The 115343-nt window shown below is 36.7% G+C and carries 87 protein-coding genes and 1 riboswitch (1 of these 88 running past the window's edge); of the genes, 33 read left to right on the forward strand and 54 right to left on the reverse strand.

Annotation, left to right across the window (positions count from 1 at the left end; all coding sequences use genetic code 11):
- Positions 1-273: 273 nt before the first annotated feature.
- Together KO509_RS04730 and tyrS are read right to left on the reverse strand one after the other, a co-directional pair.
- Positions 274-2079 carry a S9 family peptidase gene (locus KO509_RS04730; protein ID WP_252727389.1) on the reverse strand — a complete coding sequence of 602 codons (1806 nt, stop codon included), beginning with the start codon at positions 2077-2079 and terminating at the stop codon, positions 274-276.
- 438 nt (positions 2080-2517) lie between these two features.
- Positions 2518-3717: a tyrosine--tRNA ligase gene (gene tyrS / locus KO509_RS04735; protein ID WP_215972141.1), complete on the reverse strand. Its 1200-nt coding sequence runs from the start codon at positions 3715-3717 to the stop codon at positions 2518-2520.
- A 267-nt stretch (positions 3718-3984) separates the two neighbouring features.
- Here tyrS and KO509_RS04740 point away from each other — a divergent pair, with 267 nt between their 5' ends.
- The 3 genes from KO509_RS04740 to KO509_RS04750 all read left to right on the forward strand — a co-directional run bounded on the left by KO509_RS04740 (position 3985) and on the right by KO509_RS04750 (position 7007).
- Positions 3985-5460: a peptidoglycan DD-metalloendopeptidase family protein gene (locus KO509_RS04740; protein ID WP_303495273.1), complete on the forward strand. Its 1476-nt coding sequence runs from the start codon at positions 3985-3987 to the stop codon at positions 5458-5460.
- Positions 5450-6640, forward strand: a complete 1191-nt coding sequence (locus KO509_RS04745; RefSeq protein ID WP_215972142.1) for an anhydro-N-acetylmuramic acid kinase — start codon at positions 5450-5452, stop codon at positions 6638-6640. Before KO509_RS04740 ends, KO509_RS04745 begins: the two co-directional genes overlap by 11 nt.
- A 202-nt stretch (positions 6641-6842) precedes the next feature.
- Positions 6843-7007 (forward strand): hypothetical protein, encoded by a 165-nt coding sequence (locus tag KO509_RS04750; protein WP_252727390.1) that lies wholly within the window; start codon positions 6843-6845, stop codon positions 7005-7007.
- Positions 7008-7115: 108 nt separating this feature from the next.
- Here KO509_RS04750 and KO509_RS04755 read toward each other — a convergent pair whose 3' ends face one another.
- From KO509_RS04755 to KO509_RS04770, 4 genes are read right to left on the reverse strand one after another with little or no spacing between them, the layout of a single operon-like run.
- Complete coding sequence (locus KO509_RS04755) at positions 7116-9104, reverse strand: glycoside hydrolase family 3 protein (protein ID WP_215972144.1); 1989 nt, start codon at positions 9102-9104, stop codon at positions 7116-7118.
- A gap of 8 nt (positions 9105-9112) precedes the next feature.
- Positions 9113-9769 (reverse strand): isoprenoid biosynthesis glyoxalase ElbB, encoded by a 657-nt coding sequence (elbB, locus tag KO509_RS04760; protein ID WP_215972145.1) that lies wholly within the window; start codon positions 9767-9769, stop codon positions 9113-9115.
- Positions 9770-9820: 51 nt separating this feature from the next.
- A complete protein-coding gene (locus tag KO509_RS04765) occupies positions 9821-11074 on the reverse strand; it encodes a multidrug effflux MFS transporter (protein ID WP_303495274.1) in 1254 nt (417 codons plus the stop codon).
- On the reverse strand, positions 11074-12558 hold the full coding sequence (locus tag KO509_RS04770) for a PLP-dependent aminotransferase family protein (RefSeq protein WP_215972288.1): 1485 nt from the start codon (positions 12556-12558) through the stop codon (positions 11074-11076). The genes KO509_RS04765 and KO509_RS04770 overlap by 1 nt, the downstream gene beginning before the upstream one ends.
- A 150-nt stretch (positions 12559-12708) precedes the next feature.
- Here KO509_RS04770 and KO509_RS04775 point away from each other — a divergent pair, with 150 nt between their 5' ends.
- On the forward strand, positions 12709-13623 hold the full coding sequence (locus tag KO509_RS04775) for a DMT family transporter (protein ID WP_215972146.1): 915 nt from the start codon (positions 12709-12711) through the stop codon (positions 13621-13623).
- 137 nt (positions 13624-13760) lie between these two features.
- Here KO509_RS04775 and KO509_RS04780 read toward each other — a convergent pair whose 3' ends face one another.
- Positions 13761-16247, reverse strand: coding sequence for a zinc-dependent metalloprotease (locus tag KO509_RS04780; RefSeq protein WP_215972147.1), 2487 nt, complete (start codon positions 16245-16247; stop codon positions 13761-13763).
- 230 nt (positions 16248-16477) lie between these two features.
- Between KO509_RS04780 and KO509_RS04785 the strand changes: the two genes are divergently transcribed.
- Together KO509_RS04785 and KO509_RS04790 are read left to right on the forward strand one after the other, a co-directional pair.
- A complete protein-coding gene (locus KO509_RS04785; protein WP_215972148.1) occupies positions 16478-17446 on the forward strand; it encodes a class 1 fructose-bisphosphatase in 969 nt (322 codons plus the stop codon).
- Between the two features lie 353 nt (positions 17447-17799).
- Positions 17800-18720, forward strand: a complete 921-nt coding sequence (locus KO509_RS04790) for a manganese-dependent inorganic pyrophosphatase (RefSeq protein ID WP_215972149.1) — start codon at positions 17800-17802, stop codon at positions 18718-18720.
- A gap of 263 nt (positions 18721-18983) precedes the next feature.
- On the opposite strand, the gene fadA is transcribed toward KO509_RS04790, so the two are convergent.
- Together fadA and fadB are read right to left on the reverse strand one after the other, a co-directional pair.
- Positions 18984-20144 carry an acetyl-CoA C-acyltransferase FadA gene (fadA, locus tag KO509_RS04795; protein WP_215972150.1) on the reverse strand — a complete coding sequence of 387 codons (1161 nt, stop codon included), beginning with the start codon at positions 20142-20144 and terminating at the stop codon, positions 18984-18986.
- A gap of 15 nt (positions 20145-20159) precedes the next feature.
- The gene (gene fadB / locus KO509_RS04800; RefSeq protein ID WP_215972151.1) at positions 20160-22331 is read right to left on the reverse strand and encodes a fatty acid oxidation complex subunit alpha FadB; all 2172 of its coding nucleotides are present in this window, start codon (positions 22329-22331) and stop codon (positions 20160-20162) included.
- Positions 22332-22652: 321 nt separating this feature from the next.
- On the opposite strand from fadB, the gene KO509_RS04805 reads away from it, so the two are divergent.
- The gene (locus tag KO509_RS04805; RefSeq protein ID WP_252727391.1) at positions 22653-23843 is read left to right on the forward strand and encodes an MFS transporter; all 1191 of its coding nucleotides are present in this window, start codon (positions 22653-22655) and stop codon (positions 23841-23843) included.
- Between the two features lie 127 nt (positions 23844-23970).
- Here KO509_RS04805 and KO509_RS04810 read toward each other — a convergent pair whose 3' ends face one another.
- A complete protein-coding gene (locus KO509_RS04810) occupies positions 23971-26196 on the reverse strand; it encodes an EAL domain-containing protein (protein ID WP_215972152.1) in 2226 nt (741 codons plus the stop codon).
- 484 nt (positions 26197-26680) lie between these two features.
- On the opposite strand from KO509_RS04810, the gene KO509_RS04815 reads away from it, so the two are divergent.
- Complete coding sequence (locus tag KO509_RS04815) at positions 26681-27574, forward strand: TIGR03899 family protein (protein WP_252727392.1); 894 nt, start codon at positions 26681-26683, stop codon at positions 27572-27574.
- Positions 27575-27580: 6 nt separating this feature from the next.
- Here KO509_RS04815 and KO509_RS04820 read toward each other — a convergent pair whose 3' ends face one another.
- The 6 genes from KO509_RS04820 to KO509_RS04845 all read right to left on the reverse strand — a co-directional run bounded on the left by KO509_RS04820 (position 27581) and on the right by KO509_RS04845 (position 34362).
- Positions 27581-28315 (reverse strand): phosphoadenylyl-sulfate reductase, encoded by a 735-nt coding sequence (locus KO509_RS04820; RefSeq protein WP_215972153.1) that lies wholly within the window; start codon positions 28313-28315, stop codon positions 27581-27583.
- Positions 28308-30056 (reverse strand): assimilatory sulfite reductase (NADPH) hemoprotein subunit, encoded by a 1749-nt coding sequence (gene cysI / locus KO509_RS04825; RefSeq protein WP_215972154.1) that lies wholly within the window; start codon positions 30054-30056, stop codon positions 28308-28310. Before cysI ends, KO509_RS04820 begins: the two co-directional genes overlap by 8 nt.
- Positions 30056-31894: an assimilatory sulfite reductase (NADPH) flavoprotein subunit gene (locus KO509_RS04830; RefSeq protein WP_215972155.1), complete on the reverse strand. Its 1839-nt coding sequence runs from the start codon at positions 31892-31894 to the stop codon at positions 30056-30058. The genes cysI and KO509_RS04830 overlap by 1 nt, the downstream gene beginning before the upstream one ends.
- A 168-nt stretch (positions 31895-32062) precedes the next feature.
- A complete protein-coding gene (locus KO509_RS04835; protein ID WP_215972156.1) occupies positions 32063-32839 on the reverse strand; it encodes a TIGR04219 family outer membrane beta-barrel protein in 777 nt (258 codons plus the stop codon).
- A 5-nt stretch (positions 32840-32844) separates the two neighbouring features.
- Positions 32845-33846, reverse strand: coding sequence for a DUF2333 family protein (locus tag KO509_RS04840; RefSeq protein ID WP_215972157.1), 1002 nt, complete (start codon positions 33844-33846; stop codon positions 32845-32847).
- A gap of 9 nt (positions 33847-33855) precedes the next feature.
- Positions 33856-34362 (reverse strand): copper chaperone PCu(A)C, encoded by a 507-nt coding sequence (locus KO509_RS04845; protein ID WP_215972158.1) that lies wholly within the window; start codon positions 34360-34362, stop codon positions 33856-33858.
- Between the two features lie 67 nt (positions 34363-34429).
- Between KO509_RS04845 and KO509_RS04850 the strand changes: the two genes are divergently transcribed.
- On the forward strand, positions 34430-35167 hold the full coding sequence (locus tag KO509_RS04850) for an enoyl-CoA hydratase-related protein (protein ID WP_215972159.1): 738 nt from the start codon (positions 34430-34432) through the stop codon (positions 35165-35167).
- On the opposite strand, the gene KO509_RS04855 is transcribed toward KO509_RS04850, so the two are convergent.
- The 6 genes from KO509_RS04855 to dusA form a co-directional block, all read right to left on the reverse strand.
- On the reverse strand, positions 35160-36206 hold the full coding sequence (locus tag KO509_RS04855; protein ID WP_215972160.1) for a tetratricopeptide repeat protein: 1047 nt from the start codon (positions 36204-36206) through the stop codon (positions 35160-35162). The two genes, KO509_RS04850 and KO509_RS04855, sit on opposite strands and share 8 nt — an antisense overlap.
- A 36-nt stretch (positions 36207-36242) precedes the next feature.
- A complete protein-coding gene (locus KO509_RS04860) occupies positions 36243-36593 on the reverse strand; it encodes a hypothetical protein (protein ID WP_215972161.1) in 351 nt (116 codons plus the stop codon).
- Positions 36594-36630: 37 nt separating this feature from the next.
- Entirely contained in the window at positions 36631-36861 is a 231-nt protein-coding gene (locus KO509_RS04865; RefSeq protein ID WP_215972162.1) for a PspC domain-containing protein, read from the reverse strand.
- Positions 36862-36985: 124 nt separating this feature from the next.
- Positions 36986-37660: a phage shock protein PspA gene (gene pspA / locus KO509_RS04870; protein WP_215972163.1), complete on the reverse strand. Its 675-nt coding sequence runs from the start codon at positions 37658-37660 to the stop codon at positions 36986-36988.
- A 39-nt stretch (positions 37661-37699) separates the two neighbouring features.
- Positions 37700-38008 (reverse strand): hypothetical protein, encoded by a 309-nt coding sequence (locus KO509_RS04875; protein ID WP_215972164.1) that lies wholly within the window; start codon positions 38006-38008, stop codon positions 37700-37702.
- 590 nt (positions 38009-38598) lie between these two features.
- Entirely contained in the window at positions 38599-39582 is a 984-nt protein-coding gene (gene dusA, locus KO509_RS04880; protein ID WP_215972165.1) for a tRNA dihydrouridine(20/20a) synthase DusA, read from the reverse strand.
- Positions 39583-39904: 322 nt separating this feature from the next.
- Between dusA and KO509_RS04885 the strand changes: the two genes are divergently transcribed.
- The gene (locus KO509_RS04885; RefSeq protein WP_215972166.1) at positions 39905-40786 is read left to right on the forward strand and encodes a DMT family transporter; all 882 of its coding nucleotides are present in this window, start codon (positions 39905-39907) and stop codon (positions 40784-40786) included.
- Here the strand turns inward: KO509_RS04885 and KO509_RS04890 are convergent.
- From KO509_RS04890 to KO509_RS04900, 3 genes are all read right to left on the reverse strand, one after another.
- Positions 40783-41670 carry a LysR family transcriptional regulator gene (locus KO509_RS04890; RefSeq protein ID WP_215972167.1) on the reverse strand — a complete coding sequence of 296 codons (888 nt, stop codon included), beginning with the start codon at positions 41668-41670 and terminating at the stop codon, positions 40783-40785. The two genes, KO509_RS04885 and KO509_RS04890, sit on opposite strands and share 4 nt — an antisense overlap.
- 35 nt (positions 41671-41705) lie before the next feature.
- Positions 41706-43085: a hypothetical protein gene (locus KO509_RS04895; RefSeq protein WP_215972168.1), complete on the reverse strand. Its 1380-nt coding sequence runs from the start codon at positions 43083-43085 to the stop codon at positions 41706-41708.
- Positions 43086-43189: 104 nt separating this feature from the next.
- A complete protein-coding gene (locus KO509_RS04900; protein ID WP_215972169.1) occupies positions 43190-44266 on the reverse strand; it encodes a heparan-alpha-glucosaminide N-acetyltransferase domain-containing protein in 1077 nt (358 codons plus the stop codon).
- A gap of 355 nt (positions 44267-44621) precedes the next feature.
- Here KO509_RS04900 and KO509_RS04905 point away from each other — a divergent pair, with 355 nt between their 5' ends.
- Entirely contained in the window at positions 44622-45086 is a 465-nt protein-coding gene (locus tag KO509_RS04905) for a chemotaxis protein CheX (protein ID WP_215972170.1), read from the forward strand.
- 8 nt (positions 45087-45094) lie between these two features.
- Here KO509_RS04905 and KO509_RS04910 read toward each other — a convergent pair whose 3' ends face one another.
- The 4 genes from KO509_RS04910 to KO509_RS04925 form a co-directional block, all read right to left on the reverse strand.
- On the reverse strand, positions 45095-45529 hold the full coding sequence (locus KO509_RS04910) for a hypothetical protein (RefSeq protein ID WP_215972171.1): 435 nt from the start codon (positions 45527-45529) through the stop codon (positions 45095-45097).
- Positions 45526-47970: a reprolysin-like metallopeptidase gene (locus KO509_RS04915; protein ID WP_215972172.1), complete on the reverse strand. Its 2445-nt coding sequence runs from the start codon at positions 47968-47970 to the stop codon at positions 45526-45528. The genes KO509_RS04910 and KO509_RS04915 overlap by 4 nt, the downstream gene beginning before the upstream one ends.
- A gap of 250 nt (positions 47971-48220) precedes the next feature.
- Positions 48221-51427, reverse strand: a complete 3207-nt coding sequence (locus KO509_RS04920) for an efflux RND transporter permease subunit (RefSeq protein ID WP_215972173.1) — start codon at positions 51425-51427, stop codon at positions 48221-48223.
- Positions 51427-52644, reverse strand: a complete 1218-nt coding sequence (locus tag KO509_RS04925) for an efflux RND transporter periplasmic adaptor subunit (RefSeq protein ID WP_215972174.1) — start codon at positions 52642-52644, stop codon at positions 51427-51429. The genes KO509_RS04920 and KO509_RS04925 overlap by 1 nt, the downstream gene beginning before the upstream one ends.
- Before the next feature lie 345 nt (positions 52645-52989).
- On the opposite strand from KO509_RS04925, the gene KO509_RS04930 reads away from it, so the two are divergent.
- Positions 52990-53445, forward strand: coding sequence for a TerB family tellurite resistance protein (locus KO509_RS04930; RefSeq protein WP_215972175.1), 456 nt, complete (start codon positions 52990-52992; stop codon positions 53443-53445).
- A gap of 90 nt (positions 53446-53535) precedes the next feature.
- Positions 53536-54402: a S1-like domain-containing RNA-binding protein gene (locus KO509_RS04935; RefSeq protein WP_215972176.1), complete on the forward strand. Its 867-nt coding sequence runs from the start codon at positions 53536-53538 to the stop codon at positions 54400-54402.
- A 32-nt stretch (positions 54403-54434) separates the two neighbouring features.
- Here KO509_RS04935 and KO509_RS18185 read toward each other — a convergent pair whose 3' ends face one another.
- Complete coding sequence (locus KO509_RS18185) at positions 54435-54557, reverse strand: hypothetical protein (RefSeq protein ID WP_289847522.1); 123 nt, start codon at positions 54555-54557, stop codon at positions 54435-54437.
- 259 nt (positions 54558-54816) lie between these two features.
- On the opposite strand from KO509_RS18185, the gene KO509_RS04940 reads away from it, so the two are divergent.
- Positions 54817-55890, forward strand: a complete 1074-nt coding sequence (locus KO509_RS04940; RefSeq protein WP_252727393.1) for a diguanylate cyclase — start codon at positions 54817-54819, stop codon at positions 55888-55890.
- A gap of 32 nt (positions 55891-55922) precedes the next feature.
- On the opposite strand, the gene KO509_RS04945 is transcribed toward KO509_RS04940, so the two are convergent.
- From KO509_RS04945 to dapA, 5 genes are all read right to left on the reverse strand, one after another.
- Positions 55923-56513 carry a class I SAM-dependent methyltransferase gene (locus KO509_RS04945; RefSeq protein ID WP_252727394.1) on the reverse strand — a complete coding sequence of 197 codons (591 nt, stop codon included), beginning with the start codon at positions 56511-56513 and terminating at the stop codon, positions 55923-55925.
- 26 nt (positions 56514-56539) lie between these two features.
- The gene (locus KO509_RS04950; RefSeq protein WP_215972293.1) at positions 56540-57748 is read right to left on the reverse strand and encodes a succinylglutamate desuccinylase/aspartoacylase family protein; all 1209 of its coding nucleotides are present in this window, start codon (positions 57746-57748) and stop codon (positions 56540-56542) included.
- A gap of 67 nt (positions 57749-57815) precedes the next feature.
- The gene (locus KO509_RS04955; RefSeq protein ID WP_215972177.1) at positions 57816-59039 is read right to left on the reverse strand and encodes a PLP-dependent decarboxylase; all 1224 of its coding nucleotides are present in this window, start codon (positions 59037-59039) and stop codon (positions 57816-57818) included.
- A gap of 236 nt (positions 59040-59275) precedes the next feature.
- Positions 59276-60025 carry a 2,3,4,5-tetrahydropyridine-2,6-dicarboxylate N-succinyltransferase gene (locus tag KO509_RS04960; RefSeq protein WP_159821485.1) on the reverse strand — a complete coding sequence of 250 codons (750 nt, stop codon included), beginning with the start codon at positions 60023-60025 and terminating at the stop codon, positions 59276-59278.
- A complete protein-coding gene (gene dapA, locus KO509_RS04965; protein ID WP_215972178.1) occupies positions 60022-60996 on the reverse strand; it encodes a 4-hydroxy-tetrahydrodipicolinate synthase in 975 nt (324 codons plus the stop codon). The genes KO509_RS04960 and dapA overlap by 4 nt, the downstream gene beginning before the upstream one ends.
- 129 nt (positions 60997-61125) lie before the next feature.
- A riboswitch (Lysine riboswitch) is annotated at positions 61126-61371 on the reverse strand.
- Positions 61372-61650: 279 nt separating this feature from the next.
- Here dapA and KO509_RS04970 point away from each other — a divergent pair.
- From KO509_RS04970 to arcA, 3 genes are all read left to right on the forward strand, one after another.
- Positions 61651-62697: a methyltransferase gene (locus KO509_RS04970; RefSeq protein ID WP_215972179.1), complete on the forward strand. Its 1047-nt coding sequence runs from the start codon at positions 61651-61653 to the stop codon at positions 62695-62697.
- A 48-nt stretch (positions 62698-62745) separates the two neighbouring features.
- The gene (locus KO509_RS04975) at positions 62746-64377 is read left to right on the forward strand and encodes a HAMP domain-containing sensor histidine kinase (protein ID WP_215972180.1); all 1632 of its coding nucleotides are present in this window, start codon (positions 62746-62748) and stop codon (positions 64375-64377) included.
- A 142-nt stretch (positions 64378-64519) separates the two neighbouring features.
- The gene (gene arcA, locus KO509_RS04980) at positions 64520-65227 is read left to right on the forward strand and encodes a two-component system response regulator ArcA (protein WP_215972181.1); all 708 of its coding nucleotides are present in this window, start codon (positions 64520-64522) and stop codon (positions 65225-65227) included.
- A gap of 37 nt (positions 65228-65264) precedes the next feature.
- On the opposite strand, the gene KO509_RS04985 is transcribed toward arcA, so the two are convergent.
- Positions 65265-65621, reverse strand: coding sequence for an Hpt domain-containing protein (locus KO509_RS04985; protein WP_215972182.1), 357 nt, complete (start codon positions 65619-65621; stop codon positions 65265-65267).
- Between the two features lie 300 nt (positions 65622-65921).
- On the opposite strand from KO509_RS04985, the gene folE2 reads away from it, so the two are divergent.
- Positions 65922-66845, forward strand: coding sequence for a GTP cyclohydrolase FolE2 (gene folE2, locus KO509_RS04990; RefSeq protein ID WP_215972183.1), 924 nt, complete (start codon positions 65922-65924; stop codon positions 66843-66845).
- 444 nt (positions 66846-67289) lie between these two features.
- Here the strand turns inward: folE2 and KO509_RS04995 are convergent, their stop codons facing one another.
- Positions 67290-67439 carry a hypothetical protein gene (locus KO509_RS04995; protein ID WP_215972184.1) on the reverse strand — a complete coding sequence of 50 codons (150 nt, stop codon included), beginning with the start codon at positions 67437-67439 and terminating at the stop codon, positions 67290-67292.
- A gap of 72 nt (positions 67440-67511) precedes the next feature.
- On the opposite strand from KO509_RS04995, the gene gltB (KO509_RS05000) reads away from it, so the two are divergent.
- From gltB (KO509_RS05000) to KO509_RS05015, 4 genes are all read left to right on the forward strand, one after another.
- Positions 67512-72119 (forward strand): glutamate synthase large subunit, encoded by a 4608-nt coding sequence (gltB, locus tag KO509_RS05000; protein ID WP_215972185.1) that lies wholly within the window; start codon positions 67512-67514, stop codon positions 72117-72119.
- A gap of 20 nt (positions 72120-72139) precedes the next feature.
- The gene (locus KO509_RS05005; RefSeq protein WP_215972186.1) at positions 72140-73630 is read left to right on the forward strand and encodes a glutamate synthase subunit beta; all 1491 of its coding nucleotides are present in this window, start codon (positions 72140-72142) and stop codon (positions 73628-73630) included.
- A gap of 462 nt (positions 73631-74092) precedes the next feature.
- Positions 74093-78553 (forward strand): glutamate synthase large subunit, encoded by a 4461-nt coding sequence (gltB, locus tag KO509_RS05010; RefSeq protein WP_215972187.1) that lies wholly within the window; start codon positions 74093-74095, stop codon positions 78551-78553.
- Positions 78554-78576: 23 nt separating this feature from the next.
- Positions 78577-80010, forward strand: a complete 1434-nt coding sequence (locus tag KO509_RS05015) for an FAD-dependent oxidoreductase (protein WP_215972188.1) — start codon at positions 78577-78579, stop codon at positions 80008-80010.
- A gap of 291 nt (positions 80011-80301) precedes the next feature.
- Here KO509_RS05015 and KO509_RS05020 read toward each other — a convergent pair whose 3' ends face one another.
- From KO509_RS05020 to rplU, 7 genes are all read right to left on the reverse strand, one after another.
- Complete coding sequence (locus KO509_RS05020; protein ID WP_215972189.1) at positions 80302-81840, reverse strand: Na+/H+ antiporter NhaC family protein; 1539 nt, start codon at positions 81838-81840, stop codon at positions 80302-80304.
- A complete protein-coding gene (gene folA / locus KO509_RS05025; protein WP_252727395.1) occupies positions 81830-82342 on the reverse strand; it encodes a type 3 dihydrofolate reductase in 513 nt (170 codons plus the stop codon). Before folA ends, KO509_RS05020 begins: the two co-directional genes overlap by 11 nt.
- A gap of 142 nt (positions 82343-82484) precedes the next feature.
- Complete coding sequence (locus tag KO509_RS05030; RefSeq protein ID WP_215972190.1) at positions 82485-82787, reverse strand: YkgJ family cysteine cluster protein; 303 nt, start codon at positions 82785-82787, stop codon at positions 82485-82487.
- A 224-nt stretch (positions 82788-83011) separates the two neighbouring features.
- Positions 83012-83278, reverse strand: coding sequence for a hypothetical protein (locus KO509_RS05035; protein WP_215972191.1), 267 nt, complete (start codon positions 83276-83278; stop codon positions 83012-83014).
- A 185-nt stretch (positions 83279-83463) separates the two neighbouring features.
- A complete protein-coding gene (gene cgtA / locus KO509_RS05040) occupies positions 83464-84627 on the reverse strand; it encodes an Obg family GTPase CgtA (RefSeq protein WP_215972192.1) in 1164 nt (387 codons plus the stop codon).
- A 149-nt stretch (positions 84628-84776) separates the two neighbouring features.
- Positions 84777-85034 (reverse strand): 50S ribosomal protein L27, encoded by a 258-nt coding sequence (rpmA, locus tag KO509_RS05045; RefSeq protein WP_215972193.1) that lies wholly within the window; start codon positions 85032-85034, stop codon positions 84777-84779.
- A 16-nt stretch (positions 85035-85050) separates the two neighbouring features.
- A complete protein-coding gene (rplU, locus tag KO509_RS05050; protein WP_159821501.1) occupies positions 85051-85362 on the reverse strand; it encodes a 50S ribosomal protein L21 in 312 nt (103 codons plus the stop codon).
- A 280-nt stretch (positions 85363-85642) separates the two neighbouring features.
- Between rplU and ispB the strand changes: the two genes are divergently transcribed.
- Positions 85643-86629 carry an octaprenyl diphosphate synthase gene (gene ispB / locus KO509_RS05055; RefSeq protein WP_215972194.1) on the forward strand — a complete coding sequence of 329 codons (987 nt, stop codon included), beginning with the start codon at positions 85643-85645 and terminating at the stop codon, positions 86627-86629.
- A gap of 97 nt (positions 86630-86726) precedes the next feature.
- On the forward strand, positions 86727-87137 hold the full coding sequence (locus KO509_RS05060; protein ID WP_215972195.1) for a VF530 family DNA-binding protein: 411 nt from the start codon (positions 86727-86729) through the stop codon (positions 87135-87137).
- Between the two features lie 70 nt (positions 87138-87207).
- On the opposite strand, the gene mdh is transcribed toward KO509_RS05060, so the two are convergent.
- A complete protein-coding gene (gene mdh / locus KO509_RS05065) occupies positions 87208-88140 on the reverse strand; it encodes a malate dehydrogenase (protein WP_215972196.1) in 933 nt (310 codons plus the stop codon).
- A 253-nt stretch (positions 88141-88393) separates the two neighbouring features.
- Between mdh and argR the strand changes: the two genes are divergently transcribed.
- Entirely contained in the window at positions 88394-88867 is a 474-nt protein-coding gene (gene argR / locus KO509_RS05070; RefSeq protein WP_215972197.1) for a transcriptional regulator ArgR, read from the forward strand.
- Between the two features lie 7 nt (positions 88868-88874).
- Here the strand turns inward: argR and KO509_RS05075 are convergent, their stop codons facing one another.
- On the reverse strand, positions 88875-92201 hold the full coding sequence (locus KO509_RS05075) for an ATP-binding protein (protein ID WP_252727396.1): 3327 nt from the start codon (positions 92199-92201) through the stop codon (positions 88875-88877).
- A 399-nt stretch (positions 92202-92600) separates the two neighbouring features.
- Between KO509_RS05075 and KO509_RS05080 the strand changes: the two genes are divergently transcribed.
- Positions 92601-93506 carry a cation diffusion facilitator family transporter gene (locus tag KO509_RS05080; RefSeq protein ID WP_215972198.1) on the forward strand — a complete coding sequence of 302 codons (906 nt, stop codon included), beginning with the start codon at positions 92601-92603 and terminating at the stop codon, positions 93504-93506.
- A gap of 100 nt (positions 93507-93606) precedes the next feature.
- Here the strand turns inward: KO509_RS05080 and KO509_RS05085 are convergent, their stop codons facing one another.
- The 5 genes from KO509_RS05085 to KO509_RS05105 form a co-directional block, all read right to left on the reverse strand.
- Complete coding sequence (locus KO509_RS05085; RefSeq protein WP_215972199.1) at positions 93607-96207, reverse strand: glycoside hydrolase family 3 C-terminal domain-containing protein; 2601 nt, start codon at positions 96205-96207, stop codon at positions 93607-93609.
- Positions 96208-96320: 113 nt separating this feature from the next.
- Positions 96321-97148 carry a CBM9 family sugar-binding protein gene (locus KO509_RS05090; protein ID WP_252727397.1) on the reverse strand — a complete coding sequence of 276 codons (828 nt, stop codon included), beginning with the start codon at positions 97146-97148 and terminating at the stop codon, positions 96321-96323.
- Positions 97141-97716 carry a gluconokinase, GntK/IdnK-type gene (locus tag KO509_RS05095; RefSeq protein ID WP_215972200.1) on the reverse strand — a complete coding sequence of 192 codons (576 nt, stop codon included), beginning with the start codon at positions 97714-97716 and terminating at the stop codon, positions 97141-97143. Before KO509_RS05095 ends, KO509_RS05090 begins: the two co-directional genes overlap by 8 nt.
- Positions 97709-100096, reverse strand: coding sequence for an NdvB protein (locus tag KO509_RS05100; RefSeq protein WP_215972201.1), 2388 nt, complete (start codon positions 100094-100096; stop codon positions 97709-97711). Before KO509_RS05100 ends, KO509_RS05095 begins: the two co-directional genes overlap by 8 nt.
- On the reverse strand, positions 100089-101471 hold the full coding sequence (locus tag KO509_RS05105) for an MFS transporter (RefSeq protein ID WP_215972202.1): 1383 nt from the start codon (positions 101469-101471) through the stop codon (positions 100089-100091). The genes KO509_RS05100 and KO509_RS05105 overlap by 8 nt, the downstream gene beginning before the upstream one ends.
- A 449-nt stretch (positions 101472-101920) precedes the next feature.
- Between KO509_RS05105 and KO509_RS05110 the strand changes: the two genes are divergently transcribed.
- Together KO509_RS05110 and KO509_RS05115 are read left to right on the forward strand one after the other, a co-directional pair.
- Entirely contained in the window at positions 101921-104902 is a 2982-nt protein-coding gene (locus tag KO509_RS05110) for a TonB-dependent receptor (RefSeq protein ID WP_215972203.1), read from the forward strand.
- Positions 104903-105175: 273 nt separating this feature from the next.
- Positions 105176-106654 (forward strand): tryptophan halogenase family protein, encoded by a 1479-nt coding sequence (locus KO509_RS05115; RefSeq protein WP_215972204.1) that lies wholly within the window; start codon positions 105176-105178, stop codon positions 106652-106654.
- A 596-nt stretch (positions 106655-107250) separates the two neighbouring features.
- Here KO509_RS05115 and KO509_RS05120 read toward each other — a convergent pair.
- Positions 107251-108510, reverse strand: coding sequence for a sugar MFS transporter (locus KO509_RS05120; RefSeq protein ID WP_215972205.1), 1260 nt, complete (start codon positions 108508-108510; stop codon positions 107251-107253).
- A 317-nt stretch (positions 108511-108827) separates the two neighbouring features.
- On the opposite strand from KO509_RS05120, the gene KO509_RS05125 reads away from it, so the two are divergent.
- The 3 genes from KO509_RS05125 to KO509_RS05135 all read left to right on the forward strand — a co-directional run bounded on the left by KO509_RS05125 (position 108828) and on the right by KO509_RS05135 (position 112936).
- Positions 108828-110159 (forward strand): GH1 family beta-glucosidase, encoded by a 1332-nt coding sequence (locus tag KO509_RS05125; RefSeq protein ID WP_215972206.1) that lies wholly within the window; start codon positions 108828-108830, stop codon positions 110157-110159.
- A 107-nt stretch (positions 110160-110266) separates the two neighbouring features.
- Entirely contained in the window at positions 110267-111793 is a 1527-nt protein-coding gene (locus KO509_RS05130) for an MFS transporter (RefSeq protein ID WP_215972207.1), read from the forward strand.
- 144 nt (positions 111794-111937) lie between these two features.
- On the forward strand, positions 111938-112936 hold the full coding sequence (locus KO509_RS05135) for a LacI family DNA-binding transcriptional regulator (RefSeq protein WP_215972208.1): 999 nt from the start codon (positions 111938-111940) through the stop codon (positions 112934-112936).
- A gap of 96 nt (positions 112937-113032) precedes the next feature.
- Here KO509_RS05135 and KO509_RS05140 read toward each other — a convergent pair whose 3' ends face one another.
- Together KO509_RS05140 and KO509_RS05145 are read right to left on the reverse strand one after the other, a co-directional pair.
- On the reverse strand, positions 113033-113554 hold the full coding sequence (locus tag KO509_RS05140) for an NAD(P)H-dependent oxidoreductase (protein ID WP_215972209.1): 522 nt from the start codon (positions 113552-113554) through the stop codon (positions 113033-113035).
- Between the two features lie 72 nt (positions 113555-113626).
- A complete protein-coding gene (locus tag KO509_RS05145) occupies positions 113627-114043 on the reverse strand; it encodes a VOC family protein (RefSeq protein ID WP_215972210.1) in 417 nt (138 codons plus the stop codon).
- A gap of 93 nt (positions 114044-114136) precedes the next feature.
- On the opposite strand from KO509_RS05145, the gene soxR reads away from it, so the two are divergent.
- Positions 114137-114583, forward strand: coding sequence for a redox-sensitive transcriptional activator SoxR (gene soxR, locus KO509_RS05150; protein ID WP_215972211.1), 447 nt, complete (start codon positions 114137-114139; stop codon positions 114581-114583).
- A gap of 133 nt (positions 114584-114716) precedes the next feature.
- Positions 114717-115343, forward strand: partial view of a RecX family transcriptional regulator gene (locus KO509_RS05155; protein WP_215972212.1) — the 5' portion only. The gene runs 183 nt beyond the window's last position; 627 of the gene's 810 nt are visible here — the first part of the coding sequence; it begins with the start codon at positions 114717-114719; its stop codon lies beyond the right edge, outside the window.

The following is a 115343-nucleotide window of genomic DNA, read 5'->3' on the forward strand; positions in this document are numbered from 1 at the left end:
CCTCAACGGTTTAGAAACAATAAAAATACAATATAAATCGAAGTACAGATATTACTAAGGCGGCTCAGTAACATCTGTACTTTATAAAAACTACAAATCAACGTAAATTCAGTTAAAGAGGTAGTTATATTGAGTCGGCTAATGATTAATAAACTAATTAGAGGTTAATTGGTTAACTTTAAGACTCGCTTTAACTTATCTAAAATTTAAGTGACTGTCCTCTTTCATTCAGGCCAACAAGATTACATAATGTTAGTGATTTATCGAACTAATTTAAGTACCTATATGTTTTTCTAAGAAAGAAAGTATTTTCTTATTTGCTTCCAAAATATTAGCTTCATTATAAAAACCATGACCTTCTTTATCTTTTACTAACCACTCATAAGGGTGTTTATGTTCATCAAGCGCTTTTTTTAATTTTTCTGCATGCTCAATAGGTGCTCTTTGATCATCTTCACCGTGAATAATCAGTACCGGCGCTTTTAATTTATCTACGTGGTATACAGGCGAGTTCTCACGTTGTTGCTCTACATCAGTACCTAATGTTGTATCTAAGAATGCTCCGCCCCATTTAAGCGACGTTATATCCCCTTCTTTGTATAACATTGGTAAGTCATATACACCGGCATAACCTATAGCACACTTAAATAACTCAGGCGTTCTAACTGCACTTTGTAAAGCACTGTAGCCACCAAAGCTTGTACCAAAAATACAAACTCTATTTTTATCAGTAATACCTTCTTGAACCGCATAATTAAGTGCTAGTAAAATATCATCTTGAATTTTAGTTCCCCAATTTGTGTAACCAGCTTCCATAAAGGCTTTACCATAGCCTTCAGAACCCCGAAAATTAACTTGTACAACAACATACCCTGCATTAGCTAACATCTGTACCTGTGGGTCATATCCCCAATAATCTCTCGCATGTGGGCCGCCATGAGGAAGAACAACGGTAGGTAGGTTTTTGGTTTTATTTTTAGGTAAGGTTAAGAAGCCATTTAACGTTAGTCCGTCAGGCGTTTTTATTCTGAAAGGCTCTACCGGTGACATTTCTTCAGGTTTAATCCAAGAAGCACTCTTAAATAAATGCTTTGCTGCCATCGTTTTAGTATTGAAGGAATAAAAAGAGCCGGGGTTTCTATCACTATTAACTTTAACGATAATAGTATTACCATCTCTTGTTTTACTTGTGATAGCAATCTTACTTCCTTTAAAAGCACCATATAATGCTTTATGTATTTTCGCTTCCTCGTTATCATCATCTAGGTAAATATAACTCGGATAATCTTCATCTAAACGTAAACCAAAGACACTATTCACATTCGATTGAATGACATGGGTGGGATCAACAAGCTTACTTTTATAAAGCAACTTTGCTTCTTTTGTTGCAAGGTTATATTTATATAATCCTTTTGCTTCACCATTTTCAGCTTTTAATGCATAAACACTTTCATTATCTGGTGAAAAAGAAATCGGTGTAAATTCACCGTTAAAATCTTCACCAAACGCTTGCCATTCACTATCTCTATCTTTTGAATAAAAAAGCTTAACGTTGTAGTCATTATCAACCCCAGCAACGAAGCGTGGTTGACCATCATTATCAACAAGGAATTTACTATAAGGAATAGGGGCAGTTTTCAGGCGGTTTTCTTTACCTGAATATACATTTAACTTAACAACCTGAGGAAGCACATCAGATTTACGTGATAGAAGTTGCTTTGAAATTAAGACACTTTTATCATCCTCCTTCAAAATATCAATTAGAAAACCTGCATGACCTGATAAAACAATACCGGCTTTTGAGCGGTAACCAAAAATCATTTTCCCTTTTCGACCGTCATAATTAATCGCGTAGAGTTCACCTAAGTTAATAGGCTCTTCTAACGAACCACGTAACTGCTCTAGTTGGATGATTACACGTTCATTGTTGACCCAGTAATAATCAGCAGCTTGGTTTTTTCCTCCAGAATTAAGTATATATGTTACTTCATACGTTTTAGCATCTAAAAAGACTAAACTTTTATCACCATCAACATTCACCGATGCGGCTAAATACTTACCATCAGGGGATATTTTCATATCGTAATATTCTAAATGGCGAGAAAAGTTTTCTACAGTTGCGGCGCGAGACTGAGCCGTAAATATATAGCACCCTATAAGGAGAGTAATAATGATATGGCTCGAAAGTTTCTTTAATTTTTTAATATATATATTAGTCATAATGTTTTGTGTTTCATTCCCTAAGTTTTACTATTCCAAATCAAAACGGTTAGTCCAGTTTCGTCAATCAGTTACCTTTATTCAAAGGTATATTAAGAAAAAGTGATACCAAATAAAAGCTTATATCACGTTAAATATCAAAAAAATCAACAATACTGAGCTATTTAAATAGCTATAGATGAAATGGAATGATTAATAGTATTGAACGTTTGGCGTTAAGAATATATTGCGTAGTAATAAAAAGAAATAAGCCAATCAAGTGATTGGCTTATTTTGAGAAGATATTGCGTCGACTAGTTATTTAACACTTACTCGCGCAAATTTGCGTTTACCAACTTGATAGATCGCATTACTACCGCTTACGATCACTAAATTTCTATCGGTAATTTTTTCACCATCGATTTTAGCAGCACCTTGCTTGATCATACGATAAGCATCAGAAGTACTGCCAACTAAGTTAGCCTCTTTTAATAAGTTAGCTATAGCGATTTCACCACCTTCAACAACTAATTCAAGCTCTGGTATTTCATCTGGCATTGCACCTTTTTGGAAACGGTTAATAAATTCGTGATGAGCCGCTTCTGCTGCTGCTTCATCATGGAAACGTGCTATTAATTCTTTTGCCAAATCAATTTTAACATCACGTGGGTTTTTACCTTGCTCGATTTCAGTTTTATAGCCTTCAATTTCAGCTAAAGGCTTAAAGCTCAATAGCTCATAATAACGCCACATAAGTACATCTGAAATTGACATGATTTTACCAAACATATCTGATGGACTATCAGTAATACCAATGTAATTCCCTAATGACTTAGACATTTTTTGCACGCCGTCTAAGCCTTCAAGTAAAGGCATCATTAATACAGTTTGTGGACGTTGCCCTTCAGACTTCTGTAATTCACGCCCCATCAACAAGTTAAACTTTTGATCTGTGCCGCCTAACTCAACATCAGCTTCAAGTGCTACTGAATCCCAGCCCTGCACAAGTGGATACATAAATTCATGTATGGCAATCGCCTGGCCATTGGCATAACGCTTTTTAAAATCATCACGCTCCATCATGCGAGCAACCGTTTGACGGGAAGCTAACTGCAACATACCTGCAGCGCCTAATTTTTCCATCCAAGTAGAGTTAAATGCCACAGTGGTTTTAGCTGGGTCTAATATTTTAAACACTTGCTCTTTATAAGTTTCAGCGTTGGCGAGTACATCTTCTTTAGTAAGTGGTTTACGGGTAACATTTTTACCCGTTGGGTCACCTATCATACCGGTAAAATCACCAATCAGAAAAATAACATCATGACCTAGCTGTTGAAATTGGCGTAATTTATTGATTAAAACAGTGTGACCTAAATGTAGGTCTGGGGCTGTAGGGTCAAATCCTGCTTTAATTTTTAACGGCTTACCTGTTTTAAGTTTTGCGAGTAACTCTTCTTCTACTAATATTTCTTCTGAACCGCGCTTCAATTCTGCAAACGCTTGACTTACATCCGTCATTTTTAGCTCCATTGGCTAGCTATATATTTATTTCAATGGCTGAATTCTACTCATTTTATCTGCTACATAACAGTATAAAAATCGATGTAGCCATTTTTTGTAACAACTTTTATAAAAATTTTTCTGAAAACTTTGCTAAAAACTTTGATATAGTGCGAGACGATACTAATTTGATTTAATTTCCCCCGTTCCAATAAAATCAAATTGTTATGAATTAGCGACAATTGTCGTATTTTTATTACCAATATAAAGTAAACACTTATCTCCGTGAATAAACAACAAATAATACAACGACAATTAAAAACACTTCATAAAGTTTTTCTTAGCTTACTGACAAATTTTAAACAATTACCCAAAAAACATCGTGCAATAATTATTAGTATATCAATATTAACTTTGTTCATAATATTGCTGCCAAGTAAGCATGAATTAACCAACAAAACAAATAAGCAAAGCCTTGAGGTTGGTAAGCGTTACCAAGTAGCAATTCCTGAAAAATCTTCAGCTGAACAACCACTTTCCACACCGGTTGAGATAGAAATCCCTACCGCTGTACCATCACCAGAAAACCAACTAACCGATGAAAATGACCTAACCACAACAGTAAATTCAGAACAACAAAGTGACATGTCTTGGCAAACCGTGAAAGTTCGTAGCGGAGATTCATTAGCAAGAATATTTAAACGCTTAGGGTTTAGTGCGCAAGATACTTATGCTGTTAGTAGTGCTAAAGGGAAAGACAGTAAACTACTACTCAAAATGAACGTCGGCGATACGCTGCGCATTGCCACCAATAATGAACAAAAAATAACAGCGCTTGAATATCCGTTATCAAAAACAGATACTTTGTATATCAATCTTGTCGGTGATAGCTATCAATCACATAAAGAAAGTAAACCTGTTGATATTACACAAGATTATGCACACGGAACGATTAATTCAAATTTTTGGAATGCAGGAACAGCTGCCGGCTTAAGTGATCGACAAATTATTGAACTTGCTAATATTTTTGGTTGGGATATAGATTTTGCTTTAGATATACGTGCAGGCGATAGTTTTCATGTAATTTATGAGAAAAAATATGTTGAAGGCGAATACATTGGTACAGGAAATATTTTAGCTGCCGAATTTATTAACCAAAAAGACCCATTTCAAGCAGTAAGATTTACTGATGGTGAATATTATACTCCTGGTGGCAAAAGTATGCGTAAGGCTTTCTTAAGAGCTCCCGTAAACTTTAAGTATATTAGTTCTAGTTTTGCACCTAAACGCTTTCACCCAGTACAAAAGCGTTGGAAAGCGCATAGAGGAGTTGATTATGCAGCGAAAACAGGTACTCCAGTAGTAGCAGCAGGCAATGGTAAGGTTACGCATTCAACTTATAACAAATACAATGGTAATTATGTGTTTATCCAGCATGGTAATGGCATAGTAACTAAGTATTTACATTTTTCAAAACGAGCGGTTAAAAAAGGTCAACGTGTAAAACAGGGGCAAGTTATTGGTTATGTAGGCGCAACAGGGTTGGCTGCAGGACCTCACTTACATTATGAGTTTTTACTTAATGGTGTACACCGTAATCCTAGAACAGTAAAACTGCCTGATTCAAAACCAATCGCTAAAGAATTTAAAGCTGAATTTACCACAATTTCGAAACAACGTTTAAAAGAGCTGGACGATTCAAAACGTATCGTTTTGGCTGTAAGTATTGCCGAGGAGCAAACACCTAAAAATGAAGATTAATACAAAATTAAGTACTTCAAACGCGCCTACCTACTATATTGGTTTAATGTCAGGCACAAGTGCTGACGGCATTGATTTGGCTTTAGTTTCCTTCGATCAGAATAACCTACTTAAACATCACGCTAGTTACTATCAAGCATATAGTAATGAAACAGCAGAAAAAATTCAGTCGCTTTATAATCCTACTAATAATGAAATTGATCGTGCCTTTGCATTAGATGTTGAGTTAGCAAAACTCTTTGCCGCTGCAGTTAACAACTTTTTAATACAGCAACAATTGAATTATTCCGACATTATTGCCATTGGTAACCATGGTCAAACTATTCGTCACAGGCCACTGATAACCCACCCATTTACTTTACAAATTGGCTGCAATCAAACATTAGCAACCTTGACGAATATTCGTGTCATTGGGCAGTTTCGCCGCAAAGATATGGCATTAGGAGGACAAGGAGCTCCGTTAGTACCGGCTTTTCATCAAACCATTTTTAGTGAGCGTCAGAGCAGTGATAATGGTGCTGATGTTTTTGTTGTTAATATAGGCGGTATAGCCAATCTTACTTTTTTACCTGCAACTGATAAGCAAGAAGTTTGTGGTTATGATTCAGGCCCAGGTAATGCATTGATGGATGACTGGTTTAGCTTACATAACCCTCACAGTAAAACGAAATATGACGAGAATGGTAATTGGGCAAGAAAAGGTCAAATTAATGCTGAATTGCTAACACTGTTTTTATCTGACAATTACTTTCAACTTCCTCATCCCAAAAGTACTGGTCGAGAATATTTCCATTTATCATGGCTAAAGCGCCAGCTAACTAACTTCACTCACATTAGCAATGAAGATGTGCAAGCAACGCTTACCGCGTTAACAGCGATAACTATTGTTGACGCAATTAAGCAGCACAGTCCTAACAATGAAGCTAGCACTAAAATATACCTTTGTGGCGGCGGTGCTCATAATAAAATTTTAAAAGATACCATAGATAAACAACTGGCTCTACACTATAAAAATTACAAACTTCTTCTTACTAATCAAAAAGATATAGATGGAGATCAATTAGAAGCAATAGCTTTTGCCTGGCTGGCCTTTGCTTATGACAAAAAGTTATTAAGCAGTATGTCAACGGTAACGGGGGCTAGCAAATGTTGCACCCTTGGTAATGAGTATTTACCCTAGAATGCACTAGTAAAGATTAATATTATCTCTATAATGAATCCTGAACAGTATAAAAAACAACCAAGTTGAATTTGTTTTAAAACAAGCGACACATTAAAAATATTGGTTAAAAAATGAACTAACCATTCATAGCGTCGTCTAAATATCAGTGTTAACATTAGGAGGTAGGAAGGTCATGGAATTTAATGAGATACATATAGGTATGAAATGCGGTAGTCGAAAGGGTAGCGGCACTGTCACTTGGATAGATGGCTCAACCCGAACAATCTACATGGCGGATACTTACAATAACAATAATTTTGAAGTGGAGTTTGAAGAACTTATCGAAGATCCACAAGCACATAATAAAGGTGATACCTTTTATTAGATTGTGCTAATTAGAATTAGCACAGTGATCGTCAGTGCAAATTTAGTGTAAACTTGAATATTCAAAACTAAAGCCCATGAAATTTTGTATTTTATGGGCTTTCTTTTATCAGTTAAGTAATAACTCACTATATTTCGGTAGACTAACCGGTAATACTCCTAATGCTTTTTGCTTACCTAACATAATAGCAATACTCGTCTGATAACCGGGGCTGTATGCTATATCATTACTGTTGTTATAAATTCTATCGTCAAATGTCACTAGAATTGAGTCTGCTAGCTTAGTATAAGGGGTTAATAAGTAAGGCGACCCTTTAGCAATCAACATACTCGCTACTTTTCGTTGCTTAGCTTGTTGTAACTGGTAAGCAAGTAACTGCTCATAACTCACATTACCTTGTTTATTAGCAACATACGCTTGAGTTAATACATCTTCTGCGCCACCAATATCAACTGCGCTCGCTATCTTAGTATCAACTGTTGCAATAATAAGATCGGCTTTAGCTAATTTATCACCTTGATGTATTTGTGATTGTGCATCACGCTCTGCGACCACTGTTGCGCTAATTTGTGGTGCTAATTGATTTAAGCTTTGCCAATGAAAAATGATCGCTGCTTTTAAAGCGCGAAACTCTTGCCAATTCAGTACAAACAAATGAATACGTGAAATACGCTCAACATCCACTGGGAACTTGTCTTGATTTTCAATCAGTGACACCACAGCGTTATCTGCTAAGGCTTGTTCAAGCAATAAATGTTGTTCTTGTGCTATATACTGCTCTGCTAACGTAACTCTCTTATCTAGAGACATTTCTGGTAGCGCTATATATTTTCGTTTATAGCTATTTATTCTCTGAACAGACTGTTTAACTTCCGCTATTGAAAATTCATCTTTATTAATTTTTTGTTGTAATGCTTCAGCAACAGCCTTAACAAATAACTTAAATTTATCAATATCTTCAACTTTTCTTATTTTAAACGGCATTACGGCTAAATCAGCGCCTGCAACGAAGGTTTCGACCACGGCGGTCACTTCATTAAAATAATGCGCAATACCTGCCATATCTAGTGCATCTGTCGCAATAATACCGTTATATCCCATGTTATTTCTTAACAAATCAGTCAGTATTTTTCGAGACATTGTTGCTGGTCGAATAATTTTTTCGCCTTTAAGGTTGGCAATCGTTGAATTATCTAATGCTGGGTATTGTATATGTGCAGTCATGATCATCGCAGGATCACTATGTTTAATTGCCCACTCAAATGACGTTAAATCTTTACTTTCTATCGTCGCTAAATCATGTTCAACAAGAGGTAATCCTAAATGACTATCAATATGAGTATCACCGTGACCAGGAAAATGTTTGAGCGTTGCCATGATCCCCTGATTTTGTAAGCCATTAACAACTGCTGCGCCTAATTCAGCAACAAGCTTTGGATCTTCACCAAAAGAACGTGTGTTAATAACCGGGTTCATCGCATTAGTATTCACATCAACAACAGGAGCATAGTTGTTGTTAATTCCTAATAACATTAACTCTTTAGCAATAACCATACTCGTTTGCGTAGCAAATTCGATACCTTTAGATTGATAAGTAGCACCTATTGCCATATTACCTGCAAATGATGTGGCTTGAGGCAAACGCACTACTCTGCCACCTTCTTGATCAATAGAGATAATTAACGGTTGTTGCGAATCTGACTTAACTGCTGCTGCTTGTAAATCATGCGTTAACTGAATAATTTGTTTTGTTGTTGATAAGTTTTCAGCAAAAAGCACTACACTCCCAATACCCGTTGTCGTAATAGCATCAGCTAAGGCTTTCGGTAATTCAGTCACCGGCTCTAAACAACGCCCAGTAGTATTCATCGGTTTTTCTGAGCAAAAATAACGGATATCAAGTGCCATTTTAGCTGCTAATTGTTTTTCAAAGTCAGAAAGTTGTATTGAATTATTGCTTTTGGCTGTCATAGGAGAGTTCGATGTTTTATTAACGGATAATTGGCTAGCTGCATTACTAGGTAAAGCATAAGATTTACCTGAAAGTAAGCAGCTGGAAAAAAAGTAAAAAACAAATAATGATCCGTTTTTTATCACCTTGTTTATCACTTAACTAAAGCCAAAACATTATGTACTAAACGGTTAATACCTGAGGCTGCTTCACTTATTGAAGTAGCGAGCATGTAAGCAGGCGTTGTCACTAGCTTATGCGTTTCATCAATAACAATATCGTCAACACCACAATTTTTATGTATCAATCCTTTGGCAGTAATTAACGATGCAGTATCTCTATCAGTACCAATAGTCCCTTGTACTCCTTTAGGGTAAATTAATGGCAACATAGCCGGAGCAATACACATATAACCAGCAGGTTTTTCTGCCTTTGCAAATGCTTGGCAGGCAGATAACACTTGGTCGTTTACTTGATAATTATCGCCATCTAGTGCGAAGTTACATAAATTTTTTGCAACACCAAAACCACCAGGCACAATAATAGCATCGAAGTCTTGTACTCGTAATTCACATAGATCGTCAACATTACCGCGTACCATACGAGCTGATTCAACTAACACATTACGACTCTCATTCTCACTGACCTCGCCAGTTAAATGATTAATCACATGATGCTGTTCAATATTAGGTGCAAAACAACAATAACTTGCATTATTTTGTTCAATAGCCAGTAACGTTAGTACTGTTTCATTGATTTCACTACCATCATAAACACCACAACCACTTAAAATTACCGCAACTTTTTTCATTTTTTATCCTTATCACTGACAGCCTAATACTAAGATCTTAATACTGATATTTTACGCTATTTTTTTCTGTTGTTCATTTATACTAATAATTAATTGGCATAAAAGCACCAATAACACAGAAGAAAACATTAACCCTGCGAAAGGTAACGCACTACCATCATAAAAGTAGGCTAAAATTGGTCCAGCTAAAGCACCAACACCGAAACGCAAAGTGCCTATTACTGCAGTTGCAGTGCCAGATTGTTCAGGAAACTTAGTAAAAACTAAAGCGTCAGAATTAACAGCAACCATTGAAATACTGCCCATTAACGGCAAGATAGATAACACAGTGAACACAACAGACATTGATAAAAGGTTTACGATAACCAAGGATGCTGATGAAATCAGCGAGATAATTAAGCCATAACGCAACATTTTTCTTGAGCCTTTACGAGAAACTAAACGCGCATTAATAAAATGAGCCGTCATTAGCCCTGCAACGTTAATACCAAATAAAACACTAAAACTTAATTCTGAAACCTTATATACGGTCAAATATACAAAGGGAATTGCCGTAATATAAGAAAAAAAGGCTAATGAAATCATCATGGAACTAATAATATCTAACCTAGCTTCATGATTAGAGAAGACAATTTTATAGCGTTCTAAAAAATTAATTGCTTTAACCTGCTCTACATTGTTTGTGCCCAAGTTAGCATTAGCAGAACTCGGTTTAATTGCATCTGGCAAATACTTCATAGAGAGTACTAAAACAACAACACTGTAAAAAGCCAGCACATAGAAAATTAATTGCCAGCTGTGCGCTACCAATAAGATACTACCGATACTGGGTGCGATCATTGGCGCTACCATCATTATCATAGATACATACGACAATCCTTTGGCAGTATCTTTTTTATAATATTCTCGTATTGTCCCAGGAATAACAACGGTTGCTGCACTGCTAATAAACGCTTGTACAAAACGTAATGATAAAAACTGCTCAATATTTAGCGCAAAAGGCAGTAATAAACTTGCCAGTAAAAAACCACTGATACCAAAGATCACCATTTTTCTACGTGAATGCTGATCTGCCATTGGACCAAATAAAATCAGCCCCAAAGCATAACCTAATAAGTAAATGCTCAAAGAGTTTTGTACCATAGGCATATCGGTGGCTAAGTGTTCAGCTAAAACGGGCATTGCCGGCAAATACAGATCAATAGCTAATGGTGATAATGCCATAATTGATGCAAGTAAAGGTAAAAGCAATTTAAGTGATATCTGTACTGACTTTTCAGCCTTAAATGTATTTTCGGATTCCACTAAAACGTGTCCTTTTGATCAATTTTATTATTAATATTGTCGTTATGAGAATACTTAAATACTAAACGACCTAACGTTTGGATTGCATTCTCTACTTGTTCATTCCATTGCACACCAAAACTAATACGCATGTAATTAGCATACTTGCCTGACATTGAAAATATAACGCCTGGCGCGAAGCTTACACCTTGCTCTATGGCTTCTTGAAAAAACTCACTAGTATTAACGTGTGACTGACACCTAAGCCATAATACACTTCCACCTTGAGGTTTAGAAACACACACCTCACTTGGGAAATATTCCGCAATTAAAGCACGCATACGTTCACAGTTGTAAATTAGCTTCTTACGCAAAACACTTAAATGACGATCATAATCACCGCTTTGTATATACTCGTTTAAAGTCCATTGTTGTAACATTGGCGTTGAGCATGATTGTGCTCGTTTGACACGTTTAGCCTGTTCTTCAAACTTACCAGGTAATAACCAACCAATTCTATAACCTGGGGCCGCTGTTTTAGAAAATGATGAACACGTCATCACTAGCCCTTTTTCAGAATATAACTGCGCCGGTTTAGGTTTTTTATCTGTAAAGTACAGTTCACTGTATACGTCATCTTCAATTAATGGCAAATCATGTTTTTCAAGTAGGCTCACCAGCGCTTGTCGTTGCACATCAGTTTTCATTGAGCCCAAAGGATTATTTATTGCCGAAGAAAATAAACAAGCTTTAATAGGGTGTTTTTGAATTGCGGTTGTCAGTTCACTTAAGCAAACCCCTTCTTCTGTGCAAGTATAGATTTCTAAAGCCTTCATTCCTAAGGTTTCAATTAATTCAATTATGCCAAAAAAGCAGGGGGACTCTACCGCAATAACATCCCCTCTTTGTGCAACACATTGTAGTGCAATAGACAATGCTTCTTGCGCGCCATTCGTGATAACAATTTCATCGGAATTAATAACAATGCCTTGTTCTTGGTAGCGAAAAGCTAACTGCATACGCAATTTAGCATCACCTGTAACAGGGCCATAGCTCACCGCTTTTTCTGCCACTTTTGATAAAACTGAACGCATTAATCTTGCTAGTGTTTTATCTGGCGGATTGGCTTGGATAGGATTTGATATACCTAAAGCAACAGTATTAGGTATATGTACCGCTTCGTACACTTGCTCTATCATATTTCGACACTGAACAGTTGCTGGTGCACAATGAGACCACTTTGTTGGCATAGGTTTCAATGTTCGCGTTCGCTGTGCCATTAAGTAATAACCTGACTGTGGCCTAGCACAAACACGCCCCTGACGTTCTAATTCAATATAAGCTTGCTTAACGGTAGGCACACTTATTTCAAATTGACGGCTTAACTTACGTAAACTTGGTAACTTATCTCCTGGCAATAAAACACCTGTTTTTTGTTGGTAATCAATAAATTCGATAACTTGTTGATATAAAAAAGCAGGAGAGGTTTTATCAAGTAATTGCATAGTATCAATCTTTAAGTCGAAAAACTGTATAGGTTTCATTTTCATTATTTTGTATATGTTATTAAAACAAATAAACTCTATACTGTCATTCGCTTTCGAAATTTACCTTTATTTATTTGGTATAGGTATTAAACAAAAAAGAGATTCAAAATGAATAATAGTTTCCTTTACCTGATTACTGTCCTTATTTGGGGCTCCACTTGGATTGCCATTAATTATCAATTAGGAGATGTTGCTCCTGAAGCTTCAGTAACTTACCGGTTTGCCATAGCGGCCCTGATTTTATTTACTTTTGCTAAAATAAAGCGTTTACCAATGCGTTTTTCTCTCAAGCAGCACAGCTTATTTGCAGCCTTTGGTATTTGTTTATTTGGATTAAACTATTTACTACTTTATAACGCGCAGCAGCATATTAACTCGGCATTAACTTGTATTGCCTTTTCGACATTAATGTTGATGAATATTGTTAATGCCAAGCTATTCTTTAAAACCCCCATCACAAAACAAGTTTACTTTGGTGGTGCTTTTGGTCTATTTGGCATCATCACATTATTTTGGCCACAGTTAACCGATATTGAGTTAGGCGTTGCCACGCTATTTGGACTAGGTCTTTGCCTAATGGGAACTTTTTCAGCTTCTATTGGGAATATGATATCGATTAAGAATCAAAAAAATAATGTACCTATTGTACAAGCAAATGCATGGGGTATGCTTTATGGCGCTATTTTTACTAGCCTAGCGGTTATTATACAAGGTAAGCAGTTTACCTTTTCATTTGAGCCAGCTTATTTAACATCGTTAATTTACTTATCGCTTTTTGGATCTGTTATCGCTTTTGGCTGCTATTTAAGTTTAATGACGCGTATTGGGTCACATAAAACCTCTTATGCAAATATCATTTTTCCCGCTATAGCGGTATTTATTTCAACGGTTGTCGAAGGTTTTGCTTGGAGTGAATATACAGTAATTGGTTTAAGCTCTGTTTTACTTGGTAACCTAATCGTATTAACTAAAACATCGACATTACAGCGATTATTTAGTACTAAAGCAGCAGCAAAGGCTTAATGCTGACGGCATATTTACTCAATATATGAGGTATTTGCCAATAGCACACGGCATAGCAGCTCCTTCCTGCTATGCCGTTTTTTTATATCAACAATTTAACGAGTAACACTTAATATAAGCTGATTAACGTTAACCAATTAATTACCAATAGGTGACCCAGGTGGCATAGTAATTTCTGTAGGAATAACCACTCGCTTTCCTTCACTTAAACTAAAATCTATCTGTTGCTCAAGTAATTTAAAGTGTGTTGCTAACTTTTTATAATGGCGATCATCATTATTATCGTCTAACCAATTTTCAATGTTTTTTAAACTCGCGAGCGTTGCACTACGCACTTCAGGGACTGATGTTGGCGAATGCCATAATTCAAGCAGTTGTTCAATAACTTGTTGATTCACCCGCTGCTGTACTAATAACGCCAAACCACTTTCTGGACGTTGCTTTATTGTTTTATCAATAAGTTGTGAAATCAACACCTCAACAGAAAAAGCGCTCTTTTGCCTTTTACCTTTTTTACTATCAGTAAAATATAAGCTTTCTTGCTGCGCTAAGCGCGCTAGTCGCTCAGCGTTTAATAATAATGTTATGGTATGTTTAGCGCTAGCTTGGGCCGCCGAAACTGGGTCAAATGTAATTCCTGTTTGTGAGTTAAAGCTTTCACGGTTACGATAATAACCATAAGCTTTTGGTGGTATCAATTGAATTATACTTGCCGGCATAGTCAAAAAGTCAGTACTTAGTGTTGCTAATAATGATGACAAAGCTTGTTGCTGCATTTCGGCAGAAACAGTAACAAGTCCCTGTTGCTCAGTAACTTTTTGAGTATCATTTTTAAGCTCATAAGAATAGTTTGAACCCGCTATTAATTTAACGGCAGCCTCAACTTGATAACGATGAAAATTATAAATAGGCACTAAGGTTTGCTCTAATTCAGACAAAGGTGTTCCAACAGCAATGGAATTTAAACCAAAATCTGACAATGCTTTTTTACGTACTTGTATAACTCGCGTTAATTCAATCGCAGCATTATTGCCGTTATCCCACAAATGACCTGTACTTTGAGTACTTGACGACGAACGAGCGTCAGGATCTGAAGCATATAAAAGCCCTTGTGCTTGTGTGTCAGCAACCAATGCTAATAACTGCTCTGGCTCATTTTGATAATCGCCATAGCCATAAGCGATAACGTACTTATCCCATAAGCCAATATTTTCTTTATATGCATCAGATAAATCAATTTCGCCATGCTCATCAAGTGTTATATAAGGATGAGGGTAATCCATGACTGATGCTCTATCATTAACACTGGCAGCAAAATTATGCGCAATGCCTAATGTATGTCCAACTTCATGTGCTGAAAGCTGTCTAATACGGGCTAAAGCCATATTTTTCATCGCACTTGTATCTGTATCTTTAGCAGTAAATGGCGATGTTAAACCTAACGCTATTAAATAGTCTTGACGTACACGCAAAGAGCCAAGTGTCACATGGCCTTTAATTATTTCTCCTGTACGAGGATCAATAACAGAGGCGCCATATGACCAACCTCGCGTTGCCCTATGTACCCACTGAATAACGTTGTAACGTACATCCATTGGGTCTGCATCAGCAGGCAGCATTTTCACTTGAAAAGCATCCTTATAGCCAATACTTTCAAATGCCTGATCCCACCACATAGCACCATCAATAAGCGCGGTACGTATTGGTTCAGGAACACCAGAATCTAGATAATAAACAATAGGCTCAACCGCGACACTGTTGCCAGTTGTAGCACTATATTTCTTAGCTAAACGATGACGAGGAATTAAGCGTTTGATTAACGGCTCATCTATTTCACTGGCATAATCGGCATAAGCTATCGACCAAAACCCACTAAAAGGATGAAATGCTCTTGTTTGATAATTATCGTCAGGTAATTTAATCAAAGAATGATGTAAATGCACAGTAACCGAACTTGAGTCAGGTGTCACAGATTTTAAATGACTACCAGCGCCAGAGCCTGTAAAAGTAACCATAGCTTCAAGCTCTGTATTTTCAGGAAAGGCTTTAGTGCGCTTTGCATATAAAGCACTGCGACTGTTGTCAACCTTGAAATTCCCCTGTTTTTTATCCTTTAATATTTGGCTAATATTATGAATATCTGATAATAAAAAAGGGGTGTAATCAATTAATACTTTTTGAGTGTTTTTCCTCGTATCAACCGTTTCATTTACGACGGTAAAGCCCCAAATAATCGAGCTAGCAAAAGCTTCATCTATTGATTTTTTTTCTAATAAATTATCTGAATCGGCACGATAATAAGTATTCAACTGTTTTAAAAAGACTTTATTACCTACCCGTTCAAACTTCACTAAACGTGTGTCGCCAAGTTGGCCACGATCTAAACCGATATCATTTGAACCAATCCCATGAGGTAAACTCGATTGAAATAAAAATTCTTGGCCAAAATTATCAATTTGAAGATAAACCTTTCCTTCCTTTTTATCATGATAAAATGAAAAATATCCTTGTTGGGCTATTTTACCTTTTGTAAACTCAGCAAAACTTACAGTGGCTTTTTCAGCGAAACTCATTGTTGAAGTAACACAAAATAATATAAATAATAGTCGATTGATATAATTCATTTTTTTCCTTATTAATTAAACTAAATTAAAATGATTAATGGGTAGTATCTCAATAAAAATAAGTTTAAACCTTAGAAAGCAAAGTTAAACTTGTTATAATCAAGAGGAAAGCAAAATACATAATTAAAAAATTACTATCAACTTTCAAAAAATAGACTGCTATTAACAAGAATGCACCCTCATTAATAGCCATTGTAAAGTATACAACTTTAACGCTATAAGGTAACCCAATGCAACGACTCTCCCCTGCTCTACGCCAAGACAATGTTCCTGAAGATCTTATTTCACTGATAAAAACTATTTTAGCTGCAACTAAAGAAATTTCATTTCGTGTTAGCCAAGCTCATTTAGGAGGCTTAATGGGTTCTACACTCGATGAAAATATTCAAGGCGAAATACAGAAGAAATTAGACGTAGTTGCCAATGAATTATTTAAAGATATTGTTCTTGAATCAGGTTTTGTTAAAGCTATTTCATCAGAAGAAGAAGACACTTCTGTTGCAGGTAACCCTGTCGGTAAATATCTTGTTTCTTTTGACCCGTTAGACGGTAGCTCAAATATTGATATCAATTCACTAATTGGTACAATTTTTTCTATCCATAAAGCGCCTGAAGATATGGACCCAAGCAATCCTGATATGTTCAAACAATCAGGCGATCATCAAGTTTGTGCTGGTTATGTTTTATATGGCCCTGCTACGCTGTTAGTAATGACAACGGGTAAAGGTACACATTTCTACGTACTTGATAGAACCCATGGCGGATACCTATTAGTTCACCGAAATGTACAAGTACCTACTGATACTCAAGAGTTTGCTATCAATATGTCGAATCAACGATTCTGGCAAGAACCAATGAAAAACTACATTAAAGACTTAATTGACGGTGACACGGGGCCGCGTGGTAAAAATTTCAACATGCGTTGGATTGCCGCTATGGTCGGTGATATTCACCGTGTATTATGTCGTGGAGGTCTATTCACTTACCCTACTGATAGTAAAAACCCTGAGCAACCAAATAAACTACGTTTGATGTATGAAGCTAATCCAATGTCTTTTCTTATTGAACAAGCTGGCGGCTTAGCCATGACCAGTCAAGGTCGAATTATGGATATTGAACCTACCAGTATTCATCAGCGTGTTGAAGTTATCATGGGATCTAAAAACGAAGTAGAAGCTTGTTTGGCTTATTATAAATAGTTAAATATCTTATTAAGCTTCTGAACAAGCACCATGATAGTGTGCTTGTTCAACTCCCTACAAAAATAAAATAACACTCGTGTTATATCCCCGATAAAATAATGACTATCAACCAACTGAATATTACTTATACAAACCTATTAAACCTAATATTTAAGCGTGAAAATAATATATAACACAGTTTAAATCGCCTTATAAAGCTACCTACAGAGTAACTAGCATAAATTACAAATTATGTACCAAGCTCATTTAGCATATAGCAAACTTTAATCACAAATAGCGTTAAACTATATCCTGCCAACATTTTTCTTGATAAAATATTACTAATATTATTTTTCATCCGAGATTATTTCATGCCAAATTATGTTGTTGGTCACAAGATACCTGACTCAGACTCTATCTGCTCAGCCATCGCTTTATCCTATTTAAAAACGACTTTAGGAGAGGAAACTGTTCCTGCTCGTTTAGGTGAGCTTACACCAGAAACCTTATTTATTTTAGATAAGTTCGGTTTTGAACAACCAGAGCTTAAAACAAGTTACGCTGGTGAAAACATATATATTGTTGATCACTCTGAACGTACACAAGGGCCAGATGATATTGATGAAGCTACTATTTTAGGTATTATTGATCATCACAAACTAGGTGACATTACTACTTCAACACCATTAGAAATTTGGGTGCGTCCTGTAGGCTGTACTAACACTATTATTAAAATGATGTACGATTTTCACGGTGTAGAAATTCCTAAAAATATCGCCGGTGCTATGATGTGTGCCATTTTAAGTGATACGGTTATTTTTAAATCTCCTACTTGTACTACCGCTGATATTAAGTGTGTTGAAGCCTTAGCTAAAATTGCGGGTATTGACAATCCAACAGATGTAGGCATGGAAATGTTTAAAGTAAAATCAGCTGTTGATGGAACACCGGTACGAGATCTTGTATTACGTGATTTCAAAGATTTCAACATGAATGATAACCTTGTTGGTATTGGCCAATTAGAAGTCATTGATTTAGCTATTTTTGATGATATGAAAGCTGATTTAGAAGCGGATATTGCTAAGCTTAAAGCTGAAGGTAATCGCCATACTGTTATGCTTTTATTAACAGATATAATGAAAGAAGGCTCAGAGTTACTAGTTATTAGTGACAATGAAAATTTAGCCGAAGCTGCTTTTGGTAAAGCAACTACCGATGGCAAAGTATGGCTTGACGGCGTACTCAGTCGTAAGAAACAAGTTGTACCACCTTTACAAGATGTTTTTGCTTAATCGCTAATTTCAACTAATTAAATTATTTGAAATACAAAAAAACCAGCAGTTGCTGGTTTTTTTATATCTAATCATTAAAGGTTGAGTCTTTATTATCAAAGGTAATAAGTATTTATACCAGGCGAAAGCACAGAGTTGACGCTAGTCATTACTCTATACATTCGATACTTCGCCTTTCAGGTTATCCTTCGGGTGTTCATATTATTACCCGAAGAATTTGTGAGTACTTTCAATACAATTAATAAAGGGTTTCAACAAAAATATTAGACTCTTTCGAATACAGTTGCTATCCCTTGCCCTAACCCTATACACATAGTGGCTAAACCAAGACTCACATCTTCACCTTCCATTAAGTTAATCAGGGTTCCTGAAATTCGCGATCCTGAACAACCTAACGGATGACCTAATGCGATTGCACCACCATTCAAGTTAATTTTATCCATTTGATCTTCTACTTTTAAGGCTCTTACACAAGAAAGTGCTTGAGCAGCAAAAGCTTCATTAAATTCAAATAACTCAATATCTTCAATAGATAGACCTGCACGTTTTAATGCTTTTTTCGTCGCTGGTACCGGACCAAAGCCCATGGTTGATGGATCGCAACCAGCAACCGCCATTCCACGAATTTTCGCACGAGGCGTTAATCCCAATGCTTTGGCTTTCGCTGCTGACATCACTAACATTGCTGAAGCACCATCAGAAAGCGCAGAAGATGTGCCTGCCGTTACGGTACCATTGGCAGGATCAAACACTGGACGCAAAGCAGATAAGCTTTCAGCGGTAGTTTCAGGACGAATTACTTCATCATGTTCCACTAACGTCAACGCACCTGAAGCGTCATGACCTTGCGTTGCAACAATTTCATTATCCCAACGACCAGCCAATTGTGCTTCATAGGCTTTTTGATGAGAGCGAGCACCAAATGCATCTTGCATTTCACGCGTTATACCATGTTGCTTACCAAGAAGCTCAGCAGTTAACCCCATGTTACCAGAAGCTAAGGCGATGTGCTTATTTAATGCAGGATCAAAATCAACATCGTACATCATAGGTACGTGACCCATATGTTCAACGCCACCAATTAAAAATACATCACCTTGGCCACACATAATGCTAGTACTTGCTTGATGCAATGCTTCCATAGAAGAACCACACAAACGATTGACAGTAACACCACCAATAGATTTTGGTAAACCAGCAAGTAAAGATGCATTACGTGCAATGTTAAAACCTTGCTCTTTAGTTTGTTTCACACATCCCCAGATAACGTCTTCGATATCTTCAGGATTTAATGCTGGGTTACGTTTTAAAATTTCTTTCATTAAATGCGCTGATAATGCTTCAGCACGTACATTACGAAAAACACCGGCTTTAGATCGCCCCATTGGAGTTCGTATGCAGTCTACAATTACAACTTCGTTCATTTTATTCTCCTCGGGTTAAGCGTTAGTTTTAACGTCTGTAGTGAAGTAAGATTTACCAGACTTAGCCATATCACGTAAACCATCTGTAACTTGATATATTTCACCTAAGTGAGCATATTTATCAGCCATAGCAATAAAGTTATTTAAACCTAATGTTTCTAGATAACGAATCGCACCGCCTCTAAATGGTGGGAATCCTACACCATAAATTAAGCCCATATCAGCTTCAGCTGCAGTATCAACAACACCTTCTTCTAAACAACGTACCACTTCATTTACCATTGGAATCATCATACGTGCAATAATTTCTTCACTAGTGAAGTCTTTTTTAGCAGCACAGTGTTGAGCAAATAGTTCATAAGCAACAGGCGCAGCAACCTTCATTGGGCGACCACGTTTGTCTTTCATATGATCATAAAAGCCGGTACCATTTTTTTGACCTAAACGATCATTAGCATATAACGTGCTTACAGGATCATTATCAATTTTGGTCATTCGTGTAGGGAAACCAGATGACATAACACCAGTACAGTGATCCGCGGTATCAATACCAACAACATCAAGCAGATATGCTGGCCCCATAGGCCAACCAAATTCTTTTTCCATCACTTTATCAACCGCAGTAAAGTCTGCACCTTCAAGTACTAATTGACTAAAGCCAGCAAAGTAAGGGAATAAAACACGGTTTACATAAAAACCAGGGCAGTCATTAACAACAATTGGTGATTTACCCATTTTAGCAGCATAAGCAACAACAGCAGCAACCGTTTCATCAGAAGTATCTTTACCGCGAATCACTTCTACTAATGGCATTTTGTTTACTGGGTTAAAAAAGTGCATACCACAAAAGTTTGCAGGACGTTTTATACTTTGTGCTAATAAGTCAATTGAAATAGTAGACGTATTAGATGTAAGAATAGCATCTTCACTGATTACCGATTCAACCTCTGCTAAAACCATACCTTTAATTTTAGGGTTTTCAACAACCGCTTCGACAACAATATCAACATCTTTAACGCTGTCATAACTAAGAGAAGGTGTAATGTTATTAAGTACGCCTGCCATTTTCTTAGCATCCATACGTCCACGTTCAACTTGTTTCGTTAAGATGCCTGTCGCCGTTTTTAAACCTAGGTCTAGCGCTTGATCATTAATATCTTTCATAATGATAGGCGTGCCTTTGTAAGCAGATTGGTAAGCAATACCACCACCCATAATACCAGCACCCAATACAGCAGCTTTACTCACAGACTTGGTCGCTAGCTTACTTGCTTTTTTGGCTTTACCTTTAATAACTTGGTCTGCCATAAACAAACCAATTTGCGCAGTCGCTTCGTCAGTTTTTGCTAATTTAGCAAACCCTGCATTTTCTACCGCCATAGCACCAGCACGATCTAAACCTGCAGCCGCAATTAATGTATTAATCATCACCATTGGTGCTGGATAATGCTTACCTGCTTTTGCTGCAATCATGCCTTTACACGTAGTTGAAGACATGATCATTTCTGTTTGAGATAACGTTAATGGCTCTAATTTAATCTGACGTTTTGCACGCCAATCTAATTTTCCTGCAATAGCAAGTTTAAGCATGCTAATAGCAGCTGAGCGTAAACTTTCTGGTTTAACAACCGCATCAACAAGTCCTTGTGAAAGAGCCGCTGACGCTTTAAATGCTTTACCTGTAGACATCCATGTTGCTGCATTATCGAAACCAATTATACGAGGTAATCTAACAGTACCACCAAAACCTGGCATTAAGCCTAACTTCACTTCAGGAAGTCCTATACTAGTATTAGTATCAGCAACACGATAATCACATACTAAAGTCATTTCACAACCACCACCTAAAGCAATACCATTAATGGCTGCAATAGTAGGTAACTGAATATCTTCAAATGAATCGAAAACATCTGAAGCATTTTTAGCCCAAGAAACTAATTGTTCTTCTGGTTGATTAAATGAACTTAAAAATTCAGTGATATCGGCACCAACAATAAAGGTTGATTTTCCAGACGTAACCATCACGCCTTTTGCATCACTACAATTATTAATTGCCGCCACAACAGCCTTATATTCTTCAAAGGTTGCTTGATCAAATTTGTTTACTGATCCTTGAGCATCGAACTTAAGTTCTACAATGCCGTCTTCTAGTAACTGGGCTGAAAGGCTCTTGCCTTGATATATCATGCTTTGTCTCCTTCACCTAAAAGTGGTGTTGATGTATTGATGATTATTGATGTTGTTCTATATTTTTTAGTCAATTTTCTCATACCAAAAAGTATAGATAACTAATAATAGCTGACTGAGTGTGCCTTGAAATATAATGAATAGCAAATTTATTTAAACGATTGTTTTAATCGTTTGTATTAATTTTATTTTAATAAGCTTAAGCTGCTGTTTTTTATATAAAGATATAAGGTACAGCTATCAGATAGAAAATTTGTTTCTGATTAGCAATTGACGTAGAGTATGGCTAAGCTCTTTACTATCCAACGGTAAAATTCATTTATGATCAGTTTTTTTAAACGCTTTAATCAACCTGAGCACTTATTATTAGCGATGGCTTTTACCATGCCGCTAGTCTTTTCTGTATGGATGGTACTACTCAATAATTTTGTAATAGAAAAAGCAAATTTTACTGGTGTCGAAATTGGTATATTACACAGCTTGCGTGAAATACCTGGCTTCTTAGCTTTTACAGCAATTTATGTATTACTCTTTATTAAGGAGCAGCGACTCGCATTAATTGCTTTAGCTATAACTAGCTTAGGGGTATTGTTAACCGGTTTTTTCCCGAGTGTCGCAGGCCTATATATTACAACTATATTGATGTCAGTTGGTTTTCATTATTATGAAACCTTGAGCCAATCATTAACTTTGCAATGGATCGATAAAGATAAAGCGGCACACTTCCTCGGTAAAATGTTATCTATGAAAGCAATCGCTTCGCTGCTCGCTTTTTCGAGTATCTGGCTATTAATGGAGCACTTTAACTGGTCTTATCAACTAACCTATACCTTATTTGGCGGTATGGGCTTATTATTCACATTAATACTGGTGTTATCCTTTAGACACTTTGAAGCAAAAGTAGAGCAAACAAAAAAAATTGTCATCAGAAAACGCTATTGGCTATTTTACGCTCTCACTTTTTTCAGTGGAGCCCGCCGACAAATTTTCGTTGTTTTTGCTGGCTTTTTAATGGTAGAAAAATTTCATTATAGTGTTGCAGATATCAGCGCTTTATTTCTTATTAATTATGTATTTAATTGGTTATTTGCCGCAAAAATAGGGAAATTAATTGGAAAAATTGGCGAACGCTCTATACTACGATTTGAATACATTGGTTTAGCTATTGTATTTATCTGCTATGGCTTAGTAGAAGACCCTAACCTTGCAGCAGCACTATATGTTATCGATCATTTGTTCTTTGCACTTGCTATCGCAATAAAAACCTATTTTCAAAAAATTGCGCAACCCGAAGATATTGCAGCAACCGCAGGGGTAAGTTTTTCTATTAACCATATTGCAGCTGTTGTAATTCCTGCGTTGTTAGGAATATTATGGATTGTACAACCTACGTGGGTATTCTATATAGGGGCTGGATTTGCACTATGCTCTTTATGCTTAGCTATGCTAATTCCAGACGAACCAGCACAAGGGAATGAAATACGTATAGCGAGTAACGCTCAGGTAAAGTAATGACAAAAAATGAAGAGTCTTGAATTATTAGGTAAAGTTAATAGTCGCATTATTTAGGGCTACTAACTTTGCGTTTTAATTCATATGGAACCTGATATTTAAACTAACTGTAATATCAGTTTAATGGTTAAGTATGGCTTTTAAGAAACGTTAAAAATTCATCAGAAGGCATTGGCTTGGCGTAATAAAAACCTTGTACTTCATCACAACCTAATTCAATTAATCTTTCTTGCTGCTCAATTTCTTCTATCCCTTCCGCAATTACCTTTAAGTTCATCTTTTTACCTAAATCGATAATTGTTTCAGCAATTACCGACTGATCTTTTTGGGCTATATCACGTATAAAAGCACGATCGACTTTAAGACGATCTAAAGGAAGCTTTTGTAAATAACTCATTGACGAGAAACCAGTACCAAAATCATCAAGTGCAATACTAATGCCTTGCCCTTTCAATTTAACTAGCGCATCAATGACTACTTCAGGATCATCCATTAAGATATTTTCGGTAATTTCTAACTCTAGTTTACAAGGCAGTATTTGATGTTTTTGCGTTGCATTTAGAACGATATCCACAAAATTACAACACCTGAATTGAGGTATAGACACATTTACAGAGATAGTAATATTGTTGAATTTTTCTTCTTCTAGCAGTTTAATTTGCGAACAAGCTTGATTAATAACCCACTCACCAATTTCAACAATCAAACCTGAGTATTCCGCTAATGGAATAAAAACTGCGGGAGAAATAAAGTTACCATCAATTGTGCGCCAGCGAAGCAAGGCCTCAGCACCAATAACTTTACCTGAGCTTAATGATAATTGTGGTTGATACCATAATTCAAGACGTCCCTCTGAAAAATCATTTCGCAGTTGTCTAATCATATTTAAACGCCATTGCGTTTCATCTTCTAACTCAGGATTATAATAAGCAAAATGTGTTTCACGTTTTTTCTTTGCCAGATTTAAAGCAATATTAATTTGATTAAGTACTTTTACCCCACTACTACTGGCATGTTCTTTTGTACAGAAACCAAAACAGGCATTTATCGGCAGTTTTTGCTCACCAGCAGTGAATGGGTGTTCAAATAACGCCAATAAAGCATCAGGCGTTACCATTGTTTGAGAGCCAATAATACCGAATACATCGGCGCCCACACGAGCAACTTGACAGTTACTGCATAAACTTTGCAGTCGCTGAGATACCGCAGATAGTAATTGGTTACCTATATTCTGCCCTAAAGCGTCATTAACATCGCTAAAATGATTTAAATCAATAAGTGCAGCAACATAATCATTAGGTGCATCTTTACTAAAAGTCTCCAGCATACGAACAAATTCTAACCTATTCGGTAAATTAGTTAGCCAATCTTTATACGCTGCACTTTTAAGCTTTTGAAACAAATGTACATTTTCATAACCTATAGAAACACCTGTTACAAATACTTCTAATAATTGTCTTTGAATATCTCTAAGTGGTTCCGTTAAGGTTAAATAGGCAACAGCACGACATCCACCTCTGGCAATATATAAACAAAGAGAATCATTAAAGTATAGATGCTCTTTTTGCATATAACACATTTGTATATGTTGATTAATTTGTTCGTTATCCAGAGTCGCTAATTTTTGATTAGGTAAAGAGGAAGAAAAATCTTGCTGCGCGATAATATAAAGACTTAAGTCATCGGTATTGTCTATTATACCCTGCCCTCTAGCACAAAATAGACCTTGAACATCTTGATTTATCAGCTGAGTTAATTGCTTTAACGTGCCTTGCGCATATTCTACTATAGAATGTAACTCAAGAAGGCTAGAAGATCCTGACACGATTTTCTCTAAGCCTAGACTACCTTCTGTAACCGTTGCTATTTGTTGATAAGAACGAATAGCGGCATAAACAGTAGTAACCAGCTTACGCCGTGTTAACTCTGTTTTGGTTTTGTAATCATTTATATCATATTCTTTAATAACACTTTCTTCAGGTGCGTAACCTGGTTGGCCTGTTCTTAAAACAATACGTATATCTTGGCGGTTTAGTGATTCACGAATATATTTAACAACCGCTAAACCAGCACTATCAGTTTCCATGACTACATCAAGTAATACCAAAACGATGTCGGGGTTACTTTCAATAACTTGACAGGCATCCTGACCGGAATAAGCATGAAAATACTCTAAACGTCGGCCTAGCACTATTAAATCTGATAAGGCTAATTGAGTAACTGAATGAATCTCAGGATCGTCATCAACAATCAGAACCTGCCAGACTTCATCACCAGTGCCTTCTAAAACCTCTTCTTCATCACTATCATCGATAAATAGAAAGTCGTCTTGTGAGTTGTCTGATGCGTGCATATTGTCCTTAAGCAATTAGCTTGTGGCTAATTAAAATTAAATTTCTATCAATTATTTATCATTGTACTTAGGTATTCTATAACTATAACTGAACTATACCTTATTGCTACTTTTTTGAAGCATTCTTTCGTTTTTTTCATTCGAACAATGTTAGTTTAGCTAAATATTCCTTTTTGTTGCACATATTTTAATAGGTTTCACGTAACGTTAGTTGTTAAAAACCTATCTATTGTGACAAATTAATAATAAAGTCGTTAAGATAATACAGAAATTATTAACTTATTTTTCAGATAGTTAATAAATACAAATCTAGCACTAAATTATATAATAAAAGTCATTTTGACAAATTTCAATAAACCCATACAATAAAATTATATTTATATCGCTATATGCATGGTCATATATTATTTTATATCAATAAATAACGGTAAAACCTACACTTATATTGATATTACTAAAATATTTTTTAGTATGGAGTATTAACTTGAAACCAGATACATCAGATGTTGTTGTCATTGAACAAACTGAAGATAATCAACGCAACTTGCCGATTGAAGAAACTACAATTGGTAATAGCATTGAAACACCAGCACATAAACAGTTTTTTAAAATAACTCAATTATTCGGTGTAGAAGCCCCTTTACTCCCCCCTGAAAAACAAATGCCACTTCAAGATCGTAGTACTAAGCGTCAAAGATTAGCAAGCCTGCGAAAACAAGAAAATATTGAAGAGATCATGGTAAAAACTTTTGCATTTTGTGCAAATAAACCAATAGATAAAAGACCCGATTTAGATTGGTTTAATCAATACATTAGCTTAGCTGAAAATATTAGTAACGCCACAATGCAAGATTTATGGGCCAAGATACTTGCCGGAGAATTAGCTCGCCCAGGCTTATATTCACTGAAAGCATTAAAAGTTTTTCGAGATATGAGTATTGTAGACGCTAAATTATTAGCAAAAGCTTGTTCTTTAGCGGTAAAAGATAATAGTAAGAAAAATATTCGTATTATTTCCGGCTCTTATCAACAACCAGGACTATTCAATTTTTTTAATCAGGAAAGGCAGCAGTACATAAATTTAAGTCATTTTGGTTTAAATTATGCTGATATATTATCTTTAGCGGATAACAAGTTAATTTTTAAACAAGAAAGTGAATCAAGCATGATGAAAAGTGGCGAAGTACTTAATTTTTATTATAATGGCGAGCCGCTCACGCTAAGCAGTAAGAATAATAATATTGCCTTGCAGTTTTATAAATTCACAGCTATTGGTGCCGAACTAGCAAACTTAATTATTGATAAACCAAACAAAGAATTTTTTTCTATATTAAAACAACAACTAACCCACCACTTTAACGTAGTGAGTAGTAGTTAATCTTACTTAAATTCCGTCACCGTCGGTATGTAAACCACATTCACGTTGTCCACCACCAAAGCGTGTCTCTTCTTCAGTCATACCTAAGGTTAATGGTCTTGTACTATGGACATCACCTACCGACACATAACCTTGATCCCATAATGGATGATACGGTAAGTTATACTTAGTTAAGTACTGATGAACGTCTTTATTGCTCCAATCAATGATTGGATGCACTTTATAACGACCACGTAATGTACCGACAACACCTAAACCTTGACGATGTTCTGATTGTTGACGTCGAACACCTGAAAACCACGTTTGTGCATTTAGCTCAGTTAAACCACGCTCTAGTGGTTCAACTTTATTACGACGATTATAAGCTTTCAACGCTGCATCCGTCGATGCCCATTCTTCGCCATATTTAGCCATTTGCCACGCAGCACTTTCTTTCGCTTGATACACTTTCAAGTTTAAGTTTAAGCGCTCAGTTAACTGCTCAATAAATTGATACGTTTCTGGAAATAAATGTCCTGTATCAGTTATTAATACAGGAATATTGCTATCCACCTGCGTTAATAAATGCAACATAACTGCCGATTGAATACCAAAGCTTGATGATAACACAAATGCACCTGGCAAGTTTTGCATTGCCCATTCAGCACGTTCTTGCGCTGTTTGTTTTTCAAGTGCAATGTTCCACTGAGCTAATGCTGGATCAGGAAACTCAAGTTCGGTGGCTACTGCTGTTTTAAGCATGATGAAAATCTCTAAAACTAACGATTACTTGCTCAACAATTCCGGCACGAATAACGAAGTCACCAAAAGCTTCACCTTCGTTACGCTCTGCAGCCCAACGAGCACTGAGGCCATCGATTTCACTTAATACACCGGCTTCATCAACGTTCTCTTTATAAAGCTTAGGTACACGAGAACCTGCTAAATCACTGCCTAAATACATGTTGTATTTACCTGGACCTTTACCAACAAGACCAATTTCAGCAAGCATCGCTCGTCCACAGCCATTTGGACAACCCGTAACACGTAAAATAATGCTATCGTCTTGCAAACCATTTTTAGTCAGAATTTTTTCCACATCATCTACTAAACCAGGTAAATAACGCTCTGCTTCAGCCATCGCTAATGGACACGTTGGAAAGGCAACACATGCCATAGAGCTTTTACGTTGCTTAGAAACACCATCATTAATTAGGCCATGATCACGTGCTAACTGTTCAATAATTGCTTTATCCGCTGCATCTACACCGGCAACAATAAGGTTTTGGTTTGCAGTTAAACGGAAATCACCTTTATGTATTTGTGCTATTTCACGCATACCTGTTTTTAATGCTTTAACATTCGTACCTTCAAAATCAAGAATACGTCCATTCTCAATAAATAAGGTTAAATGATGTTTACCATCAATGCCTTCAACCCAGCCAAAGTTATCACCACGGTGAGTAAATTCATATGAACGTGAATCTGAGAACTTAACACCCGCTCTTCGTTCAACTTCAGCTTTAAATGTATCAACACCAACACGATCTAACGTGTATTTAGTTTTAGCATTTTTGCGGTTAACACGGTTACCCCAGTCACGTTGCGTAGTCACAACAGCAGCCGCAATCGCTAACGTGTGCTCTTTTGGGATAAAACCAAAATCATCAGCACAACGTGGATAAGTCGCATTATCACCATGAGTCATAGCTAAGCCACCACCAACAAGTACGTTGAAACCAATCAGCTCACCATTTTCACTAATAGCGACAAAATTCAAATCATTGGCATGAACATCAATATCGTTATTTGGTGGAATAACAACCGTTGTTTTAAATTTACGTGGTAAATAATTACTACCTAAAATAGGCTCTACTTCTTCATCTTCAGTAGTTTCAACACGCTCTTCATCCAACCAAATTTCAGCATAAGCACGCGTTTTTGGTAACAAATGTTCACTGATCTTTGTTGCCCATTCATACGCTTCTTGGTGTAATGAAGACTCAACCGGGTTAGATGTACAAAGCACGTTACGGTTAACATCACCAGCCGTTGCAATTGAATCTAAACCGACACTATTTAATGTTTGATGCATTAACTTAATGTTTGGCTTTAATACTCCGTGAAACTGAAACGTTTGACGTGTAGTTAAACGAATACTGCCGTATGAAGTGTAGTCATCAGCAAATTTATCAATCGCTAACCATTGGCTTGGCTTGATAATACCGCCAGGTAAACGCGCACGAAGCATAACATTATGTAATGGCTCTAACTTTTGTTTCTGACGCTCAGCACGAATATCACGGTCGTCTTGTTGATACATTCCATGAGTACGTATCAACTGGAAGTTATCGCTAGTAAAGCCACCAGTAATTCTATCTTGTAGATCTTCTACAATTGTACCTCTAAGGTAATCGCTTTCCGCTTTTAAGCGTTCGTTATCAGCCTGCTTACCTTCAACAATTAGTACAGGGTTTTCAACTTTTGTGAAATCGTTGCTCATTAGTAAACATCCTTCTGGTAACGCTTATTAGATCTAAGTGATTTTAAGTAATCTTCGGCTTGTTCTGTGCTTAATTTGCCATGCTCTGCAATAATTTCTATCAAGGTTTGATGAACATCTTTCGCCATACGGTTAGCATCGCCACAAATATATAAATGTGCACCACGCTCTAACCAAGCAAAAACATCGCTAGCTTGTTCTTTTAATCTATCTTGTACGTAGATTTTTTCTGCTTGGTCACGAGAAAAAGCAACATCCATACGTGTAAGTAAGCCAGATTTTAAATAGTTCTGCCATTCAACTTGATATAAGAAGTCTTGTGTGAATGTTTGATCACCAAAGAACATCCAGTTATCGCCCGTAGCATCACGCGCTTCACGCGCCTGCATGAAAGCTCTAAATGGTGCGACACCTGTACCTGGGCCAATCATAATTACTGGCGTGTCATCAGACTCTGGTAAACGGAAGTTGTCATTATGCTCAACAAAAACACGTACTTTTTGGCCTTCTTCTAAACGATTCGCTAAGAAGCCTGAAGCACCACCAGTACGACTTTCACCATTAGCATCAAAATTAACGACACCAACAGTTAAATGAACTTCTGCTTCAACTTCAGCTTGTGCTGAGGCGATAGAATATAAACGTGGCGTAATTTGACGTAATGCATCAACAAAGGTTTGTGCATCAACATCCGCCTTAGCTATTTTCACTACATCAATAATTTGATGTTCGCCGGCAAATTCACGCGCTGAATTTTTATCGCTTGCAACTTCTGTTAACTTAGCGTCTTTAGACTGTAGAGCCCAAAATTCAATAAACGCAGGCGCTGTTTGTGTAATTTCTAATTGACTGATTAAGGCATTCTTTAAGGTAAACTCTTGTACTTCACCTGATACTTTTAGCGACACTTTCTCATCGCCTGAGAAACTAAGTTCACTCAATAAGTTATCAACAAGTGCTTCATCATTTTCAAACCATACACCTAACGCATCACCTACTTGATAAGTTAAGCCAGATTCGCCTAAGTCAATTTCTATGTGACGGACATCTTTAGCTGAGTCGCGGCCAGTAATTTTTTGACTTAATGAAAACTCTGCCGCTAATGGGTTTTGTTTAGAGTATTGACTTGCAGCCCCCGCTGTTGGCAAGTTATCAAAGCCACCAAGACTTGCAGTAGTCGTTGTAGCTGGTTGAGTAAGCTCGTCTTTTAATGATTCAATAATGCTTGAAGTCCAAGCTTCACAATCACTATCGTAATCAACATCACAATCGACACGAGGAGCAAGTTGCTTAGCACCGAGAGCCTGTAAACGTTCGTCGAAATCTTTACCTGTTTGACAGAAAAATTCGTAACTGCTATCACCTAACGCTAATACGCTATAGCTTAAGTTAGGTAATTTAGGTGCTTTTTTACCTAATAAAAATTCATGGAATTCAATAGCGTCGTCAGGTGCTTCACCTTCACCATTCGTACTGGCAACAATTAATAGGTGAGTTTCATTTTTTAATGATGACTTAGCTTTATAGTCAGCAGTATTTTTTAATACCACAGAAATGCCGGCTGCTTTAGCGCTAGCGGCAAGTTTACTCGCCACACCTTTAGCATTACCAGTTTGTGAAGCATATAAAATAGTTAAGGTTTTCGCGGCAACAGCAGCCAATGGCGCTACCGGTGAAATCTGTGCGTTTGCACCTTGCTCACTTTTTGCAGCTAAATAACCACTTGCCCAAGCAAGTTGTAATGACGAATAACCAGATGTAGCTTGTTGTAGTAAAACAAGTTGATTAGCATCAAGTGAACTTGATACTGTATTTGAATTTTGCTGCTCTTGTGGCATAAGAATATTCACCCATAACAATATATGAGTAAATGATAGACAAAAACAAATAAAACTAAAAAGAATAGATAGACGTTTATTATTCCAAAAAAGAATATAGGAATAGTAAAAGTTAATAGAACCTGAAACTAAGTCAGGCTCTACATCATTAAGTGCCTTTATTTATTACTAGAAGTGAATTATTGCACCTGCAAATACACCATCAAAAGTTAAATTAGAATATAAATCGTCTATATCATTTAAGTCTAATTGAACGTTACGATAGCCTAAAGTTACATCAAAATCGATTGCAAGATTATCAAGTACTGAATAACTAATACCTACTTGATAATCATGTACACTACTGCTGTCATATGAAACAAAATTGCCTTCAGCAAACACATTAAAGCCAGTAAAAGGTAAACCAACAATCGTTTTAACATAAAATAAAGGTAAAATACCAGACACTGAAAGTTGGCTATTTGTTGGCGTAGTCACGCCATTGGCTGTAACATCACCAACAATATTAATCTGACTATCTAAATCACGAACTGTAAGACCAAAATCAAAAGTTAACAGGTCATTATCAAATACTTCGTAGTAAAAAGTATAATCAATATAGCTAGCATCAAACGTCGTTGCTAAATTTGTATTGCCATCATAAACAACATTGTCAAATTCAAAGCTGCCACTAAAATTGGCATCACCTAATGTATCAAGGGTGGTTGATACCAATTTAATATTAGGAATTAAAGGAATTGGGTGTTCAAGCGCAACAAAGTAACTTCCTTGATTTTGATCTTTAAACTGAGCAGCCGCCTGCTCTGTATCTCCCTCACCAAATGAACCTTCAGCTTGGCTTACCCATACTTGACCACCGATATAAAGCCCTAATAATGTATCCGCTTTTACACTAGTAGCACAAAGCACTGTCGCCAAACAGGTTGCTATGGTTGCTTTTTTCATTCTTATTACCCTTTTCTTAGTAGTTCATTTAAATCAATTAATGCTGCATTGGCACGCGAAATATAATTAGCCATAACTAAAGAGTGGTTAGCAAGCACACCAAAGCCATCGCCATTTAAAACCATAGGACTCCAAAGAGTTTGCTGACTAGCTTCTAATTCACGAATAATTTGTTGCAGGCTAATCGTTGCATTTTTATTTTTTAGCACACTTTCAAAATCAATCTCTATTGCTTTTAAAAAGTGAAGTAATGCCCATGCAGCACCACGCGACTCATAAAAAACATCATCAAGTTTCCACCAACTGGTTCTTACTTGCGAGTGATTGCTTTCATAGCTCGATTGTCTTGCTTCATTATCACCCGCTAGGTCAGTATTAATTTTTTCTTTGCCAACACTCGCGCTTAGTCTTTGAGAGTAGCTACCTAAGCGTTTTTGAACTTCGTCTAAATATGAGGTTAGATTATCAGCACGCGCATAAAACTGAGCATGGTCATCTTTAATTTTACTCAAACCAACTAATGCATTTCTATATAGGTGTAAACTTTCAATTGCTTTTCTATATTCTGACTCTGCACTTGGCATCGCCCAACTTTTATTATCAATATTAAATTGAGGTTGCGCTTTTTGAATATGAATGTTTTCCAAAGACTGTGATTGCGAGCGACTAAAATCTTTACGCAACACCAATGCCATATCGCGCACCATTTCTAATACACCAAATTCCCATGCAGGCATATTATCTAGAAATAAGCCTGGTGGTAATGCATCGTTAGAGATATAACCACCGGGTTTATCTAAAATACTGGTCGCTACCTTAATCAACGTGGTGGTGGTGGTATAACCAACAACAGGTACTACATTATCTGCCTTTGCCGATATCGTTACTTCTTCTTTAACATCAAAAGATTCAACACTGAAACTCCAATACACACCAATAAAATAAAAAAGTAAGAAAATACCCGCTGTTATATAGCCAACGTTTTTAGCTGAAAAATTTGTTTTCATTTTTTACTCCTAATGATGATGCTTATGCATTTTTAACATTGTTTTTTGTGCTGCTTTTTCTTGAACAGGACTATAAACAGGTACTTCCATAGTCACAGATACATTATTAGAAAAATGTAATGTTAACTCAACCTGTTCCTTGGGGTTTAACGGTGTTGCAACATCAAAAATCATCAAATGCAAACCAGAGGGTTGTAACTTCACTCGTGCTTTTGACTCAATAGCAAGTGAATCAAGTTTACGCATACGCATCATACCATCAGTCATAATATGCTGATGTATTTCAATACGAGGTGAAATATCACTGCTAACACTTAATAGAGAAACCGTGCTGTCGCTTTGATTTTCAATTTCCATATAAGATGATGATATTGAAGTCCCAGGGATGGTGGCACGTATATATGCCTGTTCAACCACTAGGGTTGAATTTTTATCTTCTGGTATAAGGTTCGCCGCACTTAAAAAGCTCATCAAACCACAGACTAGTAATAAACAAAATAAATAAATATTTTTCATTTGATGCTATACATCCTTTTTGATAACCCTTAAGGTTTAACTTTATCACTCTTAGCAAAGTAACAAAATGACTGACTTCATTATAACCAAAGAAAACAATGGTGTATTTATTATTATTTTAAATCGTTTTGAGAAAAAAAACGCTCTAAATAAGGTAATGTATCAAGAGCTTTGCCAACACTTTGACTATGCTAAAAAGAGTGAGAAAATCAACTGCATTTTAATTCGCGGCAATGAAAAATGCTTTTGTGCCGGCAATGATCTACAAGACTTTATTGAGAGCGCTAAAGGTGATGCGCTTGTAGCCCTCGATTTTGTCAAAACCCTCAGTGAGTTTAATAAACCAATTATTGCCGCAGTAGCAGGTGATGCTGTTGGCATTGGCACAACATTACTACTACATTGCGACATGGTTATTGCAGCAAATAACGCCAAATTCAAACTCCCTTTTACACAGCTAGGTTTATGCCCAGAAGCCGGTTCTAGCTTCTTATTAACACGATTAATTGGTCAAAATCGTGCCTTTGAATTAATGGTACTTGGTAACACTTTTTCAGCTGAGCAAGCATTAGAATATGGTATAGCTAATCAAATTTGTTCACCTGACGAGCTATTATCAATAAGTGAAAAAATTGCAAATACCATCGCAAACCTGCCAAGCGATGCAGTAATGACAAGCAGAAAACTTATTCGCCAAGCGAGTCAATCGCAATTATCACAAGTCATAGAAAACGAAGGTCAAGAATTCTCACGCTTAGTTAACACACCTGAATGCAAGGCTATTTTAGGAAAATTCTTTAACTAACCTTGGCTTGCTTCTTAACTGCTTTCTTAATTTTTTTTGCTAAAGATTTAACTTGCTCTTCTAGCTCATCATCATCTTGATATTCCACTTTTGCAATAACATCTTTAGCTTTGTCAGGTTGATTATTATTCAAGTAAAGTTGAGCTAAACGATATCTTCCCCATTGCTGATATTGATCAGCCTGCAAAGCAAACATCTGCTCTAAAGCGATGATACCCGCTTGAATTTCTTCGCCTGAATTAACCGCAATCTTACCTAACTGATACAAAACATGTTGTTTTTCTTGTGCTGATTTAGCATATTCTAATGCCTTATTCAGTGCTACACGTGCCTCTTTCCACAGCATACTATTTTCTTTAGCTTGCCCGCTATAAACACTACCCTGAGTAAAATAAATTTCAACACTATTAGGGGTAATAGCTAAACCATCCGCAATAGCTTTTTCAGCTAAATCACTTTTGCCTTGTTGCCAGTAAACTTTCGCTAAATTTGCATAGCCCTTTTCAGAGTCTAGGGTTAGCAATGTTTTTGCATAAGCTAAGCCTTTTTCAATATCACCACCAGCAATGCTTGGCGCACCTAAGTGAAAGCCAATAAGCCCCTCTAATGTTTCAATATGCTCAGGATTTAAACTTAAAGCATGCTCCCATGACTCTAATGCTTCACTTGCATAGCTTAATTTAGAAAAAATACTAACTTTTTGCGCCATCACAATCGCGCTACGACCAAAATAATAATAAACCTCAGCATTATCTTTATTGTCTTCACTTAATGCTTCTAACAATTCATAGGAATCTTCTGTGTTATCTTCTCGAAAGAGTATTCGGCTATGTAAAATTTTTCCTGATATCGTATTTTTTTCTACTTTTGTTAAATTAGAAAAACGCTCTTTTGCTACGACAATTTTTCCTGCTTCAAGTGCTTCTATTACACCCTGTTCACTATTATCACTCGCGAATAACGAAAAATTAATACCTAAAACTAAGGTAGTGAGTACTAGGCTCTTTAACATAGGTAAACGTTTTTTCCGTTGTTGCATGATTATTCCTTGTGTGAAAATGCTTTTTAAACTTTTTTATTGAGCCTTAGTATATTGTTTTCCTGAATGATTTCTAGTCATTAACCATATAATTGTAGCAATAAGTAGAACCGGCCAAAAAACACCTACCGCGACCATAATTAACGAACCTACAATTAAAAGACCAGCAAAAATCAATGAACCAAACACACTTAACACTATTGCTAACGCAATTAACACTAAAATAACGGTAGCCACAGCTGAAACTCCTATTGCTTTTAATGGCTCAATTAGTTCGCCATCCATGTACACATTAATATCAAGTAGCTCTAAAAAACTCACACCTAACACATAGGTTAAAAATAAGGTTGCGAATATTGCTAATAATAACGATTTAAAAAATGTCATTGTGTATCCTCTTTTTATGCTCTAGAAAACGCAAACGTTATCTATATTTGCTTTCAGGTAACAGAACACTTGCAACGACATAGGCAACACCAGTTGCAAAAGGAAATAAGATCAGTGCCCCAAGAGTCGCTATACGCACAGCAATACGAGGAAAATCATAATGCTTTGCAATACCAGCACACACACCTGATACTTTTTTATGAACACTATCTTTAGTCAACGTGTCATCTATGTTTTGATTGTTTGAGAACTCTCTTTCATACTTCATGCGTTTATTCCTTTGTTATTTGATTTGTTATACAGGGCAATTAGTGTCAACCTATAGCAACTTTACCGATTCCAACTGCCCTATAGCTATTTATTTTTTAGCTTAGTCGCTACTCTTATAACGACTAAGCAGCTGATAATTTTTGTTTGATTTTTGCAAGTTCTTGAGTGATCGCTTCTTCTTTCTCCATGTCAGCAAATTGAGCATCTAAACTTTGCCCTTCTTTGCTTGCTGCCATTAAATCATAAGCTTCTACTTGCGCTTCGGCTCTATCTATCTTTTGCTGATAACGTTCGAATTTACTCATAGCTTCATCAATATTATAAATTGCAGCGTTTTCACGAACCTTTAATCGAACATGTACTGACTCTTGACGTAGCGTAAATGCTTCTTGACGACGTCGTGCTTCTGATAGTTTTTCTTGTAAACGTGCAGCATCTTCTTGTACTTTTATTGAAAACTCAGCGAATGCATCACTTTCTTGCTGAAGGGTATTAAGTTCATTTTGATACTTATGCTTTTGTGCCAATGCTGACTTAGCAAGATCTTCTCTATCTTTTGCAATAGCCAATTCAGCTTTACTTTGCCACTGTTCCACACTTTCTTCTGCAAATTTTACTCTACGTTTATGCGTTTTTTGTTCAGCAATATTTTTTGCTGCCGTTGCGCGCACTTCAACTAAAGTCTCTTCCATTTCTTGAATAATTAAGCGAATCATTTTTTCAGGATGCTCAGCTTTATCAAGCATACTATTTAAATTAGCGTTAACAATATCGGTAAAACGTGTAAATAATCCCATTGTTTTTCTCCTACTATTTCAGTTATTTATTATCAGTTATTAAAGTTTTTTTAGCTGGCTAACCTGCTGTTCATTTTTAGTGATCTCTTCTTCTGTTAACCAAGCGATAGATTTCTCTATTGATTCATCAAAATAAAAACTTGCACTAAAGCGATTAACTTCCTCCATGATAGATTCTTGTAATTGCACGGTTAGATCGCTCATCACTTTTTCCCCTTGTAGCATTACCATTTCACTTAATGACTTTTCGATACTAGCCGACTCTGTTGCACTTGCATTTACGCTAAAAGCTGCACCTAAAGTGATTAATAAAGCAACGCTGATAGCTCTGCGGTTAAAATGTTTCATGTTGAAATTCCTTCTTATGTGTTGTGTAATTGTTAAGTAAACCTAGTTCAGGTTAAATAATGTTATTAAGACCTAACCGTATTTTAATTACTGTCAGGTTGTGTTCATGTAATAACTATTACAAGTGCCGTGCCAAATAATAAAAAACACTTAAATTGTTGATTTAAAATAAATTAACAAAAGCAACCATAATCCACCAGATAACAAGACATAATATGTCAAACTAAAAAATAGCCAAATTGACCTAACCATTGGTTAAATTGACCAACGACTTATTAGATAATTTAGTCGATAATTTACCCAATAATTTTGAGCTCTGAAAAAACAATATTACGATTAGATAACCAATGTTAAATCGAAGAAATGAGCGGTGTTAAAGCAAGTAAGTAGCAGAAATATTAGCAATATAAGAGATGATAGCTATACGGAAGTAGCAGAAATATTAGCAATATAAGAGATGATAGCTATACGGAAATACCAATAGGTATAAGGGCTTTTTAAATATAGGCTATATTTATCATAAATAATGTGGAGAGCTTCACCCTACTGATCCAAACAAATGATCAGTAGGACAACAATAAGTTATTTTTTTACTCAGGTAGCACAACTTTAGCAAATGCCTGTTTCAAACTATCGCCGTTAGCGTTCGAATTGCTCGAGCAGTCACTTAAATCACGACGAAACTGTCGAGCGCCCGCTAAACCATTACACATTCCTAACATATGGCGTAATACGTGCCAGGCTCTATTACTACCGTGTTCAGGCGTTATACTGATATATGCATCTATATAGTCAGCCATAGCATTGATAACTTGCTCACGAGAAATAAGTGGTTTATCAACGCCATAAATTTGCTGATCAACCTCAGACAAGAGGTAAGGGCTACTGTATATTTCGCGCCCTATCATCACGCCATCAACATGTTGTAAGTGTTCTTGGGTTTCAGTTAACGATTTAATACCGCCATTAATTGAAATATTTAAATTAGAAAAGTCTCGTTTAATTTGATAAACACGTTCGTAATCTAAAGGTGGAACATCACGATTCTGCTTAGGACTTAATCCCGTTAGCCATGCTTTTCTTGCGTGTATAATAAAGTGATTACAATCGGCTTTCGCCACTTCATCAATAAAAGTATGTAAAAACTCATAAGAATCTAAGTCATCAATGCCAATTCGTGACTTTACAGTAACAGGGATATTAGTCGCATTCTGCATTTCGTTAACACAATCCCCCACAAGCGTCGGCTCAGCCATTAAACAAGCACCGAAGCGTCCATTTTGTACGCGGTCAGACGGACAACCAACATTAATGTTAATTTCATCGTAACCATACTGCTCTGCGATTTTAGCGCATTCCGTCATATCTTTAACGTTACTGCCACCTAATTGCAGCACCAATGGATGCTCTGCCTCGTTATAAGAAAGATAATCACCTCGACCATGTAAAATAGCCCCAGTGGTCACCATTTCAGTATAAAGCACGGTATGTGCCGACAAAACACGATAAAAATAACGACAATGACGATCAGTCCAATCAAGCATGGGGGCTACAGATAGCTTGTGATCTAACATATTACTTTACTCTCAGAAGAATTAGTTGGGGTAGAATAGTTCATAAATAAAATATCGCTATATTTATACCCTTTCTCAATTTGGTATACCCCAATAGAATGATGGTATTCAATACTAATACCTATTCTTTAAAAATGGAGGCGTAGTATACAATGAATCTAGAACCTTCATCAAACAACTTACAGTAAAGCTGATATGTAGAAGACACTGGTAGTCTTTTAACAAAGAAGTTAACCTGTATTTAATTAAGTTTCGCTAAAGTAATGACTGTAAAAATTTTATCATTTAGCGACACGTTATATTCTAATAAGTAGGTACTCAGTTGAATAAGATATCAGATAAAAACCTCAAGACTATTGTGTATACAGTAGCAGCGTTAATCGCCTTTGCTGCGAATTCAGTTTTAGGGCGAATGGCTTTAAAAGACAGCGCTATTGATGCCTCAAGCTTTACAGCAATTCGTCTGGTATCAGGCGCAGTAATGTTATTCGTTTTATATATTTTATTTAATATGAAATCAAAAAAACAAAACAATACACAACTAACAAAGGGAGGTAGTTGGAAAGCGGCACTGATGCTATTTACTTACGCTATCACTTTTTCATTGGCGTATGTCTCTTTAGATACAGGTACAGGCGCGCTGGTATTATTTGGTGCTGTTCAGCTTACCATGATCATTGCGAGTATCATTTCAGGGAATAAATTACATAAAACCGAATGGATCGGCATTATTGTTTCTTTTTCTGGTTTAGCCTATTTAATTTATCCAACCGTTACAACACCTAGCGTATTTGGCTTTGTGTTAATGGGAATATCAGGTGTGGCTTGGGGAATTTACACGTTAACGGGCCGCGGCTCTATTACTCCACTACGAGATACTACGGTTAATTTTAGCTACACTATTCCGTTTGTTGTAATACTGGCATTTGTGATGTTTCCTCATATACAAATTTCTACTGAAGGAATTATTTTAGCGATATTATCCGGAGCGGCGGCTTCAGCGCTTGGCTATACACTTTGGTATATTGCTTTAGCAGGTTTATCTGCTACGGAAGCAGCTGTAGTACAATTATCTGTGCCAGTTATAGCCTCTATTGGTGGTGTTATATTTTTATCTGAATCGGTAACTATGCGGCTGATTATTGCTTGTGCCCTCGTTTTAGGCGGTATAGCAACCGTTATTATTGGTAGAAATAAAGTTTAATGGAAATTGTGTAAAACATACTCAATAAATAGCCTTACACGCAGTGGCATATTATTGCGATCGCGATAAAGCATAGAAAACGCGCGATCTTTACTCTGCCACTGAGGAAGAATGCGCTTTATATCACCTGACTCTATTAAAGGTAATGCTAAATAATCAGGTAAATAACTGATACCGAGCCCAGCTTTAACTGCATGTGTAACCATTTGAATTTCATCTACTTCTAAACGAACAGATTTATTAGGATGGTAATCAAACTCCTCATTTGTTTCTTGATTTTGTAATCGCCAAGGTATCAAAGGATAACTGATAATAGTTGCGTGATTGGATAACTGTTCAGGGTGAGTAATATCATCAGCGATATAGTTGGCGTGAGCACATAAAATATTGTGGGTGTACTTTAATGGTCTCACAATCCAGTTTTCAAGTGCCGGATTGCCCATTCTAAATGCCACATCAATACCCTGCTCTTCTATATCAATTAATTTGTTTGAAAACCGCAAATCTAATTGAATTTCGGGGTTTTCCTGCAAGAAATCATAAAAAATAGGTCGTAAGAATTGTGTGCCCGAATAAATAGGCGCTGTAACTCTTATTTTTCCTTTGGCTTGATGTTTATCTTTATGGAGATCGTGATCAATGTCATCAAGTTCATCAAATAAAGCACTAGAGCGTAAAAAATATTGTTCCCCTGTATGGGTTAATGTTACCCGATGTGCATCGCGGTTTAATAACCTTAATTGCAAATCGGATTCTAACTGCTTTATTCGCCTGCTTAGAGTTGATAGAGGCATATCAAGACTAATTGCAGCATCTTTAAAGCTCGCTAACTTTGCTACGGCACAAAAACAGCGCAAATCATCAAGAGAAAAATTAGCTTTCATTACGTCCTACTACCTTTACTTTTATTATCACATTTTTAGGTATCTGAACCCGATATAGCTTCAATATTGACAATTTCGCTACGGTTTAACGTAATTTTAAATCGCTGAATATTCTCACCATCATGATCGACATTGCGAAGAATCAGGTTAATTTGATATCGTCGTTCAACGGCCTGACTTGATATTTTTTGCCCTTCTAAATTATATAAACGGCCAGCCCCTTTTTTCAAAAAGCGAACAAATGGTGTTAAATTAAAAAACACTTGCTGCTGTATTTCATCAAAACCGGGCAAAAATTCTTTAGACAATACTTTATTATCACACCTAAAGTGCAGTAAACGCGCAGCTTGTTTATTTTGTTGCCGACGTTGTTGAAGTAATTCATTCACGCCTTTGGGCAAATCTTTGGTATTGATATATTCTAGCCATAATATCTGACTTAAAATGCGCTTTTGGTTAACACTATGACGAAATAAGTTTTGCCATTTGGGTCGGCCTTTTTGTATTTTACGCCAAATTAAACTGGTAACATCTTCTTTAAATGTTTCTCGTAAGCCATAAATAACGCCTAAAAAAGCAATTAACGCAACGGTTACTTCTGTAAAACTTGAACGAGCATTAAGAACTAATACCATCACAAACGCCATAATCACAGCGGTAACAGTACCTCGAACTAAACGTTTTAAATGTAAATCCAAATAACGAGTTTTCTTTTGAAATACAATACCGTACTCAATTAAACGCTGTAATAACCTCATTTTATTGGTAATACGATTCGGATCTTCGAGTGTTACTTGAGAGTTATATTTACATTCGATACGGTAAGCATTCTCTCCGCGGCAAAAAGCAAATAAATACTCTCGTTCAGCCGTAAATTCACTACTTTTTGGACCTTTAGACAGTAATTTTAAGAATGACTGCTCAATATGCCAACTTAAGTAATTATCGGCATTCTCAAAAAAAGAACTTAGCTTAGTATCAGAGGGGGTATAGCGACGTAACTTTTTCACTAAACCTGCGATTTGATCTGCTACTTCAATAGCTGCGGGATAAAACTCTTCTGCATTTTTCAATTTCAAGGTTTGTTTGATGTCAGTATCAAGCGCTATTTTTAACTGATAAGAGTATAAATTCAGGTTCAAGCGATAGTCGCTCTGACCATCATCTTCGCCTTCAAAACGTTGACTGATAAAACGACTTCGCACTAAAGGGAGATGCACTTGATCTGAATGATAAGCACTATGGCTTGTAATATTGCTATAGAAATAATCTTCAGCGTTTAAAGTGCTTGGACTTATGCCCATTTCAACAGGTAATGAAAAATAAAGATCAATACGCTGTAACGCCTGTGGCGACAGCTGATGACTGATTTTAATAGATAAATTCTCATCTTGAGATAATTTAATTTTCTTCACTCTTTAATACTTCTCTTGATAATAATATTACTAACGTTTTATCCCTTTTATTTAAATCATACTAACCTTAATACTTCAGATAAAGCAAAGGCTTAATTCAAAACTTATATTTTAATAAATATCTTATGTTGATAAAGCTTCAACGACACGAACCAAAATAAAATCACATGCGACAATGCAAACAAAAATGACGCTAATGTAGGTTCAGCAAAAAGCTTATATTGTTCATATAACCAACGATACAAACTACTATCTCCTACAGGTATTATCAAATAAGTCGTTACGAATACAAATGACAATACATAAACAAACAAAGGATTTGTGCCGTACACAAGTAACGGCGACACTAGTTTTTCATGACCTTTTATATCAATTAACCAAATAAATATGGCTAATAAAAGACATGCAAATCCGGTCGTATATATTACATATGAACTCGTCCATAATGGTTTATTAATAGGCAGTACAAGATGCCACAAAGCGCCAAGCCCTATCGCAAGACTACCAATAATAATAAGTTTAATAACACTCGATTTTTTCTCTTTAATACTGGTTAAATAACGTGTTAATTCAAACCCTAGCAACATATTCACTACTGCAGGAATAGTACTCAGCAGGCCTTCAGGGTCAAAACTAACATCACGCATCGTATACATATGATTGGCACCTAAGATAGCTAAATCGAACTGTCGAATAATATTCCCCTCTAGCGTTAAACCTGCCTCTCCTACGCTTACCAATAAGCCCCAGTAAGCAAGCAAAATAACTCCTGAGATAATAAAAATACCACGACGATTTAACAATAAAACTAAACTGGCGGCTATCACATATGCTATGCCAATCCGTTGCAATACCCCCATAATTCGTAAATCTTCCAGTGGCGTATCAAAAGGTATTACATTTAGCATAAAACCAATAAAGAACATGATAAAGCCACGTTTAAGGATCTTTAAAAATTGTTCTGAATTCGCAGTAAAATCACTTTTTTTAAAAGAGAAAAACATCGCTGAGCCGATAATAAACAAGAAAAATGGAAACACTAAATCTGTTGGCGTAGCACCATGCCAATCTGCATGTAAAAGTGGTGCATAAACATGTCCCCAAGTACCAGGCGTGTTAACTAAAATCATTAAGGCAATCGTAATACCTCTAAAAGCATCAAGAGCAAGATATCGAGTCATAAATCAAAATCCTAAAGTAGTTAAAGTAAAGTTTGTCTCAAATGACAACGCTATCATTTAGTTAATGTAAATGATCATCATGGTTTTGGCTAATTAAATACTTAATACAAACTTGAGCTAAGGTTAGTTCTTAATTTAATGGCGATAAAGAGCTTGCATCGTTCAAGTTTACCTTTATAAGGTATAGGCTAAGCGAGTCTAATATTTAATCTAACATCACCATAAATCGCCAAAAGTGGCTATGTTTACTTTCGAATAATCGATTAATATAAATAAATAGTCCAGTTTGATTTACATTTGTTTCAGAAGTGTGCAAAATCAAGCTATTGCAAATAACTAAAGGCGCGAAAGCTACATGAGAGTAGAGTTTATTAACCCATTTTTATCATCAATGCTTAATGTAATGTCAACAATGGCACATATGGAATTAATTCCAGAAAAGCCAACATTGAAAAAAGATGAAACCTCGATGGGTGATGTATCAGGGTTAATAGGTATGATCAGTCCTGAAGCTAAAGGCTCTCTATCTATTACATTTGATGCTCCTTTAGCACTAGCAACAATGAAGGGAATGGTTGGCGAAGCACCCGATGAGATAAATGACGAAATAACAGATTTAGTGGGTGAGATCACTAATATGGTTACTGGTGGCGCAAAACGTTTACTTAGTGAAAAGGGCTTTGATTTTGATATGGCAACCCCTATTGTTGTTTCTGGAAAAAATCATAGCATTCATCATAAATCCAAAGGACCTGTCGTCGTTATCGCACTACGAGGCGAACTGGGTAAGGCCTACATTGAATTTTCTTTTGATGAATAATTAATTGACTATTGGCTGCTCTTTTCCTGACATATAGTTATCATTCTCTCGTTATATTGGCGCATAAAATTGAGCTCTTTTTTACGCGCTAATCGCTCCTCTTCAGAGCGAATAACATCCCCCGTATTAGAGTTATATTTTTTTCCACATAATGCAATCATTGCTTGATAATCTTTAGGGTGTACGCCAGGAATATTGATACTTCTTGTTGACGTAGTCTGTAACCGATAGTCTTTATTTTCTATTGCTAACGCCAGTGCTTGGTTTAGCTTTTCTTCATCAGTATGTTCCAAGATACTTGCCGGTGTCTGATTACTTTCCTGTGTACTTTCTTGCATTGTTTCTTCTAAATTAGTGTCAGTTGTGGCTGTGCTATCAACAAAAGTTTGATTTGTACAACTCGCACAAAAGGCCACGACTAACGTTAGGATGCTCCATTTCATTTGCTACAACTCCTTTTTTGACGCCATAGTAACGCAAAGGTGAATAATAATAACCAAGACATACTACCAGATGATTTATCATTGCCTGCTTCAGGCTCTGAGGTAGGCTCTGTCTTTGCTTCAACGGTAAGATTAACCAGCTGTACGGAACTACTGACATTGTCTTTACTTATCACAACAGACACTACAAGCTCGCCAGAAAAATCACTGTTTGGCGTAACCATTTGCCCTAGGAAAGTATAATTATCACCCGCTTGAATTGTTATTGAATCTGCCGCTTCACATGCATAAGTAAATAATGCATTGGTTAACTCAATACTGTTTCCCTGAACAAGCGAGATAGCTTGTTGGCTAGTAATTACAAGATCCTTAGCAGCTAATGCCTTATTAATATTAAAGGCTCCTTGGTTTACGGCATAAAAAATATTATCACTACAAACAAGCTTAATTCTAGCTTCAGCAGTATTAATGTCATTCGGACAAAAACTGTCTATTGATAGCGTAGCATTACCGTTATTACTTATATTATTAGCTAGCGTTATATCAAAACTTTCTCCATTATTTTTTGAAAGTAAAACGTCAACAGCCGCACAATTAATAGGTAAGGTATCAGTCTGAGCAACTTGCCAACTTATATTATTATCACTTTCTGTCCAAACATCTTCTGCTAATGGGGAATTAAGAGAAAAAGCTTCTCCTGAATCAACAACCGTTAATGTAGTCTCATCATAACTAACACCGCCATTTTGATCAAAAACCATCAAACGAAAGTTAAGGTCTCTATTTGTGGTGGGTAATGATTCCCCGATAGTATGAGTGCCCGTAAGTACGTTTGATAATTGTGGAAAGAATCGAGTGGCATGTTCGTTTGGTAGAAAAGCTCGAAATAAAGGTCGTGTTCCATCGTCCACTTGCTCGGCAAGCGAAGCACTTTTTTCCCCTAAATCAAATTGCTGCCAACTATAACTCAGCTCATCGCCATCAACATCTGTAGCGGTACCTGATAATTTAAATGGTGTTCGTGCCGGAATAGTATAATCCAAACCGGCGTCAACAATAGCGACATTATTGCTATCAACAGAAGCAATACCACAGCTGTCACCAACGCTACTTTCTAAATAAGCATGTATTTGATCGATTGATCTTGCATGAAAAAATGCATCAGAATGCGACTGTAGATTTTGATCATCACAAAGCCCTGCATAAGACATAATTGTTGAGCCACTACCCACTTCATAAGCTGAGCGTTGTACACGATTACCAGAGCAAGCTCCTCCTGTACCATTGAAGCTGTGTTCAGCACCAAATTGATGGCCTATCTCATGAGCAACATAATCGATATAAAAAGCATCATTAGTAGGATTTAAGTCGCCAGTAACGCCATCACCTTTATATATTGGGTGGCACACAGCACCAAGCACAGCTAAACCGCCACCATCAGTATTAAGCACATGACCTATATCATAATTATCACTGCCAATAATACTATTAATAACACCTGTATTTAGCCCGCCATCATCACTGTTATTATTGAAGGGATCTGTTTCTGCGTCGGTAAAAACTAACAAATCATTATTTTCGACTAACTCTAATTTTATCGCTAAATCATGCTGATAAATTTGATTTAACCGGTTAACTAAAGTGATTATCTCTGCCATAGTAGTATCAACTGTACCACCATTAAATTCTGTATATTCTGCCGCTGCAGATATAGCGATACGATATGTTGTTAAGACACTTTCAGTGTTGTTAGCACCTTCTTCTTTACTCATTTTATTTCGTGATAAGCTTTCTAAAGCGGTAGATAACTGCGTAATATTTTTGGGTTGATGAAAGGTAAGTAATTTTTTATCTTGTACTCGGCTATTTTCTTTAATGTAACTTGTATATTTAGCATTTACACTATTAAAGACGCGTTGCACCTTTACAGGAGAAGCATTTTCTGAAGTTACTATTGATGATTGGCTTTTTGCTAAAGACTGGGCTGCTTTTTCTTCAATATAAATATTTTCAGGCTCAACAAAAACCCGTTCTCCATTATAATAAAACATGCCATGAAAACCATTGGATGTAATATCAAAACGACCGGTATTGTTGCTATTATCAACCGCTACCCCCGAAAATGTTCGAATATGAGGGTATTTTTTAGCAAGCCCTTCAGACATCACACTTTCAGGCGTTAATTCAAAATTAACGAGTGCGCCACTAGGTAATGGTAATGCAATGATTATCGCCTTATCATCACTAAACAAAGCGGTTTGTAATTCTGGTGTGTTGAGCGTTAATAAGCCTGAACTAGTATCTTGATGAAAAATGCTTTTAGCTTTCACGGTTGGTTCTTGAGCATAAACCAATGTTGAAAATACACTTTGAGTACATAATGCTAATACACACCCAAAAGTAACCTTTTTTAATAGTTTTGCTTTTTTCTGTAAATTCATACTGACCGCTCGATAGTAAAATAGTTATTTGTCATCAAAAGATGTTTTTAGTTGGAAAGCATACGACTCGATTTAATCTTCTTGCCACTGTGGCTTAATTAACGCTTGATATCATTAATTAAGATTTTATCCTATGCGCTAAGATTAACGAGTATAGAACAAAAAAGCCACTGACAATGCAGTGGCTTTACTTTAAAACTTGCTAACAAAACTCAACGTAGCAAAATATATACACTAGTTGAGACTTTGTTTAAGCCTGTGTAACCGGATTATTAACTGACTTTTGTTTCTTTTTACGACTAAAAACACCACGTAAATCTTCAATAATCACATATAAACTTGGAATAAAGATTAACGTAACTACAGTGGCAAAAAGCACACCAAACGACAAGGATACTGCCATTGGGATAACAATTTGCGCTTGAGCACTGGTTTCAAAAAAGATGATAGGCACTAAACCAATAAAAGTGGTTAATGAGGTTAGCATTATTGCTCTAAAGCGCTTAGTACCTGCATGGATAACAGCGTCTTTTAAACGCTCTCCACGTTTACGCGCATTATTGACATAATCAACCATTACCAAGGAATCATTCACCACAACCCCTGATGCCGCTAAAATTCCCATAATGGATAATGCACTTAAATCCATCCCTAATATAAAGTGCCCAAATACAGCACCAATCACACCAAAAGGAATTACCACCATAATCATACACGCTTGTGAGTAGGACTTTAGCGGAATGGCAAGTAAAGAGAAAATAACCATTAACGAAATCATAAAGTCTCTGAATTGCTCACCTGCGCTATCCATTTCTTCCTGAATACTACCTGACAATTCACTTTGAACACTCGGATACTGCCTTAACAGTTGAGGAATATAGTTATCACGAATATCTTTGGCTATTTCAAATGGTTCAACTTGCTCAGAATCAACACTTGCCCAAACATTAATTGTACGATTACCACCCTCACGACGAATAAGTGTAACGCCATCTGTTAATGATATTTCAGCAAGTTCAGATAATGGTAATTCAGCACCATTAGACGTTTGAATCATCACATCATCAACATGGCCAATACTACTACGTTGCTCAAGTGGATAGCGTACCATCACTTTTATCTCTTCACTGTTACGTAAAATACGTTGTGCTTCAAGACCATAAAAACTATAGCTAACTTGTGATGCTACCTCAGCTAAAGTTAACCCTAAACTGTAAGCTAATGGCTTAAGTTCCAACTGAACTTCTTTAGCACTGGTTTGACGAGAATCATTAACATCACCAACACCTTTTAACGAATTAAGTTTAACCTTTAAGTCGTTTGCTGCTGCGAGTAATTGTGCATCGTCAGTACTTTCTAATTTAAAAGCAACGTCACCATCATCGCGACCGCCGCCAAATAAATTATCATTGATAGATAACGATTTAACGCCAGGGTAATCAGGAATAGCTTTTCGCCATAAATCCGCTAATTCAAAAGTATTAATCGCCCTTTCTTTTGGAATAACTAACTTAACCATCACATTACCACTAGTACGGCTACGTAAATCAACCTGCATATCAGCAATCATTGAACTGCCATATTGTGCTTGAATATCATCATCAACGGCGTAAAGAATACGTTCAATATTCAACAATACTTCCAATGTAGATTTCTCAGCAGCATCTACGTTCATTTCAATACTGACACTAGGAAAATCATGTGGGATTTGAGGCTGACCAATATATCGAACAAAACCACCGCCAAATAAGCCACCACTTAACAACATTAAGCTAATAAAAAACATTAACACCGCATAACGATATTCAATACACATTGTTAATGCTGGTCGATACATAGTGTCAATAAAAGCTTTTAATTTAATATCAATCCAACGACGAAGCCTATCTAGCGGATTTTTAGGGTTAAAGGTCTTTATTTTCATTTTAACTAAATGCGCAGGTAAAATGAGTTTCGATTCAATAAGAGAAAAAATTAAACAAAGTATAACAACCGCACCAATAGCTTTACCAAATGCAGAAGAAGGCCCTTCACCAAAAAGGAAAGGTACAAATACGGCAATAGTAGTTAACACCCCAAAGGTAGCGGGCATAGCGACACGCTTAACACCACGAATAACATTTTCGGTTGAATGTCCATGCTCTTCTATTTCATCATGCGCACTTTCCCCCATGACAATCGCATCATCTACAACTATCCCGAGTACAAGAATAAAAGCAAACAGGCTAATAATATTAATAGTGACACCAACAAACTCCATTGGCATCACTAATAGCGTACCTAGAAAACACACAGGTAATCCCATCATCACCCAGAATGCTAAACGTACACGTAAGAACAGAGCTAGCATAATAAAAACTAATACCGCGCCGCTTTCCATGTTGCTTAACATCATGTTTAAACGGCCTTCAAGGTAGTAGGTCATATCAACCCATGTCTCTAACTTCACACCTTTTGGTAAAACACTGTCTTTGCTCTTTACATAACTATTAATTACCTGAGCAACATCAGTAATACTTTGATTGTCTGCAGCACCAATAAACAAGGTAACTGAATTCTTACCATTAAACTTAGAGTATTGAATGCCTTCTTCAAAGCCATCAATCACTGTAGCAACATCCCCTAATAATATTTTAGTACCATCAGCCAACGTAATAACAGGGATTTGTTCAAACTCATGACCACGATAAGCTTGATTCTCGACCCTAAGGTTTATATAACCATTTTCGGCACGAATTTGCCCAGCAGACATATTTCGAGATGAGCCACGTACAGCATTGGCCACATCGACAAAACTTAAACCATACTCTCTCAATTTGTCCTTACTGACTTCAACAGAAATTTCGTAATCTAAGCCACTATAGATTTCAGAAATATTTATTTTAGGTAATTGTTGAATTTCATGATGAATTTTACGCCCTAGTTCTTTTAATTCACTATTCGTTAAATCACCATACAAGCTAAGATACATTACCTCTTGGCGAAATTTTTCTCTTTCAACTTTAATGCGTTCCATGCCATCAGGGAAACTTGAAATGGAATCAATCGCTGATTTAATTTCTTCGAGTACCACTTGAGGATCGTAATCGAGCTCTACTTCAAAAAAACCATTAGAAAAATTTCTGTTAGAGTAAGTAATTACACGTTTAAGACCTTGCACTGTTTTCAGTGCCTCCTCGATCTTAATGGTAATACCTTCCTCTACCTCTTGCGGGGCTGCGCCAGGATATTGCGCAACATAGGAAACCCAGTTGATTTTTACTTGTGGAAACATTTGCTTGTCAATAGTTTTTATGGTTAAAAAGCCACCAATCAAAATAAAAACCATTAACAAGTTAGCTGCTATAGTATTACGGGCAAACCAAGCAATAATACCGGTATTAGTATCAATAGACTCATCAATTTTTGAGGGGTTCTTCTCTGTTTTTGCGCTACTATCCGAAAGAGAACTCATCATTACTCCCCTTCGTTTTCATTATTAACAACATCAATTTTTTCTGGTGATGTACTACTGTTATCATTTGTTTTTTCTTGTATATCAGTTACTAATGATAATTTCATTCCTTCTACAGGGTAATCTAATGAAGACACGATCAACTGATCACCATCAAGTAACCCTTTATTGATAACCACATCCCCTCCTTCTTGACGAACAATATTAACATCGGCGTAATGAAGTTTTGACTCGCTATCTAAAAGTGCAACTTGCTCGTTTACGACTAAATATTGAGGGACAATACTCGCATGTTCAATATTTATACCTAAAATTTTAGCTGTCACATAAGAGCCAAAACGTAACGGCAGATCATGCTCTTTGTTACTATGATTAAGGTAATAAGGATCTTGAATTTCGGCGACTAGGTAGGTCATTCGACTATTGTCATCAACAACACCTTCACTTCTCACTATTTTCGCTTGCCATTGTATTTCTTCACCAGCAAATGTACCGGATAAATTTACCGTTGATTGTAAACCTTGATCGATAAGATATTGTAGCTGGTTATCGGCAACAGGTAAGCGAACTTCGGCAATAGCCGTACCTAATAACATTCCTATTTCACTGCCCACACCGACAAAGGAGCCTAAGCCAATACTTCGGCTATTAATCATAGCATCATAAGGTGCTCTGATTTCAGTACGTTGTAAATTTCGCTCGGCACGTAAAATAGCTGCTTGAGCAGATTTAACATTCGCTAACTCTTGTGCAAGCTGCGGTTTGCGCAGGCTTAGTTCAGTAGGCGAGGTATCCGTTATCTGTTGCCATTCTTTTTCAGCAACCTTTCCTTGTGCTACTTCAGTTTCTAATGCAGCACGTGCCGATGCCATATTTGCCTGAGCGTCAATAAGCGCAGCATGATAATCATTAGGATCGATTCTAGCTAATAATTGACCTTTTTTAACCAAACCACCACGAACGAATGTATCACTTAGTTCAACAACTTCACCACTTACTTGCGCAACAATCGTTGTTTCATATTTGGGTTTTACCACGCCATAAGAGCTTACTTTCATCGTCATTGGCATGACAGTAATATTTTTAACTTCAACGATTGGTGTATTATCCACTTCAGCTTTTTCTTCTGGTGGTTTTTTCATACTAGAAAAACCAATATAAGCACCAATACCAATAGCTAAAATGGCGATAGGTATGATAATCTGTTTTTTACGAGCCACTGTTTTATCCCTTTAATAATCTAATTTTATTTTTATACAGAAAACGAATATCAATTCTCTGATTATCTGAATGAACAATAACGAATATGGTATAACGAAATTTATCAAACATGTTACTGTTTATTACAAAAAACACGCCTATTTGTAAAAAAAAACCAAAAACACCAATTTTGTATACTTATCCCTTATTTATCAATATATTGCAATATTTATTTAAAAAGAGATTTTTAGATAAAAATATCATACACTAAATAATTAAGTCACTTATTGGCTTATTTCACCACTTTTTAACTTTTCACAAATAATACCTGTTAAATTAACAACTTTTGTACGAAAGGATTAATCATGTTTAATAAAATAACCGACTTCTTCAATAACTTACTAGATTCCAAAGCTGACAATACTCAGTGTCAACTTTCTATAGAGATTGCTTCTGCGGTACTACTCTGTGAGGTAATGCGTGCGGATAGTGTTTTTACCGAAAGTGAACAGGATACCCTTAGCAATATTTTAGCTAAACAATTCAACCTGAATGACCAAGAAGTCAGTACTGTTTTACAACAAGCTTTTGAGTTAAGTGAAAATGCTAGTGATTTTTATCAATTTACGTCTAAATTAAATCAACACTACTCCTTAGATGATAGGATCGAAATTGTGTCATTATTATGGAAAGTTGCCTATGCTGATGGTGAATTAGCAAGTATTGAAGAACATATCATTCGAAAAATCGCTGATTTACTTCATTTAAGACACAGTGAATATATTGCCACTAAAATTGCAGCGGAACAGTTTGCCAAATGAATAGATTTACCACCAAAATAATTTATTAATGCGTAAGAGAATCGGTTATTATACTCATCAATATTTTCCCTACTTATAACGGCATTTTTAATGACAGATTCAACAGCACAACCTAGCAACTCACCTCATGTTGAAATAGGAAAATACAATACACTTACTGTTGTTGCAGTAACGCCAACCGGAGTTTACCTAGACGGTGGAGATTTAGGTGAAATATTACTTCCGAACCGACATGTACCAAGTGATTGTAAAATTGGTAATAGTATTAAGGTTTTCATTTACTTAGATTCGGCAGAGCGAATTTCAGCAACCACTGAAAAAGTACTTGGTCAAGTAGGTGAGTTCGTATCCTTAAAAGTAGTACAAGTAAATAAAATGGGGGCCTTTTTGGACTGGGGGTTACCGAAGGATCTACTTGTTCCTTATAATCAACAACATTCTGAAATGGAAGTTGGAAAGTATTACTTAGTACGCATTTTTCTTGACCAACGTACAGAGCGTGTTGCTGCATCAAGTAAACTTGATAAATTTATTGATATTTGGCCCGCAGAATATCAACAAGGTGACAAGGTAAAATTAATTATAGGCGGAAAAACTGACCTAGGCTTCAAAGCCATAGTAAACGATTTACATTGGGGCTTACTTTACGACAATGAAATTTTTCAACCATTACGTATTGGTAAGAAAATAGATGGCTACATCAAACAAGTTCGCGAAGATGGTCGCTTAGATCTTATTCTAACTCGTGGTAGTAAAAACACAGTAAAGAGCTTTGCAGATAAACTTGTTGACGCTTTACAAAAGAATAATGGTTTTCTACCACTGCACGACAAAAGTGCACCAGAATTAATACAAAGAACGCTTGGGGTAAGTAAGAAAACGTTCAAGGCTACAGTGGGTAATTTGCTGAAAAATGGTAAATTAACGATAGAGAAAGATGGAATTAGGTTGAAGTAGTCAATCCTTTTGACTACTTTCATCTTTACAATTTAACGTAACATTGTAAACCAGCCCATAAGCATAGGCAGTAGAGGGAAAGCAATAAACGCTACTAAAATTAACGAAATTAAACCGAAACCTGTACTATCTTTAAAATCTTCATTCTGTGACATTGTGAGGATACCCTTAATAGGAAAAAAAACAGGCGTAGTCTAACGATTAACAAAACGAAAAAAAAGGTTTATTTGATCTATATCAAATATAATAATCAGTGATATATAAAAATAAACCTACTTGGCATAACTTATTAATAATAAATTGAGTCTTATACTTATTCCACACTCAATGAAATAGATAGTTATTATGTTGCGAAAAACCTGATATGCTTCTTTATTGACCAATACTTAATATGCTAAAAATAAGATCAACATCTTGCAAAAAACACATAAAATAACTAACAAATCAGATGATGAATTATATCAGCCTCATGTGGTTGCTGTCTTTTCTTTGGTTGGCATGTCAATCCTTGCCACTATGGCGGTTATCGCATTATTTAACCAAACTTATATCTTAGCTGTAACTTTATTTGGCTCAAGTTTGCTATTTTTTATGGGCTACTATGTTTATAAAAAGTTTAATAATTCGATATTTAGCTCTGCGATTGTTCTATATTCGCTTTATTCTCTTATGTTTTACCTTGTTTATACTGGAGGTGTAGCACAGACAGGACCATTATGGATATTTATCATTCCTCCTATCTCGTTATTTATTCAAGGTCTAAAATACGGCTTAGTCAATATTGCGATGTTCGTTGCCGTTATCAGTATTATAATGTTTATACCAACAGATGTTATGACACATGCGCCATACAGTATGGAATTTAAATTACGTTTGTTATACTCGTTTTTAACCGTGACAGCTCTCTCTGCACTATATGAATACTCTAGAGAACGCTCATATAAAAGCGCATTAAGGTTAAGTGAAAAGTATCAACAACTCGCTAATTTTGACCCGCTAACCCAGCTATCAAATCGTCGTGGTGCCCTTGCTATTTTACAACAAGAACAAGCTCGTATATCACGTAAAGAAGATCCATTGTCTATTATTTTATGCGATATAGATTATTTTAAAAAAGTAAATGATCTATATGGGCATAACGCTGGTGATGCTATTTTAATAGCGCTAGCAAAGATATTTATGTCTAATATGAGAGAACAAGATTCTATTGCACGCTGGGGCGGAGAAGAATTCTTATTTATTTTGCCACAAACAACAGCTGCCAATGCCAATGTTGTGGCCGAAAAAATTCGAGGTCAGATACAAAACCATACGACTTTTTATCAAGATAAAGCAATTAAGGTAACTTCGAGTATGGGTATTGAGCAATTCGATGGCACGAAAAGTATTGATGAAGTGATCAATAGCGCAGATAAACACTTATATAAAGCTAAAGATGCAGGCAGAAACCAAGTTTTTCCTAAACTAGAAACTACTGACGATTTGTAGACCTAGCTTCCACTTACGGCCCAGTTTTAAAATCATTCAGGTTTAATAGCAACAATTTGTGCGATAGCTTGCTTCGCATGGCTACCTTGTGAGGTAAAAACCTCTCCTTCAAAACTATACAATATTTTCCAATCTGAAAAATATTCAAGCAGTTCATTAGGCTTTAATAAAAAATTAGGATTTTTAGGCCTGCCTAACTTTGCTTGTTTTTCTGTGAAGGTCTCATAAATAATCATGCCCCCTGGTTTTACAGCAGCTTTAATCTGCGCCATCAGCGGACGATGTAAGTAACGAAAAACCATAATAGCGTCAAAGGTTTCTGCCTTTAATGGTTTATCGTTACCTTGATCAAAATGGACTTGATCAAAATGATCTTGCTCAAAATCTACCTGCCAATATTGCGCTAACTTTTGTGTATTTAGCTGCAAACGATTAACGGTCTGTTCAACCTGATTTAGTGATTCACCATTAATATCAGCAAAAACAACATTAATATCATTCTCAAGTACATGCAGACCATTTCGCCCTTCACCACAGGCAAGATCGAGTACCTGCGCTTTACTATCAAACGTTAGCAGCTGCGATGACAATAAGTATTTATCTATTAATGATGAATGTTTCAAACCTAAATTCCAGCAATTATACGACGTTATATTTCAAAGTAATTGGTAAAAACTTTATAAAGTTCTGTCCCTTGATTCACACTTGCAGAAGCGAAATGTAAAATAGGAAGGACATCTTTATCAAGAATAACATTATGTAATGGATTACCATCACCGTAATTATCCATTCTTAAAATACGTGCTAATGGCTTACCTGCGGGTAGAGGCTTACCAAATTCAGCTAAATAATCCACCATCCCCCCCATAGGAGAGTACAATGCTTTATAATCTTTTAAATAACAAGCATAGCGTGTCATTTCTTGAGGTTGATACCCTAATGACTCAGCTTTTTGTAACGATACCTCTTCAGAAGGGGTTTCTAGGCAACTACTAAGCCCAATCACACCTTTGTACTGTAAGTAGCTTAAAATACCTAATGCGTCTTGATGCGCGACATCCAAATCAATTTGCTCTTGAGAGCCCAGCTCTACAGTAAAACTCTCTTTAGCAAAAGCCCCCTCGCCCATAATAAAGTTTCGATCTAACTTTTTATAGGCTTGTTGCAAGCTCCACCAAGGACAAAAAGTTGCTTCATCCATTGCACCATCGAAATCATTAGGAATAAAAAGGGTATGAGGTATATCAAAGTAGCTAGCACTTGCCTTCGCGTATTCAGGGCAATATAAATGTTTACTTGAAATGGGGCCGGTATGTAAGTCGAGTACTATATCAGCTTGATGTGCCATACGTTGTAACTGATAAGCAATGCGTTGACCAGTAGTCAGTCCCCAAATATTATGATCCAACTTTTGTTCAATTTGATCGATTAATACTTTTTCAAATCCTACTCTAATTTCATCTTCACTCGCATTAATATTTTGCTGAGCAAAAGGTACTATAATTGACTCATCAAAATGGTACATTCTATTCCAGTTCACGCCCGTAATAGGGTCAAATCGACCTAATGTATATTCACCATTTTTATGGTTACAAGCCACAGGATTGGCATAAGGTACCAAAGTAATATCACTTTGAATTTTGCAATCTTTTAATAGCTCTAGCAGCTGAAAGATAACTGCATTTCCTTGTACTTCAGCACCATGCATATTTGCTTGAATATAAACATTAGGCGCTGTACTTTGAGTCCCAGAGGCTATATTACTTTTTTCACTTTCAAACGAATAAACAGGCACGGTTAACTTAGCGCCACTAGCCATTTCCCCAACGTGCATAATACTTTTTTTGAAGGTATTCATCATTTATCTCATTTATTAACCGGTATAGGCAAAACTACGCGAACATTACTCGAATACTATTCGAATACTATGCAAGGTATGAACTCGCAGGTTTCGCAGCTCTAACTTCAACTAATTTATTTTCTTGAATTACATATTCTGCCGCCAATTGGTGACATAAGAAAAACGGCATGCTTTCAGTAAACCCATAGGCACCACAATAACCAAAAACTAATTCATCACCAACCTCAACATCTTTTGGTAAAGATAAATGACCAAGTTTATCCATACTTGTACAAAGAGGCCCATGTAAATCAAAGTATTGGCTTGACTCATTCGACTGACGAAGTAAGGTAACTGGAAAAGGTTGATCTGTTATTGCTGGACGAATAAGATGGTTAATACCTGCTGCCAACACCAATTGTTCTTGACCATAATTAGTTTTTCTATCAATTACCGGAACAACATAATAGCCACATTCAGCAACCGCAAAACGACCAAGCTCTAACCAAAGCTCATCAACGCCAGCCTTGGCTTTAATGTCAGCTAAATCGGAAATAATTTGCTGCCATGCTAACGTTTTACCTTCACCAAGATAATCGATACCTAAGCCACCGCCTAAATCAAGAATTTTTAGCTCCATACCAATATCGTTGGCAAGTTCAGTGAGTGGCTTAACCATTTGCCCCCATAAGGAATACATTTTTTCATTACTGAGCATGTTGCCCCATTGAAAAATATGTAAACCACAAATATTTAATTCGGGATAGTCACTTACTTTAATGTGTTGCCATTCTTCTACCGATAAACCAAAAGGCGTTAAGCTATTACCACCTAATGGATTCTTTTCACCATCAGGCCACTGTAATTGTACACGCAGTAATACCGTTGGTTTTTCACTAGCTGGCTTTTCCTTAACAACTTCATTAAGCCAAGTCAGTTGATTTAAGCTTTCAATCACAAAAGTACCGACACCTTTTTTGACAAAAGCATCAAGTTGTTTTTTAGATTTAGCGGGACCTGTATTCAAAATACGGCTAGGATTCACACCTTGTGCTAATACTTGTGATAACTCACCGGTGCTAGCAACATCAAAATCAAACCCTTCACTATCTAATGTTTGAATAACTTTAGATAAAGGATTGGCTTTAACAGCAAACCAAAGCTTAATCACATCTTGTTGCTGTAATGTCGCAAGGTGTTTTTTTAACGTATCTAATTGATAGACAAAATAGCCTTGTTCATCTTCGGGCGATTGATGAGCTAATAACGTACTTTCAAGATTGGTGTCGAACCAAGTGGGTTTAGTCATAATATTTCAATTCATTTATTACACTGTAAGTTTCAATTAATTCATTATTATTAATAATCTAGCTTTAAGCTATATAGTTCAAGTTAAAAGCAAAAACACGGAATTGATCATCAATCAATATTCCGTGTTTTTTATGCTTAAGCGTTTAGCCCATTCTTTGAAAATTAAAATACTTTCCCAAGAATTTATAAGTACTTTAACGCTTAACTTGCACTATACAGCAACAAGTTGAACAATTAACGAAGGATAGATTCTAACTCTAATGCCGCATCACTTTGTTCATCACGATATTTAACGATCAACGCACATGCCATGTTCAAGCCTTGTGCTTGCGCCCAATCTCCTTTTACAGGGCGAGTGCCCGGAACAACAATAGCATTTTCTGGAATTTCAGCGCCTTTTTCACGCATCACTTCATTAACACAATCATATACTGGTACTGATTTAGATAATGAAACACCTGGTGCTAGTACAGCGCCTTTTTTCACTACAATACCTTCAACAATAACAACACCGGCACTCAAGAAAGCATTATCTTCAATGATTACTGGGCTAGCACCGATCGGCTCTAATACACCACCAATTTGAACCGCAGCTGAAACATGAACATTTTTACCAATTTGAGCACATGAGCCAATTAGAGCATGGCTATCAACCATAGTACCGGTATCAACAAATGCACCAACGTTAATATAAGCTGGTGGCATAATAATGACGCCTTTAGCAACATGAGCACCAGCACGTACAGATGAACCGCCCGGTACTAAACGAACACCATCCTCAGGTGTAAACTGACGAGCAGGTAAATTATGTTTATCAACAAAACCTAAATAGTTATCACCAAAAGCAATGTTTTCACCCGCTTTAAATGCCGCTAAAATACCTTGTTTTACTTCAACATTGGCATGCCAATTACCGTTTTCATCTTGAGTTGCTGCGCGTAGTGCACCAGTTTCTAATTGTGCTATTACATCTTGCCAATTCATGCGATATTCCTATTTTCATGTGTATTTATAAAAGAAGATTGATTAGCTTGCACTAACCATTGATTAATTTTTTCATCAAATGCCAATAACTCTGTATTATCGGTTAATTCAAGGTCTGTTAATGGCGCTCGCAATATCGGTGTTTTAATATTTTGTTGCTGCTGCATTAACATTTTGACTGGGATAGGGTTAGCAACACAAAATAGTGCTGCTACAGCCCTGTTCCATAATGGAAACATAGTGTTGGTTTGCCCAACTAAACATAGTTGAACATACGTTTGTGTTGCTTGAGGCCATGCATTAGCGCAGACCGAGACTAAACCTTTCGCACCTGCCGGTACTAGATATGGCATCATGGCATCTTCACCACTATAAAGTGCTACACCTGGGCATTGTTCACGGTAATTAAGAAATTTATGTAAATCGCCACTTGCCTCTTTCATTGCCCAACAATTTGGATGATTTTGCAAATTTTGTAAGGTTTCAACGGGAATTTCCACGCCACTACGAGAAGGCACGTTATATAACATACAGGGGAAATTAGCAGCATCTAGTAGAGCTTTAAACCATTGTGTTTGGCCAACGACACCAGGTTTAGCATAAAGCGGGGTTCCAAGTAAAAAACTATCAATAGGTAACTGGTTACAATAATCAACCCAGTTAATTTGTTCTGCTAGATTAGAGCCACCAACAGCAACCATTAACGGTGTATTAAGCTGTAGACTGCACACAAACTCAACAATACTCATTTGCTCATCACGGGTTAATGCTAAACCTTCACCTGTGCTACCAAGTAACAGTATACCGTTACCTGCTTCAGCTTGTGCTATTGCGATTCGTTCTAGACTAGTAAAGTCAATTTGATTATTTTCTAAAAATGGCGTCACTAAAGCTGTCCATAAAGAACAAGCGTCAAGGTTTCTGTTGCCAATAAGTTGGGAATTTATATTTGTAGGTGATTGTGTATTCATTGCTCTCGAACTCATAATGTTTATATCGGCTTAAGCACAATACAAATTAGTTCGGAGGGCTTTAAGGTATTCACAATAAAGAGCTAAGTATAACAACCTTATGTTAAGGCTATTATTGGCTTTTATGCAAAGACCAGAAGCTCTCCACTCAATTATAACCTACCTTCTATTAAGGTAGCTCAATATCAGTGACAGTTGTCGGGATTCAGCCCTTAAACTTTGGTTAGACACCAAGGTAAACAACCGATAAGTGTTTTATCAAACAAATACTTATCTCGGCGCTAATCCCCCTCATTACTATTATCAGATTTTGATCTCTGTGCAAAATAACATTGCAAATAATAACTACCTGGTTAACGCTCCTCTTCTGGCCCCTTTCCTCATAACTATTAACATTTTATTTGTATTCCTATCAGTAACTGCCGTCATCATTTATAAAATATAAACATTGCTGACACTTATCTTGATGGTTTATCTAAAATATCAATAATTTAGAGGTGAACTTTTGATATTAAATCAAAAGTCTGAATTAGGGACGCCGCTATTTAAACATTGTTATCACTTTTCTGTCAATATCGAAATATTCAGACTATAGAAAAAACCTTGAATACAGTAGAATACTATCTTCTAACTTATTCACTGTTAATCATCATTATGTCAACTTCAAACATCAGCCAAATATTAGTACGAAATAGTGCACTATTATCGGCTAAAACGCCCTTATTTATTAATTTAATGGCAGATGGTTTTATTGAAAGCTATCTACTTGATAATCCAGAGGCACAATTAAGTTGCCATAATACTAATTTTGTCGATTATTTAGCGATAAAAAACAAATTTGATAAACAGGTCGAAACAAGTTTTGCTAGCGAATATAAAACTGAACGACAACACGACTTAGTTGTGATTAACTTCCCAAAAAGCAAAGATGAACTTGCTTTTACTTTTGCGGTGATTGCCCCTTATTTAAGCAACGATGCTAAAGTAATCTTAGTAGGCGAGAAGAAAGGTGGCATACAATCTAGCCCTAAATTAACCGGAGAATTTCTTCAGAATTGTCAAAAAATAGATGCTGCACGTCATTGTTTACTCTTTGCCGGCATCGTTAACCCTGAAAATTTAAATAAGCCGTTCAATATTGAAGACTGGTTTAAACAATATCAAATTAATATCAACAATATATCGCTTACTATCGCTTCATTGCCAGGTGTTTTCAGTCAGAAGAAGTTAGATATTGGCACCGCATTATTATTAGATAACTTACCTCAGTTTATGCAAGGAAAAGTGCTAGATTTTGGTTGTGGTGCAGGTGTTATCAGCTGTTTTATCGGTAAGAAGTTTGAATCTACCCAATTAGACTTACTGGATGTAAGTGCTTTAGCAATAACATCAGCCCAAAAAACACTCGCATTAAATAATTTATCTGGTACTGTTTTTGCCTCAAATAGTTTATCTAACGTAGCAGGAAAATATCAACATATAGTCTCTAATCCGCCTTTCCATCAAGGCACCAAAACCAGTTATCAAGCAAGTGAGGATTTTTTAAGAGGAATTAAGCCTCATATTGAGCCTCGTGGAGATATCACCATAGTTGCCAATAGTTTTTTACAGTATTTACCGATCATGCAAGAATACATAGGAACAACCAAACGATTAATTAATAAACAAGGATTTAACATTTATCACTGTAGAGCTAATTAATGGTCAACCAGACTTGATAAATGTATTTTTTTCAGCGATGGTTATGCCATGAAAACAAAAAATAAATTAATATCTAATCGAAGATTTTTACTCGCCAGTATTTTAGGCGTAGCTTCTTTCGTAATAGTCATTATTCTAACCAGTATTATCTATATTGTAGAAACTCAAGAAGAGTTAAAGTTAGAAAAATACACTCGCGCTTGGGCCAAATCTATTGCTCAAGCCAATGTAACCTACTTAGTTGAAAATACAAAAGGCGCCGAAAAAAGAGCAAACGCTAACCTAAAAAAACTCGTGACAGCTGACTACATTAATTATATTCATATTTATAAAAAAGAAGGCACTGAAACGACTTACTTTACTGGTTTTAATAAAAGCATCTATCATCCAGCAATTCCAAGTAAAGTTGCTCAAATAGATGAATTACTAACTCTTAAAAATCAAAAAAATAATTTAGAGTTAGTGGTAGAAATAAAACAAAATAAAACCATAGTCGGTTATTTGTATATTCAAGCAAGTAAAAAAAACATTCATGATTTTAGTCGACAGCTAACGTTCACTGCGATTGCATTATTGCTATTCGCTTTAACGCTCTTCTTTATATTAGCATCTTCAATTAAAAATAAAATCAATCAGTTACTCACTACTTTAGTTGAGTCATTACAAGAAATATCACACAGTAAAAACTATAATGAACAAATAGACCCCCTACCACTTATTGAATTTGATATTTTAGCTCAAAACATTAATATTTTATTAAATAGAACAGCGAAGCACATCACAAAAAAAGATAACACACACCAACAAGCCTTATTAGAAAATAATATATTGGCAGAAAAGGTACAGGCTAGAACGAATGCTTTAAAAGAATCTAATCAAGAGTTGCTTTCAACTTTGGAAAAATTACATCAATTTCAAGGGCAGTTGGTTGAAACCGAGAAAATGGCCTCTCTAGGCGACATGGTTGCAGGTATTGCCCATGAAATAAATACCCCGATTGGTTTGGGTGTTACGGCCTCAACACTAATGAATGACCGTTTGATGGAAATAAAACAAGCCTTTGAAGATAAAACGTTAAAATCCAGTCAGCTAAAAAAATTCCTGACTCAGGGTGAAGAAAATATAGAGATGATTTACCGAAACCTAGATCGGGCTGCAAAATTAATTTCTAGCTTTAAAAAGGTGGCAGTTGATCAAACAAGCACAGAAACAAATTCGTTCAATTTTAAAACGCTGCTTGAAGAAGTATTTATCACCTTAAAAGCGAAACTACATGAACAACATATTGATCTCATTATAGACTGTCCTGACAACCTTATTGTTGAAAGTAAAGCCGGACAGATTAACCAAATATTGGTTAATCTTATTTTAAATTCAATTATTCATGGTTTTGAAGGCAAGACTGATGGTGAAATAACTATCTCTGTATTTTATCTGAGTGATCAATTACATATAAGCTATAAAGACAATGGTACAGGTATTGATGAAAGTGTAAAATCGAAAATATTTGCTCCTTTTACCACAACTAAACGCGGTAGCGGTGCAAGCGGTTTAGGACTCCATTTAGTGTTTAATATTGTGACCCAAGCCTTAAATGGACATATCGATTTTGAAAGCGAAATAGGGATAGGCACTAAATTTAATATCATTTTTCCCGCTTTACTTACCTTAGAACAATAAATAATGGTAATAGTTTGCAATATAATTGTTATTTAATTTAGACTTAGTTAACATGGTTTACAAAGTGTTAACTATACTTTCACGATAAAACAATAATATTAAAAATTCGCTTGAACATCTCTATTAAATTAACGGAATTGGCATGGAAAATTATCAAATACTCATAGTAGAAGATGAAGACGTTACACGTTTCAATTTACGCAATTTATTTGAAGCTGAAGGTTATAATGTATTTGAAGCATATAACGAAGAAACGATGACCACTATGCTAGAGCAGCAAGATATCAACCTAGTGATCATGGATATTAATCTTCCGGGGAAAAACGGCTTATTACTAGGCAGAAATTTGGCAAGTAATAAAAATTTAGGGTTAATATTCTTAACAGGTCGTGATAGTGATATTGATAAAATACTAGGGCTAGAAATTGGTGCTGATGATTATTTAACAAAACCATTTAACCCTAGAGAGTTGACCATTAGGGCGCGTAATATTTTAAGCCGTATTGGTAACAGTAAAAACGACATCGAGTTAGAACAACCTATTGTTACTTTTAATGAGTGGAAATTAAATGGTCATTCACGCGAAATGACTAGTCCAACAGGAGAAGTAATTCCTATTCCTCGCGGAGAATATAGAGCGTTACGTTTATTAATAAAAAATGAAGGCAATATTGTTTCTAGGCAAGAATTAATTAAAGAAATGACTGGTCGAGATTTGCGAGACAATGATAGAACTGTTGACGTAACAATTAGACGATTACGTAAACATTTCGAATCAAATGATAATACCCCTGAACTAATCAATACCATACATGGTGAAGGTTATCGTTTTGTAGGTAAAGTAACCTAGCCTTAACTACAATAAATATAAATTAACAACCATTAAGCTACAAACCTGAGAGCCAATCATCAAAAGCGGCTATCGCTTGTTTATTATGAATTTTAAGCTCAGCAAGTTGTTGAGCTTTACCACTCGTACCCATTGTGGTTTTTTCCATTTCTTTCAAGCGTATATGTAATGACTTTAAACCAACGCTACCTGCTGCACCTTTCATTTTATGACAATGTTCTTGCCATAATTGTGAGTTATCGCTCAACAATGAACTTTCAATATCATTAATATATAAAGCCACCTGTTGAATATATAAATCAAACATTTGTTTTACCACGCCGTGACCTAAGCGTTGTACATAGTCACTAAGCAGCTCTTTATCTAACTGTGTCGACTCAACATTTTCATTCATAAACCACCTACCATCTTATTTATAGTGCGTTACTTATTAACATAACAAGTGAATGAATAAGTATTTGCTGCTTGAATTCTATTCTAAATGACTACGCAGTATCCATCCATAGTTTCACTTACATAATTAAAAATTAGTTTACCGCAAATCATCTTAAGCTAATAATTGATTAATTTTGAAGTAGTATGGCTATAAAAAATAAGATAGAATGTGCGCCCTTGAATTTACTTGTTGCGCGGTTATTTAGCTATCATCACGCAGCCTTAGTTAAGTAGCTATAGCTTAAAAAGCGGAGTCACAATGCCGACAACGATGCCTGATATTGCCAACCATACCACAGCCCAAACAGAAGGAACACTTGACTGGGTAGGGATGAGTAATATTGAAATGCCAATTATGGTCGCCTCAAAAGGCCAGAGCGAACGTATGGTTTCAGCCCATATTGATGCATTTGTTAATTTAAAAGAAGCTCAGGCTAAAGGCATTCATATGTCACGTCTGTATTTACTTCTCGACGAGTTATCAACCAGCAATGTACTGAACTATCAAAGTTTAGTAACACTTCTTGACGGCTTTATTAGTAGTCATAGTGATTTAAGTGACCAAGCAAAAGTTACTTTCAATTTTGATTACCACTTGCGTAGAAAATCTTTAATTAGCGGAAAAGAAGGTTGGAAGGCTTATCCTACCACTTTAATAGGCCACTTTAATCAGGGTAAGCTTGATATAGAAATGTCTATTAACGTACCTTACTCGTCTACCTGTCCTTGCTCTGCAGCTTTGGCAAGACAATTAATTCAGAAAGCATTTCAGGATAAATTCAACGATACTAATGTTGATTTAGATTCAATTCATGAATGGTTAGGTACAACCGAAGGTATTGTTGCTACACCGCACTCTCAACGCTCAGTTGCAGAGGTAAAAGTAAAGCTTAACAGTGATATTAACGACTTCCCTATTACTGATTTAGTTAATTTAATTGAGAACTCATTAAAAACACCGGTACAAGCTGCTGTAAAACGTGAAGACGAACAGGAATTTGCTCGTCTTAATGGACAAAATTTAATGTTTTGTGAAGATGCTGCACGCCGCTTGCAATACAGTATGAATCAAGCAGAAGGCTATGATGATTTTTGGTTAAGAATAAATCACCTTGAATCTCTGCATGCACATGATGCCGTTAGTGTAACGACTAAAGGGGTTGTTGGCGGTTATCAGCCATAGCTCTATAATATAAAAGAATAGTGCTTTAAACATCTGCCCCATAAAGAGCCTCAACATTATTGCTGAGGCTTTTTTAATGGGCGATTACTCAACATAAACGTATTTCTTCTTTCTAAGTTATTCAATAACTCACATAAACTAACGCTCAACTAGTAACACTCATCTATTTTATTGTATTTATACCCATAAAAAATTTTACCTCTTTATTCACTACTTCAAATTGGTTAAAAAATGACTTATAATTAATCTGTGATTTATACTAAAAAATATAATTTAGTTTAGCTATAAAGCATTTTCACAAAATAAATATAACCTCATGAATATATTAAAGTAATTAGAAAATAACATTTAAAAAATAAGATTAAAATAGTTTTCTAAGAACAACTTATCTTCTTATATATTCAAATAATATGCATATATATTCACAAAAAGATTGACTCAAAATCATTTTAAGCGTACTTTTGCCGGCCGCTTTAAATAATGATTTTCATTAATGGCATATCGTCCCGTAAAGACTCGGTAGAAGTCTGACGTTCGATGTTCAAAAAATTCTAAATGATGTTCTGAAGGATCAGCAGTATAAATTTTGAGCATTAAAAATATATGACTTAAATTAGCAAATAAAATTTAGCTAATAAAAATAGTTTGATGAAATAGGAATACGCAATGAATGATATGAGCAAAAAATCCCAAGGCCTTTACCGCCCAGAATTTGAACATGACAGTTGTGGCATTGGCTTTGTCGCTAATCTAAAGGGTAAAAAGTCTCACGACATTATCGAAAATGCACTCACTATGTTGAGCTGTATGGAACATCGTGGTGGTACTGGTTTCGACGTTAAAAGTGGAGACGGTGCAGGTATACTTATACAAATACCACACGATTTTCTAAGCCAAGAAATGGCGACTTTAGGATTAACTTTACCTGATGCCGGAAATTACGGTGTTGGTATGATCTTCTTCCCAAAAGATCCTGAACTGAGCAAAACCTGTAAAGAAACATTAAACCAAAATATTTCTGAGTTAGGTTTAACACTATTAGGTTATCGTAATGTCCCTGGCGATAATTCAATGCTAGGTGCAGCTTCACTTGAAACAGAGCCTAATATTGAACAAGTATTTATTGCTAAGCCTGCTGAATTATCAGCACAAGAATTTGAACGTAAGCTATTTGTTTTACGTAAATATACTTCTCATCAAATTAATAATAGTCAAATCACTGAACGAGATGAATTTTATGTCACCTCAATGTCATCGACTAAAATTGTTTACAAAGGACAATTTACTACTGAGCAAGTTCGTCAATATTATTTAGATCTTCAAGACGAACGTACTATCTCTGGCTTAGCGATGTTTCATTCTCGTTTCTCAACAAACACTTTCCCAGCATGGCGTCGTGCTCAACCATTCCGATACATTGCACATAATGGTGAAATCAATACAGTACGCGGTAACATTAACTGGATGAATGCACGTGAGGCATTATTTAGTTCAGTTAACTTTAGTGATGCTGAATTGAAAATGTTAAATCCAATTTGTAACAAAGACAATTCAGATTCAGCCAACCTTGATATGGCAATTGAGTTACTCGTATTAAGCGGTCGTTCGCTTGCACAAGTAATGATGATGATGGTGCCTGAAGCTTGGCAAACACAAACAGATATGGATCCAACCAAACGCGCATTTTATGAATACTATGCTTGTATAATGGAGCCTTGGGATGGCCCTGCTTCATTATCATTTACTGATGGTAATATCATTGGTGCAACGCTCGATCGTAACGGTTTACGCCCTTCTCGCTACTTATTAACTGAAGATGGTACTTTGGTGATGGGCTCTGAAACAGGTACTTTATGTGTAGACCAGTCAACAGTTGTTGAAAAAGGTCGCTTACAGCCAGGTAAAATATTCATTGCCGATTTAGAACAGGGTCGCATCATTAGTGATGATGAAGTTAAGACTCAAGTTAGCTCAGCAAAACCTTATGGTAAATGGTTAGAAGAAAATAAAGTTGAATTAGACCAATTACCTTTACCAACAAGATCTATTGCACAACCACCATTAAAAGAACTACGTAAAATACAAAAAGCTTTTGGTTATACAAACGAAGATCTTAATTTAATCCTTGCCGGTATGGTAGGTACATCAAAAGAGCCATTAGGCGCTATGGGTACAGATACACCATTAGCAGTGTTGTCACATCGCCCACAACAACTTTCGCATTACTTTAAACAGTTGTTTGCACAAGTAACTAACCCACCAATAGATCCTATTCGTGAAGAACTGGTGATGTCATTACGCGGTTATATTGGTAGATCACTTAATCTACTTGATGAAACTGCAGGTCATTGTCACAAGGTTGAAATTGAGCAGCCTGTGCTAACAAATGAGCAGCTGCTTAAGCTACAACATATCGATAACAATCATTTGCAGTCGAAAACTATTAGCATTACTTTTAAAGCAAGTGGTGGACCTGGAGCCCTTAAAAGAGCACTTGACCGTATTTGTTTGTACGCAAAAAATGCGGTTGAAGATGATTATGAGATCTTAATATTAAGTGACCGTCAAGTTGACAGTGATCATGTTGCTATTCCCTCTATTTTAGCCACAGCCGCTGTTCACCATTATTTAATTCGTGAAAAATTACGTTCATCTGCCGATATCATTCTTGAATCTGCTGATATCCGTGAAACACATCACTTTGCCGCTGTCATTGGTTATGGTGCCGCTGCCGTTAACCCATACTTAGCATTAGAAAGTATGTATGGTTTACGTGACGAAGGCGTACTTGATAGCAATTTAACAAATGAACAAATTACCGCGAAGTACACTGCTGCAGTAGGTAGTGGTTTATTGAAAACCTTCTCTAAAATGGGAATTTCAACATTACAGTCATACTTAGGCGCACAAATATTTGAAGCCTTAGGTATTAACTCTGATGTTATTGACGAATACTTTACCGGTACCGTTAGTCGTATTGAAGGTTTAAGCCTAGATCAAATTGCGCAAGAAGCGATTTTACGTCATCGTGAAGGTTTCCCAGAAGCAAATCGTATTGCTATTGAAAACTTACTACCAACCGGTGGCGAGTACTCATGGCGCAACGATGGTGAACGTCATCTGTTCAGCCCTACAGTTATTCGTTTACTTCAGCATTCAACAGCTAGTAACAATATCAATCAATTTAAAGAATACGCAAAAACAGTTGATGACCAAAGTAAAGAAGCCTTTACTTTACGTGGTTTGCTCGACATCAGCAGTGATCGTCCTTCTATTGATATCAGCGAAGTTGAACCTATTGAAAATATTTTCAAACGCTTTGCTTCAGGTGCTATGTCATTTGGTTCAATATCATGGGAAGCACATACAACATTAGCGATTGCGATGAACCGCATTGGTGGTAAGAGTAACAGTGGTGAAGGTGGTGAAGATCCAATTCGTTTTACGCCGTTAGAAAATGGCGATTCAATGAACTCACGTATTAAGCAAGTTGCATCTGGCCGTTTCGGTGTTACCAGTCATTACTTAGCTAACGCTGATGAATTACAAATAAAAATGGCCCAGGGCGCTAAACCAGGAGAAGGTGGACAATTACCTGGCGATAAAGTTGATGCTTGGATTGGTAAAACACGTGGTTCAACACCAGGTGTAGGTCTAATTTCACCACCACCACATCACGATATTTATTCAATTGAAGATTTATCTCAGCTTATTTTTGATCTTAAAAATGCTAACCGTGAAGCACGTGTTAACGTTAAATTAGTATCAGAAGCAGGTGTTGGTACTATCGCTTCAGGTGTAACGAAAGCTTACGCTGACGTGGTATTGATTGCCGGCCATGATGGCGGTACGGGTGCTTCGCCACTAAGCTCTATTAAACATACCGGCTTACCATGGGAACTTGGTCTGGCTGAAACCCATCAAACATTAGTACGTAACAAATTACGTAGCCGTATTACAGTCCAAACTGATGGACAACTTAAAACACCACGTGATTTAGCAATCGCTACCTTATTAGGTGCAGAAGAATACGGTATGGCAACAACAGCACTGGTTGTTGAGGGTTGTATTATGATGCGTAAGTGTCATTTAAACACTTGTCCTGTTGGCATCGCCACACAAGATAAAGGTTTACGTGATAAATTTACTGGTCGTGCTGACATTCTCGTTAACTTCTTTACCATGATGGCTGAAGGCTTACGTGAAATCATGGCAGAGCTTGGCTTTAAGAGCATTGAAGAGATGGTTGGTCAAACGCAATGCCTTAAACAGCGTGAAGATGTAGACCATTGGAAATATAACGGTGTTGATTTAAAACCATTACTTCATAAAGAAGAATGTGGTGAGAATGAAACATTATACAAATCAATTGATCAAAAGCATTTAATTCACGACATTATTGATCGCCAAATGATAAAAGATGCGCAAGCCGCACTTGAGTCACAAACCAGTGTTTCTCTTGAGTATGACGTTATCAATACCGACAGAACTATCGGTGCTATGGTATCTAACGAGATATCTAAAAAATATGGCGCTGAAGGCTTACCAGAAAATACCATTAACGTTAAATTTAATGGCTCTGCTGGTCAAAGTTTTGGTTGTTTCTCAGCGAAAGGCTTACGCTTTGAGCTTGAAGGTGATGCAAACGATTACTTTGGTAAGGGCTTATCGGGTGCAAACTTGGTTGTTTATCCAAGTAAAGAAGCTAAATTCTCACCACGTGACAATATTCTAATTGGTAATGTTGCCTTTTTTGGTGCAACTTCAGGTTCTGCGTTTATTCGAGGTGTGGCTGGCGAACGTTTCTGTGTACGTAATTCAGGTGCGACTGCAGTTGTTGAAGGTATCGGTGATCACGGTTGTGAATACATGACGGGTGGTAAAGCGGTAATTTTAGGCTCAACAGGTCGTAACTTTGCTGCAGGTATGTCTGGTGGTATCGCTTACGTACTTGATGTAAACAATGATTTTACGCCTAAATGCAACATGGAAATGGTTTCATTAGAAACCGTTGATACAAATGCTGAAAGCCTTGAGTTAAAAGCATTAATTACTAAGCATTTCGAAGCTACTGGTTCAGATGTTGCCAGTGAATTATTAAGTGATTGGAACAACAGCGTTAAACGTTTTATTAAAGTAATGCCTGTTGATTACAAACGTATGCAAGGCTATATGAATGACGTACGTGAAAGCGGTAAGTTTGAGTCAGAATATGACATCGCCGTTCAAGCATTCGATATCCATTTAAACAAATTAGCTAGCGCAAAAGCTTAAGCTGCCAAGGAGAATATATTATGGGAAATCCAACAGGGTTTATCAACGTAGGTCGTGCCTTGCCAACTGAACGTGACGCAGGTGAACGTTTAATTGACTGGTTAGAAGTCTATGACGAAATTCCACAAGCAGACGTAGAGAAGCAAGCTTCTCGTTGTATGGATTGTGGTGTTCCATTTTGCCAGTCGGCAAAATCAGAGTTTGCACCAGTCGTTGCTGGTTGTCCGGTAAACAACGTTATTCCTGAATGGAATGACTTAATTTACCGTGGTCGTTGGAAAGACGCGATTGAGTTATTGCATAAAACCAATAACTTCCCTGAGTTTACAGGTCGTGTATGTCCTGCGCCATGTGAAGGTGCTTGTGTTCTAGGTATTAACGAAGATCCAGTTGCTATTAAACTTCACGAAAAAGAAATTATTGATCATGCATTTAAAGAGGGTTGGGTTGTTGCTCAACCACCATCAGCACGCACAGGTAAAACGGTTGCGGTCATTGGGTCAGGGCCAGCAGGTCTTGCTGCTGCTGCTCAGCTTAACAAAGCAGGTCATATGGTTACTGTTTATGAGCGTGCCGATAGAATTGGTGGCTTACTAATGTACGGTATTCCAAACATGAAGTTGCAAAAAGAATTAGTGCAACGTCGTGTCGATATTCTTGCTGAAGAAGGCATTGTCTTTGTGACCAACACTGAAGTTGGAAAAGACGTTAGCGTTGAACAACTTGAAGCCGATTTTGATTCTGTTGTGTTATGTATTGGCGCAACCGTACCACGGGATTTACCCGTTGAAGGTCGTGAGCTTAATGGTGTTCATTTTGCCATGGACTTCTTAAAAGCAAATACTAAAAGCTTGCTAGACAGTGAACATAAAGATGGCCAATTCATTAATGCTGCAGGAAAAAATGTGGTAGTTATTGGTGGTGGTGATACAGGTACAGATTGTATTGGTACTTCATTACGTCACCAATGCGCAAGTGCTATTCAGCTTGAAATTATGCCTCGTCCACCAGAATCACGTGAAGAAGCTAGCAACCCATGGCCACAATGGCCAAAACGTTTGTTAGTTGATTACGGCCAAAAAGAAGCGATTGCTATTCAAGGCCAAGATCCTCGTCAATACTTAGTAATGACGAAGAAAATTGAAAGTGATGGCCAAGGTAATGTTAAAGCAGTTCACACTGTTGATATTACTTGGGAGCGAAACGACAAAGGTCAAATGTTCCCGCAAGAAGTCGCTGGCAGCGAAAAAGTAATTCCTGCTGATATCGTACTTATTGCAATGGGCTTTATGGGTCCTGAAGGTGGTTTGATTGAACAATTTGGTCTTGAGCAAGATGGTCGTTCAAACATTGCTGCAGAGTATGACAAGTTTGCGACCAGCAAGCCGGGTATCTTCGCTGCTGGCGATGGTCGTCGTGGTCAAAGTTTGATTGTTTGGGCAATTGATGAAGGTCGTCGTTGTGCACGCGAAGTAGATACTTACCTTATGGGAAGTAGTTACCTGCCGTAAAAATGAACTAACAAGCTTCATATTAAAACAAGTCATCCCCTACTAAATCTTACAGTAGGGGATATTAAAACTTTTCTATACCTCAAGTGCCACTCAACATTCGAATAACAATCAAATCTCCTTTTTTCATCAACCGTAAGAATAAAATCAGTTTTACCGCTCACTTACAAAAGTCTTTTTAATAATGTTTAAAAAGATCAATACCTCACACTACTATCATCAGTAAGCTAGAGTAAATTATATAAATCATAAACTTAACATATATTTTATAAAAATAAATTCGTCAATTTATTCAAATAATGTAAATAAAATACGAGCAAAAGCTCTAGTAATTATTGACCTTTTTCTTAAAAATAAGTAGTGTTATCCTCCCCTTCTTGGGTCAAAACGGGATAGTAAACGCTTTTTCTTACCTCGATTCTTTTATTCTGTTACCAAGTAGATATTTTTTAGGAGACAATAATGCAGCTTTATGATCATAGCGTTCAACGCGAAAATTGTGGCTTTGGCTTAATCGCCCATCAACATGGCGAAACGAGTCATAAACTAATTAAGACCGCTATTTCAGCGCTTGACCGCATGCAACATCGAGGCGGTATTGCTGCAGATGGTAAAACAGGTGACGGCTGTGGTTTATTATTACAAAAACCTGACTCTTTTTTCCGCGCTGTCGCTGAAGATAATGGCTGGAAACTTGGAAAAAAATATGCCGTTGGTATGATTTTCTTAAGCCCAGATCCAGTTGCTGCCGCTTTATCTAAGAAGATATTAGAAGAAGAATTTTCAGATGAAAGCCTAACGCTTGTTGGCTGGCGCACCGTTCCTACAGATACTTCTGTATTAGGGAAAGCAGCTATCAATAATATGCCGGCAATTGAGCAAGTATTCATTGATGCTCCTCCTGGCTGGCGTAACCGTGATCTAGAACGTCGTTTATTTATGGCTCGCCGCCGTGCAGAAAAGCGTATAACTGATGATGTCTTTTATGTCGCTAGCTTATCTTGTTTGGTGACTATTTATAAAGGCTTAATGATGCCTATAGACTTACCAAACTTTTATTTAGATCTTGCCGATATTCGCATGAAAAGTGCTATTTGTGTATTCCATCAACGCTTTTCAACAAATACATCACCCCAATGGTATTTGGCACAACCTTTTAGATATCTCGCGCATAATGGTGAAATTAATACCATTAAGGGTAACCGTCAATGGTCACGTGCTCGCTCGTATCGCTTTAAGTCTCCTTTATTACCTGATTTAAAAGACGCCGCGCCATTTGTTGGTCAAGCTGGATCTGACTCTTCTTCATTAGATAATATGCTTGAACTGTTTCTTGCTGGTGGTATGGATTTATATCGAGCTATGCGTTTATTAATGCCACCTGCATGGCAAAATAGCACTTTAATGGATGATGAATTACGTGCTTTTTATGAATTTAATTCCATGCATATGGAACCTTGGGATGGGCCAGCTGGCGTAGTAATGACCAATGGTCGACATGTTGCTTGTAACCTAGATAGAAACGGTTTGCGCCCTGCCCGCTATGTTATTACTCGAAATGGTTTTATCACCCTCGCATCAGAAGTGGGTATTTGGGACTACGGTGAAGATGAAGTAATTGAAAAAGGTCGTGTCGGTCCTGGCGAAATGTTAGCGCTTGATACCTATACAGGTAAACTTTTTAATTCAAATGATATAGATAATGAATTAAAAGGCCGTCATCCATACCGAGAATGGTTAGATCAACATGTTCGTCATTTAGTACCTTTTGATCAATGTGAAGCTAATCAGATAGGTGTGCGAATTTTTTCTGATCAAGAAATGAATCAATACCATAAAATGTTTAATTACAGCTATGAAGAAATTCACCAAGTAATTAAAACATTAGCCGAAAATGGGCAAGAAGCTACCGGCTCTATGGGTGATGATACACCTATGGCGGTATTATCAAGCAAACCTCGTGTTTTATATGATTATTTCCGTCAACAATTTGCACAAGTAACTAATCCTCCTATTGACCCGTTGCGTGAGCGTTTTGTCATGTCTCTTGGTACTTGTATAGGCCGTGAGCATAACGTATTTAATGAAACTTCAGGCCATGCTGACCGTATGTTGTTTACAACACCTATACTCATGTATACCGGTTTAAAACAATTACGCGCACTAGATCCTGAACATTATCGCTCAGATACCTTAAGCTTAACGTATCATAAAGATGAAGGATTAGAAGCGGCTATCGTTCGTTTATGCAATGAGGCCGAAGAATTAGTTAAAAACAAAAGTACGGTTATCTTAATTCTATCAGATAGAAATATTAGTAAAGAATTATTGGTTATTCCTGCCGCTATGGCCGTTGGTGCTGTTCAAATGCGTTTGGTTGATCAACAGTTACGCTGTGATTCCAATATTATTGTCGAAACCGCCTCGGTTCGTGATTCGCATCAATATGCAGTATTACTCGGCTTAGGCGCCACAGCAATCTATCCTTATTTAGCGTTTGAAACAATTGAACAATTAGTAGAACAAGGGCAAATTAAATTAAGTGCTCGTGATGCGATTGTTAATTATCGTGAAGGGATCAATAAAGGTTTATTAAAAATACTCTCTAAAATGGGTATCTCAACGATTGCCAGTTACCGCTGCGCAGGGTTATTTGAAGTTATCGGCTTAAATGAAAACATAATGAAACTATGTTTTAGTGAATTACCTAGCCGAATTCAAGGTGCTGACTTTAGTGATATTGAACAAGACAACATTAATCTTGCGCGCAAAGCCTTTTTACCGCATCAAAAAATGTCTCATGGCGGCTTACTTAAATACGTACATGGTGAGGAGTATCATGCCTTTAATCCTGATGTCGTTAACTACTTACAACGAGCCGTCCTAAACGGTAATTATGATGATTATAGAAAGTTTGCGGATGAAGTAAATAACCGACCAGCGGCTATGCTTCGTGACTTGTTAATATTTAAAAATGACTGCGAAGCAATTGATATTTCAGAAGTTGAAAGTAGCAATGAAATGTTTAAACGCTTTGACTCTGCCGCAATGTCGATTGGCGCACTAAGCCCAGAAGCGCATGAAGCATTAGCAATTGCCATGAACCGTTTAGGGGGTAGTTCAAATTCAGGTGAAGGCGGAGAAGACGAGCGTCGTTTTGGCACAGTAAAAAATTCTCGTATTAAACAAATTGCCTCTGGCCGTTTTGGTGTAACACCGCATTATTTAGTTAATGCTGATGTACTGCAAATTAAAGTTGCTCAAGGTGCAAAACCTGGTGAAGGTGGTCAATTGCCGGGCGATAAAGTATCTCCTTTAATTGCCAAACTACGCTATTCAGTACCTGGTGTTACCTTGATATCGCCACCACCTCATCATGATATTTATTCTATTGAAGATTTAGCACAATTAATTTTTGATTTAAAACAGGTCAATCCTAAAGCGGTTATTTCAGTTAAATTAGTATCTGGCCCAGGTGTTGGTACTATTGCTGCGGGCGTTGCTAAAGCTTATGCCGACTTTATCACTATTTCAGGCTACGACGGCGGTACTGCTGCTAGTCCATTAACATCAGTGAAGTATGCAGGCTGTCCATGGGAGTTAGGTTTAGCCGAAGCTCACCAAGCGCTTGTTACCAACGGCTTACGCCATAAAGTACGCTTGCAAGTAGACGGTGGTTTAAAAACAGGCGTAGATATTGTTAAAGCCGCTATTTTAGGCGCAGAAAGCTTTGGTTTTGGTACCGCCCCTATGGTTGCCTTAGGTTGTAAATTCTTACGTATTTGCCACTTAAACAACTGCGCTACAGGCGTTGCTACGCAAGATGAAGTATTGCGCGAGCAATTCTTTAAAGGTTTACCTGAACAAGCAATGAATTACTTCAAGTTCATCGCTCAAGATGTACGTGAAATTCTGGCCAGCTTAGGCGTTGCTAGTTTAACTGATATTATTGGCCGCGTTGATTTATTAACACAAATTGATGGCATTAGCGCTAAACAACAAAAATTAGACTTATCTCCTATCATTGCACCTGTCATCGCTGCTGATAATACAGCCCTTCATCAAACAGAAGGAAACAAACCATTCGATGAAGGCCTACTCAACCAAAAAATGCTTGAGGCTGCAAAAGATGCCGTTGCCCACAGTCATGGCGGCGAATTTAGGTTTACCATTCAAAATACTGATCGCTCAGTAGGTGCCACTTTATCAGGTGAAATTGCCCGACAACATGGTGACCAAGGTATGGCATCAGCGCCAATTACCATACACCTATCAGGAACCGCAGGTCAAAGTTTTGGTGTTTGGAATGCCGGAGGTTTAAACCTTACCTTAACAGGTGATGCTAACGATTATGTCGGTAAAGGTATGACTGGCGGTGTACTTATTGTCAAACCACCAAAAGGTGTTGATTACTTAAGCCATAAAACAATGATTATGGGCAATACTTGTTTGTATGGCGCTACTGGCGGAAAGTTATATGCTAGTGGTCGTGCAGGCGAACGTTTCGCAGTGCGTAACTCAGGTTGTCGTGCCGTTGTTGAAGGCGCAGGCGATCATGCTTGTGAATATATGACTGGCGGTATCGTTACTATTCTGGGTGATGTAGGTGTCAACTTTGGTGCTGGCATGACTGGTGGTTTTGCTTATGTGTTAGATGAAAAGTCTGATTTAGATATTCGCCTGAATACTGAATCAATTGAAATGTTAGCCGTTGATGATTTAGCGATTCATAGAGAACATTTACGTGGCATTATCACACACCACTTTGAAGAAACTGGCAGTTTACGTGCACAAGATATCTTACAAAATTTTGATCAATTTGCTCCATTATTTAAGTTGATTAAGCCAACTGCGACTGATGTTAAAACATTATTAGGCCATCGTAGTCGTTCAACAGCTGAATTACGCGTACAAGCACAATAATTAATTGATAAGGAAAGAGAGCCATGAGTAAAAACGTTTATCAATTTATTGATGTAAAACGAATTGACCCAGCAAAGAAGTCAATTAATGAACGTAAAATCAACTTTGTTGAAATTTATCAACCTTTAGGTGAAGAGCAAAGCGCTGGTCAAGCTGATCGCTGCTTAGATTGCGGTAACCCTTATTGTGAATGGAAATGCCCAGTTCATAATTATATTCCACAGTGGCTAGAGCTGGTTACGGAAGGTAAAATATTCGAAGCTGCAGATTTATGTCATCAAACCAATAGTTTACCTGAAATGTGTGGTCGTGTTTGTCCGCAAGATAGGTTATGTGAATCAGCCTGTACATTAAATGACGATTTTGGCGCGGTAACCATAGGTAATATTGAAAAACACATTACCGATACTGCATTAGCACAAGGCTGGAAACCTGATCTGTCTGACGTCATTAAAACAGGAAAGCGTGTTGCAGTTATTGGTGCAGGTCCTGCTGGCCTAGCATGTGCAGATGTCTTAACCCGTAATGGTGTTGACGCTGTAGTATACGATCGTCACGCGCAAATTGGTGGTTTATTAACCTTTGGTATTCCATCATTTAAACTAGAAAAAGAAGTTATTCAAACTCGTCGTGAAATATTCGAAGGCATGGGGATAGAGTTTAGGCTAAATACCAATGTCGGCGTTGATATCAGTTTTGAAGAAATCAGTAATGAATTTGACGCGGTGTTTTTAGGCCTTGGTACCTATAAAGATATGAGTGGTGGCTTTGAAAATGAAGGTGCTACAGGTGTATATAATGCGTTAGATTTCTTAATTGGTAATACCCAAAATGTGATGGGGATTACAGAAAAAGAGTCAAACCAAGTTAAACCATACGTTAGCTTTAAAGATAAAAAAGTTGTCGTGCTTGGCGGTGGTGATACTGCAATGGATTGTGTTCGAACATCAATTCGCCAAGGTGCCACAGAAGTAACTTGTGCATACCGTCGTGACGAAGCTAATATGCCTGGCTCACCTCGTGAAGTACAAAATGCTAAAGAAGAAGGTGTTAACTTTGCTTTCAATATACAGCCACTTGATATTGCTGTTGATGACCAAGGTAAAGCCATTGGTGTTAAGTTTGTCAAAACCGAACTTGGTGCACCTGACTCTAACGGTCGCCGTAATCCAGAGCCTATTGAAGGCAGCGAGTTTGTAATGGAAGCTGATGCCGTCGTTATCGCTTTTGGTTTCTTACCAAGCCCTCCGCAGTGGATGATAGACGCAGGTGTTGAACTTGACTCTCGTGGTCGTGTTCTTGCCTCAGATAACAGTGACTTTGCATTACAAACAAGTAAACAGAATGTTTTTGCCGGTGGTGATATGGTGCTGGGTTCAGATTTAGTGGTTACCGCTATTGATCAAGGTAGAAAAGCCGCCTTGGGTATCATGGATTTCGTACTTAGCGAAAGCTAACGTTTCTAGTTTCTAGTTTCTAGTTTCTAGTTTCTAGTAAAGCTTGTCAGACTTCATAAGAAGCCTGACAAGCTTTTTTCATTCAAGTTATCAATCACTATAATCTCGTCATTCTGCTCCTAATCGTCATCCTGAACTTGATTCTATCTCTTGATCACAAGTCGAGAGATAGAACTTGATTCAGGATCTCGGTTTTATTCAACCATACGCATGGGATTCCGTATCAAAACACCAACAGAATAACCAATTATTAAGTGATATTAAGTAACCGGTGAAATAACATGCTCACTATCAAGCAAAAAATACAACTGTGCCAGTCCATAATACGGCAGCTAAACTCGCAGCAAAAGTCGCTGGGACTATTTGTGATTTAACATGATCCATCATGTCACAACCTGTCGTCATTGAACTTAAGATCGTTGTATCTGAAATAGGTGAACATTGATCACCATAAACACTACCATTTAAAACTGTTGCAAAACACACCATCATAAATAGCTCTGGGTTATCAATACCGGCACTTTGGGCAATAGCCCAAGCTAACGGCATAGCTAATGGAAAAGCAATAGCAAAGGTCCCCCAACTTGTTCCTGTAGAAAAAGCGATCACCATTGCAATTACTTGTAATAGTATGGGTAACAACCAATAAGGTAACTGCTCAGAAAGCAGTGATACCAAATACAAACCACCACCAATTTGTTTACTGATAGCACCTATGGTAACGGCTAACATTAAGATAACAGATGCCAGTACTACACCTTTTAAGCCATTACCAAAACCATCGATAATATTACTCAATGACATCCCTTTCGCTAACGCAATAAATGCACTTAATAATAACGCAGCACCAAATGCCCAGTTGATTTTGGGAGAACCAGAAAAAATAAAAGTTAGTACCGCAATAGCGATTAAGGTCACTAACGGTAAGATAAACTCGAATACATGCGCTTTATAGCCATCAGGAACATCACAAGTTTGCAATTCTTTGGCACTTAGTGGCTTAGCACCAGGTGCGTCTAACTCTCCAGTGGTTGCTGCTCGATGATGAGCATCACGAATACGTTTTCCTGAGAAAGTTGTTATATTTAAACTAAGCAATAAAGTACCAATTACCGCCAAAATACCATAAAAGCTAAAAGGTACGGCTGAGAAGAAAAACGCTAAACGATCTGCTTCTGTTGCTAAAAACGCAACGCCAGGAACAAAGATTAACGCTTGAATATAGGCGGGCCAAGCATTAAAAGCAATAACCACGGCAATCGGGGAAGCAGTTGAATCAACAATATAACTCATCTCCTCATGACTAATTTTTGCTTTATCAGCCAGCGGACGCACAGTAGTACCTACCAGTACGGTACTCATAGTGCCGCCTTGAAAAAATAAAACACCTAAAAACCAAGCGACTAATTTTGCTGATTTTTGCCCGCGAACAAAGTGCTTAATCATATAATCAGCAAAAGCTTGTGCTGCACCGGTTTTTGACCAAATACCGAGTAAACCACCTAATAACCACAAATAGAGTAACAGAATCCCAGCGGTACCTACTTGCGCAAGAGACGGGATCAATATTTGATCAGTAAGATCATATTGCCCCATCATAAATGCGCCAATAACAATGCCACTGAATAATGCAGTTAGTGGCTCTCGAGTTAACCAAGATAATAAAATAGTAATAAAAGCGGGTAATAGTGACCAAAGACCATAATGATAAGCTGTACCTACTGTAGTAGCTTCAACATAGTAATTAACATATAACGCTGAGCCTATGCCTAGAATTAAAAGTAATAATGCGATAGAGTTGCGACTGCCTAGTGAGAAATTAGCGCTCATAAATACAGAACTCTAAGTCATAATTATTTTTCTCATCACTTTTGCGCAATTCACTACTTACTTTCTTCCAGCCATCGCCATCATAATTTGGAAATTGGGTATCACCGTCAATATCAGCTTTTATATGAGTAACATATAAACGATCGGCATTCGGTAAGCAGTGTTTATAAATAGCACCTCCGCCAATAACCATGACTTCAGCTATAGCCTCATCGCCTCCATTAACTAACGCTAATGCTTGCTCAACTGAAGTAACTACATCAACACCTTCTGAGCCTTTTCCCTGCGGAAGATAGTTTGCATCACGTGAAATTACAATATTTCTACGGCCAGGTAATGCCCTGCCAATAGATTCATAGGTTTTTCTGCCCATAATAATAGGCTTACCTACCGTAACTTTTTTAAAATAGGCTAAATCTGCAGGTAAATGCCAAGGCATATCATTATCTTTGCCGATAATGTTGTTATTAGCTGTTGCTACTATCATAGAAAGGATGGTCATAGAAATCCGAAATAATGTTATTATTTAATAATACATTATCGCTAGATTTACCCTAAAAAAATAGTCCTGATTTCTATTCGTTTAAGGAGAGTAAAGAGGCCACTGCTAACTCAAAGACCAGATTGAATTATTAACGTTAATTTTAGAGTATTACTATCTGTTTCCTTTCAGTAAGGCATTCATATGATGCCATTTCAAACTCTCGGCAAATTAACGGCCGGTTTTCATAGATAGTACATCGCAAGGTATCTCTATCTAAAGCTGAGCACCAACCATCCTCTAAGCGCAACATAGTTTCACTACCCCAATCATCTACCGCGATATGTCTATCAGGCACACCGGTATCCGTAAGAACCATAACTTCTAAACGACAGCAGCAAGCTTGACAGTTTGAACAGCTAATTTCAGGCTTTGGCTCGGTTAAATTTTTAACTTCTATGGACATAAGTGACTTTGATAATTTTATTTCAGCTATCATACTTCAAAGTAACAACTTTATCGAAGTATGCTGATAATAAGTCTTAGTTAAGACATCAAGTAAGGGCTAAACAATAACAGTATTTGAACTGCTTCCCCTCTGCTGTTGGCTTTTGTGAGTCAACTTGCATAAGAAAAGTAAGACGTTATCTAACACTATTGCTAAAAATACACTTAAGCGAAGGGATAAATTTAAGGTGTTATTTTAAATATTTTCTTAATCAGTCTGGAGGTTGTAACAGCAACAACTATTCCGATAAAGAAATATAAAGCCATTAAATAGTTTGTGAAATCGGCTGTGTATACTTCGTTATTAGCCAGTAAACATTTTCCTGTTTTATAGCTAAATACTCCTCCTTGCTCAGTACAACCATCGACTAAAATAACATCATTGATTAACCAAATAATCAAAAAGCTAATAATCACACCAATAAATTGTGGAATCGAATATTTACTCATACTTTTCTTAAATTTCTCACCTTATTATATAAGGCGAGATTATTGGCTATACGACAGTAAAAAACAACTGCTCTTTCACTATCTAGCCGTTTATTATAGATATAAAAAAAGAGTAATAACATGCTGTCATTACTCTTTTTATTGTTCATTGTAGAACGAGTCTTATTTAATCGCTATAAAATACTTTAAGGACGATACTCTACTTCTACATCGTAATCGTCTTCATTCCAATCATCGTCATCAAGATCGTCATCTAAACCATCATCAGCCATTGCACCTTCATGGTATGTATCCCACTTGAATTCAACATTTTTACCATCAACAACTTCTTCTTCTTCTGGTGGTAATTCTTCAATAAAGGTCATTACTTTTTGGGCTAATTCTTCTGTACCCATTTTATTAAAAGCTGAAATACTGTGTACTTCGCCCTTCCAATCAAGACCAGCTAAAATAGAATCAGTTAATTCTTTAGCCTCGTCTTCAAGCATTAAATCAAGTTTATTAAAAACAACCCAACGAGGCTTACCTGCTAGTTTTTCGTTATGCTGCTCTAATTCACTAATAATAACTTTAGCGTTCTCTAATGGGTCTGAGCCATCTGCAGGCATAATATCAATGATATGCAATAATATACGACAACGTTCAAGATGTTTTAAGAATTGAGTTCCTAAACCTGCACCATCAGCCGCACCTTCAATGATACCTGGAATATCAGCAATAACAAAACTTCGCTGTGTATCAAGACGTACTACACCTAAATTAGGTACTAACGTTGTGAACGGGTAATCAGCTACTTTAGGAGTTGCTGCAGATACACTACGAATAAGCGTAGATTTACCGGCATTAGGTAAACCTAATAGCCCAACATCAGCTAATAGTAATAATTCAAGTTTTAAGTTGCGAATTTCACCTGGTGTACCATCGGTTCTTTGACGTGGTGCTCGGTTAGTACTACTTTTAAAACGTGTATTACCTAAACCATGCCAGCCACCTTTAGCAACTAAAAGCTTTTGATCTTTATGTGTTAAATCACCAAGAATTTCACCCGTATCAATATCTGTGACACGTGTTCCTACTGGTACTTTTAACACTAATTCTTCGCTACTTTTACCTGTACAGTCACGGCTTTGCCCATTTTGTCCGCGCTTAGCACGGTGAAAACGTTCAAAACGGTAGTCAATAAGCGTATTTAAGCTTTCATCAGCAATGAGGTAAACATCACCGCCATCACCGCCATCGCCACCATTAGGGCCGCCATATTCAATATATTTTTCTTTACGAAAACTGACGCAGCCATTGCCGCCGTCGCCAGCTTCAACTCTGATTTCAACTTCATCAACAAATTTCATGGTGTTTAAACAACCCTAATATCTTGTGGTTTTTATGTTACTAGTATAAACGATTTTTACTTGAGAAAGAATCATCGTATACACAAGTTAAATAATAGCCAAAAAAAAACCTCGCATGATGCGAGGTTTTTAGAAAATCGAATCTAAGATTAGTCAGCAATAATGCTAACAAACTTACGATTTTTTGGACCTTTTACATCAAACTGAACTTTACCGTCAGATAATGCGAATAAAGTGTGATCTTTACCGATACCCATATTATCACCAGCATGGAAACGAGTTCCACGTTGACGAACTATGATGTTACCAGCTAACACTGATTCACCACCAAAACGTTTAACACCTAAACGTTTAGCTTCTGAATCACGACCATTTCGTGTACTACCTGCCGCTTTCTTATGTGCCATGTCAAAATGCTCCTAATTAGCCATTAATACCAGTAATTTTCACTTCAGTGAACCATTGACGATGGCCCGCTTGTTTACGTGAATGCTTACGACGTTTGAATTTTACAATAGTAATTTTATCAGCACGACCTTGGTTAACAACCTCAGCCACTACTTTACCACCGGCAACATAAGGTGCGCCTACGTTGATTTTTTCGCCATCGGCGATCATTAGAACGTTATCAAATTCTACTGCTGCGCCTACTTCAAGCTCAAGCTTTTCTAGACGAACTGTTTGTCCTTCGGTTACACGATGCTGTTTACCACCGCTTTGGAATACCGCGTACATAGCTACTCCGTACTGCGTCATCTCTTAGTTAAGTTAAATGACGCTAAATTTAAAAATATAGGGCGCGAATTCTACGCGAAGAAAGCTAACAGAGCAAGAAGAAAAACGATCATTTCTAAAGTTTTTCTTCTATTTAAGCAAATAACTACAATAAAATATTAATTTAAGAACAAAGTACTCAGAAAGCACGTTTGTCGCTTTATTGTCGGGCAATTTAGTGTAGAATTTGACAGATTAGCCTTATATTTTAAACTACTAGCCGAAGCGGAAATAAAGTACTGTGGACATAAAAGCAATTCAAGCACTCTCTCAACATGACATGAACAAAGTTAATGAACTTATTCATGGGCAATTACATTCAGACGTTGCTTTAATAAATCAATTAGGTATTTATATTGTTAATGCGGGCGGTAAGCGAATGCGCCCAATGCTGACAGTGTTAACAGCACAAGCATTAAACCATGATCAGTCAATAGCATTAGATGATCGACATTGTACTATTGCGGCAATTATTGAATTCATTCATACGGCAACTTTATTACATGATGATGTCGTTGATGAGTCAAATATGCGTCGAGGTCGTGAAACAGCCAATGCTTTATTCGGCAATAGTGCTAGTGTTTTAGTTGGTGATTTTCTTTATACACGTTCTTTTCAAATGATGACTAAATTGGGTGATATGCACATCATGGATATTTTATCTGATGCAACCAATATTGTTGCCGAAGGTGAAGTATTACAATTAATGAATTGTAATGATCCTGATACTACCGAAGAAAGTTACATGCAAGTTATTTACTGTAAAACGGCTAAGCTGTTTGAAGCAGCTACACGCTTAGCTGCAGTTATTACTAAGCAAGATAGCAAAGTTGAACAGGCGATGGCTGATTATGGAAAATATTTAGGTACGGCATTCCAACTAGTAGATGACATAATGGATTACACCGCAGACGCCCAAGAAATGGGAAAAAATGTTGGCGATGATCTTTCTGAAGGCAAACCAACATTGCCTTTACTTTATACTATGGCGCATGGCTCAGAGCTACAAAAACAGTTAGTGAGAGATGCAATTGAACATGGCAATGGGATGGAGCATTTAGACGAAATTCTTGACGCTATGCAGCAAACAGGCGCCTTAAAATATACCCAGAAAAAAGCCGAAATAGAAGCAGACAAAGCGATTAATGCTTTATCGATATTACCCGAATCTGATTATAAGAAAGCATTAACGGCATTAGCACATATCGCAGCAAACAGAAGTGCCTAATTCATTAATACAAAGTTAAATTATTGATGATTAACTATATGTAATCCTTTAGTTAATACGACAATTATTCAAATTATACTGCTTACGAGAAAACATTATGAGTTCAGATAATATATACGAAAATAATCCTTTACACGGGGTTGGTTTAGAACAAGTAATCACAGAGTTAGTTGATCATTATGGCTTTGACATTATGGATGCTTACTTAAATTTAAATTGTTTTAAAAATAAGCCTAGTATTCAATCAAGTTTAAAGTTTTTGAAAAAAACTGAATGGGCAAAAGATAAAGTTGAAGCTTTTTATTTATATCAGTATAAAAATTTACCGCGTGCAGATGACACTCAATTTGAATTACCTCCTCGTGATCGTATAGTGCCTGCAGATCAAAAGCCAGGAGAGCCTGCAGAGTTAAGTTTTGAAGATGCTGAACGTCTACGTCAGAAACGAGCTGAGAAAACACGAGCTAGAGCTGCTGCAGCTACTCCAGGGAACCCTTGGGGTAGATAAAAAAGAATTAAATAAAAAGGGGTTTTAATCATACGATTAAAACCCCTTTTTATTTACCGTTAACTTGGCTTTATGCCATGAAGTCAACGCCTTCTTTAATATCAGCTTTTAATGTTTCAAGCATGTCATTCTTAGCTTTCTCTTCAAACGCACTTAACTCACCGTAAGGTAATATTTCAGCAACACCGTTTACACCTAAACGTACTGGGTGAGCGAAATATGGAGCATCGCCACCATCAACGTCAACATAAGCGTAATCTACAACATCTTCGCCTTGTAAACCTTTAACTAAAGATAAACAAAAACGAGCTGCTGCTGCGCCCATTGAAAGTGTCGCAGAACCGCCACCCGCTTTAGCATTTACAACTTCTGTACCTGCATTTTGAATGCGTGGAGTTAATGCAGCTACTTCTTCATCAGAGAAAGTAACACCTTCAACTTGTGAAAGAAGTGGTAAGATAGTTGTACCTGAGTGACCACCAATTACTGGAACTTTAACTGTTGCTACGTCTAAGCCTTTAAGCTCAGCAACAAATGCTTCACTACGAATAACATCTAATGTTGTTACACCAAATACACGGTTCTTGTCATAAGTACCCGCTTTTTTGAATACTTCAGCAACAATTGGCACAGTACCGTTAACTGGGTTAGTAATAATACCCACTAACGCTTTTGGACAATTAGCAACAATGCCTTCTGCCAATGTTTTGATAATACCTGCGTTTACTGCAAATAAATCAGCACGGTCCATACCTGGCTTACGAGGCATACCTGCTGGAATAATTACAATATCAGCACCTGAAAGTGCACCAGCTAAATCATCAGCACCAAAACCTTCAACTTTAACAGCTGTAGGGATATGAGATAAATCTACCGCCACACCTGGAACAACAGGGGCAACATCATAAAGTGATAACTCTGAACCTGCCGGTAATTGAGTTTTTAATAATAAAGATAATGCTTGGCCAATACCGCCTGCTGCGCCTAAAACTGCTACTTTCATGTGTTCTCTCCGAGATTTAATAGGGTTAAATTAAGGCCCGCTGGCCTTAATTTCATTTTAACAAAAAAATTTGAGTAAATACGTAAAAATTTGCTGCGCAAAAGATATAGCATAGGCAGCAAAAAAACAATTAATATTCATTTATACCGTATATTTATCTATATGATAGCGTATAATGCTCTTTTTCAAAAACACAACTTTAGTATTATAGCAAATAGATTAATTATCTTTTATAAGGTTTTCATATCAAATAATGAATGGTCAACAAAAACAAGAAGCATTAGTGCAAGCATTTAAAGATTTATTAAAGCAAGAGCAATTTGGCTCTCAAGGTGAAATAGTTGATGCGTTGAAAACGCAGGGCTTTAATAATATCAGCCAATCAAAAATATCACGGATGTTAAGTAAATTTGGTGCAGTTCGCACCCGTAATGCCCGCCAAGAAATGGTTTATTGCTTACCAGCAGAGTTAGGTGTTCCCACCGCACAAAGCCCGTTGAAACAATTAGTATTAGAAATTGAGCATAATGGCATTATGATCATTATTCAAACGAGCCCTGGTGCAGCACAATTAATCGCTCGTTTACTTGATAGCTTAAGTAAAAGTGATGGTGTCTTAGGTACAATTGCAGGCGACGATACTATATTTATTGCACCAACTGATGTAAACAACATTCAAGAAACCATTAATAAACTAGAATGTCTTTTTAGTAAAAAGCTTAGTTAGTTTACTGCTATTTATGTTCGTTTGATTCTATCGCCTCGAGTATACTCGTCAACAACAATGTCGCAGTAACTGGTTTAGCAATGTGTTGATTCATGCCTGCATCTAAACTGCTTAGCTTGTCTTCTTCACGTGCATGCGCAGTCATCGCTATAATAGGTAAATGTTCATATTTATCTAACTTTCTAATTTCTTTTGTTGCGGTTAACCCATCCATCACAGGCATTTGAATGTCCATTAATACAACATCAAATGTCTGTACTTCAAGTAAATCTAAAGCCTTTTGACCATTATCTGCAATAATAACCTTTGCTTGCATGCTTTTGAGTAGTTCTTTAGCAACTAGCTGATTAATAAGATTGTCTTCAACTAGCAATACTTTTACATTAGATAAGTCAGCCTTGTCGTTCTGGCTTTCTTTGCTTAGTAACTGTGTCTTAGGTACAGAAGCCGTATTATTCGTTAACTCCTGATTATTTTTTTCTGTGAACTTATTTGATAACAACACTTTCACTATTTTGTCTAACGAATAACGATATAAAGGGGTATCAAGTAAAGTATAAGGGATTTTTAAACTATCAAGTTGTTGACATGTGTTGGGCTTTAATTCACTCATACCTGGCTGACACAATCCCACTAAATCAATCAGATTCACCGCTTTGTCATTAACATCATGCTCTATAAAGGTTTGCTCATCTATTAATAAAATGACCTGATCAGTTGGTGATTTTTTTTGCTGTAATACATCATTTAATTCAATTAAATTATTAAATTGATAATAGTACCAAGACTGCGCCTTAATAGTTTGAATACAACTTGTTGACAGCTCATGATTAATGCTACAGATATGGAGCCTTGATGTTTCATTACTTACTGCACTAGAGAAGTCGGAATTCATCATGGTTTCTTCATTAGGAATAGAAAAAGGCAAAATAAAACTAAACTCACACCCCTCACCTAAATCGCTTTTTACGGTTATCTCTCCTCCGAGTAACTTAACTATTTGCTGACAAATAGATAAACCTAAACCTGAGCCACCATATTTTCTAGTCATAGAAATATCAGCTTGAGAAAATACTTCAAATAAATGCGCTTGGTTCTCCTTCGAAATCCCTATACCAGTGTCTTTAACTCGAAACCGAAGTAAAACATTCGTTTCACTTAAGCCAATAGAATCAATGAACAAGTCAATATTGCCTTGTTCAGTAAATTTAGTTGCATTATTCAATAAGTTTGATAATACCTGAACTAAACGCATGGCATCACTCATCACAAAACGAGGAACATTGGCATCTAGCTCTACTCGCATGTTGAGTTTTTTAGTATGAATAGTCGCAGCATTTAATTTAAGTGCCGTATCTATTACTGACGGTAAATCGATAACCTCCTTAACAATAACCATTTTACCTGCTTCAATTTTAGATAAATCAAGTAATTCATCAATAAGGTGTAGCAGTGAAAAGGCTGCTGTTTGAGCATTGGTTAAATAATGTTCTTGTCGCGCATCGAGCTGAGTCCCCGTTAACAAATTAATCATCCCTTGTATGGCATTAATTGGCGTTCTAATTTCATGGCTCATATTAGCTAAAAACTGAATTTTAACTTTGTTAGCATACTCGGCTTGGTCTTTAGCACTTTCTAACGCTGATTGCGTTGCTTGTTGTTCCGTAACATTTTGTAAAATAGTAATGGTACCCAGTATTTTCCCTTCATCATTGGTAAACTGATTACAAAAACCTTGATAAATCTCATCTCCAGCTTCTAACAATGACTGTTGAGGATATTCACCATCAAATGTGGCATTCAATTTATCAAGTTGATGTGCCAATAGTTTTGGTATGAACTGGCTAGCTTCTATTCCAAGCATTGAACTTTCTAATCGACCAGTTAACTGTTCAAATGAGTGATTACAACCCATTAATTTACCATTAGGATCATTAAAAATAATTAGCTCAGGAATAGCATTCATAACTGAACGTAATAAAACATAGTCACGTTGATGTTGAGTGCTTGTTTCTAGTAATGCTTTAGTTTTTTCGTGTACTCTGCTGTCCAGCACCTCATTTTGCTCTTTTAATTGCAGTAATAAGCTGCGATTTTGTGTAAATATATCTTCAACTAAAATAAACCAATGTAACCAGTCAGCATTTGCTTTTACTTTTCCTGGGTCACCTTGAGAGCAAAATTCAATATGACTAATAAAGTCATGTGTTGGTTTAATGAAACTTCGTCTTGTCATGGCATTTACCAACATCAAAAAAGCAAAAAGCCCAATCAATAAGATAGTAAACATAAAAATAAAATGATTTCTTAAAGGCGAAATAAAGCTTGAGTAGGGCTGATACTTTAATAGCGTCCATCCGTTAATAGGTAAAGATTGCGTTTCAACAAACCAATCACCAATTTGTATTGAATCTGGTAGTTGTGCTAAATGCTCTGCTTGTAAGTGATGTAAATCGTTAGGTAATAGTTTTTGCCATGAGGCTCTATAATTTAATGACTTTTTACCTTGTTGTTTAAAAATTAAAATATCATTCTGCTGATTAAGCAGTACTAGCGCCTGATCATCAGATGTTAGCGCCAATAAACTTTGCTGCAAGCGCGTTAAACTAATATCAATAACGACCGCTCCTACCATCTCTGTATGTCGATAAACGCCAAGACCTAAAGAGAAGTTCATCCCTGTACCCGCAGCATCAATATAAGGCAAAGACCAAATAACTTTATTATTATCTAAACCTAATGCTTGTATTTTTTTAGCGTGGGCATTGGTGAGCATTCGGTCACTGAACCGCCAGCTATCGCGACCAATCCAAGGATAAATATTAACGAACTGATCAACTGAAATATAATAAAACCAATTAGCTTCTTCGATAATTTTTTGTGCGGTAACAAAAGCAGGCGTTAACGCATTAGCCATAGCAATTTCTTGATTTTTTAAGCGTGAAAATGTATCTATATCACCAAAACCTGTGATATTACCACTGATACGTTTGTCCTCATTTATGGAACTTCGTGCTGCGATATCAAGAAAGAACAATGCGCCATCTTGTCGTAATGGTGGGGGTTTAAAATATAGTTCGTCAGGGTGCTTGAGAATATATTGAGCATATTCCTGAATACCAACGACCGCTTGTTCACTTTGCACTAACATACCATTTAGTTGCTCTGCTTGAGCGGTTAATTGGGTTAAGCTCTTCTGTTTATGCTCGGATAACTCACTATAATACCGTAATGAAGCCGCAGTTAATGCAATAAAAACAATGATAATAAATGCAACAACAACAGCTGTGTTGTATCGTTTAAATACAGTATTTTCTGCGGTTTTTTCTAACAAAGCCGATCCCTTCACAAAATATTAGTCTTCATTTTAGCTAATGTACCTATTTGATGTGCATAAGCATAATATTATTTTTACAAAAAAAAATAGTATGCCAAGCTATTCTCTTTATTTCACTTGCTCAAACTCAGCTCACTACTTCAGTTGATAAAAATAAAACCGACACTATGATAAAGCAAACTAAAGAGAATCAATAAACACTTGATATACAAATAATATAAGCGTACTTTCATTTGTATTACAAAAAATTAGGCTGGCACTAGCTGATTAAATTCTTAATAACGTAACATAAAATCATAAAATATTATTTACCCCCATGCGCACATTATCAGGAAGAAACAATGAGTAGCTCAGCTCAAACATATAAAGGCAATTTAAAATATAAGGATAATTATTATGGGGCATAACCATTCACACGGTCACTCTCATAGTCATTCCCATGACGGAAAACTAAGTTTGGCAGTATTTATCAACATATTATTATCTGTAGCGCAGGTTGTTGGTGGTATTGTTTCAGGAAGCCTATCTCTTATAGCAGACGCTCTTCATAACTTAAGCGATGCAGGCGCTATTATTATCGCTATTGTGGCCAGAAAAATAGCACGAAAGCCAGCAAATAGTAATATGACTTATGGGTTTGAGCGCGCAGAAATATTAGGAGCACTTATTAATAGCACAACGCTATTGCTAGTAGGTGTTTATCTTATTTTTGAATCCATAGCTAAATATTTTAATCCAGAGCCTATTGATGGCTGGATCGTTGTTTGGATCGCGACTATTGCGTTAATTATAGATGCAGCAACAGCATGGCTAACCTATAAAGCTGGGGCAAAAAATAACTTAAACTTAAGAGCAGCCTTTATTCATAATATGTCTGATGCCTTCGCTTCTATTGTTGTTATCTTAGCTGGTACTCTTATCATTCTATATCAATGGTATGTGGTTGATTTAATAGCAACCATTGGTATTTCTATCTATGTGATATACCACGGTTTATTACTGACTAAACAAACAATTAAAATTTTGATGCAAGCGGTTCCTGAAGATATTGATATTGATGAATTATGTGGTGAAATTGAAGGTATTCCTAGCATCAAAAAGATTAATCATATACATGTTTGGCAACTCGATGATAATAAAAAATTCTTAGAAGCACATGTCGCTTTAGAAATAGATCACATCGATAACGGGGTCGTTGAAATCAAAAAAATATTACTAAATAACTATGGTATCAAACACTCGACAATCGAAATTTGTCTTGATGCTCAAGAGCTAGCAAATAATTGTTATCAACGTGAATAATAGCGGTTGTGAATAATTCATGCGGTATCTAACATTAACCATAGCTTAGCTATCAATTATTACTGAGCTATGGTTTGCTATATCTTATATATCACCAATGTTATTGCTGGTAAGAAAAGGTTTTCCTTAGATGAATATTTTCTAGTGATGTTCCTAACTGTACTTCAAAGTCACCAGTTTCAGCTAACCAATCATCAGTTTTAATATCCCAGAAAGATAAATCACGTTTGTTAAGTGTAATGCTGATTTCTTTACTTTCATTTGGCTCTAAATATACCTTAGCGAAGCCTTTTAGTTCTTTTTCAGGTCTGGCAACACTTGCTTCTTTGTCGTGTAGATATAACTGCACGACTTCAGCGCCGGCAACTTTACCGGTATTTTTAACTTGTGCTGTTACCGTAAGACTCTCATCTCCCGTAATATTTGATGCAGATAACTTAATGTCAGTTAATGCAAATTGAGTGTAGGAAAGTCCATGACCAAAAACGAAAGTTGGTTTTATTTTTTGTTGCTCAAACCAACGATAACCAATGAAGACTCCTTCAGAATATAAACTCTCTATGGCGTTATAATCATTAAGCGCAATTGGTGCTGTATCTTCAAGACGAGCAGGTAAAGTAATCGGCATTTTACCGCTCGGATTCACCTTTCCGGTTAGAATATCTGCAAAAGCATGACCAGCTTCCATACCGCCATACCATCCCCAAACAATCGCTTTAGCTTCATTAACCCAAGGCATTTCAACCGCAGAGCCTGCAACAAGAAAAACGACTGTTTTTTCATTTGCTGCAATAAGCTTACTAATAATTTCATCTTGCGAGTTTGGCAGTTTCATATCAGGACGATCGATTGATTCTCTATCGTCACCATGGCTCAAACCACCAAAATAGATCACGGCATCGGCTTTTTTAGCGGCTGCTATATATTCAGCTTCACTGCTAAACAACTCCCCTGGAGCATTCCAACCTAAAGTAAACTCATCAGTGCCATCATATTGAATTTCAAAAGAGTAAGTTTCATTTTCTTTTAAATCAATGGCTTTTGTTAATGTAGTAATAGCTTGATCACCGACTAATTTATTGTCGTTAATCTTATGCTTTAGAACAACGTCATCATTAATTTTTAAACTAAAATCCCCAATAGTTTCCACATTAAGCTGATGAATACCTGTTTTTAATGGCTTAATTTTAGCTGACATTGTAATGTGCTGAACTTTATCAGGTACTTTAGCTTTAAAGGTTGAATCAACAATCCAAGACTCCTCAATTAAGTTTACTCTTGCTAAATCTTCATAATAAGACACGTTCCATGCTGGGGTACCAGTCCAATGCCGGCTTTCGACATAATCACTGGCGATAGCGGTTAACTCACTACTACGTGCTCGCATTACGGTAATATTTACATCTTCGCCAAACGCAGCTTTTAACCCAGCTAACGGCGTTATCTCATATAAAGATTTAACTTCTGAAGAGCCACCACCGGTCCCGTGTTTTTTGTCCGCATTAGGCCCTAAAACAAGAATGTTTTTTATCTGCTTTTTATCTAATGGTAATACAGGCATTGACTCAATCGTTTCATTTTTTAATAAAACCACACCTTCAGCCGCTATTTTTCGTGCAGCCGCTTGGTGCGCTTTGGTGTTTCTTGAGCCGGGTAAACGATTTTCATCATACATACCAATAGCATGTTGCACCCGTAAAATTCTCCTCGCTTTATCATCAGCAATTGATTCTGGAATTTTTCCTGATTCGAGCATTGCTAAGAATGGTTTAGCAAGAAAATAGTCTTGATAATCATCAACTTTAGTGCCCATCTCTAAATCTAAGCCATTTACTGCAGCATCATAAGTATTAATATCGACGTGCCAATCGGTTAATAATACTCCTTGATAACCCCACTCACCTTTTAGGATATCCATAACTAAGTGCTTACTTTGGTTGGCATTAGTACCATAATATTCGTTGTATGCTCCCATCATGCCTAGTACGCCACCTTCTTTCACAGCGGCTTCAAATGCAGGTAAATACACTTCTCTTAGCGTGCGTTCATCTGGTTTAGCATTAATTCCCGTACGATTTAGTTCTTGGGTATTTAACGCATAATGCTTCACTGTGGCAGCAACATCATTGGCTTGAATAGCCTTTATTTGTGGCACAACCAACTTCGCCGCTAAGATAGGATCTTCTCCCATATATTCAAAATTACGACCATATAAAGGTAAACGGGCTAAGTTAACCCCTGGACCTAAAATAAAATCTTTTTCTCTATCGCGCGCTTCTGCACCTAAAACTTGGCCATGTAACCTTGCCATTTCCACATCCCAACTGGCAGCAACAGATGTTAAGTGTGGTAAATAAGTTGAATGATCATCAGTCCAACCAGCGGAATCCCAGGTATGACGTGCTATTTGATGGCGAACGCCATGAGGGCCATCAGATAACCACATTTCTGGAATACCGACACGCTCAATAGCATTAACATGAAACTTACCACTTGCATGAGCCAAAGATACTTTTTCAGCTAATGTCATTTTCGCTAACATTAGTTCAACATCTTGCTCAACTGTCGCAAGGCGCTTACTCGCATGAGTATTTTTTTTCTGAGTTACTTTTTGATTTTTACTTGTTTCACATGCGCTAAGACTGATACTAAGTATCAATAAAGCAGAATTGTGAATAATTTTTTTTAACATACTACGCATAAAGATAGCCTCCATTAAGTAACCTTTTACTCTTTATATCTCGATAGAAGAAAAACTGAATAATGCGGTCTAAGTTGTGTAAATAAATGCCAGTCATAGCAAACATTACCTAATTATTGAATTAGCAATAATTGCTGAAAGACATCTGCAGTTATATAACCTAAATTTTTACTACCGTTGACTGCTTCAATGTCTGTTGAACCGATAAAACTCTCCCGCTCCTTTGAACCATCGTTATCGCAATATGCCAACATAAAACCCATTTTTTTCCCTCTTGTCAGTTTTACCGCTTGATGCCGATCTTTTTTATTGTCAGGAAGTAATGTAAAACTATCATCAAAAACACTTAGCGCCACTTCCCAAATAATTTTATTTGGCTTACTTGTACTTCTTCGCCATACACTGTCAATATGCTCGTTTAACAAAACAAAATTAGTTGATCCATCTTTGTTTTTTGGACCGATATCTACCACCTGATTATCTAAGGCAATATGATATGCAAAAGCATTAAAAGTAAATTGGTGATCCCCACCTGAAGCATCTTCATCAATGAAAATTTCTAAACAGTCATCGTCCCAATATCGATAAAGTGGATCAGCATGTTGATCAAATAGAATATCATCGGTAATTTCAACCAGTAAGAATAGGTGGTCTTCATTCCACATAACCTTAAATTGACCACTAAAATCTTCTTCTGTTGGTTGGGTACCCATAATGAGGTTATCTAAAGGCTGCCATGATGATAAGTCCCAACTTTTTTCACTAGCAATACCATCAATCACTATCTCGTCTTGTATTTTATGGGCTTTTAATTGGTTGCTACTTTTGCTTGCTGAGGCAATAGCACTAAATAAAATAAAAGTGATAAAAAAAATGTTTAATAAAATATGATGCCCTAAATACTGCCATGTTTTTTTCATAATATCTCCTTGTCTAATCATTACTTAACTCCTTCATAACTAGCTGATAAACCTGTTGATATACCTCATCAAAAGTGCCACTTACATCAAGCTTAGTAATATCTTTCTCATCATTTCGTTCTTCTTCCATCGCGGCAAATTGACTTGTTAATAACTCCACTTTAAAAAAATGATTCTCGCGGCTTAACATACGTTTTTTTATCGTATTAAAGTCCGCACTTAAATAATAAAAATGACATTTGAACTCAAGTGTTCTGAAAATTTTTCGATGTTGATACTTCAGACCAGAAAAGGCTAATACCACGTTTTTGTTCTGTTTAGATAACTTAATAAGTTTACTTATAATAGCTTCTACCCAAGGTTTTCTCATCGCATCATTAAGCGGTAAGTTAGCAGCCATTAGCGCTATTGCTTCCGAGGAATGAAAATCGTCAGCATCAAGAAATTCATACTCGCCTTGCGTATTTAAATCATTAACCAACTTTTGACTAATCCCTGTTTTACCTGAGCCACTAACCCCCATCACAATAAACAAGTGAGGCTTACTAGAAAATTGCGGCTTTTTATTTCTACTTAAGATATTAATCATGAGCAGGTACCAATACGCTCAATTGATAAGTTGCATTATTAGCGCGTATTTTTAACTTATTATCTACAACTCGTTCACCATCTATATACGCTTCAATCTCAGTAACTTGCGTTGATTTTTCAATAATAAAATGAATAATTGCACCACGAAACATGCGTTGTCCTGATATTTTATTCAAATGACTTGGCAATTTAGGAGCAATATATAACCCGCCATTGCCACCTTTTAATCCGCAGAGCTCTTCTACTAAGCACCGGTATAACCAAGCCAGTGTACCGGTATTAAATAATTGACTGGAGCGCCCTGCTTTTTCTGGGTACTGCTGATAAGCGCCACGATAGTAATTAGGCACAAAGATTGATAATTGACCACTTTTAGCCGCTAATGCTTTTGAGGGTAAAATTTTACTTAGCACTTCAAAAGCAAGATCGTTTTCGCCAGCTTGATATAGGCTATAAGCATAAAAAATTGCAGCATGATTATAAACGGAGCCGTTTTCAGAAACGCCAGGGTGCTTTTGAGTAATTCTCCCAATATCCTCAACCATTTTGGTATAGCTCGGTGCTAGCATCATTACACCATAAGGTGTCATTAACTGTTCAGAAATAGCGGCAATCATCAGTTGTTGCTGCTCTGCCGAGGCTGCACCACTGAGCATTGCCCAGCTTTGTGGGTTTAAATATATCTTACCCTCTTCGTCATTAACCGTACCAAAGAGGCGATCATTGTCAGTAATACCTCGAGCAAACCACTGTTCATGCCAAAAATAAGTGTTAACTGACTCATTAATAGTATTCACGGCAAGCCGATACTCGGTAAGCTTGTTCAACGGAATTTGAATACCATATTCTTCACATAAATCGCACCAAGTATTTAATGCATAAGCGGTTGCTAATGAAAGCCAACTTGAGACACCTTTACCTTTATAGCCCACCATATTCATAGGATCACACCAATCACCTTGTTCGATTAAACTTAAGCCTCGGTGATCTGTCGCCTTGACTAACCAGTTAAGTGCTAAGTCAATATGTTCACTGAAAAGTTTAGGTGTATCTGAATCAGAAAAAGCTATTGGGGTTGTTAATAAATCGACATCTCCCGTTTCATTAAGGTATACCGCTAAACATATTGGTAGCCACACACAATGGTCGGCATGAGGAACTTGATTGATATACTTAAGCTCAGCTTGGGCATGTAACAAAATACCATCAGGCATAGCACCATTGCTGTGTTGTTGAGATAAGGCTAACACGAATGCTTGACGAGCAACCGTTGGATCGATGTAACACATTCCCATATTATCTTGAATATAATTACGTGTTTGTGGGTCAGTACTTAGTCGATTAACATCACCATGATAAAACATTTGTCTGGGGAGCCAGTGATTTACAAAGTCATCAAACTCTGTATTATCAGTATTAATTGTTAAACAAGCTTTTCCTTGAGCAATATAATCGTCATATTCTTGTTGAGCCTTTCGAGCGTTTGAGCTATTTAAGTAGCGATCTCTTATTTGTGCAATTTCAGTATTGTCTTTGGCTGGTCCAAATAAAAACTGATAATTAACCGATTGATTTTCACCTAAAGACTCTCGGTATTGATAAATAGCCACAGGTGTTTCATATCGAGCATCGTTATTACTTAATTGTAAAAACTTTAGTGCATCAGGAGAATGTAATCCCCCCTCTCCTTCAAATGTAGCTTGGTTCGTATGCCAAGACGTAGGTTTTTTATCTGCAATTAAAAAGGTTTTATCTTTTAATTCTTTATTTTTAAAATACTGTTCAACTTTTTGATAAGGGGTTACTGCAGTAGCAACAATACTGTTTAGCTGTTCGTCAAAGGTAGCTGATTGATTCATCCAAGACATATAACCAATAGAAAAATAAGGGTATATACTGATATTTCGTTTACCTTCACCTTTCCTTAAATTCTCAACGGATAATGACCAACGCTCAACAACATCATTGGCCGTTAAACTTAATGAGATTTTTATTTTTAATTCAAGGTGTTCTATTAACCAATAAATTTCACTCGCACTTTGTACAAAGCTAAACTTAGCTAACTTTACCCTCATTGGCTCATAAGGTACTGAAAAACTTTGTTGCTGATCTTCATCTTTAATATAAAAAAAACGACCAGGATGGTGACTAAAATAACTGTGCTCAGGCTGAATAAAAGTTTTCTCTTCTATGTTGGGTGCATAAGAATATTTTCTTGGCTCAGGCTGCATAAACTGAGCATTAACATAGCCTCGACAGTTTACTTGCAAAACCATTCGCTTATTCCATAAGAAGCCACTCGCTTTAGGCATACTAATAGGGCAATCGAGTTTAACGGTTGCGTCTTCTATTTTATGATTGTTATTTATATTATTCATTGAGCATAACCTTTTTACCTGTTAAACCATCTGTTGAATTAGCACTTATTTGCGCCAACTCCTTTTGAATATGCTCTAACGTTTTATCATCTAATGGATAAAGCATAATTAACGGCACAGCTAATGCAGCAAATACGGCAGGAATAATCGTTAGTAATAGCACAATACCTTGCTCTGATGCTCCTGTTTGCGTTTGGTTAGCAACATAGCCAAGTGAAGCTAATAACCAACCTATAGTTGCACCCGCAAGCGCCCCTCCTAGCTTCTGTGCAAAAGCTGCTGCTGAAAATATCATTGCCGTCGCTCTTCTTCCTGTTTGCCATTGAGAGAAGTCAGCCGTATCAGCATACATAGAGAAAACTAACGGGGATTTAGGCCCTAGCGCTAAACCAATCATGATTTGCAGTACAAACATCAATGTAATATTGTCACTAGGTATAAAATAAAATGCTGTAGATAGTATCGCTACGATACTAATTAACATAATGAGTAATTTACGTTTATCGAAAAATCGCGTTAACAATGGCGTTGAAGCTGCGCCTATTGCTAATGCGATCATATAAACCATAGCGAAGCTACCAATTAAATCAGGACGCTGAACATAATACTTAAAATAAAAAGTCCCTGAGCTCGCTCGTAGTGAAATTGTAATCATGATAATAAGTGCTAGCGCAAATAGTACTAACCAAGGTTTGTTTTGCCCTAAATCTTTAATGTCTTGCAATATTGGTGTTTTCTGTTCCGGAGGAGGCGCGATACGTTCTTTCGTTCCATAAAAAGTAACGATAAATAAAGCTGCGGCAATACAACCATATAAGCCCATCGTAAGTTGCCAACCTAATGCTTCATTACCGCGCCCTAAATATTCAACCAACTCAGGTGTAAGGTACACAACTAGGCTACCGCCAGAAAACGCCCCAATAAAACGAAAACTAGTTAACGTAGTACGTTGTTGTGTATTACTGGTTATCACACCAAGTAAGGCTCCATATGGCACATTGATAAATGTATAGGCCAACATCATAAAAATATAAGTGCCATAAGCCCATATCAATTTATTCCCCTCACTCGTATCTGGTACCGTAAATGTTAATACGCCAGCCGCAACAATAGGAATAATGCCCCATAATAAATAAGGCCTAAATTTACCGAAACGGGTTTTAGTACGATCAGCTAAAGCCCCCATTAATGGATCAGAAAAGGCATCGATTAACCGAGTAACTAACATTAAGGTACCAACAGCTGCCGCTGAAATTCCAAAAACATCGGTATAAAAAATAAATAAAAACACATCAAAAACACGCCAATAAAAATTGGATGCCACGTCACCACAGGCGTATGCGATTTTTTCTTTCAAAGTAAGTTTAGTATTCACATTCTTATACCTTTATTGAATTATCAGCTACTTCGTTTTCACTTAAAATTGAAATGCATCTAAGGATAAATAAAATCACTATTTACTCAGATTCTAACCATACAACAATAACAATGTAAGCGCTTACAAATTAATTCATATTACTTATAAAAACAACCAACATTTACAAAAACAAATAAAGAAAACATTCAACCTACTGATTATAAATAAATTATTTAAATTAGATAATATAATTTATTTTATAAAAGTAATTTACTATTAAAAGATATTGTCAAAAAATTATCGAATTATAAAAATAATTATTGACCTTATTAACTTAATACTCTAACTTCAATGTAAGCGCTTTCATTTATTTGTAATATATCCTCTTACACACGATACTGATATAACAAATGGAGCGTTTACTAAAATAAATAATTATAAAATATGTAAACTTGTGGGAGAAAGTCATGAATCAGAAAAGATTTATTAAAACAAAAGTAGCAACAAGCTTATCGTTAATATTAGGTGCTACAGCACTGCCTGCTATATCGGCAGAAGAAGTAAGCCAAGCTGAAGATAGCGTAGAAGTTATTACTGTTACAGGTATGCGTTCAAGTATAAAAGAATCAACACGACTCAAACGTGATGCTTCTGGTGTAGTTGACGCTATTTCAGCAGAAGATATTGGTAAGTTCCCGGATACGAACTTAGCTGAATCACTGCAACGTATTACCGGTGTTTCTATTGACCGAGACAATGGTGAAGGAAGTAAAGTAACAGTCCGTGGTTTCGGCCCAGATTACAACATGGTCACATTAAATGGCCGTACTATGCCAGCATCAAGCCTACCTGGTGGTGGTGGTGTATCAAACTCACGCGCCTTTGAATTCTCAAATCTAGCTTCCGATGCGGTTAAATCGGTTTCAGTTTATAAAACAGGTAGGGCTAACACAGCGACTGGTGGTATTGGTGCTGTTATTAATATAGTAACGGGTAAACCACTAGATAATCCAGGTACGCATGTTAGTGTTGGTGCGAAAGCCCTAATAGATACAAGTAATCGTGTGGGTAATGATGTTACGCCAGAGTTATCAGGCTTATTCAGCTGGACTGATGATGAAGAAAAGTTTGGTGCTTCCCTATCAGTAAACTCACAAAAACGCGATAGCTCGACTTCAGGTGCTTTTGTCAACGAATGGCGAACTAGTCTTTATGATGGCACAATTCCGCAAGCAGCAAGTGATATTCAACTTATTAATGAACCAGATATTGGACAAGTTTATTCAATGCCATCAGATTTACGATACTTTATTTCTGATCAAGAACGCGAACGTACGAATGCTCAATTAACCTTACAATTTAGACCCGTTGAAGCACTAACAGCAACACTAGATTATACTTATTCAAAACAAGATACTTTTCAAGCACGTGCTGAGCAATCTATTTGGATGGACGTATATAAAACCAGCTTAGGTTTTGATGATCAAATATCAACTACTCCGGTAGATTTTAACGAAGAACGTAGAGATCAAGCACCAAGAGATTTAGGCTTAGCATTACAAGAACTTAACCAAGTTAACGAAAATGATTCAATTGGTTTAAACATTCAATACGATGTTAATGATTATTTCACGTTAACTTTTGATGGTCACAGCTCAAGTGCTGAGAGCGCTCCTGATGCGCCATATGGATCATGGGTAAATACAGGCTTAGGTGCAAACATAGTTGCAGGTCAAAGTGTTGACTATAGTAAAGAATATCCAATTATGCATGTTGATTTTGATGATTGTGATGAACGTAGAGGCTTAAACTGTAATGGTATCCTTGATCAAGATGACGTAGGTACTTCAATACTTGATATGCGTGCTTCATCTCAAAAAACTGAAATTGATGAATTTCGTGTTATTGGTGCTTACCAGTTCGAAGAAGGTAGCATAGAATTTGGTATTGAATCTCGATCTATGGAAAGTCATTCTATACAAAGTTTAACACGCCACACTATGGGTAACTGGGGCATTGAAAACCCGGGTGAATTACCGGATAACTATTTAACACCAATTGACTTTACTAGTGAAATTAATGACTTTGATAAAAGTGGTGCTTTTAATCAAGGCTTTACTGGTAGCGCTTCGCAAGTCGGTGAGTGGGCTGCGGGAGCATATGGGTTTGATTTCATAGCCAATGGTGCAGCAGCAACTAACCGTACAATAAAAGAAGATATTACCGCTGCATTTTTCCAACTTGATCTTGCTGGTGAACTAGGCGGTCGTCCATACAATATCTCTGCTGGTTTACGCTTTGAAAGTACGGATATCACCTCTTCAGCTAATGTTGCCCTACCCAATGCCGTAGCATGGGAAGGTAACCAAGATTTTAACGTACGTTTTGGCGAAGGAATGCAAGACTTCTCAGCCAAAGCTGGATACGATCACATATTACCAAGCTTTGATTTTGATATAGAAGTTATAGATAACGTAGTAACACGTTTCTCTTTCAGTAAAACCATTGCGCGTCCTACTTATGATCAATTAAGTGCAGCGGCAGCTGATGTTAGTGGCCCTTCTGCCCCTACCACTTTACCAGGTGCTCAACTAGGTACAGCATCTAGTGGTGATCCAGGTTTAGTACCACTAGAATCAGATAACATTGACTTATCAGCTGAATGGTATTTTGACGATACAAGTTATGTGTCAATTGGTTACTATGAAAAACGCGTTAGTAACTTTGCAGGTCGTCAACCAGTTGTAGAAAATGTTTACGGTTTACGTGATGCAACTGCTGGCCCTCGTGCTCAAGCAGCGATGTTAGCCTTAGCTGAATTAGGTGAAGAGTTAACTGATAGCAACTTATTTGCCATGGTGGCTGCAACTGAAAATAATGTTGATTATTTTTCAATGCCAGCTGAACAGTTTGAAGTAGATTATGATGTTATGCCAAATAGCGATGATCCTTTAATGGACTTTACTGTAACTAAGTTTGTTAACAATAAAGAAGCTAAGATCAACGGCTTTGAAATAGCAGTACAACACTTCTTTGGCGAAACAGGCTTTGGCATTCAAGCAAACTACACAACCGTATCTGGTGACGTTGGCTTTGATAACAATGCAGATCCAAAAATAACTCAGTTTGCACTTGTTGGTTTAAGTGATACTGCCAACCTAGTATTAATGTATGAAAAAGATAATTTTCAAGCAAGATTAGCCTACAACTGGCGTGATGACTTCTTAAATTCACAAGCCAGATACATTAATGAGCCAGCTTATACTGAAGAGTATGCCCAAATTGACTTTAATGTAGCTTATCAAGTGAATGAAAATATGTCTGTCTTTATAGAAGGAATCAACATTACTGGCGAAGACACTCGAATTCATGGCCGTACAGCAGTACAACTATGGAATTTAGCTGAGCAAGAAGCGCGTTATGCGATAGGTGCTCGCTATACTTTCTAACTTAATGTAATTCAGTTCATTAGCTAGATCTTATAAATGCTGTGTATTTACACGGCATTTATTATTTTACGCATAGCAGTAATTCTAATACTCTATAGAAAGTCGTTTAGACAAAATTATCAAGAAATTACGCTTATCGGCACAAGACTAGCTAGCTGGATTATCAGAGGAATTATAGCTATCGCCCAGTATTGAACAATCAAATAACCCAACAAGTATTTTGTTTGTTTATCCTAGAGCTAAGGGAACAGTTGATGAAAGAGGTAATGAACCATGAAAGATAAAATAAAAAATGTTGTAATTGCTGGTGGTGGCACGGCAGGTTGGATGGCAGCAGCAGCATTTGCAAAACTGATCGGAAAGAACCTAAATATCACATTAGTTGAGTCAGATGAAATCTCTACTGTTGGCGTAGGAGAAGCCACAATACCTCCGATCAAAACATTTCACAAATTACTTGGCATTAATGAACAAGAAATAATGCGAGCAACCAACGCTACTTTTAAACTCGGTATAGAATTTGAAAACTGGGGTCTGCAAAATTCAAAATATATTCACTCTTTTGGCGCCACAGGTAAAGAGTGTTGGGCTGGTGAATTTCACCATTTTTGGTTACATGGTCTTCGTAAAGGAATAAAGGCCGACTTTGGTGATTATTGTTATGAGCTACAAGCAGCAAAAGCAAATAAATTCGCATTATTAAATAATGCTCCAATAAATTATGCTTACCATCTTGACGCTACCCTGTATGCAAAATATTTACGAAAATTTAGTGAGAATTTAGGGGTTACTCGTCTCGAAGGAAAGATTCAACAAGTCAATAAAGATAGTAAAACGGGGAATATAAGTTCACTCACTTTAGCCTCAGGGCAAGTGGTAGAAGGCGATTTCTTTATCGATTGTACCGGCTTTCGTGGACTTTTAATTGAACAAGCGCTTCATACTGGATTTGATGATTGGTCGCATTGGTTACCTTGTGATAGTGCTGTAGCAGTGCAAACTAAAACAGTATCAGCGCCAAAACCCTATACCCGCTCCATTGCACATAATAGTGGTTGGCAATGGCAAATACCTTTGCAAAATCGTGTTGGTAACGGGCTTGTTTTCTGTAGTAAGTATTGCTCCGACGAAGAAGCAATAGCAACATTGAAACAGAATATTGAAGGGGAAATGATTACCGAGCCTAGAGTGATAAAATTTAACACCGGTCGACGTCGCAAGGGTTGGAATAAAAATTGTGTCGCTTTAGGCTTATCAAGTGGTTTTATCGAACCGCTGGAATCAACAAGTATTCATTTAATAATGTCTGGTGTGATCCGCTTATTACGTTTGTTTCCATTTGAAGGCATCTGCCAATCAACTATTGACGAATACAATAGTAAGCTTGATTCAGAGCTAAATGCTGTTCGTGATTTTATTGTTTTACACTATAAAACAACCGAACGCGAAGATACTGATTTCTGGTTACATTGTAAAACAATGGAAATTCCTCCTTCTTTACAGCATAAAATAAAGCTGTTTAAAGAAACTGGTCGTGTATTTTTAGATGATGGAGATATATTCAGGGTTGATTCATGGACTCAAGTATTAATTGGCCAAGGAATAATACCAGAACAATATCATACAATAGCTGAAGTAATGAATGATAAGGAATTAGAGCACTTTATGCATAGCATGAAAAAATCAATTGCTAATGCTGTTGAGAAGTTACCTAGTCACGCAGAGTTTTTAGATAAATATTGTAAGGCCTAAAACCAGTAGACTTATTTGCGATTAGAAAGAGAAAACTAAGTTTACCGCTTAGGTCGACCTTGTGTAAACTTAGTTTCCTTGTGCTTGCCGCTCTCACTGCAAATACAGGAATATAGAACAGAAAAAGCCTGCCTTATTCATAATGATTAAAGGTAAAATACACCATTATGTTCTAATAACTGAAGCCTTCGCTTAATCATAAGAGGCATTAACCGCATCAATATCTTTTTTATTGAGAGCAACATTAATCAAATCGATCGTCAGTTTTAACGCGATAGATAACGCAAATGGCAGTGTTGCTTTCGCCAGTTTAGTCCCATTTTTTCAAAACACTGTAAACCTATATTTAAGTACTCCATTACTCCACTTTTAATGCCAATAAGGCTTATATTATATCAACTTAGCCTTGGCAAACATCACCACAGCCCATTGATAAGTCGACATTATCTTCATTACAGCCTGCTAGCATTGAGATTACTACCAACCTCAACATAGTCATTTTAGTTCTTTATTGTGTTATTAATTTTTGCATGATGTCTTTCTCATTTAATGATGAATATTCTCACAATTGTGTATCAGAATAATGACTTGTTCAGCTATTGCTTGATCTTACTGCCAAATATTCCGTAATAAGCAATAAATAAATAACACACAATAGGCAATAAAAATGAAAGTTGCACTCCGATATTATCAGCTAACATGCCTTGAAATAGCGGAATTATCGCACCACCGACAATTGCTAAGCATAAAATACCAGAGCCTTGGCTAGTGTGTTTTCCTAACCCTTGAATAGCTAAACTAAAAATAGTTGGGAACATAATTGAATTGCATAACCCAACAAATAAAATCGAGACCATAGCAAGTGTACCAGAGGAAAAAACAGCTAAGACAATCAGAATCACTGCAACATTAGCATTGAAAAACAAGACGTTACCTGCAGAAACCTTTTGCATTACTGCCGCACCAATAAAGCGTCCTACCATAGCCCCACCCCAATAGTACGCAATATACTTTGCAGCTTGAGATTCTTCTAACCCTGCAATTGTTGGATCGGCGAAAAAGCTAACCAAAAAACTCCCAATGGAAACTTCAGCGCCAACATAAACAAAAATACCTATAGCGCCTAGCACCAAGTGACTATATTGCCATGCACTACCTTCCTTATCGGTAATGTTTATTTGCTGCTCAGCTTCCACTGATGATAAGTCTGGTAGCTTTAACCAAATGAAAATAGCAGCCAGTGTTAGTAACATCGCAGCGAGAAAAATATAAGGCATTTGAACAGACTCAGCGGAAGCTTGTGGTGAAAGAGACTCTGCCGCTTGATTTAATATTAAAAAAGCACCAAAAAAGGGTGCCACGGTAGTACCCAAAGCATTAAACGCTTGAGTCATATTTAATCGAGAGGATGCCGTTTTAGCTTCGCCTAACATGCTAACATAAGGATTAGCCGACACTTGTAATAATGTAATACCGCTAGCCAGTACAAATAAAGCCATTAAAAATATAGAATAACTGTGCATAGCTGCCGCAGGATAAAAACATAAACAACCAATAGCAGCGATCACTAATCCACCAACAATACCCTTCTGATAACCGAGCTTTTTAACGATCACTCCTGCTGGTAAAGAAACAAGAAAGTAGGCACCAAAAAAGCAAAACTGTATCAACATTGCTTGGCTATAAGTTAACGAAAAAACCCCTTTTAAATGAGGTATTAAAATATCATTTAAACAAGTAATAAAACCCCACATAAAAAAAAGCGATGTCAGAGATGTTAAGGCAAACCGATAATCGGGCTTGTGTTGCGAATTTATATTTGCCGTTGAACCTGGCGAACTTGATAGTATTGTCATAATTTCCCCTCGTAAATTTTCTTATAAGTATTATCACTAAGTAATTTAGCAGTAGCTTTAAACAATACTTAGCTGTGTTTACGTATATCAATATTTCAAAACGATACTTTCAATATCAAACTGTTAGAAACAAATAAACAGAATAATAAATAAAGTGGTTGACCTAGGTTACAGAAACCACTAACCTTAAATGTAAGCGCTTTCATTTGTTGATTAGAAACGATCTAAACTATTTTATCAAGTGTTTTAACAGCGTATTTCGTTAAGGGTGAAGACAAGTTACCCGAATAAACTTTACTATGTAGGTACAATTTACAATGACAGCTAAACTATCTCTTCCCCTCAATTCAGCAATGCTGACAAAAGATTTTATCTATGGTGTAGCAACAGCTTCATTTCAAATAGAAGGTGGTGCAGATGATCGATTACCCTGCATTTGGGATACATTTTGTAACACCCCCAACAAAGTTATTGATGGCTCTAACGGTTTAATAGCATGTGACCATTTTAATTTATGGCAACAAGACATAGCGTTAATTGAATCACTTGGCGTTGACGCATACCGTTTATCAATTTCTTGGCCAAGAGTTATGACAAAGTCAGGAGAATTAAACCCAGACGGTGTTAATTACTATTTAGCTATTCTGGATGCACTAAAAGCCAAAAACATCAAAGCTTTTGTAACGCTTTATCATTGGGATTTACCACAACACCTAGAAGATGAAGGTGGCTGGTTAAATAGAGAAACCGCTTATAAATTTAGAGATTATGTAAATCTAATTAGCCAAGCTTTTGGCGATCGTGTTTATTCTTATGCAACCCTTAACGAACCTTTTTGTAGTTCATTTTTAGGCTATGAAGTAGGTATTCACGCGCCAGGAAAAGTAGGTAAAGAGTTTGGTAGAAAGGCTGCTCATCATTTATTACTTGCTCATGGTTTAGCCATGGCTGTCTTAACAAAAAACAGTCCAAAATCCAAAAATGGCATTGTTCTTAACTTTACGCCTTGTTATCCAGAATCTGATTCGCAAGCGGATAAAGTAGCCACTGAATTTGCAGACGATTATTTTAATCAATGGTATATTAAGCCAATATACGATGGTGAATACCCTAGCATATTAGCGCAATTACCGACTGAACATCAGCCTGATATTAAAGACGGGGATATGGCTATTATTTCTCATCCAACAGACTTTTTAGGTGTTAACTTTTATACACGTGCTATATACCGTGCTGACGACAAAGAACATTTTTTTCAGATAGAGCCACCTGAACCAAGAACAGATATTGGCTGGGAAATATACCCAAAAGCCTTAAATGAGTTATTAGTTTCATTAAATGAAAAATACACCTTACCACCAATTTATATCACTGAAAATGGTGCAGCTATTGATGACAAAATAGTTGAAGGCGTAGTTAACGACACTGATCGGATAGAATATTATCAGCTTCACTTAAATGCTATTAATGACGCGATAGAGCATGGTGTAGATATAAAAGGATATTTTGCTTGGAGCTTAATGGACAATTTTGAATGGGCTGAAGGCTACTTAAAACGTTTTGGTATTGTTTATGTGGATTACGATAGCCAAGTAAGAACAATTAAAAATAGTGGTTTAGCATATAAAGCATTAATAACTTGTAGATAAACTGAAGGTTCTCGCTAGTTTCCTCAATATTACATTGTAATAACTAGCCCAACTAAAGAATAAAATGATCAATCCTGAATCCAAAAATAAAAATGATAGGTAATCAGATGACTAAACTCCCCTTTTACGAAAAAATAGGTTACGCCATGGGCGATGCCGCAGCTAACTTAGTTTGGCGTGGCGCTTTAGCCTACTTAGCCGTTTTTTATACTGATACTTTTGGCCTAACCGCAGCAGCCGCTGCCATGTTATTTTTGGTGGTACGCCTGTCTGATGGGGTAACCGACATTATTATGGGGATGATCGCAGACAGGACCACAACTCGTTGGGGGAAGTTTAGGCCTTGGATATTATGGTCAACCCCCTTATTAGCATTATTCATGGTATTAAGCTTTACCACACCGGATTTAAGTTATACAGGAAAGTTGGTTTATGCCTATATTACCTACATAGGTTTAACGCTTGCCTATACAGTAAATAACGTGCCCTATTCCGCCTTAATGGGAGTAATGACACCAAGTGATACTGAACGAACTAGCTTATCCGGTTTCCGTTTTGCGGGTGCATTTGCAGGTGGATTACTTGTAATGGGGTTTCTACCTGATTTAGTTGCTTATTTTGGTGCTGGTAATGATGCTCAAGGTTATCAATATACTATGTATCTTTTTGCCGTAATTTTAATTTTATTAATGGTGACAACATTCGCTACAACAAAAGAACGTGTAATACCCAACCTTGATAAATCTAATAACCTAAAATCTGAATTAATTGACTTAAGTAAAAACCTTCCTTTTATTATTCTACCGTTATTAGCCATGACATTATTCTTCTATTATCGAGACCTCTATAGCGGAATATTTTTCGTGATAATAATGGGTTCCATGTGGCTAATTATTAAGAAGTTACTCAATAATACCCCAGAGGATTTAAGTGGTACACAAAGAGATATGGTTGATTTATTAACCAACAAACCTTGGTTAATATTACTTGGTATGGGCTTTATAACCATGCTATTTAACGGCATTAAATATGGCACTATTGCCTACTACTTTAAATACCATGTAGGAAGTGAACTGTTAGCAGGAAAGTATTTTGTTATATTATTACTAGCCTCTATATTAGGAGCATTATCAACAAGTTATTTAGCAAAAAAATTAGGTAAACGTAAATTATTTATTGTGTCACTTATACTAAGTGGCATGCTAACAGCAGCTTTTTATTGGGTGCCTCGAGGTAACCTTACGGCTATTTTTGTGTTAGGCGGAGTTGCTGAATTTTTCGCAGCCATCATGCCAACGTTATATTTCACCATGCTAGGTGATTCAGCCGATTACTCTGAGTGGAAAAATGGACGTCGTGCGACAGGTTTAATTTATTCTGCCGGCACTTTTGTTCAAAAAACCGGTGGCGGCTTTGCTGGTGCGCTGGTGTTAGTGGTGCTTGCTGGTTATGGCTACGATGGCATGGATAAATCAACTATTGAAGCATCTTTACCAGGTATGCAATTACTGATGAGTTGGATTCCTGCTGCATTCGCATTCGCAGGTGCTGCATTAATGATGATTTACCCTCTTTCAAGTACCAACAATAAACAGATTAGTGATGATTTAACTAAAAGGCGAGCCTTAGTGTGAGCGCATGAGAACTCTCGCTAGGCTCTGTAATTATTTATTATAGAGTCATATAGATTCAACTAGTTTAAGCTTTGTTTATTATGCTAAAATCGCTTTTTTTTTGAAGCCATCATTTAATGACGGATCACATATTGTAAGGTTAACATGGCGACAATTTATGAAGTATCAAGCTTGGCAGGTGTTTCACTAGCTACGGTTTCACGTGTTATTAATAATAATACTCGCGTTAGTGACAAAACACGTAAGAAAGTTGAAGAAGCTATGTCAGAACTAGGTTACCGCCCGAATTCTATTGCTCAATCGTTAGCCTCTAACCGTACAAACAGCGTTGGTATTTTAGTTTCTGAATTGCATGGCCCCTTCTTTGGTCAGATGATGGCAGGTATTGAATCTGAACTAAGAGCGGCAGGTAAGCACGTTATTATCACCACTGGACACAGTGAAGAAGATAGAGAAAAAGAAGGCATCGACTTTTTAATCTCTCGTAATTGTGATGCGTTGATCGTCCATCTAGAAGGTTTGACTGATGAGTATATCATCAACCTTTCAAAAGGCAGTACGCCCATCTACTTCATGAGTAAAATAATCCCTGAACTAGAAGAAAATTGTATTTATCTAGATAATGAACTTGGCGGCTACCTTGCCGCTAAAGCACTTATTGATAAAGGGCATACTCAAATTGCTTACATTTCTGGTCCAAAATTTAAGCCTGATTCAAAAGACAGACTTATAGGTCATAAACGTGCTCTTTCTGAACATAACTTAGCATTCAATGACGAACTATATTTTGAAGGAGACTTCAAAGAAACGGGTGGTAAAGCCGGACTTAAACAGTTTTTAACTAAAAAACTGGCTTTCACAGCTTTAGTTTGTGCTAATGATGAAATGGCCTCAGGGGCAATGACTTATGCGCGCGAACATGGCTTTGCCTTACCGCAAGATTTATCCATTATAGGCTTTGATAATATTATCTTTTCGCGCCACATTTACCCAAAACTAACAACAATTGATAACCCTGTTTATGACATGGGACATATGGCGGCAAAATTAGTTTTAAAAAATGTTTATCAACAGAAAAACTTAACAATTAATCACTCTTTTGAACCAGCACTTATCAATCGGGATTCTATCGCTCAACTATAACATGAATAAGAAAACGTTAATATTGTGCCAATACTTACAGCATCTAAGTTTTAAAGTATTGGCACAATCAGAGTTACTTTATTTCAGACTTACCATTTAACAAGCTTCATATCTAACCAGCTTAATAAACTCAACAACATCTGCACTATATTTATCGGCAATAAAGCCATTTTGGCAATCGGCATGGATATAGCCTTGATAATCAATCCCTAAATAATCAAATGTCTTACTAAATGTAGCTAAAAAATCACAATCAGCCTCTATGCTCGCCGATGTACAAACCACATAACTGGTTTTATTACGCAACTGATGCCCAAAGTCTTTTAATTCTTCCCGCTCTAATAAATCAGTCGTTCTATCAATAAAAACTTTCATCTGCGCGCTAGCAGCGTACCAATAAATAGGTGTAGCAAAAATGATTTTTTTATACTGTAAAATGTTATTCATCACCGACATAAAATCATCATTAGCATTGTTATGCTTATAATCGTAAGGAGAAATATTTTTTTCTGAAAGATCAATTACATCAATAGCTAACTCGCCACTAATCCAATCTATTAATTTTTTAGTATTTCCATTTGATCTTGCGCTAGCAAAAACAGCAATAGTATCTGTCATCTATCGTTCCTAATGTCCGGTATCATAGTTATAAATTTATTAAGTTCAGCGTCGCTCAACGAAAGTAAAGCACTAATCATCATTATTTCGCTCTTCTGGTAAATCACTCAAATATTGAACAAATTCAATTTCATAACCATTAGAGTCTAAAAAATAAACATTTTTTCTAAACGTATTAACAGCCCCCGGTTTAGCTATTTCAAAGCCAACTTTTTTTAAACGAAGAATTACCGCCTCAAGGTTATTTGTTACAAACGAAAAATGCGCTAGCCCAACTTGATGACCACTTAAATCACGGTTTTCACCAATGCCATTATCATTCAGCGCAATGTATTGATAATCATCACCAAAATGCAGCCAATTACGCTCTATACCAGACCACTGATTAACCCCTTCACTTCTAATTTTCCAATGTGGTAACGCTGCTTGATAAAAACGCAGTGACTCTTTAATGTCGCTGACTACTAAATTTATATGTTCTAACCTCATATTTCTTACTTCCTATTTCTTAAAGATGATGCCACTATAAAACCTCAAGCTAAGTTGAGGTAAAGTGTTTTATTCATTTATTTTGGAGGCAATATGGAAGAAGCAAATTTAACGGTAGGGAAAGTCGCAAAGCGATGCGGTGTGAAAGTATCAGCACTGCACTTTTATGAAGAGAAAGGCTTAATTCACAGCTTGCGAAATCAAGGTAACCAACGTCGATATAAAAAAGAAGTGTTGCGGCGAGTTTCATTGATCAAAGCAGCACAAAAAATGGGCATAAGTTTAGCAAATATCAAACAAGCTTTATCAACTTTGCCAGATAATAGAACACCCACTGCTGATGATTGGTCGGTACTAGCCTTAAATTGGCAGCAAGAGTTGAATGATAGAATTCGTTATATGGAAAATATGAGAGACTACCTAACGGGCTGCATAGGCTGTGGTTGCTTATCTATGAAAAGTTGTCCGCTCTACAATGAAGATGACAAATTATCGGCACAAGGAACAGGTCCCGTTATATTAGATAAAAGTATTAGATAAAAACTTATCGAATACCGTTAATTAGCTATATTGGTAATTAACGATATTTACACCTAAACTTATTAGCATTTTTTTAATGCTCGTAAGCTTCTGCTAAACTGACGCTGCTAACATTAAAATTAAGATTTGACCTATGCAACGACCACCACTTCGACAAGCAAAAAATATCGACAACGTATTCAATAGTGCCTATTGGCATCTAAGCCAACAAGATTTTACTATTGCTGAAATTCGTAGCAAGTTAGAGCGAAAAACGGAAAACATTGAATGGATAGAGACTGTTATTACCCAGCTTATAGAGCGTGGCTATTTAAAAAATAACCTTGAATTTACCATACGTTATTGCGAGTCTGCATTTAACAATGAAATAGGAAAAGCTGCGGTACAACACAAATTAAAAATGCGTGGGATATCGTCAAGTGATATTGAAAAAGCAATCGAGCAAGTGGTTGAAGAACAAGATATTAATTTCAATGAAATGGCAAGTAATCGGCTACAGTCTCGCTATATAACGTTTGAAGGAACGAGCAAGGAAAAAGTTTACGCTCAAATGACAACCCGAGGCTTTTCTCGCTCACAGATAGATCAAGCGTTATCACAACACCCAGCCCAGGCAACATTACGCAGTAAAATGGCAATAAAAGCTGAAAAAGCTGAGCTTGCCACTGAAATTATGAAGTTATACCGAAAAGGCAAAGGACAAACGCTTATCCTTAATGAACTCAAGCAAAACCTTATTGATGTGAGTGAGTTTGAAGAA

The organism is Colwellia sp. C2M11 (assembly GCF_018860915.1).
In the GTDB taxonomy this organism is placed as follows: Bacteria; Pseudomonadota; Gammaproteobacteria; order Enterobacterales; family Alteromonadaceae; genus Colwellia.

Bases quoted from the DNA above. Each gene is read 5' to 3' on its own strand.
- KO509_RS05020 (WP_215972189.1), bottom strand. From the start codon at position 81,840: ATGAGCGCTAATTTCTCACTAGGCAGTCGCAACTCTATCGCATTATTA.
- gltB (WP_215972187.1), top strand. From the start codon at position 74,093: ATGCAGCTTTATGATCATAGCGTTCAACGCGAAAATTGTGGCTTTGGC.
- KO509_RS05085 (WP_215972199.1), bottom strand. From the start codon at position 96,207: ATGCGTAGTATGTTAAAAAAAATTATTCACAATTCTGCTTTATTGATA.
- KO509_RS04820 (WP_215972153.1), bottom strand. From the start codon at position 28,315: ATGCTTAAAACAGCAGTAGCCACCGAACTTGAGTTTCCTGATCCAGCA.
- KO509_RS04730 (WP_252727389.1), bottom strand. From the start codon at position 2,079: ATGAAAATATCCCCTGATGGTAAGTATTTAGCCGCATCGGTGAATGTT.
- cgtA (WP_215972192.1), bottom strand. From the start codon at position 84,627: ATGAAATTTGTTGATGAAGTTGAAATCAGAGTTGAAGCTGGCGACGGC.
- KO509_RS04835 (WP_215972156.1), bottom strand. From the start codon at position 32,839: ATGAAAAAAGCAACCATAGCAACCTGTTTGGCGACAGTGCTTTGTGCT.
- KO509_RS04920 (WP_215972173.1), bottom strand. From the start codon at position 51,427: ATGATGAGTTCTCTTTCGGATAGTAGCGCAAAAACAGAGAAGAACCCC.
- KO509_RS04975 (WP_215972180.1), top strand. From the start codon at position 62,746: ATGAAAACAAAAAATAAATTAATATCTAATCGAAGATTTTTACTCGCC.
- KO509_RS04970 (WP_215972179.1), top strand. From the start codon at position 61,651: ATGTCAACTTCAAACATCAGCCAAATATTAGTACGAAATAGTGCACTA.
- folE2 (WP_215972183.1), top strand. From the start codon at position 65,922: ATGCCGACAACGATGCCTGATATTGCCAACCATACCACAGCCCAAACA.
- KO509_RS04910 (WP_215972171.1), bottom strand. From the start codon at position 45,529: ATGAAATGGAGCATCCTAACGTTAGTCGTGGCCTTTTGTGCGAGTTGT.
- KO509_RS04905 (WP_215972170.1), top strand. From the start codon at position 44,622: ATGAGAGTAGAGTTTATTAACCCATTTTTATCATCAATGCTTAATGTA.
- KO509_RS04960 (WP_159821485.1), bottom strand. From the start codon at position 60,025: ATGAATTGGCAAGATGTAATAGCACAATTAGAAACTGGTGCACTACGC.
- KO509_RS04855 (WP_215972160.1), bottom strand. From the start codon at position 36,206: ATGCAACAACGGAAAAAACGTTTACCTATGTTAAAGAGCCTAGTACTC.
- KO509_RS04805 (WP_252727391.1), top strand. From the start codon at position 22,653: ATGATCAGTTTTTTTAAACGCTTTAATCAACCTGAGCACTTATTATTA.
- KO509_RS05120 (WP_215972205.1), bottom strand. From the start codon at position 108,510: ATGACAATACTATCAAGTTCGCCAGGTTCAACGGCAAATATAAATTCG.
- KO509_RS04985 (WP_215972182.1), bottom strand. From the start codon at position 65,621: ATGAATGAAAATGTTGAGTCGACACAGTTAGATAAAGAGCTGCTTAGT.
- KO509_RS04900 (WP_215972169.1), bottom strand. From the start codon at position 44,266: ATGACTCGATATCTTGCTCTTGATGCTTTTAGAGGTATTACGATTGCC.
- rplU (WP_159821501.1), bottom strand. From the start codon at position 85,362: ATGTACGCGGTATTCCAAAGCGGTGGTAAACAGCATCGTGTAACCGAA.
- KO509_RS05140 (WP_215972209.1), bottom strand. From the start codon at position 113,554: ATGACAGATACTATTGCTGTTTTTGCTAGCGCAAGATCAAATGGAAAT.
- dapA (WP_215972178.1), bottom strand. From the start codon at position 60,996: ATGAATACACAATCACCTACAAATATAAATTCCCAACTTATTGGCAAC.
- KO509_RS05090 (WP_252727397.1), bottom strand. From the start codon at position 97,148: ATGATTAGACAAGGAGATATTATGAAAAAAACATGGCAGTATTTAGGG.
- KO509_RS04850 (WP_215972159.1), top strand. From the start codon at position 34,430: ATGACTGACTTCATTATAACCAAAGAAAACAATGGTGTATTTATTATT.
- KO509_RS04775 (WP_215972146.1), top strand. From the start codon at position 12,709: ATGAATAATAGTTTCCTTTACCTGATTACTGTCCTTATTTGGGGCTCC.
- arcA (WP_215972181.1), top strand. From the start codon at position 64,520: ATGGAAAATTATCAAATACTCATAGTAGAAGATGAAGACGTTACACGT.
- KO509_RS04915 (WP_215972172.1), bottom strand. From the start codon at position 47,970: ATGAATTTACAGAAAAAAGCAAAACTATTAAAAAAGGTTACTTTTGGG.
- KO509_RS18185 (WP_289847522.1), bottom strand. From the start codon at position 54,557: ATGTCACAGAATGAAGATTTTAAAGATAGTACAGGTTTCGGTTTAATT.
- KO509_RS04845 (WP_215972158.1), bottom strand. From the start codon at position 34,362: ATGAAAAATATTTATTTATTTTGTTTATTACTAGTCTGTGGTTTGATG.
- KO509_RS05030 (WP_215972190.1), bottom strand. From the start codon at position 82,787: ATGTCCATAGAAGTTAAAAATTTAACCGAGCCAAAGCCTGAAATTAGC.
- dusA (WP_215972165.1), bottom strand. From the start codon at position 39,582: ATGTTAGATCACAAGCTATCTGTAGCCCCCATGCTTGATTGGACTGAT.
- KO509_RS05060 (WP_215972195.1), top strand. From the start codon at position 86,727: ATGAGTTCAGATAATATATACGAAAATAATCCTTTACACGGGGTTGGT.
- gltB (WP_215972185.1), top strand. From the start codon at position 67,512: ATGAATGATATGAGCAAAAAATCCCAAGGCCTTTACCGCCCAGAATTT.
- KO509_RS05135 (WP_215972208.1), top strand. From the start codon at position 111,938: ATGGCGACAATTTATGAAGTATCAAGCTTGGCAGGTGTTTCACTAGCT.
- KO509_RS05145 (WP_215972210.1), bottom strand. From the start codon at position 114,043: ATGAGGTTAGAACATATAAATTTAGTAGTCAGCGACATTAAAGAGTCA.
- KO509_RS05125 (WP_215972206.1), top strand. From the start codon at position 108,828: ATGACAGCTAAACTATCTCTTCCCCTCAATTCAGCAATGCTGACAAAA.
- tyrS (WP_215972141.1), bottom strand. From the start codon at position 3,717: ATGACGGATGTAAGTCAAGCGTTTGCAGAATTGAAGCGCGGTTCAGAA.
- KO509_RS05095 (WP_215972200.1), bottom strand. From the start codon at position 97,716: ATGATTAATATCTTAAGTAGAAATAAAAAGCCGCAATTTTCTAGTAAG.
- KO509_RS04995 (WP_215972184.1), bottom strand. From the start codon at position 67,439: ATGCTCAAAATTTATACTGCTGATCCTTCAGAACATCATTTAGAATTT.
- KO509_RS04865 (WP_215972162.1), bottom strand. From the start codon at position 36,861: ATGAAGTATGAAAGAGAGTTCTCAAACAATCAAAACATAGATGACACG.
- folA (WP_252727395.1), bottom strand. From the start codon at position 82,342: ATGACCATCCTTTCTATGATAGTAGCAACAGCTAATAACAACATTATC.
- KO509_RS05035 (WP_215972191.1), bottom strand. From the start codon at position 83,278: ATGAGTAAATATTCGATTCCACAATTTATTGGTGTGATTATTAGCTTT.
- KO509_RS04780 (WP_215972147.1), bottom strand. From the start codon at position 16,247: ATGAATTATATCAATCGACTATTATTTATATTATTTTGTGTTACTTCA.
- argR (WP_215972197.1), top strand. From the start codon at position 88,394: ATGAATGGTCAACAAAAACAAGAAGCATTAGTGCAAGCATTTAAAGAT.
- KO509_RS04770 (WP_215972288.1), bottom strand. From the start codon at position 12,558: ATGCAATTACTTGATAAAACCTCTCCTGCTTTTTTATATCAACAAGTT.
- KO509_RS05130 (WP_215972207.1), top strand. From the start codon at position 110,267: ATGACTAAACTCCCCTTTTACGAAAAAATAGGTTACGCCATGGGCGAT.
- KO509_RS04830 (WP_215972155.1), bottom strand. From the start codon at position 31,894: ATGCCACAAGAGCAGCAAAATTCAAATACAGTATCAAGTTCACTTGAT.
- KO509_RS04785 (WP_215972148.1), top strand. From the start codon at position 16,478: ATGCAACGACTCTCCCCTGCTCTACGCCAAGACAATGTTCCTGAAGAT.
- fadB (WP_215972151.1), bottom strand. From the start codon at position 22,331: ATGATATATCAAGGCAAGAGCCTTTCAGCCCAGTTACTAGAAGACGGC.
- KO509_RS05100 (WP_215972201.1), bottom strand. From the start codon at position 100,096: ATGAATAATATAAATAACAATCATAAAATAGAAGACGCAACCGTTAAA.
- KO509_RS04935 (WP_215972176.1), top strand. From the start codon at position 53,536: ATGACAGATTCAACAGCACAACCTAGCAACTCACCTCATGTTGAAATA.
- mdh (WP_215972196.1), bottom strand. From the start codon at position 88,140: ATGAAAGTAGCAGTTTTAGGCGCAGCAGGCGGTATTGGCCAAGCATTA.
- soxR (WP_215972211.1), top strand. From the start codon at position 114,137: ATGGAAGAAGCAAATTTAACGGTAGGGAAAGTCGCAAAGCGATGCGGT.
- KO509_RS04875 (WP_215972164.1), bottom strand. From the start codon at position 38,008: ATGAAACATTTTAACCGCAGAGCTATCAGCGTTGCTTTATTAATCACT.
- KO509_RS04950 (WP_215972293.1), bottom strand. From the start codon at position 57,748: ATGAATACCTTCAAAAAAAGTATTATGCACGTTGGGGAAATGGCTAGT.
- fadA (WP_215972150.1), bottom strand. From the start codon at position 20,144: ATGAACGAAGTTGTAATTGTAGACTGCATACGAACTCCAATGGGGCGA.
- KO509_RS05080 (WP_215972198.1), top strand. From the start codon at position 92,601: ATGGGGCATAACCATTCACACGGTCACTCTCATAGTCATTCCCATGAC.
- KO509_RS04930 (WP_215972175.1), top strand. From the start codon at position 52,990: ATGTTTAATAAAATAACCGACTTCTTCAATAACTTACTAGATTCCAAA.
- rpmA (WP_215972193.1), bottom strand. From the start codon at position 85,034: ATGGCACATAAGAAAGCGGCAGGTAGTACACGAAATGGTCGTGATTCA.
- KO509_RS05115 (WP_215972204.1), top strand. From the start codon at position 105,176: ATGAAAGATAAAATAAAAAATGTTGTAATTGCTGGTGGTGGCACGGCA.
- KO509_RS04745 (WP_215972142.1), top strand. From the start codon at position 5,450: ATGAAGATTAATACAAAATTAAGTACTTCAAACGCGCCTACCTACTAT.
- KO509_RS04790 (WP_215972149.1), top strand. From the start codon at position 17,800: ATGCCAAATTATGTTGTTGGTCACAAGATACCTGACTCAGACTCTATC.
- KO509_RS04890 (WP_215972167.1), bottom strand. From the start codon at position 41,670: ATGAAAGCTAATTTTTCTCTTGATGATTTGCGCTGTTTTTGTGCCGTA.
- pspA (WP_215972163.1), bottom strand. From the start codon at position 37,660: ATGGGATTATTTACACGTTTTACCGATATTGTTAACGCTAATTTAAAT.
- KO509_RS05015 (WP_215972188.1), top strand. From the start codon at position 78,577: ATGAGTAAAAACGTTTATCAATTTATTGATGTAAAACGAATTGACCCA.
- KO509_RS04860 (WP_215972161.1), bottom strand. From the start codon at position 36,593: ATGACATTTTTTAAATCGTTATTATTAGCAATATTCGCAACCTTATTT.
- elbB (WP_215972145.1), bottom strand. From the start codon at position 9,769: ATGAAAAAAGTTGCGGTAATTTTAAGTGGTTGTGGTGTTTATGATGGT.
- KO509_RS05110 (WP_215972203.1), top strand. From the start codon at position 101,921: ATGAATCAGAAAAGATTTATTAAAACAAAAGTAGCAACAAGCTTATCG.
- KO509_RS04955 (WP_215972177.1), bottom strand. From the start codon at position 59,039: ATGACTAAACCCACTTGGTTCGACACCAATCTTGAAAGTACGTTATTA.
- KO509_RS04750 (WP_252727390.1), top strand. From the start codon at position 6,843: ATGAAATGCGGTAGTCGAAAGGGTAGCGGCACTGTCACTTGGATAGAT.
- cysI (WP_215972154.1), bottom strand. From the start codon at position 30,056: ATGAGCAACGATTTCACAAAAGTTGAAAACCCTGTACTAATTGTTGAA.
- KO509_RS04840 (WP_215972157.1), bottom strand. From the start codon at position 33,846: ATGAAAACAAATTTTTCAGCTAAAAACGTTGGCTATATAACAGCGGGT.
- KO509_RS04810 (WP_215972152.1), bottom strand. From the start codon at position 26,196: ATGCACGCATCAGACAACTCACAAGACGACTTTCTATTTATCGATGAT.
- KO509_RS05005 (WP_215972186.1), top strand. From the start codon at position 72,140: ATGGGAAATCCAACAGGGTTTATCAACGTAGGTCGTGCCTTGCCAACT.